The sequence below is a fragment of the Plantibacter sp. VKM Ac-2885 genome (assembly GCF_015351205.1).
Classification (GTDB): domain Bacteria; phylum Actinomycetota; class Actinomycetes; order Actinomycetales; family Microbacteriaceae; genus Plantibacter; species Plantibacter auratus.
The window spans coordinates 569,437-681,342 of record NZ_JADKSK010000001.1 but is presented as its reverse complement, the minus strand read 5'-3'; the positions used below and the strand labels follow the sequence as shown (position 1 = coordinate 681,342).

107 protein-coding genes (1 of these 107 only partly in view) are annotated in these 111,906 nt (G+C 69.2%); 55 read left to right on the top strand and 52 right to left on the bottom strand.

The annotated features are described in order from the left end of the window. Positions 1-101, top strand: the final stretch of a protein-coding gene (locus ITJ66_RS03250) for an NADP-dependent oxidoreductase (RefSeq protein WP_194643407.1). 832 nt of this gene lie to the left of the window's left edge; only the last 101 of its 933 coding nucleotides appear in the window; the start codon falls outside the window, past its left edge; its stop codon occupies positions 99-101. Positions 102-191: 90 nt separating this feature from the next. Here ITJ66_RS03250 and ITJ66_RS03245 read toward each other — a convergent pair whose 3' ends face one another. The 5 genes from ITJ66_RS03245 to ITJ66_RS03225 all read right to left on the bottom strand — a co-directional run bounded on the left by ITJ66_RS03245 (position 192) and on the right by ITJ66_RS03225 (position 8,702). Continuing rightward, complete coding sequence (locus tag ITJ66_RS03245) at positions 192-3,803, bottom strand: family 43 glycosylhydrolase (RefSeq protein ID WP_194643405.1); 3,612 nt, start codon at positions 3,801-3,803, stop codon at positions 192-194. Positions 3,804-3,877: 74 nt separating this feature from the next. Next, entirely contained in the window at positions 3,878-4,921 is a 1,044-nt protein-coding gene (locus ITJ66_RS03240; protein WP_079704715.1) for an ABC transporter permease, read from the bottom strand. Continuing rightward, on the bottom strand, positions 4,918-6,063 hold the full coding sequence (locus ITJ66_RS03235) for an ABC transporter permease (protein ID WP_370582558.1): 1,146 nt from the start codon (positions 6,061-6,063) through the stop codon (positions 4,918-4,920). The genes ITJ66_RS03240 and ITJ66_RS03235 overlap by 4 nt, the downstream gene beginning before the upstream one ends. Then, complete coding sequence (locus tag ITJ66_RS03230) at positions 6,060-7,586, bottom strand: sugar ABC transporter ATP-binding protein (RefSeq protein ID WP_086472836.1); 1,527 nt, start codon at positions 7,584-7,586, stop codon at positions 6,060-6,062. Before ITJ66_RS03230 ends, ITJ66_RS03235 begins: the two co-directional genes overlap by 4 nt. Positions 7,587-7,703: 117 nt before the next feature. Further along, the gene (locus tag ITJ66_RS03225; RefSeq protein ID WP_086472835.1) at positions 7,704-8,702 is read right to left on the bottom strand and encodes an ABC transporter substrate-binding protein; all 999 of its coding nucleotides are present in this window, start codon (positions 8,700-8,702) and stop codon (positions 7,704-7,706) included. Positions 8,703-8,970: 268 nt separating this feature from the next. Between ITJ66_RS03225 and ITJ66_RS03220 the strand changes: the two genes are divergently transcribed. The 4 genes from ITJ66_RS03220 to ITJ66_RS03205 all read left to right on the top strand — a co-directional run bounded on the left by ITJ66_RS03220 (position 8,971) and on the right by ITJ66_RS03205 (position 13,621). Continuing rightward, positions 8,971-10,554 (top strand): sugar ABC transporter ATP-binding protein, encoded by a 1,584-nt coding sequence (locus ITJ66_RS03220; RefSeq protein WP_194643403.1) that lies wholly within the window; start codon positions 8,971-8,973, stop codon positions 10,552-10,554. Next, positions 10,547-11,584, top strand: a complete 1,038-nt coding sequence (locus tag ITJ66_RS03215) for a LacI family DNA-binding transcriptional regulator (RefSeq protein ID WP_194643401.1) — start codon at positions 10,547-10,549, stop codon at positions 11,582-11,584. Before ITJ66_RS03220 ends, ITJ66_RS03215 begins: the two co-directional genes overlap by 8 nt. 325 nt (positions 11,585-11,909) lie before the next feature. After that, positions 11,910-12,893 (top strand): TerC family protein, encoded by a 984-nt coding sequence (locus tag ITJ66_RS03210; protein ID WP_194643399.1) that lies wholly within the window; start codon positions 11,910-11,912, stop codon positions 12,891-12,893. A 38-nt stretch (positions 12,894-12,931) separates the two neighbouring features. Continuing rightward, positions 12,932-13,621 (top strand): SOS response-associated peptidase, encoded by a 690-nt coding sequence (locus ITJ66_RS03205; RefSeq protein WP_194643397.1) that lies wholly within the window; start codon positions 12,932-12,934, stop codon positions 13,619-13,621. Positions 13,622-13,624: 3 nt separating this feature from the next. Here ITJ66_RS03205 and ITJ66_RS03200 read toward each other — a convergent pair whose 3' ends face one another. Together ITJ66_RS03200 and ITJ66_RS03195 are read right to left on the bottom strand one after the other, a co-directional pair. Beyond that, on the bottom strand, positions 13,625-14,404 hold the full coding sequence (locus ITJ66_RS03200) for a CPBP family intramembrane glutamic endopeptidase (RefSeq protein WP_228501451.1): 780 nt from the start codon (positions 14,402-14,404) through the stop codon (positions 13,625-13,627). Between the two features lie 100 nt (positions 14,405-14,504). Further along, complete coding sequence (locus ITJ66_RS03195; protein WP_194643395.1) at positions 14,505-14,885, bottom strand: antitoxin HicB; 381 nt, start codon at positions 14,883-14,885, stop codon at positions 14,505-14,507. A gap of 190 nt (positions 14,886-15,075) precedes the next feature. Between ITJ66_RS03195 and ITJ66_RS03190 the strand changes: the two genes are divergently transcribed. The 4 genes from ITJ66_RS03190 (at position 15,076) to ITJ66_RS03175 (ending at position 17,606) form a co-directional block, all read left to right on the top strand. Then, positions 15,076-15,726 carry a TetR/AcrR family transcriptional regulator gene (locus ITJ66_RS03190; protein WP_137242599.1) on the top strand — a complete coding sequence of 217 codons (651 nt, stop codon included), beginning with the start codon at positions 15,076-15,078 and terminating at the stop codon, positions 15,724-15,726. Between the two features lie 64 nt (positions 15,727-15,790). After that, on the top strand, positions 15,791-16,591 hold the full coding sequence (locus tag ITJ66_RS03185; protein ID WP_194643393.1) for an MBL fold metallo-hydrolase: 801 nt from the start codon (positions 15,791-15,793) through the stop codon (positions 16,589-16,591). Positions 16,592-16,671: 80 nt separating this feature from the next. Next, positions 16,672-17,193, top strand: a complete 522-nt coding sequence (locus tag ITJ66_RS03180; protein WP_228501449.1) for a hypothetical protein — start codon at positions 16,672-16,674, stop codon at positions 17,191-17,193. 23 nt (positions 17,194-17,216) lie between these two features. After that, entirely contained in the window at positions 17,217-17,606 is a 390-nt protein-coding gene (locus ITJ66_RS03175) for an MmcQ/YjbR family DNA-binding protein (RefSeq protein ID WP_194643391.1), read from the top strand. A gap of 18 nt (positions 17,607-17,624) precedes the next feature. On the opposite strand, the gene soxR is transcribed toward ITJ66_RS03175, so the two are convergent. Further along, positions 17,625-18,068 (bottom strand): redox-sensitive transcriptional activator SoxR, encoded by a 444-nt coding sequence (gene soxR, locus ITJ66_RS03170; protein ID WP_255377972.1) that lies wholly within the window; start codon positions 18,066-18,068, stop codon positions 17,625-17,627. A 197-nt stretch (positions 18,069-18,265) separates the two neighbouring features. Between soxR and ITJ66_RS03165 the strand changes: the two genes are divergently transcribed. The 3 genes from ITJ66_RS03165 to ITJ66_RS03155 are packed head-to-tail and all read left to right on the top strand — an operon-like array spanning position 18,266 to position 21,281. Further along, positions 18,266-19,453 carry a 26S protease regulatory subunit gene (locus ITJ66_RS03165; protein ID WP_192019717.1) on the top strand — a complete coding sequence of 396 codons (1,188 nt, stop codon included), beginning with the start codon at positions 18,266-18,268 and terminating at the stop codon, positions 19,451-19,453. Then, the gene (locus ITJ66_RS03160; protein ID WP_194643389.1) at positions 19,450-20,748 is read left to right on the top strand and encodes a tetratricopeptide repeat protein; all 1,299 of its coding nucleotides are present in this window, start codon (positions 19,450-19,452) and stop codon (positions 20,746-20,748) included. The genes ITJ66_RS03165 and ITJ66_RS03160 overlap by 4 nt, the downstream gene beginning before the upstream one ends. Beyond that, positions 20,745-21,281: a hypothetical protein gene (locus ITJ66_RS03155; protein ID WP_194643387.1), complete on the top strand. Its 537-nt coding sequence runs from the start codon at positions 20,745-20,747 to the stop codon at positions 21,279-21,281. The genes ITJ66_RS03160 and ITJ66_RS03155 overlap by 4 nt, the downstream gene beginning before the upstream one ends. Here ITJ66_RS03155 and ITJ66_RS03150 read toward each other — a convergent pair. The 3 genes from ITJ66_RS03150 to ITJ66_RS03140 form a co-directional block, all read right to left on the bottom strand. Next, positions 21,269-21,868, bottom strand: a complete 600-nt coding sequence (locus ITJ66_RS03150) for a hypothetical protein (protein ID WP_194643385.1) — start codon at positions 21,866-21,868, stop codon at positions 21,269-21,271. The two genes, ITJ66_RS03155 and ITJ66_RS03150, sit on opposite strands and share 13 nt — an antisense overlap. 175 nt (positions 21,869-22,043) lie before the next feature. Continuing rightward, on the bottom strand, positions 22,044-22,946 hold the full coding sequence (locus tag ITJ66_RS03145) for an HNH endonuclease signature motif containing protein (protein WP_194643383.1): 903 nt from the start codon (positions 22,944-22,946) through the stop codon (positions 22,044-22,046). Next, positions 22,947-23,315, bottom strand: a complete 369-nt coding sequence (locus ITJ66_RS03140; RefSeq protein ID WP_194643381.1) for a hypothetical protein — start codon at positions 23,313-23,315, stop codon at positions 22,947-22,949. A 296-nt stretch (positions 23,316-23,611) separates the two neighbouring features. On the opposite strand from ITJ66_RS03140, the gene ITJ66_RS03135 reads away from it, so the two are divergent. Beyond that, entirely contained in the window at positions 23,612-23,908 is a 297-nt protein-coding gene (locus tag ITJ66_RS03135) for a hypothetical protein (protein WP_079704698.1), read from the top strand. Positions 23,909-23,936: 28 nt separating this feature from the next. On the opposite strand, the gene ITJ66_RS03130 is transcribed toward ITJ66_RS03135, so the two are convergent. From ITJ66_RS03130 to ITJ66_RS03120, 3 genes are all read right to left on the bottom strand, one after another. Beyond that, positions 23,937-24,128: a YbdD/YjiX family protein gene (locus ITJ66_RS03130; RefSeq protein ID WP_194643379.1), complete on the bottom strand. Its 192-nt coding sequence runs from the start codon at positions 24,126-24,128 to the stop codon at positions 23,937-23,939. Further along, complete coding sequence (locus ITJ66_RS03125; RefSeq protein ID WP_191940210.1) at positions 24,128-26,449, bottom strand: carbon starvation CstA family protein; 2,322 nt, start codon at positions 26,447-26,449, stop codon at positions 24,128-24,130. Before ITJ66_RS03125 ends, ITJ66_RS03130 begins: the two co-directional genes overlap by 1 nt. 78 nt (positions 26,450-26,527) lie before the next feature. Next, positions 26,528-27,535, bottom strand: coding sequence for a LacI family DNA-binding transcriptional regulator (locus ITJ66_RS03120; RefSeq protein ID WP_194643377.1), 1,008 nt, complete (start codon positions 27,533-27,535; stop codon positions 26,528-26,530). A gap of 110 nt (positions 27,536-27,645) precedes the next feature. On the opposite strand from ITJ66_RS03120, the gene ITJ66_RS03115 reads away from it, so the two are divergent. The 4 genes from ITJ66_RS03115 (at position 27,646) to ITJ66_RS03100 (ending at position 31,670) form a co-directional block, all read left to right on the top strand. Continuing rightward, the gene (locus tag ITJ66_RS03115; RefSeq protein WP_194643375.1) at positions 27,646-28,695 is read left to right on the top strand and encodes an alpha/beta hydrolase; all 1,050 of its coding nucleotides are present in this window, start codon (positions 27,646-27,648) and stop codon (positions 28,693-28,695) included. Further along, positions 28,692-29,708 (top strand): alpha/beta hydrolase, encoded by a 1,017-nt coding sequence (locus tag ITJ66_RS03110; protein ID WP_194643373.1) that lies wholly within the window; start codon positions 28,692-28,694, stop codon positions 29,706-29,708. Before ITJ66_RS03115 ends, ITJ66_RS03110 begins: the two co-directional genes overlap by 4 nt. Further along, positions 29,708-31,036: an MFS transporter gene (locus ITJ66_RS03105; RefSeq protein WP_192004262.1), complete on the top strand. Its 1,329-nt coding sequence runs from the start codon at positions 29,708-29,710 to the stop codon at positions 31,034-31,036. Before ITJ66_RS03110 ends, ITJ66_RS03105 begins: the two co-directional genes overlap by 1 nt. Before the next feature lie 127 nt (positions 31,037-31,163). Then, a complete protein-coding gene (locus ITJ66_RS03100; protein WP_194643371.1) occupies positions 31,164-31,670 on the top strand; it encodes a hypothetical protein in 507 nt (168 codons plus the stop codon). Positions 31,671-31,703: 33 nt separating this feature from the next. Here ITJ66_RS03100 and ITJ66_RS03095 read toward each other — a convergent pair whose 3' ends face one another. Both ITJ66_RS03095 and rffA read right to left on the bottom strand, forming a co-directional pair. Further along, a complete protein-coding gene (locus ITJ66_RS03095) occupies positions 31,704-32,930 on the bottom strand; it encodes a glycosyltransferase family 1 protein (RefSeq protein ID WP_228501447.1) in 1,227 nt (408 codons plus the stop codon). Then, positions 32,927-34,126: a dTDP-4-amino-4,6-dideoxygalactose transaminase gene (rffA, locus tag ITJ66_RS03090; protein WP_370582557.1), complete on the bottom strand. Its 1,200-nt coding sequence runs from the start codon at positions 34,124-34,126 to the stop codon at positions 32,927-32,929. The genes ITJ66_RS03095 and rffA overlap by 4 nt, the downstream gene beginning before the upstream one ends. Positions 34,127-34,368: 242 nt before the next feature. Between rffA and ITJ66_RS03085 the strand changes: the two genes are divergently transcribed. Together ITJ66_RS03085 and ITJ66_RS03080 are read left to right on the top strand one after the other, a co-directional pair. Next, positions 34,369-35,025, top strand: coding sequence for a response regulator transcription factor (locus tag ITJ66_RS03085; protein ID WP_194643365.1), 657 nt, complete (start codon positions 34,369-34,371; stop codon positions 35,023-35,025). After that, entirely contained in the window at positions 35,022-36,104 is a 1,083-nt protein-coding gene (locus ITJ66_RS03080) for a histidine kinase (protein WP_191940201.1), read from the top strand. The genes ITJ66_RS03085 and ITJ66_RS03080 overlap by 4 nt, the downstream gene beginning before the upstream one ends. Before the next feature lie 3 nt (positions 36,105-36,107). Here the strand turns inward: ITJ66_RS03080 and ITJ66_RS03075 are convergent, their stop codons facing one another. The 9 genes from ITJ66_RS03075 to ITJ66_RS03035 form a co-directional block, all read right to left on the bottom strand. Beyond that, the gene (locus ITJ66_RS03075; protein WP_194643363.1) at positions 36,108-36,434 is read right to left on the bottom strand and encodes an NIPSNAP family protein; all 327 of its coding nucleotides are present in this window, start codon (positions 36,432-36,434) and stop codon (positions 36,108-36,110) included. A gap of 17 nt (positions 36,435-36,451) precedes the next feature. After that, positions 36,452-37,657, bottom strand: a complete 1,206-nt coding sequence (gene manA, locus ITJ66_RS03070) for a mannose-6-phosphate isomerase, class I (RefSeq protein WP_194643360.1) — start codon at positions 37,655-37,657, stop codon at positions 36,452-36,454. Then, positions 37,657-40,407: a CIA30 family protein gene (locus ITJ66_RS03065; protein WP_194643358.1), complete on the bottom strand. Its 2,751-nt coding sequence runs from the start codon at positions 40,405-40,407 to the stop codon at positions 37,657-37,659. Before ITJ66_RS03065 ends, manA begins: the two co-directional genes overlap by 1 nt. Next, on the bottom strand, positions 40,404-41,402 hold the full coding sequence (locus ITJ66_RS03060) for an ROK family protein (RefSeq protein WP_194643355.1): 999 nt from the start codon (positions 41,400-41,402) through the stop codon (positions 40,404-40,406). Before ITJ66_RS03060 ends, ITJ66_RS03065 begins: the two co-directional genes overlap by 4 nt. 11 nt (positions 41,403-41,413) lie before the next feature. After that, positions 41,414-43,900, bottom strand: coding sequence for a glycoside hydrolase family 2 protein (locus ITJ66_RS03055; protein ID WP_370582554.1), 2,487 nt, complete (start codon positions 43,898-43,900; stop codon positions 41,414-41,416). Further along, the gene (locus tag ITJ66_RS03050) at positions 43,897-44,817 is read right to left on the bottom strand and encodes a carbohydrate ABC transporter permease (protein WP_236555343.1); all 921 of its coding nucleotides are present in this window, start codon (positions 44,815-44,817) and stop codon (positions 43,897-43,899) included. Before ITJ66_RS03050 ends, ITJ66_RS03055 begins: the two co-directional genes overlap by 4 nt. Beyond that, positions 44,814-45,773, bottom strand: coding sequence for a carbohydrate ABC transporter permease (locus tag ITJ66_RS03045; protein WP_194643353.1), 960 nt, complete (start codon positions 45,771-45,773; stop codon positions 44,814-44,816). The genes ITJ66_RS03050 and ITJ66_RS03045 overlap by 4 nt, the downstream gene beginning before the upstream one ends. Before the next feature lie 82 nt (positions 45,774-45,855). After that, entirely contained in the window at positions 45,856-47,154 is a 1,299-nt protein-coding gene (locus ITJ66_RS03040) for an ABC transporter substrate-binding protein (RefSeq protein ID WP_056013290.1), read from the bottom strand. Between the two features lie 153 nt (positions 47,155-47,307). Beyond that, a complete protein-coding gene (locus tag ITJ66_RS03035) occupies positions 47,308-48,177 on the bottom strand; it encodes a LacI family DNA-binding transcriptional regulator (protein ID WP_192019734.1) in 870 nt (289 codons plus the stop codon). A 29-nt stretch (positions 48,178-48,206) separates the two neighbouring features. Here ITJ66_RS03035 and ITJ66_RS03030 point away from each other — a divergent pair, with 29 nt between their 5' ends. Both ITJ66_RS03030 and ITJ66_RS03025 read left to right on the top strand, forming a co-directional pair. Then, a complete protein-coding gene (locus ITJ66_RS03030; RefSeq protein ID WP_199862358.1) occupies positions 48,207-49,475 on the top strand; it encodes an ROK family transcriptional regulator in 1,269 nt (422 codons plus the stop codon). A gap of 111 nt (positions 49,476-49,586) precedes the next feature. After that, positions 49,587-50,246 carry a HEAT repeat domain-containing protein gene (locus ITJ66_RS03025; protein ID WP_228501445.1) on the top strand — a complete coding sequence of 220 codons (660 nt, stop codon included), beginning with the start codon at positions 49,587-49,589 and terminating at the stop codon, positions 50,244-50,246. A 75-nt stretch (positions 50,247-50,321) separates the two neighbouring features. On the opposite strand, the gene hisD is transcribed toward ITJ66_RS03025, so the two are convergent. From hisD to ITJ66_RS03010, 3 genes are all read right to left on the bottom strand, one after another. Then, entirely contained in the window at positions 50,322-51,638 is a 1,317-nt protein-coding gene (gene hisD / locus ITJ66_RS03020; RefSeq protein ID WP_194643351.1) for a histidinol dehydrogenase, read from the bottom strand. 94 nt (positions 51,639-51,732) lie between these two features. Further along, a complete protein-coding gene (locus tag ITJ66_RS03015; protein WP_079704685.1) occupies positions 51,733-52,665 on the bottom strand; it encodes a LysR family transcriptional regulator in 933 nt (310 codons plus the stop codon). A 4-nt stretch (positions 52,666-52,669) separates the two neighbouring features. Further along, the gene (locus tag ITJ66_RS03010; protein ID WP_194643349.1) at positions 52,670-53,548 is read right to left on the bottom strand and encodes a nitrilase-related carbon-nitrogen hydrolase; all 879 of its coding nucleotides are present in this window, start codon (positions 53,546-53,548) and stop codon (positions 52,670-52,672) included. Positions 53,549-53,734: 186 nt separating this feature from the next. On the opposite strand from ITJ66_RS03010, the gene ITJ66_RS03005 reads away from it, so the two are divergent. From ITJ66_RS03005 to ITJ66_RS02995, 3 genes are all read left to right on the top strand, one after another. After that, positions 53,735-55,228 (top strand): cytosine permease, encoded by a 1,494-nt coding sequence (locus ITJ66_RS03005; RefSeq protein WP_194643347.1) that lies wholly within the window; start codon positions 53,735-53,737, stop codon positions 55,226-55,228. A 67-nt stretch (positions 55,229-55,295) separates the two neighbouring features. Further along, a complete protein-coding gene (locus ITJ66_RS03000) occupies positions 55,296-58,160 on the top strand; it encodes a hypothetical protein (RefSeq protein WP_194643345.1) in 2,865 nt (954 codons plus the stop codon). 51 nt (positions 58,161-58,211) lie between these two features. Then, on the top strand, positions 58,212-59,108 hold the full coding sequence (locus ITJ66_RS02995; RefSeq protein ID WP_194643343.1) for a PhzF family phenazine biosynthesis protein: 897 nt from the start codon (positions 58,212-58,214) through the stop codon (positions 59,106-59,108). A gap of 62 nt (positions 59,109-59,170) precedes the next feature. On the opposite strand, the gene ITJ66_RS02990 is transcribed toward ITJ66_RS02995, so the two are convergent. Next, the gene (locus ITJ66_RS02990; RefSeq protein ID WP_194643341.1) at positions 59,171-60,178 is read right to left on the bottom strand and encodes a glycosyl hydrolase; all 1,008 of its coding nucleotides are present in this window, start codon (positions 60,176-60,178) and stop codon (positions 59,171-59,173) included. Positions 60,179-60,369: 191 nt separating this feature from the next. Here ITJ66_RS02990 and ITJ66_RS02985 point away from each other — a divergent pair, with 191 nt between their 5' ends. After that, positions 60,370-60,810 carry an META domain-containing protein gene (locus tag ITJ66_RS02985; protein ID WP_194643339.1) on the top strand — a complete coding sequence of 147 codons (441 nt, stop codon included), beginning with the start codon at positions 60,370-60,372 and terminating at the stop codon, positions 60,808-60,810. A gap of 46 nt (positions 60,811-60,856) precedes the next feature. Here ITJ66_RS02985 and ITJ66_RS02980 read toward each other — a convergent pair whose 3' ends face one another. From ITJ66_RS02980 to ITJ66_RS02965, 4 genes are all read right to left on the bottom strand, one after another. Next, positions 60,857-61,618, bottom strand: coding sequence for an ABC transporter ATP-binding protein (locus ITJ66_RS02980; protein ID WP_194643336.1), 762 nt, complete (start codon positions 61,616-61,618; stop codon positions 60,857-60,859). Next, entirely contained in the window at positions 61,615-62,670 is a 1,056-nt protein-coding gene (locus ITJ66_RS02975) for an iron ABC transporter permease (protein ID WP_194644755.1), read from the bottom strand. The genes ITJ66_RS02980 and ITJ66_RS02975 overlap by 4 nt, the downstream gene beginning before the upstream one ends. Before the next feature lie 50 nt (positions 62,671-62,720). Continuing rightward, positions 62,721-63,764 (bottom strand): ABC transporter substrate-binding protein, encoded by a 1,044-nt coding sequence (locus tag ITJ66_RS02970; protein WP_370582553.1) that lies wholly within the window; start codon positions 63,762-63,764, stop codon positions 62,721-62,723. 180 nt (positions 63,765-63,944) lie between these two features. Beyond that, positions 63,945-64,310, bottom strand: coding sequence for a VOC family protein (locus ITJ66_RS02965; RefSeq protein WP_159877072.1), 366 nt, complete (start codon positions 64,308-64,310; stop codon positions 63,945-63,947). Positions 64,311-64,402: 92 nt separating this feature from the next. On the opposite strand from ITJ66_RS02965, the gene ITJ66_RS02960 reads away from it, so the two are divergent. Next, positions 64,403-65,362, top strand: a complete 960-nt coding sequence (locus ITJ66_RS02960) for a YafY family protein (RefSeq protein ID WP_194643334.1) — start codon at positions 64,403-64,405, stop codon at positions 65,360-65,362. Positions 65,363-65,396: 34 nt separating this feature from the next. Here the strand turns inward: ITJ66_RS02960 and ITJ66_RS02955 are convergent, their stop codons facing one another. Then, positions 65,397-65,876 (bottom strand): HIT family protein, encoded by a 480-nt coding sequence (locus ITJ66_RS02955; RefSeq protein ID WP_194643332.1) that lies wholly within the window; start codon positions 65,874-65,876, stop codon positions 65,397-65,399. A 58-nt stretch (positions 65,877-65,934) separates the two neighbouring features. Between ITJ66_RS02955 and ITJ66_RS02950 the strand changes: the two genes are divergently transcribed. The 7 genes from ITJ66_RS02950 to ITJ66_RS02920 all read left to right on the top strand — a co-directional run bounded on the left by ITJ66_RS02950 (position 65,935) and on the right by ITJ66_RS02920 (position 75,922). Further along, positions 65,935-66,537: a bifunctional 2-polyprenyl-6-hydroxyphenol methylase/3-demethylubiquinol 3-O-methyltransferase UbiG gene (locus ITJ66_RS02950; RefSeq protein ID WP_194643330.1), complete on the top strand. Its 603-nt coding sequence runs from the start codon at positions 65,935-65,937 to the stop codon at positions 66,535-66,537. Continuing rightward, positions 66,516-67,400: a potassium channel family protein gene (locus tag ITJ66_RS02945; protein WP_370582552.1), complete on the top strand. Its 885-nt coding sequence runs from the start codon at positions 66,516-66,518 to the stop codon at positions 67,398-67,400. Before ITJ66_RS02950 ends, ITJ66_RS02945 begins: the two co-directional genes overlap by 22 nt. A 322-nt stretch (positions 67,401-67,722) precedes the next feature. Next, complete coding sequence (locus ITJ66_RS02940; protein ID WP_194644752.1) at positions 67,723-68,310, top strand: recombinase family protein; 588 nt, start codon at positions 67,723-67,725, stop codon at positions 68,308-68,310. 293 nt (positions 68,311-68,603) lie between these two features. Then, positions 68,604-69,152 (top strand): hypothetical protein, encoded by a 549-nt coding sequence (locus tag ITJ66_RS02935; RefSeq protein WP_194643328.1) that lies wholly within the window; start codon positions 68,604-68,606, stop codon positions 69,150-69,152. Continuing rightward, complete coding sequence (locus ITJ66_RS02930; protein ID WP_194643326.1) at positions 69,149-71,641, top strand: tetratricopeptide repeat protein; 2,493 nt, start codon at positions 69,149-69,151, stop codon at positions 71,639-71,641. The genes ITJ66_RS02935 and ITJ66_RS02930 overlap by 4 nt, the downstream gene beginning before the upstream one ends. A 114-nt stretch (positions 71,642-71,755) precedes the next feature. Then, positions 71,756-72,385, top strand: coding sequence for a TetR/AcrR family transcriptional regulator (locus tag ITJ66_RS02925; RefSeq protein ID WP_194643324.1), 630 nt, complete (start codon positions 71,756-71,758; stop codon positions 72,383-72,385). Positions 72,386-72,820: 435 nt separating this feature from the next. Then, the gene (locus ITJ66_RS02920) at positions 72,821-75,922 is read left to right on the top strand and encodes an RHS repeat-associated core domain-containing protein (protein ID WP_194643322.1); all 3,102 of its coding nucleotides are present in this window, start codon (positions 72,821-72,823) and stop codon (positions 75,920-75,922) included. A gap of 483 nt (positions 75,923-76,405) precedes the next feature. Here the strand turns inward: ITJ66_RS02920 and ITJ66_RS02915 are convergent, their stop codons facing one another. From ITJ66_RS02915 to ITJ66_RS02895, 5 genes are all read right to left on the bottom strand, one after another. Next, on the bottom strand, positions 76,406-77,065 hold the full coding sequence (locus ITJ66_RS02915) for a response regulator transcription factor (protein WP_194643320.1): 660 nt from the start codon (positions 77,063-77,065) through the stop codon (positions 76,406-76,408). After that, positions 77,062-78,333: a sensor histidine kinase gene (locus ITJ66_RS02910; RefSeq protein WP_194643317.1), complete on the bottom strand. Its 1,272-nt coding sequence runs from the start codon at positions 78,331-78,333 to the stop codon at positions 77,062-77,064. The genes ITJ66_RS02915 and ITJ66_RS02910 overlap by 4 nt, the downstream gene beginning before the upstream one ends. Positions 78,334-78,401: 68 nt before the next feature. After that, the gene (locus tag ITJ66_RS02905; RefSeq protein ID WP_194643315.1) at positions 78,402-79,622 is read right to left on the bottom strand and encodes a serine hydrolase; all 1,221 of its coding nucleotides are present in this window, start codon (positions 79,620-79,622) and stop codon (positions 78,402-78,404) included. Between the two features lie 14 nt (positions 79,623-79,636). Further along, positions 79,637-80,461, bottom strand: a complete 825-nt coding sequence (locus tag ITJ66_RS02900; RefSeq protein ID WP_194643313.1) for a hypothetical protein — start codon at positions 80,459-80,461, stop codon at positions 79,637-79,639. Then, positions 80,461-81,207 carry an ABC transporter ATP-binding protein gene (locus tag ITJ66_RS02895; protein ID WP_194643311.1) on the bottom strand — a complete coding sequence of 249 codons (747 nt, stop codon included), beginning with the start codon at positions 81,205-81,207 and terminating at the stop codon, positions 80,461-80,463. The genes ITJ66_RS02900 and ITJ66_RS02895 overlap by 1 nt, the downstream gene beginning before the upstream one ends. 99 nt (positions 81,208-81,306) lie before the next feature. Here ITJ66_RS02895 and ITJ66_RS02890 point away from each other — a divergent pair, with 99 nt between their 5' ends. Beyond that, entirely contained in the window at positions 81,307-81,861 is a 555-nt protein-coding gene (locus ITJ66_RS02890) for a hypothetical protein (protein ID WP_194643309.1), read from the top strand. 89 nt (positions 81,862-81,950) lie between these two features. Further along, positions 81,951-82,664: an HAD family hydrolase gene (locus ITJ66_RS02885; RefSeq protein ID WP_194643307.1), complete on the top strand. Its 714-nt coding sequence runs from the start codon at positions 81,951-81,953 to the stop codon at positions 82,662-82,664. Positions 82,665-82,695: 31 nt separating this feature from the next. On the opposite strand, the gene ITJ66_RS02880 is transcribed toward ITJ66_RS02885, so the two are convergent. The 3 genes from ITJ66_RS02880 to ITJ66_RS02870 all read right to left on the bottom strand — a co-directional run bounded on the left by ITJ66_RS02880 (position 82,696) and on the right by ITJ66_RS02870 (position 85,801). Next, the gene (locus tag ITJ66_RS02880; RefSeq protein ID WP_370582551.1) at positions 82,696-83,139 is read right to left on the bottom strand and encodes a BLUF domain-containing protein; all 444 of its coding nucleotides are present in this window, start codon (positions 83,137-83,139) and stop codon (positions 82,696-82,698) included. 369 nt (positions 83,140-83,508) lie between these two features. Next, positions 83,509-84,780, bottom strand: a complete 1,272-nt coding sequence (locus ITJ66_RS02875; protein WP_194643305.1) for an HNH endonuclease signature motif containing protein — start codon at positions 84,778-84,780, stop codon at positions 83,509-83,511. Positions 84,781-85,204: 424 nt separating this feature from the next. Further along, entirely contained in the window at positions 85,205-85,801 is a 597-nt protein-coding gene (locus tag ITJ66_RS02870) for a hypothetical protein (RefSeq protein WP_194643303.1), read from the bottom strand. Positions 85,802-85,859: 58 nt separating this feature from the next. Between ITJ66_RS02870 and ITJ66_RS02865 the strand changes: the two genes are divergently transcribed. Next, positions 85,860-87,158 carry an FAD-dependent oxidoreductase gene (locus ITJ66_RS02865; RefSeq protein WP_194643301.1) on the top strand — a complete coding sequence of 433 codons (1,299 nt, stop codon included), beginning with the start codon at positions 85,860-85,862 and terminating at the stop codon, positions 87,156-87,158. A 182-nt stretch (positions 87,159-87,340) separates the two neighbouring features. Here ITJ66_RS02865 and ITJ66_RS02860 read toward each other — a convergent pair whose 3' ends face one another. Together ITJ66_RS02860 and ITJ66_RS02855 are read right to left on the bottom strand one after the other, a co-directional pair. Beyond that, on the bottom strand, positions 87,341-88,651 hold the full coding sequence (locus tag ITJ66_RS02860) for an ABC transporter permease (protein WP_194643299.1): 1,311 nt from the start codon (positions 88,649-88,651) through the stop codon (positions 87,341-87,343). Then, positions 88,648-89,355, bottom strand: a complete 708-nt coding sequence (locus tag ITJ66_RS02855) for an ABC transporter ATP-binding protein (RefSeq protein ID WP_194643297.1) — start codon at positions 89,353-89,355, stop codon at positions 88,648-88,650. Before ITJ66_RS02855 ends, ITJ66_RS02860 begins: the two co-directional genes overlap by 4 nt. 166 nt (positions 89,356-89,521) lie before the next feature. Here ITJ66_RS02855 and ITJ66_RS02850 point away from each other — a divergent pair, with 166 nt between their 5' ends. From ITJ66_RS02850 to ITJ66_RS02840, 3 genes are all read left to right on the top strand, one after another. Then, complete coding sequence (locus ITJ66_RS02850; RefSeq protein WP_194643295.1) at positions 89,522-90,757, top strand: sensor histidine kinase; 1,236 nt, start codon at positions 89,522-89,524, stop codon at positions 90,755-90,757. Beyond that, positions 90,754-91,431 carry a response regulator transcription factor gene (locus ITJ66_RS02845; RefSeq protein WP_138946014.1) on the top strand — a complete coding sequence of 226 codons (678 nt, stop codon included), beginning with the start codon at positions 90,754-90,756 and terminating at the stop codon, positions 91,429-91,431. Before ITJ66_RS02850 ends, ITJ66_RS02845 begins: the two co-directional genes overlap by 4 nt. A 64-nt stretch (positions 91,432-91,495) precedes the next feature. Further along, positions 91,496-92,938, top strand: coding sequence for a sugar porter family MFS transporter (locus tag ITJ66_RS02840; RefSeq protein WP_194643293.1), 1,443 nt, complete (start codon positions 91,496-91,498; stop codon positions 92,936-92,938). A gap of 7 nt (positions 92,939-92,945) precedes the next feature. Here ITJ66_RS02840 and ITJ66_RS02835 read toward each other — a convergent pair whose 3' ends face one another. Beyond that, positions 92,946-93,509: a manganese efflux pump MntP family protein gene (locus ITJ66_RS02835; protein WP_194643291.1), complete on the bottom strand. Its 564-nt coding sequence runs from the start codon at positions 93,507-93,509 to the stop codon at positions 92,946-92,948. A 212-nt stretch (positions 93,510-93,721) separates the two neighbouring features. Between ITJ66_RS02835 and ITJ66_RS02830 the strand changes: the two genes are divergently transcribed. Genes ITJ66_RS02830 through ITJ66_RS02815 form a run of 4 tightly spaced genes read left to right on the top strand, consistent with a single transcriptional unit; the run spans position 93,722 to position 96,525 of the window. Further along, the gene (locus ITJ66_RS02830) at positions 93,722-94,057 is read left to right on the top strand and encodes a helix-turn-helix transcriptional regulator (protein ID WP_085511700.1); all 336 of its coding nucleotides are present in this window, start codon (positions 93,722-93,724) and stop codon (positions 94,055-94,057) included. Next, on the top strand, positions 94,054-94,746 hold the full coding sequence (locus ITJ66_RS02825) for a cation diffusion facilitator family transporter (protein WP_194643289.1): 693 nt from the start codon (positions 94,054-94,056) through the stop codon (positions 94,744-94,746). The genes ITJ66_RS02830 and ITJ66_RS02825 overlap by 4 nt, the downstream gene beginning before the upstream one ends. Positions 94,747-94,786: 40 nt before the next feature. Beyond that, on the top strand, positions 94,787-95,542 hold the full coding sequence (locus ITJ66_RS02820; RefSeq protein WP_194643287.1) for an enhanced serine sensitivity protein SseB C-terminal domain-containing protein: 756 nt from the start codon (positions 94,787-94,789) through the stop codon (positions 95,540-95,542). A 20-nt stretch (positions 95,543-95,562) separates the two neighbouring features. Continuing rightward, positions 95,563-96,525 (top strand): hypothetical protein, encoded by a 963-nt coding sequence (locus ITJ66_RS02815; RefSeq protein WP_194643285.1) that lies wholly within the window; start codon positions 95,563-95,565, stop codon positions 96,523-96,525. 12 nt (positions 96,526-96,537) lie between these two features. On the opposite strand, the gene ITJ66_RS02810 is transcribed toward ITJ66_RS02815, so the two are convergent. Beyond that, positions 96,538-96,864 (bottom strand): hypothetical protein, encoded by a 327-nt coding sequence (locus ITJ66_RS02810; protein ID WP_194643283.1) that lies wholly within the window; start codon positions 96,862-96,864, stop codon positions 96,538-96,540. A 113-nt stretch (positions 96,865-96,977) separates the two neighbouring features. Then, on the bottom strand, positions 96,978-97,403 hold the full coding sequence (locus tag ITJ66_RS02805) for an Hsp20/alpha crystallin family protein (protein ID WP_192019908.1): 426 nt from the start codon (positions 97,401-97,403) through the stop codon (positions 96,978-96,980). A 160-nt stretch (positions 97,404-97,563) separates the two neighbouring features. Between ITJ66_RS02805 and ITJ66_RS02800 the strand changes: the two genes are divergently transcribed. The 3 genes from ITJ66_RS02800 (at position 97,564) to ITJ66_RS02790 (ending at position 100,764) form a co-directional block, all read left to right on the top strand. After that, complete coding sequence (locus tag ITJ66_RS02800; protein WP_079704638.1) at positions 97,564-97,848, top strand: MerR family transcriptional regulator; 285 nt, start codon at positions 97,564-97,566, stop codon at positions 97,846-97,848. A gap of 43 nt (positions 97,849-97,891) precedes the next feature. After that, positions 97,892-99,364 (top strand): serine hydrolase, encoded by a 1,473-nt coding sequence (locus tag ITJ66_RS02795; RefSeq protein ID WP_194643281.1) that lies wholly within the window; start codon positions 97,892-97,894, stop codon positions 99,362-99,364. Positions 99,365-99,759: 395 nt separating this feature from the next. Continuing rightward, on the top strand, positions 99,760-100,764 hold the full coding sequence (locus ITJ66_RS02790) for a zinc-binding dehydrogenase (RefSeq protein ID WP_192019905.1): 1,005 nt from the start codon (positions 99,760-99,762) through the stop codon (positions 100,762-100,764). A gap of 27 nt (positions 100,765-100,791) precedes the next feature. Here the strand turns inward: ITJ66_RS02790 and ITJ66_RS02785 are convergent, their stop codons facing one another. Further along, positions 100,792-102,105, bottom strand: a complete 1,314-nt coding sequence (locus ITJ66_RS02785; protein ID WP_194643279.1) for a hypothetical protein — start codon at positions 102,103-102,105, stop codon at positions 100,792-100,794. A 78-nt stretch (positions 102,106-102,183) separates the two neighbouring features. After that, on the bottom strand, positions 102,184-102,426 hold the full coding sequence (locus ITJ66_RS02780; protein ID WP_194643277.1) for a hypothetical protein: 243 nt from the start codon (positions 102,424-102,426) through the stop codon (positions 102,184-102,186). Positions 102,427-102,550: 124 nt separating this feature from the next. Between ITJ66_RS02780 and ITJ66_RS02775 the strand changes: the two genes are divergently transcribed. Beyond that, a complete protein-coding gene (locus ITJ66_RS02775; protein ID WP_194643275.1) occupies positions 102,551-103,399 on the top strand; it encodes a DNA/RNA non-specific endonuclease in 849 nt (282 codons plus the stop codon). 28 nt (positions 103,400-103,427) lie between these two features. Here the strand turns inward: ITJ66_RS02775 and ITJ66_RS02770 are convergent, their stop codons facing one another. After that, positions 103,428-103,928, bottom strand: coding sequence for a MarR family winged helix-turn-helix transcriptional regulator (locus ITJ66_RS02770; protein ID WP_194643273.1), 501 nt, complete (start codon positions 103,926-103,928; stop codon positions 103,428-103,430). Between the two features lie 107 nt (positions 103,929-104,035). Then, positions 104,036-104,647, bottom strand: a complete 612-nt coding sequence (locus tag ITJ66_RS02765) for a TetR/AcrR family transcriptional regulator C-terminal domain-containing protein (protein ID WP_194643271.1) — start codon at positions 104,645-104,647, stop codon at positions 104,036-104,038. 95 nt (positions 104,648-104,742) lie between these two features. Between ITJ66_RS02765 and ITJ66_RS02760 the strand changes: the two genes are divergently transcribed. From ITJ66_RS02760 to ITJ66_RS02735, 6 genes are read left to right on the top strand one after another with little or no spacing between them, the layout of a single operon-like run. Beyond that, positions 104,743-105,348 carry a biotin transporter BioY gene (locus ITJ66_RS02760; protein WP_137242662.1) on the top strand — a complete coding sequence of 202 codons (606 nt, stop codon included), beginning with the start codon at positions 104,743-104,745 and terminating at the stop codon, positions 105,346-105,348. Continuing rightward, a complete protein-coding gene (locus ITJ66_RS02755) occupies positions 105,345-106,502 on the top strand; it encodes a class I adenylate-forming enzyme family protein (RefSeq protein WP_194643269.1) in 1,158 nt (385 codons plus the stop codon). Before ITJ66_RS02760 ends, ITJ66_RS02755 begins: the two co-directional genes overlap by 4 nt. After that, positions 106,495-107,643 carry a thiolase family protein gene (locus tag ITJ66_RS02750; RefSeq protein WP_194643267.1) on the top strand — a complete coding sequence of 383 codons (1,149 nt, stop codon included), beginning with the start codon at positions 106,495-106,497 and terminating at the stop codon, positions 107,641-107,643. The genes ITJ66_RS02755 and ITJ66_RS02750 overlap by 8 nt, the downstream gene beginning before the upstream one ends. Next, positions 107,640-108,350, top strand: a complete 711-nt coding sequence (locus ITJ66_RS02745) for an energy-coupling factor ABC transporter ATP-binding protein (RefSeq protein ID WP_194643265.1) — start codon at positions 107,640-107,642, stop codon at positions 108,348-108,350. The genes ITJ66_RS02750 and ITJ66_RS02745 overlap by 4 nt, the downstream gene beginning before the upstream one ends. 4 nt (positions 108,351-108,354) lie before the next feature. Further along, a complete protein-coding gene (locus ITJ66_RS02740; RefSeq protein ID WP_194643262.1) occupies positions 108,355-108,951 on the top strand; it encodes an energy-coupling factor transporter transmembrane protein EcfT in 597 nt (198 codons plus the stop codon). Next, positions 108,948-109,277: a CHY zinc finger protein gene (locus ITJ66_RS02735; protein WP_194643260.1), complete on the top strand. Its 330-nt coding sequence runs from the start codon at positions 108,948-108,950 to the stop codon at positions 109,275-109,277. The genes ITJ66_RS02740 and ITJ66_RS02735 overlap by 4 nt, the downstream gene beginning before the upstream one ends. On the opposite strand, the gene nhaA is transcribed toward ITJ66_RS02735, so the two are convergent. Then, entirely contained in the window at positions 109,231-110,547 is a 1,317-nt protein-coding gene (nhaA, locus tag ITJ66_RS02730; RefSeq protein ID WP_194643258.1) for a Na+/H+ antiporter NhaA, read from the bottom strand. The two genes, ITJ66_RS02735 and nhaA, sit on opposite strands and share 47 nt — an antisense overlap. A 159-nt stretch (positions 110,548-110,706) precedes the next feature. Between nhaA and ITJ66_RS02725 the strand changes: the two genes are divergently transcribed. After that, on the top strand, positions 110,707-111,435 hold the full coding sequence (locus ITJ66_RS02725; RefSeq protein WP_137242670.1) for a VIT family protein: 729 nt from the start codon (positions 110,707-110,709) through the stop codon (positions 111,433-111,435). 199 nt (positions 111,436-111,634) lie between these two features. After that, positions 111,635-111,808: a CsbD family protein gene (locus ITJ66_RS02720; protein ID WP_086472763.1), complete on the top strand. Its 174-nt coding sequence runs from the start codon at positions 111,635-111,637 to the stop codon at positions 111,806-111,808. Positions 111,809-111,906 lie beyond the last annotated feature (98 nt).

Here is a 111,906-nt window from a genome sequence, read left to right as displayed (position 1 = left end):
TCGAGGTGACGCGCCGGATCCCGCTCGCCGAACTGCCCGCGCTCCACGCCGAAGCCGCTGCCGGCCGGATCGCCGGCAAGGTGATCGTCCTGCCGGCATGATCCGCCCGGTTCGTTGCGACAGAACTGCAACGATCCCGCCCGAGGTGACGATGGTCACCTCGGACGGGATCGATGCTGTGTCGGCGCGGGCTACGACGCGATGCGTCGGCGACGGACGACCAGCCACGCGCCGGCTGCGAGGAGCAGCCCGGCCAGGCCGACGAATCCGACGACCGAGACACCGGTGGTCGACAGCGCCCCAGGACCGGAGCCCGCAGCGCCGGGAGCCGCGGCATCCGCGGCCAGGACGGTCAGCGCCGCCTCGGCCGTGATGCCGGAGTCCGCGCCCAGCGCCTGCAAGGTGTGTGCACCCGGCACCACCGAAGCGGGCACCGTGAGCGTCGCCACGAACGCACCCGAAGCGTCCGCGACGACGGTCCCGAGGTCGGTCGGGGTGGAGAACAGCGTGAACCGAACCTGCTCCCCCGCGGCGAAGCCGGACCCGGACACCGAGATCGACTCACCCACCCGCACCGACGGCTGGTCGATCGTCAGCTTGCCCTCGGCACCGGGCACCGCGATCCGCTGCGGGCCGACGCTCTCGAGGGTCGGGACGACCGGGTTCATGAGGCCCGTCTCCGGGTCGAACGTCAGCCGGTCGATCGTCGTCTCGCGGTGCTGGCCGTCACCACCCGGGATGGCGAACCGGTGGTAGACGATGTACCAGTCGTCGGTGCCCGGCACGTTGAGGATCGAGCTGTGACCGGTGGCGAGGATGCCGAGTTCGGGCTGCTTCTGCAGGATCACACCGCGGTACGTCCACGGGCCGTCCACACTCGTCGCCGTCGCGTACCCGACCCGGTAGTTCTCCGAACCGGTGTCGTCGATCGAGTACGTCAGGTGGTAGATCCCGTCCCGGTAGTTGACGAAGGCACCCTCGCGGAAGTCGGTCAGGCCGTCGATGCGCTCGAGCGTGTCGGCCTTGATCGACAGCATGTCGTCCGACAGCTCGGCGTACACCGGCGAGCCGTTGCCCCAGAACAGGTAGCTCTTCCCCGTCACCGGGTCGGTGAACGTGGCCGGGTCGATCGCCTGTCCCGAGGTCACCGCTTCGTCGTTGAGGATCATCGCGTTCGGCTGAGCCGTGAACGGACCGGCCGGGCTGTCCGCGACGGCGACACCGATGGTCTTCCGGTCGACCGAGGGGTTGTGGCCGCTGAAGTAGAAGAAGAACTTCCCGTCCTTCTCCCCGATCGTCGGCGCCCAGGCGTTGCCGGTCGCCCACGGCACGTTCCCGTTCGCGCCGTCGAGCGTGAGGATCGGCTCCGCCGAGCGCTCCCAGTCGACGAGGTCCTTCGACGACCAGACGAAGAACTCCTTGCCACCCCAACCGGCGAAGCCGTCGGTGGTCGCGTAGATGTAATAGGTGTCGCCCCAGACGAAGACGTTCGGGTCGGCGTAGAGACCGGGGATGACCGGGCTCTTCATCTCGACCGCCCGCATCGTCCACGTCACGGCCTCACTCGAGGTCGGCGTCAACGTCACGGTCACCGGGCCGCTGAGGTCGACGGTGGTCCCCGAGGCGGGGCTCGCCGTGACACCGGCCGCGGTCGTGAACGTCGGGCTCAAGGCGGTGCGGTCCGTTCCCGGTCGCACCGGGAAGACGACCTCGTGGTGGTCGTTGTCGACGATCGGGGCGGTCTTCAGCACGTCCTCCTCGAGGCCGATGTCGGTCAGCGCAGCGGTGTTCCCGGAGCCGGCGAGCACCTCGTCCGCCGAGAGCGCGCGGTTGTAGATCGCGAACTCTCGGAACGCACCCTTCAGGCGGTTGTCGGCGTCGTAGTTCGAACGGCCCAGGTAGTTGGCGCTCGTCCACCCGCCGCCGATGTCGCCCGGATCGGACGTCACGGTCCCGGTGCCGACGGCGATGCCGTCGAGGTAGATCGTGGCCGTGGTGCCCTGCAACGTGTACGTCAGTTTCGCCCAGCGACCGCGCGTCAGGTCCTTGCCCTGCGACACCGTCTGCTCCGTGCTCCAGTTGCCGGTCGCGAGGCTCGTCCGATACGCGTTGCCGGTGCTGAACAGGTAGCCGTCGCCGGCGCCACCGGTGGTGTTGCCGAGCCCGTAGATGAAGTACGGGTTGGCCTGCGTCGGGTCGATCCAGACCTCCGCCTCCACCGTGACGTCCTGCACGCCGGCGAGCAGGTTGTCGGGCAGCTTGACGTAGTCGTCGCCGCCGTCGAGCTGCAGCGCGCCGTCGGAGAAGGTCGCACCGCCCTCGACCGCTGCGTCGAGGCCGTTGCCGGACACGTCGGTGAGCGTCGAGCCGTCGGACTCGGCGAAGTCGTAACGGACGATCTCGCCGTCCTCGTTCGCGGGCACCGGCTCGGGTGCTCCGCCGAGGCTGTCCTCGAGCAGTTGCAGCTCTGCGGCCGTGACCGGGAGCACCGTGCCGTGACGCGGGCTCGCGGGCAGGTCGTAGTCCTTCGCGACCTGCCAGTCCGGGTTCGCGATGTCCTCGGTCTCGAGCGGGATGTAGCCGCGTCCGCCGTACTCGTCGACGAAGAGGTAGAACTTGTCACCGTTGACGTCGCCAGGGTTGGCGGCGAACGCCGTCGGCCCCTCGACCGCACTGGTGCCGGCATCGCGACCGATGCAGGTGTCGAGCACCGTCCAGGATTCGAGCGTGGCCCGCAGGTCCGTCGAGGACTCCTGGATGATGTCGGCGCACCCGGTGCCACCGGCGCCCTCGTCCTTGGTGAAGCGGTAGTAGGTGTCGCTCGACTTGATCACCGTCGAGTCGATCCGGGAGACGCCCTGATCCTGCCAGACCTGGGGCTCGCTGAACGTCGTGAAGTCGCGGGTGGTCGCGTACATCATGCGGTGGTAGCTGTTCCCGGTGTGGTCCGGGTCGTCAGCGCCGTAGAGCGACGACGCCCAGAAGACCACGTACGCGCCGATGGTGTCGTCGTAGTACGCCTCGGGTGCCCAGGTGTTGCCGGCGTTCTCCGGTGCGACCTCGATGTGCCGCTGGTCGGACCAGGTCACGAGGTCGTGTGACTCCCACACCTCGAGGTAGTGGCTGCCCTTCCGGACCGAGTCGCCCCAGGACGTGCCACTGCCGATCGAGAGGTCGGTGGCGATGAGGTAGAAGGTGTCGCCCTCGGGAGAGCGGATGAGGAACGGGTCGCGCAGCCCCTTCGTGCCCTCGTCCGAGGTGAGGACCGGGCGTCCGGCGTTGAGTTCGTTCCAGTCGAGCGCGTTGTTGCCCTCACTGGCGGCGAAGTAGATGTTCTCGCCGGCGAGCGAGTTGCCGGTGAAGTAGGCGAAGGCGTAGCCCTCGTAGTCGGGGGTCGCGATCGCGGCGCGGACGGTCGCCGTGAACTCGCGCGTCGCGGTCGCCTCGCCCTGGCTCAGCGTGGCGGTCAGGGTGACGGTGGCGTCCGTGGCGGGCCGCGTCACGACACCGTCGGTGGCGATCACGGCGGGGTCCGACGACGCCCAGGCGAGGTCGATCCCCTCGGGTGCTCCCGGCAGGGTCAGATTGCCGCGCACGTCGTCGACGTTCGCGATCGAGAGCGCCGCCGCTGCGGCGTCCAGATCCTCCTGCGCCGTGGGGGCGGCTCGGAAGCCGGAATGGGATGTCGCTGTCGAGGTGGCCCCCGACGGCACCGCGGCAGCGGCACCGGAGGCACCGATGAGCGGCAGGATCAGGGCCGCGATGGAGGTCGCGACGACCGTTTTGAGGCGCAGTTGTCTCATGGGGGTTGGTTCTCCTGGTTCGGCGTCGTTGTCGAGCGGGATGGAACGGGTGGTGCTGTGGGGGTGTGCGGGCGTCAGGTCTTGCGCTTGCGCGAGACCACGAGTCGCTGGAGGAGGACGAAGACGAGCAGGATGCCGCCGGTGATGATGGTGGTCGCCTCCGGCGGGATGCTGCCGTCGCGGGTGATGAGCACGTTCATGAGGCCGAGGACGAGCGCGCCGACGACTGAGCCGAGGACGAAGCCTGCGCCTCCGGTCAACAAGGTGCCGCCGATGATGACCGCTGCGATGGCGTCGAGCTCCCAGCCGACGCCCGTGATGTTCTGGGCGATGCCGAGCTTCGAGGTGTAGACGACGGCCGCGAGGCCAGCCAGCGTGCCGCTGATCACGTAGACCATGAGCTTCGTGCGGACGACGGGCAGCCCCATGAGCAGCGCCGACTGCTCCGAGCCGCCGATCGCGTAGACGGTCCGGCCGAGGCGGGTCTTGTGGAGCACCACGAACGCCGCGGCGACCACGAGCAGGGCGATCAGGACGTTCGGGGTGGTGATGAGGTCGTTGATCTTCGGGCCGTCGATCACCTTCCACTCGGTGGAGAGCGAACGGATCGGCGAGTCGTCGGCGAGACGCTCCGGGGTGGTGCTGAGCATCGACGCGAGACCGCGCCCGAGGAACATCATCGCGAGGGTGGCGATGAACGGTTGGACGTTGAAGTACTGCACGAGCACGCCCGAGAACACGCCGAACGCGGAGCCGATCAGGATCATGATCACCATGACCGCGATCGGGTTCCAGCCCGAGTTCGCGAGCATCACCCCGATCAGACTGCTGATAGCGATGATCGCACCGACGGAGAGGTCAACGCCGCCCGTGAGGATCACGAAGGTGAGCCCGACGGCGAGGATGATCAGGTAGGCGTTGTTGATGAGCAGGTTCGAGATCGTGCTGGCCTGGACGATCCGTCCGTAGGCGATCTCGCCGTAGACGACCATGCCGATGAAGATGACGACCGCCGCCAGGGTGGGCAGGGTCTCGAGGTTGGGCGTCAGCCGGGACAGCAGCGAGCGCCGCGGGAGCACCGGAGCGTCGGGCGCCGGTCGGTCGGTGAGGGTGCTCATGCTGACACCGTTTCCTTTCGCGTGAGGACCGACGCCGTGGGCGTCGTCCGGGACTTCCGCCGGGCGAACAGGGCTCTCACGCGCTGTGACTGGAGGAGGCAGATGATCACGATCACGACGGCCTTGAACGCCGGCGTCGCCGAGGAGGGGATCGAGAGGAACACGATCGTCTTGTCGAGCGTCGCGATGAGGAGCGCGCCGATCACGCTGCCGGTGAGGGAGAACTTGCCACCGGCGAGCGAGGTGCCGCCGATGACGACCGCGAGGATGGCGTCCATCTCCGCGTTCAACCCGGTCTTCGCCACCTCGACCGTCATGACGCTGGCGGTGCTGAAGATCCCGGCGACACCCGCGAGGACGGCGCTCACGATATAGACGGCGATGAGGATGCCGATCGGGCGGATACCCGCCATCCGGGCGGCGCGCGGGTTGATGCCGATGGACTCGATCATCAGGCCGAGCGCGGTGCGCCGGACGAGGAACGCGACGATCGCGACGATGACACCGGCGATGATGAAGACGACGGGGAAACCGAACACGGTGCCGTTGGCGAGCCAGCGGAAGGGCTCGTTCGTGGCCGAGGTGTTCTGCCCCGAGGTGATGACCTTCGCGAGGCCGCGACCGGCGAGCATCGTGATCAGCGTGGTGATGAACGGCTGCAGGCCGACGATCGAGACGAGCACTCCGTTGACGGTGCCGAGGAAGGCGCTCACGGCGAGCGCGAGCAGCGCTGCGACGATGGCCGAACCGGCGTCGCCGCCGCTCTGGTTGCTCATGAACTCCATCGACACGGCGCCGGAGACGGCCATGACGGAACCGACCGAGAGGTCGATGCCGCGGGTGGCGATCACGAGCGTCATCCCGATCGCGATCATCATGATCGGGGCGCTCGCACGCAGGATGTCGATGGGGTTGCCCGACAGGTTGCCGGTCGTGCCGTTGACGGAGACCCCGAGGTAGCCGGGGTCCTTGACGAGGTTGATGACGAGCAGGAGCAGCAACGTCACGATCGCCCAGATGTAAGGCTGGTGGACGATGGTGCTGACGACGCCGCGGGCCGAGCCCTGGCCTCCGCGTGCGGAGCCGTGCCCGCCGCGTGCGGAGGAACCGGAACGGGCCGGCCCCTGATCAGTGGCGCTCACGTGGCGCTCCCTTCGGTGGCGATCAGGTCGACGATGGTGTCTGCGGTGACCTCGGGTCCGTTGACGATCTCGCCGATCTTACGGTGATCCTTCAGCACGACGATCCGCTCGCTCAACCGCACGACCTCCTCGAGCTCGGAGGAGATGAACACGACGGACATCCCGTCCTCGGCGAGCGCGGCGATCGCCTCCTGGATCTCGGCCTTGGCGCCGACGTCGATGCCACGGGTCGGCTCGTCGAGCACGATGAGCTGCGGCTTCGTCGCCAACCATCGGCCGAGGAGCACCTTCTGCTGGTTGCCGCCGGAGAGGTTCTTGATGGGTCGTTCCGGGTCGGAGGGCCGGACGTTGAGTTCGAGCAGGTACTTGTCGCAGAGTTCGTTCTGCTCACGGCGGGAGAGCGGGCGCGCCCAGCCCCTGCGGGCCTGGACGGCGAGGATGAGGTTCTCGCGCACGGTCAGGTCGCCGATGATGCCTTCGTCGCGTCGGTTCTCCGTGGAGAAGGCGATCTGCTTCGACAAGCCGGCCATGGGCGTGTGGACCTCTGCGGTCGTGCCGTCGATCGTGACCGTGCCGGAGTCGGGACGGTCGGCACCGTAGATGAGCCGACCGAGCTCGGTGCGGCCCGACCCGAGGAGCCCCGCGAGACCGACGACCTCGCCCGCGTGGACCTCGATGTCGACGGGGTCGATCGAGCCCTTCCGCCCGAGGTCCTTGGCGCGGTAGAACGCCGGGGTGTCGGCGGTGGCGGTCCGGCCGCGGTTGGAACCCAGGGCGGCGAGTGCGCCGTAGTCCTTGCCGATCATCTTGGAGATGAGCTCGGTGCGATTGAGGTCCGCGGTGCGGTACTCCCCGACGAACTCGCCGTTGCGGAGCACCGTGAGGCGGTCGCTGATCGCGTAGACCTGGTCGAGGAAGTGGGAGACGAAGAGGATCGCGACGCCCTGGTCGCGTAGTCGGCGCATGACCTGGAAGAGGCCCTCCACCTCGTTGGCGTCGAGGCTGGAGGTCGGCTCGTCAAGGATGAGCACCTTCGACTTGGTGACCATGGCCCGGCTGATCGCGACGAGCTGTTGCAGCGCGAGCGAGATGCTCGAGAGCGGCTGCTTGGGGTCGATGTGCCCGAGGCCGAGCCCGACGAGCGCTTCGTGTGCGGCTTCGTGGGTGCGGCGCCAGTTGATGCCGAAGGGGCCGCGGACCTCGTGGCCGAGCATCACGTTCTCGCCGACGGTGAGGTTGTCGCAGAGGTTCACCTCTTGATAGACGGTCGAGATGCCGGCGCTCTGCGCGTCCGCCGTTCCGGAGAAGGAACGGGGACCTCCGGCGACCAGGATCGTGCCGGAGTCGATCTTGTACACCCCGGTGAGCGCCTTGATGAGCGTCGACTTGCCGGCGCCGTTCTCGCCCATGAGCGTGTGGACCTCGCCGGGGAAGAGACGGAAGTCCACGTCTTGCAGGGCTTTGACGCCCGGGAACTCGATGGAGATGTGCTGCATCTCGACGATCGGCTCGGTGATTGCCATGTCTGCCTGGTCGTTCTGCCGGTCGATCCGGCGTCGTCGCCGGGGAGTCTGGTCCCCGGGAAGCGGGTGGGCGGTCGCCCGGCAGCGAGGGGGTGGCTGCCGGGCGACCGGGTCGGATCAGTAGGCGCGTTCGGGCAGTGCTGCCGTCGCGGCGTCCGGGGAGTCGAACGTGACACTCGGCACCACGATGTCCGATTCGACCTTGTCGCCGGCGAGTGCCTTCTTGACGATGTCGATCGCCGTCTCACCGAACAGCGGGTTGTACTCGGCGACGAAGCTCAGTCGTCCGGCGGCGAGTGCTTCGAGCGCCGCCTTGGTGCCGTCGATCGTGATGATCTTGACGTCGGTTCCGGGCTTCAGGCCGGCCTCCTCGACGGCGAGTGCAGCGCCGAGGCCCATCTCGTCGTTCTGTGCGAAGACGAGCTGGACGTCGTTGTTGTTCGCCTTGAGGATGGTCTCGAAGACGCTCTTCGCCTCTTCGGTGGACCAGTTGGCCGACTGCGACTCGAGCTTCGTGAAGTTCGGGTCGATGGTGTCGTCCCAGCCCTTGTTGCGGTCGTTGACGACGGAAAGGCCGGGAGGGCCCTCGAGGACGACGTACTTGGCGCCGTCGGGGAACTGACCGTTCGCCCACTCGGCGGCCGAGGCGCTGATGCCGACGTTGTCGGGGGCGATGCGGCTCGTGTAGAGCTCGGTGTCGTTCGGCTCGATGCCGCGGTCGAGCAGGACCACGGGGATCTCGGCCTCCTTCGCGCGCTCCAGGACGCTCTCCCAGCCGGTCGCCTCGGTGGCGGACAGCAGGATGGCGTCGACGCCCTCGTCGATGAACGAGGTGAAGGCGGTGATCTGCGAGTTCTGGTCGCCGTTCGTCGCCGGTGCGTACTTGAGGTCGAAGCCGTTCTCCTTCGAGAACGAGTCCTGGATGTTCTTCTCGTTCGCGGTGCGCCATCCGCCCTCGGGGCCGACGGCCACGAAGCCGATGGTGGTGAGTTCGCCGTCGGAACCGGCGTCGCCGTCGGAGCTTCCGGAACCGCTCGAGCAGGCGGTCGCGCTGAACGCGAGAGCGCCGACCAGGGCGAGGCCCGCGAGTGCGCGGACACGTGTTGTCTTGAACATTGTTCTCCTCTTTGAGACCCGCGGTCCCGACGATGGGTGCGGCGTGAATGTGACGTGCGTGGTGCTGCGGTGACGCAGGTGGCCGGTGATTGTTAGCGATCACATCTGCGTTGTGCTGAACATTAGCTACGGCTCGAAGTGGTTGTCAACAGGCAATGTTAGCCCTCACAATTCTCGCGGAGCGGCCTCCCGGCGGCGCCGTCGCGCGCGCTAGAGTCAGGTGATCAGCGGACACCCCGGCCGCGACCACCTCGATGGAGAGCTGCAGATGACCTCGCCCACGCCACTCGTGCAGCTGCGCGGTGTCTCGGTGAGCTTCCCCGGCGTCAAAGCGCTCGACGACGTCGACCTCCGGTTGTTCCCCGGCGAGGTCCACTCCCTCATGGGCGAGAACGGAGCGGGGAAGTCGACGCTGATCAAGTCGCTGACCGGGGTCCATCGAATCGACAGCGGAAGCATCCTCCTCGAGGGGCGCGAGGTCTCGTTCTCGAGCGTCGCCGACGCCCAGGCGCACGGGATCAGCACCGTCTACCAGGAGGTCAACCTCCTCCCCAACCTGACCGTCGCGGAGAACATCCTCCTGGGCCGCGAACCACGCCATGCCTGGGGAGGGATCTCGGGGAGGCGTATGCGCGAGCGCGCCCGCGAACTGCTCGCCGTCGTCGGACTCGACATCGACCCGGCCTCGCAGCTCTCCGCCCACCCGCCGGCGATCCAGCAGCTCGTCGCGATCGTCCGGGCGATCGCCGTGCGCACCAAGGTGCTCGTCCTCGACGAACCGACCTCGAGCCTCGACAACGACGAGGTCACCGAACTCTTCCGGGTCATCTCGATCCTCAAGGCCGAGGGCGTCGCGATCCTCTTCATCTCGCACTTCCTCGACCAGGTCTACGAGATCTCCGACCGACTCACGGTGCTGCGCGAAGGCCGACTCGTCGGCGAGTACCTCCCGCACGAACTGCTCCGGATCGACCTCGTCCACAAGATGATCGGCAAGGAGCTCGCGACCTTCGACGAGATCCGACGCGGGCTCGACACCTCCGACGAGGGCGACGCCCTGGACGGTGAGGACCCGTTCGTCGCGGCGATCGGGCTCGGGCGCCAGGGCGCGATCGAACCGATCGACCTGAAGGTCTACGAGGGCGAGATCGTCGGCATCGCCGGCCTGCTCGGCTCAGGACGGACGGAGCTCGCCAGACTCCTGACCGGTGTCGACCGGGCCGACACCGGCTCGGTGGAGGTGGCCGGAAGAGCCACCCGCCTCGGATCCCCGCGCCGCGCCCTCAAACAACGGATCGTCTACGCGTCAGAGAACCGTCGCACCGAGGGGATCATCGGCGACCTCAGCCTGCGCGACAACATCGCCCTGGCCCTTCAGGCGGACCTCGGGTGGTTCAGACGGATCCCGCTGCGTCGGCAGAACGAACTGGCCGAGAGCTACATCCAGGCGATGGGCATCAAACCGGCGAATCCCGATGCGCTCATGAAGGAGCTCTCAGGCGGGAACCAGCAGAAGGTACTCTTGGCGAGGTGGCTCGCGCTCGCTCCTCGGTTGCTCGTGCTCGATGAACCGACCCGAGGCATCGACATCGGCGCCAAGGCCGAGATCCAGAAGCTCGTGACCCGGCTCGCCGAGAACGGTCTGTCGGTCGTGTTCATCTCAGCCGAACTCGAGGAGGTCCTGCGCATCAGCCACCGGATCGCCGTGCTGCGCGACCGACGGAAGGTCGCCGACCTCCCGAACTACGACCTCACCGTCTCGAAGCTGCTGGCCGCGATGTCTGAGGGGCCGGACGAGGCCCCGCCGGAACCGATCACGACCGCCGACGACGAGAGGGGACCGCGTGGCTGAGCCGTCCCGTCATGCGACGATCTTCGACGTCGCGCGGCTCGCGGGGGTCTCGCACCAGACCGTGTCACGGGTGCTCAACGACCTCCCGAACGTGCGGCCGGCGACGAAGGCACGGGTCGACGAAGCGATCAAGCAGCTGCGCTACGTCCCCTCCCCCGCTGCCCGGACGCTCGTCACGAAGCGATCCCGGACCATCGGCCTCATCGCCACCGGCGGCACCGAGTTCGGGCCCTCGTCCTCGGTCCTGCACTTCAACGCGGCGGCCCGTGACGCACGCTGGTCGGTCTTCACCGCGAACATGGTGGACAGCGACCCGGGTTCCGCGCGTGCAGCGGTCGAGGGGTTCCTGCGCCAGAACGTCGAGGGCATCGCCGTCATCAGCGCGCGCGAGGGGGTCACCGACATTGTGGCGGGGATGGAACTCAGCGTGCCGCTCGTGGCCCTGCACGCCACGCCACGTGCGGGCATGGTCACCGTCGGCGTCGACCAGTACGCCGGCGCGCGTGCCGCAACCGCCCACCTCATCGGGCTCGGCCACCGGCGCATCGGACACCTCGGCGGACCACCGGACGCGATCGACGCCCGCGAGCGCGAGCGTGGCTGGCGGGACGAACTCGCTTCAGCGGGTCTCGTCGCGCAGGTCGTCGGGACCGGCGACTGGACGCCGACGTCCGGATACTCCCTCGGGCGACAGCTGGACGACGAGGTCACCGCGGTGTTCGCCGCCAACGACCAGATGGCGCTCGGCCTCATGCACGCCCTCACGGAGCGCGGCCTCCGGGTGCCGCTCGACTTCAGCGTCGTGGGGTTCGACGACATCCCCGAGGCGGAGCATCTCTCTCCGCCGCTCACCACCGTGCGGCAGGACTTCGAACAGGTCGGCCGGACCCTGCTCGCGACCCTGCTCGACCACGTCAACGGAGAACCCCCGGGAGCGGTGCCGCCCTCGGTACCGGAGCTGATCATGCGCGACTCCACGGCGACTGCGAACGCCGAGCGTTTGGCGAGGCGCAGCGTCGACGTCCCCTGAGCAACTCCGGTCCCTGCCCCTCACGCGGCCCCAAAGCCTCACCCGGTCCCTGACCCTCACCCGGTCCCCGACCCCCGCCCGGCCCCTGAGCCTCACTCGGCCCCTGAGCCTCACCCGGCCCCTGAGCCTGTCGAAGGGCGAATTCCCAGGTACCCCGTCCACCCCCTGACCTACACTTGTCGGAGCAGGGGGAGTACTCCTTCGCGACATGCTCGTCAGTACGGATCCGCCATCGGGTCCCGGGGTGTCGGCTCTCATCGAGAGTGGAGAAGACCGTGTTCCGACCATCGCGTCGGAGTCCCGTCCTCGAGCCCTTGGAGCCACCATGGCCGTCACCCCGCTGATCTGGATCATCACCATCGGTGTCACGATCCTCTTCTTCGTCTACGAGTTCTTCGCGCACGTGCGGAAGCCCCACGAACCGACCATCGCGGAGTCGGCACGCTGGTCGATCTTCTACGTCAGCCTCGCCCTGCTGTTCGGCGTCGGCATCGGCCTCGTCTCCGGCTGGACGTACGGCGGCGAGTACTTCGCCGGGTACCTGACCGAGAAGGCGCTCTCGATCGACAACCTGTTCGTCTTCCTCATCGTGATGGCCGGGTTCGCCGTCCCGAAGGCGTACCAGCAGAAGGTGCTGATGATCGGCATCATCATCGCGCTCATCATGCGCGGTGCGTTCATCGCCGTCGGCGCCGCACTCATCGAGAACTACTCCTGGATCTTCTACCTGATGGGCGCGCTGCTGCTGTTCCTCGCGTACCGCCAGGCGTTCGGCAGCCACGAGAGCGACCCGGCCAACGGCAAGGTCGTGGGATTCGCCCGACGCATCCTCCCGATCACCGACACCTATCACGGTGACCGACTCTCGGTGAAGATCGACGGCAAGCGCTTCTTCACGCCGATGCTGCTGACGATCGTCGCGATCGGGTTCGTCGACCTCGTGTTCGCGGTCGACTCGATCCCCGCGATCTACGGCCTCACCGAGCAGGCGTACATCGTGTTCACCGCGAACGCATTCGCCCTGATGGGCCTCCGCCAGCTGTTCTTCCTCATCGGCGGCCTGCTGGAACGCCTCGTCTACCTCGCCCAGGGGCTCGCCGTCATCCTCGCCTTCATCGGCGTGAAGCTCGTGTTCCACGCCCTCCACGTGAACGAGCTGCCGTTCATCAACGGCGGTCAGCACATCGACTGGATCCCCGACATCCCGATCTGGTTCTCGCTGCTCTTCATCGCCGCGACCATCACCGTGGCGACGGTCGCCTCGCTCGCGAAGACCCGACGCGACGCGCGGGCCGGCATCGAGCGGTAGGGGTCGACCGACCGCACGTGCGCTCCTATGCTGAGCGCATGTGCGGTCGCTTCGTCGTCACCGATTCCACGTCCACCCTCCTCGCGGACCTCGTGGCCGAGTTCGAGGCGCCTGCGCCCGACTACAACGTCGCCCCCACCACCGAGGTGACCGTGGTCCGAACCCGGCACGAGGAACGGGCCGCGACCAGCGCCCGCTGGGGCTTCGTCCCCGGCTGGGCCAAGGACTTCGCCAAGCAACGGCCACAACCCATCAACGCGCGCATGGAGACGGTCGCCACCGCCTCCATGTTCCGCAAGGCCTTCGCCTCGGCACGGTGCATCGTCCCGGCGACCGGCTACTACGAGTGGGTGGTCACCGAGACCGGCAAGCAGCCCCACTTCATTCACGATTCCGAGGCCGAGCTCGCGATGGCGGGCATCATCAGTGCCTGGCCCGACCCGGGCAAGGCGGAGGACGACCCGGACAAGTGGCGTCTGTCGATGGCGATCATCACGCGGGACGCGCACGTCTCACCGGGCGAGGTCCACGACCGCATGCCCGCCTGTCTGACCCCCGACGGCTACGACGACTGGCTCGGCGACCACCTCGACACCGACCAGCTCCTGCAGCTGCTCGACCGGGAGTCCTTCGCGGTCGCCCACGATCTCACGCACTACGAGGTCACGCGGGACGTGAACAACGTCCGCAACACGGGCCCGCACCTCATCGAGCCGCTCCCGGTCTGAGTGTCAGCTCAGGGCGGGTGTCGCGTCCGTTCGGGATCCGGCCTGCCGCTCGTCTGTCCCCGTGATCACCCAGTACACGACCGCGACGGCGAGGATGCCGATGACCGGCGTCAGGTAGGCCGCCCAGGGCGTGCCGAGCGGGGCGAAGCCCACCGAGAACGCGGCGACGTCCCAGATGCCGTGCAACGCCATCGCCCAGATGAGGGAGCCGGTCACCCGCCGCACGATGTAGAAGCAGGTGCCCGACATCGCGGCGAGGACCACCTGTCCGAGGGTGTTGAGGAATGGAGCGCCGAGTGCTGCATTGACCAGATGCATGGCCCCGAAGAGCAGGGAGGTCAGCAGCCACACCCACACTTCGGAAAGACGTGAGCGGAATGCCGTCAGCAGCAGACCGCGCGACATCAGCTCCTCACAGAACCCGACCGCCAGGCCCAGCGCGAGCAGGGAGAGGAGGAACGACGGGTCGAACTTCGACCAGTCGGTGTTGACCAGGTTCGCGACGGCGACGACCAGCATGAGCGCGGGAACGAAGATCGGCCACGTGTGGTGTGAGCGTCTCCGCTCGAACAGGGCTGGCCGCCACCATCCCAACAGCCAGGTGGTGATGGCCAGCAGCACCCCTCCGACCGCCAGGTCGAGGACCGCCCCTCGCCACGTGAACTCTGCGGACGTCCCGATCTGGGTGTACGCCACCCCGCTGAGCTTCGACACGACGAAGATGACGGCGACGTAGCCGACGTAGATCGCCAGGCCGATCCAGACACGAGGGGTGACGCGCATACGCTGTTGCCTTCCAGTCGGCGGGGGAATCGACGCTCCAATGTATCGGGCGCAAGTGCTCAAACCTGTGATCGTCTCAGCGCTTCCGATAGCGGGCCGATCAGCGTGCGACGAGCTGAGACACGCGGCCTCGCGAGACGCCGAGGATCGCGGCGGAGTCCGTAACGGAGAATCCCGCTTCGCGGAGATGACGAGCCGCTGCACGTGCGCGGGCTGCCGCCGCGGCGGACGCTGCCGTCGCTTCCTCGGTAGCGGAACGCGCGGCGACGACCTCGTCATAGAGGGCACCGATTTCAGGAATCACCGTCACCACCCACCCGCTGTGATCAACGTCGGGGTCGTCGGTGTCGAGATAGTCGCGGATCTGCTGCTCGGCCTTGTCGAGCGTTGCGACCTGGCTGACCGGCTCACCATCGAGGTGGAGTTCCCAACCGTGTTCCCACTTGTGCGCGGTCGCTGTGATGCTTATCGGCTTGACCATCGCGGTAGTTTAGGGGGGCTATATCGTCAATGTCTAGTCCCCCTAGACAACACGTGTCAGAGAGGTTGGATCAGGGCCGTGGCCCAGGTCTCAGCTTCCTCACAGACGTTCGTCTAAGCTAGACGAGCGTCTGACTCAGACGATCGTCTAGCGGCCCGAGCCTCGGGCCCTCCACCTCGAAGGAGCGCCGGTGAGCGGTCTGCGACAGTACGCGATGAACCAGGTCCGCGACGAGATCATCGACGCCGCCGGACTCGAGTTCGGCCGGAACGGCTACGCCGGGACATCGTTCTCCGGCATCGCGTCCGTCATGGGTAAGCCGAAGTCGGTCATCGGGTACCACCTGTTCCCGTCGAAGCGGAGCCTCGCGCACGCGGTGATCGCGGAGCAGGACGAACGATGGCAGGCGGCGGACGCACGGATCGGGGTGCCCTACGGCGCGCTCCGCTGGGTGACGATGATCCTGGCGTCCGCGCAGGAGGCGCAGCGGTCCCCCATCGCGATGGGCGCCATCCGGCTCCTGCACGAACTGCCGCGGATGGACGACCCGGTCTACACGGTGTTCGACTGGCGGGCCTACACCCGCACGAACCTCCGCATGGAGGCCGCAGCGCACGATCTCGACCTCCCCGACCTCGACGGCGTTGCAGACGTTCTGCTCGACGCCTGCTTCGGACTCGTCACCACGACGGTGGGCGACGACGATGCGGCCGAGCTCAGCGAGCGACTGATCACCCTGATCCGGCCGATCCTCGCGACCGTCGATCCCGCCGGCGCTGCAGCCACGACGGCCGCCGCGGCGGCCGCTCATGAGCTCGTCGCCGGACCGGCCGAGCACTGACCCCCCCCCCCCCCCCGAGCACCGACCCCTCCCCGAACCCGTCTCCGCAATCGGAAGGACGCCCATGTCCCAGAGCGACCCCGCGCACCTCGACGCCGTGCCGAACGGCACCACCCGCAGCACCACGGTCACGGAGCGGGTACACCTCGTGCAGGGTCCGTCCGTCAACTGGATCATCGTCGAGGGCGACCTCGGGCCGGTCCTCATCGACACCGGCTACCCCGGCGACGGCGCGGCCGTCACCGCGACCCTCGGCGCGCTCGGCTACGCGGTCGAGGACGTGCACGCGATCCTGCTCACCCACGGGCACAGCGACCACATCGGCAACGCGACCTTCATCGCCGGGTTGGCGGAGTGCGACATCCTCGCGTCCCGCGACGAGATCCCCAACGTCCGCCGGGAGGTGCTCGAGCAGGTCGGGCTCGCCGACGTCCAACCCCACCTCGAGCGTCCCGGGGTCGCCGCCTGGGTCAGTCACGCGGTCGAGGCCGGCGGACTCGAGGTCGTACCGCCGACGTCGGTCACCGCCATCGAGGACGTGCCGGAGCTCCGGGCGACCCTCGGGGTCGCGGTCCGCCCACTCCCCCTCCCCGGCCACACGCGCGGGCACCTCGGATTCCTCCTCGTCGAGCACGGCGTCCTCGTCGCGGGCGACGCACTCGTCACCGCCCACCCCACCAGTCCCCACGACGGCCCGCAGTTGCTCCCCGAGATGTTCCACGGCGACCTGCAGCGCGCCCGCCAGTCGTTGACCACGCTGGCCGGGCTCCCGGCCTCCGTCGTGTTGCCCGGGCACGGCCCGGCGTTCTTCGGCTCGCCCGCGCAGGCGGCGGCGGAAGCCCTCGCCTTCGGGAGTGCGTTCTGAGCATCCCACCGCCCGTCGGACCCCTGCGATAGCGTTGGTCGCGTCCCCGAACCCGGATCCCGAGCCACGAGGAAGTGCCCATGAAGAACCCGTTCCGCCGCGACGGCAGCCCGAACGACGACAGCTCGAACCCCGAGCGGACCGACGTCCCAGATCAGCCGAACCAGGGCCGCACCCTCGAACCGGCTCCCGAGGTACTGGCCGAGCTCGACGCACTGAACGAGGCCTGCCGTGCGGCGCCGGACGACATCGACGCGCAGATCCGACTCTGGCGGGCGGTTGCCGCACTCGACCGGTGGGTCTTCATCAACCGTGGTCCGGAGGACAACCCGCGGCCGTACGCGCTCGCAGCGCAACCGGGGAACCTGGTCGGCATCTACAGCAGCGGGACGCGAGCGCAGGAGGCCGCGTACGCGAACGGGCTGGTCCCGCCGGACGCCACGGTGTCGCTGCTCGCGGTCCCGATGCCTGCGGCGATCGACTGGGTCCGGTCCTTCGGCGAGCACGGGGTCGTCGGCGTGACCATCGACTACCCGCGCCTCGGCGCCTGGTGTCCGCTGCAGAACCTGGCGGGGCTCAGGCCCACGGACACCCAGGGCTGACGCCGACGCCGAGGAGGACCACGATGCACGGCTCGGAGTTGCAGGACCGGGCGGCACGGCGCGCCGACGAACTCCCCGGCGCGGAGCTGACGCACCCGTTCGGCGAGGAGTGGGACGTCTACAAGGTGCGCGGCAAGGTCTTCATGCTGCAGACGGGGGCGACGGGCGAACCCATCGTCACCCTGAAGGCGAGGCCCGAGGACAGCCACAGCCTGCGCGAGGCATTCCCCGACATCATCCCCGGGTATCACATGAACAAACGGCACTGGATCTCGCTCAAGCCGGGCGGCGAGCTCGAACCGGCGTTCGTCGACGACCTCGTCACGGAGTCGTACCTGCTCGTCGTCGAGGGGCTGCCGAAGCGGCTGCGCCCGGTCGATCCAGCGACGTTCGGACAGCGCCGCGACAGCTGAACACCGGGCCGGCAGCACTCAGACCGGGATGCGCCTGGCGCCGGTACCGGTGTCGCCGAGTTCGTCGTCGGGGTTGAGGAGCGTGCACGCCTTCATCGAGAGGCAGCCGCAGCCGATGCAGCCGGTGAGCTCGCGTTCGAGTTGCTCGATCCCGCGCCGACGCTGTTCGAGGACCTTCTGCCAGCGGCGGGAGGCCCGCTGCCAGTCCTCGTGACTCGGGGTGCTGGAGAGTGGCACGTCGGCGAACGCCTCCGCCACGTCTTCGAGCGGGATACCGAGGCGCTTCGCGACCGAGATGAGCGCGACGCGACGCAGCATGTGCCGGGGGTATCGCCGCTGGTTGCCGGCGGTCCGCTCGGACCCGATGAGGCCGAGCCGCTCGTAGTAGTGCAGCGCCGACACCGCGACGCCGGTGCGACGACTCATCTCGCCGACACTGAGCAACTCGTCCGGACTGTGCACGGTGTCTCACCCTCGTTCCTCGCATCGACCTCAAGCCGCCTTCAGGTCCGACGCTCGTTTCGACGGTACACGAGCGGGTCAGGGCGGATGGGGAGCGCTCCCCATCCGCACGCTCGACCAATGCCGGCGGACACCTGTCGCCGATCAGTGTGCCGCTGGCAGGATGGTCGGAATCGCACATCGACCGGGGGGACGACATGACGCAGGACGAGGACTTCCTCGAGGTGATCGCGGCGGAGGTCGCGCAGGATCCGCAGAACGCCGCGCTCCGCGAGGACTTCGTGACCCTGCTGTTGCAGCACGACGTCGACCGCGCGGCGCAGGAGGTGACGACCTTCGAGCGACTCGGCGGCGACCCGGCGCGGGTCCGGCTGTTGCGCGCCCGCGTGATGGCGGCGCGACTCCGGGGGTCGGCGGCCGACACCACGACCGAGCCCGACCGCTCGGCGGTCCCCGCCCCGTCGGCAGCCGAAACCGCCACCATGCCGATCGACCAGCCCAGCCTTTGGGACGCGGAACGACCGGCCGTCACGCTCGCGGACGTGGCGGGACTCGCCGATGTGAAGCAACACCTCGACTCGACGTTCCTCGCGCCACTCCGGAACCCGGAGCTCGCCGCAGCGTTCGGGCAGAAGCCCGGCGGTTCACTGCTCATGTACGGCCCTCCCGGCTGCGGCAAGACGTTCATCGCCAAGGCGATCGCCGGTGACCTCGGGGCGTCCTTCATCCACGTCACCCTCGCTGACCTGCTGAGCAAGTGGCTGGGCGACAGCGAGAAGGCGATCCAGAGTGTCTTCCACGATGCTCGCGCCGCCGCTCCGTGCGTCATATTCTTCGACGAGTTCGACGCACTCGGTGGCCGCCGCACGTCCGGGGGCGGATCGCAGTCGATGCGCACGATCGTGACGCAGCTCCTCGAGGAGCTCGACGGGGTGGCGGACGAGAACGACGGCGTCTACTTCCTCGCCGCGACCAACCGCCCATGGGACATCGATCCGGCGCTGCGGCGCCCCGGCCGCATCGACAAGACGGTCCTCGTCCTGCCGCCGGACGCAGTCGCGCGCGCTGCGATCCTGCAGGGCGACCTCGAAGGCAAGCCGGCCGACGGTGTCGACGTCATCGCCGTGGCCGCAGCGACCGAGGGCTTCTCCGGGGCCGACATCGCGCAGGTGTCGCGGGTCGCATTGCAGCAGTCGCTCACGGCGTCGATGCAGGCGGGGGCGATCGTGCCGGTCACGACGCGGGCCTTGCTCGATGCCGCCGCCGGGCTCATCCCCTCGACGGCATCATGGTTCGACCAGGTCGCACCGGTGCTCGAATACGGCGTCGACGACGGCACCTTCGCCCAGCTCCGGGCGTACCGCGTGCAGCACGGGCTCCGATGAGTGACCCTGTCGGTGCCGAGCGCGAGGCCATCGAACACGACCGCGACCTCGCCTGGGAGCTCTACGACTTCCAGCCCGAACACCCACGCATCCCCGAGTTGGCGATGAGCGTCCTCGCCCGGGCGCCGCAGTTCACCGGGATGATCATCCTGCTCTCCATGCACCGGCAGGCCTGCGGCGACGTCGATGAGGCCAGACGCCTCCTCCGGGAGTTGCTCGGCCGACGCGACCGACAGTTCCTCGGTGCACTGCGTCGCCTGCGCGATCTCGAAGGGTCCGAGGGCGACTTCGCGGAGGCGATGCGGCTCGGCGAACTCGTCCTCCGCGAGGACCCGGAGGCGGACTGGTTCGACCATATGGACCACGCGGCCGCCGTCGCGATGGCCGCCGATCCCCAGCGCGGGTGGGCGCTGATCGACGACGCGGTCGAGCTGGCCGGACGGACCGCCCCGGAGGCGTACGCCGGCGCGCTCGGACTCCGAGCCCTGCACTTCCTGTCGACGGGCACTCCACCTGGCCGGTTCCTCGTCGCCGCGCAGCAGGCGATCGAGGCGGATCCGAGCGAGACGACACTCTCGACGGCACTGGCCTTCGCCTACCTCTACGACTACCGTCCGCAGGATGCACTGGAACTCCTGGCCCGGGTCCTGCGTGAGGATCCGACGGACGAGGTCGCCCAGGGCGGGATGATCGTCGCGCGAGCGTTCCTCGATCCCATCGAGCGTGGTGTCGGGACGATGGACGACCTGCGCCGGGCCGGCATGGGCGAGATCGCCTGGCGGATCCTCCGCGACAAGGTGTTCGAAGCCGGGCTCCGCGAGGCGTTGGCCGCTCTGGACCCGCTGCTCCCGGAGGAGCTGGCGGCCTCGCTGCGCCCGCCGCTCGACTCCGATGCCGCGGGCGCGAGCGGCGGTGACGACAAGGTGCTCGCCTGGCACGACGGGCAACTCCCCGGCACCGGCGGGCGCTGGGGCGACGGCAGCCCGTTCCGTCTCATGAGCGGCGCCGAGATCGGCGAGATGGACGAGGCGATCGAACGGGACCCGGAAGCGTGGCCGCAGTGGGATGCCGAGCGCGACTACTACACGCAGCTCTTCACCGACGATGCAGGCGCCTACCTCATCGAGGGTTCCGGCGGACGGCTCGTCCGTCGTGCCGCCGGACGTGACGACGAAGAGGTGGCCGCGAGCCTCACCGACTGGTTGTGGGACCGCGTCGTCGCCTTCGGAGGCGATGACCCACGCCCGGGACGATCAACGATCGCGACGGACGCGCAGACGGCGGACCAGTCGTGAAGCGGGAGGAGTTGCGGACCCTGGGTGAGAGCTACCGACGCATCGGTGTCGTCGGCACGGTGACCGGTGTCATGTGGCTCGTGACCGGAGCAGGCTGGCTCTGGATGTCGCCGTTCACCTTCTCGCGTGCGGAGACGCGCGGTACCGGCGACTCGGGTGACCGGGGCACGTTCATCTTCCCGGCTGAGACGGGGCTCCCCGTCGTGGCGGTCTGCTACAGCCTGGCGTTCCTCAACGTCCTCATGCAGTGGTCGATCGGGCGACGCGACCACGGTGCAGCGCGCACCCGCGCCATGCAGGTCTCGGGCGGGACCGCGTTCTTCGCGACGGTGGCGCTCGTCTGCATGATGATCCGCGCCGGCGAGGTCGAGGACCTGCTGTTCTGGTTCCCACCGATCCTCGCCCTGGTGGCCGGTCTCGTTGCGGCGCTCGCGCTCTTCGCCGCGCGCACCGCGGACACCGAACGTGCTGCGGTGCTCAACGGGTCGACACCCTCGGACGAACCTGGCGGGCCCTCCGTTCACCGAACCTGAGCCAGGTCGGCCGCAGGCCAGGACCAGACGACGTCGACGGCCGCCTGTTCCTTCACCGCGGTCCGACGACGGGACGCTTCGCGCTTCGTCGTGGGCGTCGGAGGCCAGTTCCAGATCCAGTCCTTGGGCACCAGGTGGAAGGCCAGCGTCGCCTGCCCGCGCTCCTCGTCGACCGCGAGGACGAGTGCCGCGCCACGATCGCGGACACGCCACACCACCACCCCGCGCGGTGTCGTCGCGTGCGCTCCGACTTCGGCGAGACGCCGCCCGTACGGGTCCTCCTCCGGGTCGAGCACGGTCTCCCGGTGGATGTGGTCCCCGCCGAAGAGGTGGATGCAGTCCTGCTGCAGTGCCGCACAGACTTCGCGCAGCCGATCGAGCCCTGATCGGTCCGTCGCGCTGCAGGCGGTCACGGCCAGGGGGAAGATCACGAGCGCACCACGGTCGATGGCAGGGACGCCGAGCAGCGGCCACAGCGACGGGTGGGTCGCGGCTTCACGGGGCGTGAGGCCGACGATCGCGTCGAGGATCCGCAGACCGTCCGAGATGTGTTCGAACTCCGGGGATGCATCGGTCGGTCCGGTCATCCGCCCAGGCTACCGAGCCGTCGGCGGTGACGGGTGTGCACGCCTGCATCGAGCGGCAGACGCAGGGCGGTCCGACCCCGAGCGCCCCAGTGGCTACGCGGGCACACCTCTCCCGGGCACTGAGCTTGTCGAAGTGCCCACGAGGAACCCTTCGATCCGAGTACGCCGAGGCAGGTCAGAACGGCGCGGGGTCTGGTTCGGTCCGGTGGTGCTTCCCGTCGGGTGTCATCCAGTCGAGCACGCCACCGGGCCCGTGGTCGAGGTTCCACCCGGGCAGGTGCTTCATGCGGTGATGATGTCGGCAGAGACACGCGAGATTGCCGACATCTGTCATCCCGCCGTCGTCCCACGCGACCGAGTGATCGAGGTCGCAGGCTCTGGCGCGCCTGCCGCAGCCTGGTGCGCGACAGGTGCCGTCTCGCAAACGCACCGCCCGCTGGAGATCAGCCGGGACCCGGTACTGGTTCCGCCCGACGGAGAGGATCGCGCCGGTCTCGGGTTGGACGAGGATCCGGGTGAAGCTGGGTGCGTTCACCGCGATACGGGCTGCGGTCTCCGGGTCGATCGGACCGTACCCGTCGAGGGTCGCCGGGGCGTCGCTGACACCGGCCATGTTCAGCGCCGGGACCGTGATTTGCACGGTGGGTTTGATGTGCTCCTGCACCTCGATCGGGTGCGGGAGCACCGGGCTCGACATGACGTCCTCCGGGGTGACACCGGTGAGGGTCAGCGCTGCGAGGGCGTCCGCTTGAAGTTGTGCGCAGGTGCGGGTGTCGCCTGCCTGGCGTGACTCCGCTGCCGCTGCTTCGACGCGCTCGATGATGCCCTGCGCGATCGGCGCTGTGGTGAAGAGGTGCACCCAGGCCATGCCGTCGGCGGCGGGCTCGAACTCGACGCGGCGGTCGGCCTCAGAACGCTTGGCGCGTGCGGCGATCGATTCCGGGTGGAGCCGTTCGCGCAGGGCGCGGGCGCGGTGCCGGAGGTACGAGGCGGTCGCGCTCTCGGCGACCGGCAGCACCTGTTCGAGGAACACCGCCCGACCCGCGGCCGGGACATCGCAGAGTTGGTCGGTGATCACCTATGCATGCCGCGCCGAGATACGGCCGGCCTCCAGGGACTCGAACACGGCGGGTGCGTCGTTGACGAGGCGTTCGGCGTCGTTCGTCGCACGCTGGATCGTCCGTTCCGGTGTCCGCGTCGCCATCGCGAGGGCAGCGCAGGTCGACCGGCGAGAGAGTGCCTGGCGCTCGGCCGGCGGGAAGATCGCCGGGACCGCGGCGTCCGCGAAGGCGTCCGCAGAGGCGGCGGAGCGGGCCAGGAGGCGCGCTTTCCGGGCGTCCAGGACGGCCTGGTGGCGGTGGAGCTCAGCCCACTGGTCCGAGAACTCCGCGAGCTGCGCGGCGTAGTCGTCGCTCGCGCGGATCGCAGCGGAGATGGTCTCGGTCATGGGACAAGTTCACCATGGACCACTGACATTCCAGATGCTGAGTCGAAGCAGTTGTGGAAGCTGCTCGTGGGCCCTTCGACAGGCTCAGGGACCGGGACGGGATCACCGGAGCTGGAGGTTCCTCGTGGGCCCTTCGACAAGCTCAGGGACCGGGAGAAGATCACCGGAGCAGGAGGTCCCTCGTGTGCCCTTCGACAGGCTCAGGGACCGGGAAACGATCACCGGATTCGGGATGTCCCTCGGCAGGGACCGGAACGGGTTCGTCCCGGAACGTCGACGTTCCGTAGGCTTGAAGGGTGAAGCTCATCGCCACCGTCCGCGACCGCGCGACCATCACCACCGAAGCCTCCGCACCCGACGTCGCCGCCCTGCGTGCCGCCGTCCTCGCCTCCACCCCGCCCGGTCACGCCCTCGCCGGGCTGCACGGCGGCGGCCGGGTGAACGGCGACCTCGTCGGCACCGCGGTCTTCCGACCGACGGCAACCCGCACCATCGAGGCAGAGGGCCGCGACTACCCGAGCGCTCGCAAGGCTCTCGAGGCGCTCGTGCCGGAGGAGCAGGTCGTCCTCTCCGTCCACGCGGTGGACCAGTAGGACGCGACGGCACGAGCGCCCCGCGCGTTCAGCAGCAGCGCGAGCCGGGCGTCCGGTCCTGCTCCGCGAAGCGCTCCCGCCAGAACGTGCGCTCGTCGGGGACCGCTGCGTCGGGATGGACGCGACGCTGGTGATCCACGAACGTGGCGTAGGCGGTGTCACCCATGAGCGAGGTGACGAACCACCGCACTGACGCCCAACCCCGCCACAAGCCGGCCATCAATGCCCCGACCGCGCGGGTCGCTTGTCGGCGTCCACGGTCGACCACTCGCGCTCGAGTGCCTTCTCCGCCTTCGTGGCGATGAGCCCCGAAGGCGCGTACCGTCGCGACGGCAGCGCCGGATCCTCCGAACTCGGTCCGCCACCCGAACGGAACGACCGCACGGTGTGGAGGATCGCGAAGAAGATGACGATGATCGCGAGCGTCACGAACAGGATCGAGAGCACCCCCTGCACAGTGGTGTTCCGCACGACCGCCTCCATCGCCGCCCGCGTCGGTGCATTGCCGAAGCTGTCCTCGCCCGCCGCGAGCGCCTCACGGAACGCCGCGTTCTGCGCCCAGTAGCCGACGGCCGGCACCGGCGAGAAGATCTTGAACATCGACGCGGTGATCGTCACCACGGCGGTGAAGGCCAGCGGGACGGCGACGATCCACAGCCAGCGGAAGTTCCCGCGTTTCGCCACGATCGCCATGCACACGGCGAGCGCGATGGCGGCGAGCAGCTGGTTCGCGATGCCGAACAACGGGAAGAGGGTGTTGATGCCGCCGAGCGGGTCGGTGACGCCCATGATGAGGATCGCTCCCCACGCCGCCACCATCACCGCGGTGCAGATCCATGCTCCGACCCGCCAGTCCGGGTCGCGGAACTTGGGGATGATGTTGCCGAAGGTGTCCTGCAGCATGAAGCGCGCCACGCGCGTCCCGGCGTCGACCGCGGTGAGGATGAACAGCGCCTCGAACATGATCGCGAAGTGGTACCAGAACGACATGAGCGACGTGCCGCCGATGAGTTGCTGCATGATGTGCGCGAGGCCGAGGGCGAGCGTCGGCGCGCCGCCGGTGCGGGAGACGATCGACTCCTCCCCCACGTTCGCCGCGGTCTGCGTCAGCACGTCGGGCGTGAGGTTCACCCCGGCGAGGCCGAGCGAGTTCACGAAGGCGACCGCGCCCTCGACCGTGCCACCGGTCGCCGCCGCGGACGAGTTCATCGCGAAGTAGATGCCGCGGTCGATCGACAGTGCCGCGACGAGGGCCATGATCGCGACGAACGACTCCATGAGCATGCCGCCGTATCCGATGAAGCGGGTCTGGCGCTCCTTCTCGATCAGCTTCGGCGTGGTGCCCGAGGCGATGAGCGCGTGGAAGCCGGAGAGGGCGCCGCACGCGATCGTGACGAAGAGGAACGGGAAGAGCGAGCCGCTCACGACCGGGCCGGCGTCGCCACCGGCGAACTCGCTGAACGCCGGGACCGTGATCTCCGGGCGGACGAGGACGATCGCTCCCGCGAGCATGACGATCGTGCCGATCTTCATGAACGTGGAGAGGTAGTCGCGTGGTGCCAGGAGCAGCCACACCGGCAGAATCGCGGCGACGAAGCCGTAGACGATGATCCCGACGGCGATGACCGTGCGGTCGAGCGTGAACGCCGCGGCGCCCCATTCGGTCTCGGCGACCCAGCCGCCGGCGACGATCGCGAACATGAGGAGGACGAAGCCGATGATCGAGATCTCGGTGATCTTGCCCGGCCGGATGAACCGCAGGTACACGCCCATGAAGAGTGCGATCGGGATCGTCATGGAGACGCTGAAGACACCCCACGGGCTCTCGCCGAGCGCGTTGACGACCACGAGGGCGAGGATCGCGACGATGATGACCATGATCGCGAGCGTCGCGATGATCGCCGCCGTCCCGCCGATCACGCCGAGCTCGTCGCGCGCCATCTGGCCGAGGGAACGTCCGCCACGGCGCATCGAGAAGAAGAGGACGAGGTAGTCCTGCACAGCACCCGCCAGGATCACGCCGATGATGATCCAGATGGTGCCGGGCAGGTAGCCCATCTGTGCCGCGAGCACCGGGCCGACGAGTGGACCGGCACCGGCGATCGCCGCGAAGTGGTGGCCGTACAGCACCCGGCGGTCGGTGGGGACGAAGTCCTTGCCGTTGGCGAGGTACTCGGCCGGGGTCGCCCGCCGGTCGTCGGGGCGCAGCAGCTTGCGTTCGATGAGCTTCGAGTAGAAGCGGTAGGCGATGAGGTAGGTGCAGACCGCCGCGAAGACGAACCAGATCGCATTGACCGTCTCACCCCGGACGAGGGCGAGCATCGTCCAGGCGAGACCGCCGAGGAGGGCGATGGCGACCCACAGGATCACCTTCGCCGGGGTCCATCTCGGAGCGAGGTCGGCCTCGTCGACCGCCGTGGGCGGCAGCTCCGGATCCTGGACCAGGACGGGTTCGACCTCCCCGCCGCCCGCGGGCTGCAGCGCTCCGTCCCGCTTCGATCCTGCGCGTGCTCGGTCCTGTCGTCCGGCGTCGTTGCCCATGACGATTCCTCCCTCAACGGTGGTGTTCGTGCGTCGAGGGTAACAGCGTCGCTGCGGCGGGCGCTCGCGGCGTCGGGGTCAGACGCGGAAGGTGGTGCCGCGGACGACCAGGTCGGGTGCGAGCTGGACCGATGAGACGCGGGCGTGCTCACCCGACAGCCGACCGAGTAGAAGATCGAGCGCCGCGTACCCGGACTCCTCGAACGGCTGGCGGACCGTCGTGAGGTCGAGTGCCGACGCCAGCGGTCCGTCGTCGTAGCCGACGAGCGAGCGGCCCTCGGGCAGGTGCGCGCCGGTGACGCGGAACGCCCGATGCGCGGCGGCGGCCAGCTCATCGTGGTTGGCGACCACGGCGGTCGCTTCCGGATCGGCCCGGAACGCCCGCTCGAGCGCGGCACCGACGGCTTCGACGAGGTCCGTCGCGGCGACGTCGGCCACGGCCTCGGAGACGGAGAGCAGGTGGCCGAGCCCGCGCGCCCGCAGCATGCCGGCCGACACGTACTCTTCCGAGCGTTGCGGTTCGTGGAGGAACACCACGCGTTCGTGACCGAGCTCCGCGAGATGTCGGGCGATGAGTTCACCACCCCGTTCGTCGTCGATCAGGACGGAGGGCAGTCCGAGCCGCCGCTGCGCGCCGTCCGGGACGTCGACGAGGACGACGGGTGGGCCGGGGAGCGCCTTCGACTCCAACGCGGCCGGTGACAGCGGCACGCCCATCACGATGATGCCGTCGATCCCGGCACGCATGGGCAGCGCGTCGAGGACGGGACTATCGCTCCCCGCCGCCGAGGGGAGGTCGTGCACGACGATCTCGACGGAGTCCATCGCGGCGCGCTCCATGATCCCCGACAGTCGCCGGTAGTAGGAGGCGTAACTCGAGAACGGCGCCGCGACGGCGATCCGCTGAGCACCGCTCGCGGCGGCACCACCGCGGTAGCCGAGCTCCGTCGCTGCGGCGATGACCGATCGTCGCGTCGCCTCGTTCACCCGCTGCGGGTGGTTGATGGCCAGGGAGACGGTGGAGATGCTCACGCCGGCACGCTTGGCCACCGCGTAGATCGTCGCCTTCTGCGGTCGCTCGTCCATGGGACACCTCCTCCGACGATCCTAGCTCGTGAAAAGTTCTTTGATCGAAGTTCTTCGATAGCGGATACTCGAACCGGACACGGCATCGATGCCGGGATCGGAGGAACACCATGGCTCGGAGCAAGCCCACCGTCGACGCGTTCGTCACGGCGGTCTCGGGGCGTCTGGCAGCACTGCAGCAGACGCCCGAGCCGAAGGATCCCGTCGGCCGGCGTGCACACGCGGCCGCCTTCAACCGGGTGTCCTCCGAGGCGCTCGGGACCGAGACCCTCGTGGCGGCGACCGAGGACCACACCGTCCACGTGCCCGGCCACCCGAACGCACGGCTCCGCGTCTACTGGCCCGACCAGCAGCGACTCCCCGCCCTCGCCGACGGTGCGTCCGGTGGCCGGCCCGTCCTCGTGTACTTCTTCGGCGGTGGCTTCACGATCGCCGGGATCGACTGGATCGGTTGGGACGCCGGGTTCCGTCGCCGCGCCAGGGAGGCCGGCGTCATCATCGTCGCCGGCGAGTACTCGTTGGCGCCGGAGGTCCGGTACCCCGCGCAACCGGAGCAGTGCTGGTCCGTGTTCGAGTGGGCGGCCGAGCACGCACGTTCACTCGGCGGCGACCCCGACCGACTCGCGATCGGCGGTGCATCATCGGGCGGGAACCTCGCCGCCGCCGTGACCCTCATGAACCGCGACCGCGCCAAGCGACCGATCCGGCTGCAGCTGCTCGAGGCGCCGTCGCTCGACCTGACCCGCGGACACCTCGACGCCCGCGGGATCACGCAGGTCCCGGGTGCCATCCTGCGTCGCCTCGCGCGCCAGCTCGTGCTCCAGTACCTGGGGCCGGACCGGGCGACGCAGCGCGAACCGTATGCGTCGCCACTCCTCGCCACCGACCACCGGGGTCTGCCGCCGGCCGTCATCTACACGGCGGAGATGGACCCGCTCCGCGGAGACGGCGAGGCCTACGCCCGCGTGCTGAGCGAGGCCGGCGTGCCGGTGAGCTGCGTCCGGTACATCGGGCAGACGCACACCTCCGGCGGGCTGACCGGTCACGTCCCGGCCGCAGACCACCTGCATCGCGACGTCATCACGACCCTGCGGACGCTGCACGAGGACCCGGTGAGCTACGGCGCGCCGCTCCGCGAGCCGGCGGAGGCCTCGCGGTGACGTCCGTGGAGGAGCTGCGGCTGGACCCGGGCATCCTCGCCTGGGCTGCGCGGATCGAGCAGCACGCGGAGCAGCTGCCAGCACTCCGCTCCTCGGACCTCGCCCTCCGTCGGCAGGCGGCGCGGCGGCTCTCCGACCTCCTGGCGGAGGAGTTCACCGAACCCGCGCCGTCGTCGGTCGAGATCACCACGAGCTGGATCGACGGACCGGCCGGGCCGCTCGAGTTCCGCCGATACCGCCCGGACGGACTCCCCTCTCCGGCGCCGACCCAGCTCGCGCTGCACGGCGGCGGCTTCACGTCCGGTACCGTCCACGAGCTCCTGAACGACCGACTGCTCGCCGCCCGCGCCCTCGCCGCCGGGATCCAGGTCGTCGCGCTCGGGTACCGGCTCGCGCCCGAGCACCCCTATCCGGCCGCCGTCGACGACACCATCCACGCCCTGCGGGTCCTGACGACCGAAGCGGGCCCGAGCCGTTTCGACGTCGACCCCGGCCGCCTGGGCATCGCCGGCAACTCGGCGGGCGGCGGGATCGCGGCGAGCGCCGTCCTCCACCTGCGTGACTCGGGTGACCTCCCCCTCGTGCATCAGGCGCTCGAGGTCCCCGCGGTGTCGCTGACCCCGTCGGGCGACTCCGCCACCCGGTACGCGCGCGGGTTCGGACTGGACGACGCGGAGGCACTCGTGCCCCTCTACCTCGGCGGTCCGCGTGCGGCGGACGCCTATGCGTCCCCGCTCGAGGCCGACGACCTCTCGGACCTGCCACCCACGCTGATCCAGGTCGCCGAGCACGACCCGCTCCGCGACGCGGGCCTGGCGTACGGACGCCGACTCGTGGAGGCGGGGGTCTCGACGATGACGTGGATCGGGCGCGGCCACGTCCATGCGTCGGGTGGTCTCACGGCCGTCATGGCGGGGGCGAGGGAGTGGCAGGCGGTCCAGGCCACCGCGCTCCGTGAGGCCTACGGGACGAACCTGCTCGCGCCCGAACCGACCCAGCCGAGGAGACGATGATGTCAGCTCACACCCCACCCACCGGTCCGTCCACGGGGCCCGCCGAGCCGGAGCCGCGCATCGGTGACGCCGTCCCCGTCGCGGCGGTCGATCCGGACGCCGTCCCCGGGTCACCGCAGGCGCGCGGCTTCCTGCCGCTGTTCGTCCTGGCCTGGTTCGGGGTCACGCTGGCGCTCGGCACCATCAGCGGGGCGTCGATCCCGAAGGCCCTCGCCTTCCTCGACGATGCGACCAAAGGGACGAACCTCTCGATCGTCGCGGCGGTGGGTGGTGTCGTCATCATGATCATCACGCCGCTGTTCGGCCGGCTGTCCGACCGGTCGCGTTCGCGCTTCGGCATGCGGCGGCCGTGGATGCTCGGCGGCGCGGTCGTGGCGCTCGGTGGGGTCGCGATCCTGGCGACGGGTGACAGCCTCGCGGTGACGATCCTGGGGTGGAGCATCGTGCAGCTCGGCTTCGGTGCGACGAACATGGCGGTGCACGCGCTGCTCGCCGATCAGATCCCGGCGCGGATCCGGGCGCGTGTCGCAGCCGCCGCCAGCGTCTCGGGCGGGCTCGCCCTGATCGTCGGTGCGCAGATCGTCGCCGCCCTCCCCAATGATGCTCGGTGGACCTGGTTCGTCGTCCCGGGCCTGATCGGTGGCGTCCTGAGCACCGCGCTCGTGTTCGGGCTCCGGGACATCGTGCGGACGGTCCCTGCTCCGCCGCTGCGCCTCGCCGACGTCCTGTCCACCTACTGGCTGAACCCCGTGCGCTATCGCGACTTCTTCTGGGCGTGGGCCTGCCGCCTGCTCGTGACGATGTCGATCGTCTCGGTGTCGATCTACCTGTTGTTCTTCATCATCGACCAGTTGGGCATCCCGAAGGAGCAGGCCTCGGGCGTCCAGGCGAACGCGCTCATCATCTTCACGGTCGGGAACATCGTCATGACGGTCCTGTTCGGCTGGATCTCCGACCGGACCGGGCGACGGAAGCCGATCGTGCTCGTCTCCAGCCTCCTGAGCGCCGTCGGGCTCGGGGTCGCGATCATCTCCCCCGACGTCACCGTGTTCCTCGTCGGCATCTTCATCGTCGGAGCGGCGCAGGGGGCCTACGTGTCCGTCGACATCGCCCTCATGACGGAGGTCTTGCCGTCGTTCGATGAGGCCGGCAAGGACCTCGGCATCGTCTCCCTCTCCTATCAGCTCCCACAGCTGCTCGTACCGATCGTCGCCGTCCCCCTGCTCGCGCTCGGTGGCGGGGAGAACTATCACGCGCTGTATGTCGCGGCGATCGTGTTCGCCGTCCTGGGCGGACTCGCCGTGCTGCCGATCAGGTCCGTGCGATGAGACCGGCACCTGCACGGTCAACGGATTGCAGGGGTTGGTTCCGGGGTGGTTTCCAGGTGAAGTCCACCCGGGGCGCAGGACCCGGAGTGACACTGGACCATACCCGACCTCTGACCACCGGATCCCCATGACCCTGCCGTTCCCAGCTTCGCCCGACGACACCCTGCAGCGGCGACCGCTCCGCGAGGCGCTCGCCGACGCCGTGCTGCAGGACTTCATCGACGACCTCCCGGTCCCCCTGCGACCGACCGACCTCGCGACCCGGCTCCTCTACCCGCGCTGGCAGGTGTACTCCGACATCCACGAGGGCAGACTCGTCGCCGAACGGGTCCGGAACAACAAACGGTTGTTGAAGATCGACGTCGAGCGGAACCGGGCGTGGATCGCTCGCGGGCTCGCCACCCGTCGAGCACGCGCCGGGTCCGCCGTGGGCGAGGCGGGGCCCGAGTCGCCCGTCTCGGTCGTCATCGTGGATCCCGAGGCCCTCGCGCAGCTCAACACCCTCACGGCGACCGGCTTGAGCGTGCGGGAGGCGGTCGAGCTTGCACTCACCGTCCTCGGCTCGCGGGAAGCGGCGACCACCGCCACGGTGCCCGACATCGACTCACGGGGCCGACAGGTGCGGGCGGGCTGACCGGTGCAGGCGGGCTGACGCGGCGGAGACTCGTCAGATCGACGTGCGCATCGCGCGCTCGAACTGCGCCACGAACTGCGTGCCCGGGTCGGACCAGTCCGCGGCGGTGATCGACGCCGAGATGCGTTTGGCGTGCTCGACCGCGTCGGGCCGCTCGATGATGTCGACGAGGCGACGCGCGATGGCCGCGGGCGACAGCGGGACGTACTCGATGTGCCGGCTGTCGAGGACCCCGGTCGTGTTCGGGCTGTCGTTGACGACGGGCACGACCCCGGAGGACATGATCTCGAGCGGCAGCAACGACATGTCGGTCAGCGAGAGGACGAGACCCGCGGCACACCGGTTGTAGACCGCGTTGAGCTCCGAGATGTCCATCGCCGACCGGTTGACGAACGGGAAGCCGGTCTCGTATCCCGACATGTCCCAGCCGACGAGGTTGATCGTGATGTCGGGGCGCAGGCGGTGGAACTCGGTCAGGGCGAGTTCGCCGATCTCCCAGCCGCGTCGAGGTGTCGGCGGGCGGGCGTAGAACAGGATCTCGGTGCGGGGCGCGTCGTTCACGTGCGAGTAGTGCTGCTTGTCGACCGAGTAGTCGAAGTGGTCGCAGCTCATCCCGTACTCGTCCGCGACCTTCTGCGCGAGCCACGGCCCTGCGGAGAAGCCGTGGAACCCGAACCGGTAGGTGTTCTCCGCGAGGACGTACTCGCTGCTGGCCGGATAGAACCACGGTTCGAAGTCCTGCACGAAGGAGAACCGCTTGGCCGGACCCTCGTAGCGGAACGCGGGGTAGGCCGTCTGCCAGTCGGAGGAGACGACGACGTCCACGCCCGGCGCGATGCCGGTCGAGGGGTCGTACCGGACGATGTCGGCCTGCAGCTCCGGGTACGCGCTACTCGCGGCCATCATCGCCCGGATCCCGGGGATGTCGACCGCCGGCTGCGCCGAGGCCTGGTACAGGTAGATCGTGAGCCGGTGCCCGGCGCGCTCGAGGAACTCCATGAACCGGAAGGCGTTCTGATGCCCGCCCGAGGTCCGGCTCGGCGGTGAGATCAACCACGCCACGTCGTACGGGCGCTCCGGGAACTCGGCGGCGTTGAAGTTCCGCGGCACCGTCCAGTCCGCGGCGATGGCGTCGCTCGGGTACAGGTCCGTCGGCTTGCGCCGCATCGGGTTGAACCGTCCGTCGGCGAAGTGCACGGCGCGCCAGAGCGTCGACCTGACGCCCTCGCCGCGGATGGCACGGAGCCCCTGCCCGATCATGCCCATATGGAGTCCCGTCCCGTCGATGCCGTCACCGCAGGTGCGGCGGGTGCTGCTGGTGTCACTGGTCCGAACGCTCGGACCGCCGTGATGACCCGGTCCACCTCGTCGTCCGTCATGGCGGGCCACAACGGGAGCCGGACGAGACGCTCGGCGAACCGGACCGCGTGCTGCGGCTCGGTGACCACTCTGCCGTAGCGCCGACCCGCAGCGCTCGAGTGCAGCGGCACGTAGTGGAAGGCGGCACCGACACCGTGCGCCTGGAGGTGACGCAAGAGCTCCTGCTGCACCTGCGCATCCGGAAGCAGGAGGAAGAACAGGTGCGCGGCGTGCACGCCACCGGGTGGGTCCATGAGTGTCGCGCCGCGATCGTGCGCCCACTCGGCGAGTTCGGCCGCGTAGCGGTCCCAGATGCGATGCCGATGCCCCTGGATCACGTCGAAATCGCGGAGCTGGGCGTCGAGGACGGCGGCGTTGAGCTCGCTCGGCAGGTAGCTCGACCCGAGGTCCGCCCAGCTGTACTTGTCGACCTGCCCGCGGAGGAACTGTGCGCGATCGGTCCCTTTTTCGCGCATGATCTCCGCGTGCAGCAGGACGGTCTCGTCGGAGATGAGCAGGGCACCGCCCTCGCCGCAGTGCACGTTCTTCGTGTCGTGGAAGCTCTGGGCCGCCATCGCTCCGACCGTGCCGAGGCGGACATCGTCGCCCGCGACCCCGAGGCCGTGCGCGTTGTCCTCGAGCAGGTGCAGCCCGTGCTCGGCCGTGAGCTGCTGGAACGCCGGCACGTCCACCGGGACACCGCCGTAGTGCATGATCGAGATCGCCCGCGTGCGGGGTCCGATGGCGTCGGCGACGTGCTGCGGGTCCAGGTTGCCCGTCGCCGGGTCACTGTCGACGAAGACGGGCGTCGCTCCGGCGAGGACCACCGCGTTCGCCGCCGACGGGAAGGTGAAGGTCGGCAGGATGACCTCGTCGCCGGGACCGACGCCGATCAGTCGGGTCATCATCTCGAGCGCGTGGGTCCCCGAGGTGGTCAGCAGCACGTGCGGCGCGCCCGTGACGTGCCGGAGACGCTCGGAGGCCGACGCGGTGAAGACACCGTCGCCGTGGACGTGGTCTCCGGCGAGGACGCGTTCGAGCTGCTCGAGCTCGCCGGCCGCGCGATAGGGCTTCGACAGCGGGATCCGTTGCTCCACACGCACTCGTATCATGACTGTTCTCGCATCGTGCTTCCCCCGGACGTTCGATCGACACCCTCGATGTCGATGCTCCGAGTGGCGCTCACGTCACCGGGGCGCTTCAGTATCCGCCCGAGTCGGCACGATCCGCATCCTGCTGCGGGCTATTCCACCCCCGCCACCTGGCGGGTTCCGTCTCCCGGCCGTCGCCGGCCGCTTCCCGGGACTCGTAGGGTGAGAGTCGAGCTGAGGAGGACACCGTGATCGGAGTGGCCATCGTCGACGACGAGGCGTTGGTACGGTCCGGATTCGAACTCATCCTGGGTGCCGTCGAGGACATCGAGGTCGTCGCCTCGGTCGACGGGGTCGACGCCGTGGAGGCGATCCGCTCGAGCCGTCCCGACGTCGTGCTCCTGGACGTCCGCATGCCAGGGCGCAACGGGCTCGACATCCTCGACGAACTGCAGACCTGGGACGACCCGCCCGTCGTCGCGATCCTGACCACCTTCGACTCCGACGACTACATCGCACGCGCCCTCCGCAGTGGCGCCGCAGGGTTCCTCGTGAAGGACACGGACCCGGAGCAGCTCCCCATGCTGCTCCGATCCCTCTCCGCGGGCGGCATCGTGCTGTCCCCGCAGGTGTCCCGGACGCTCGTCGGCGGATTCGCCCGCGCAGCCGACCGCGAGGCGGCACGGCGTCTGTCCGGGCTGACGGGCCGCGAACAGGATGTGCTCGCCGCGCTCAGGACCGGCGCGTCCAACACCGAGATCGGCGAGGCACTGCACCTCAGCCGCGCGACCGTGAAGGACCACGTGAGTGCCATCCTCGGCAAACTCGAGGTGACGACCCGACTCGAAGCCGCCATCATCGCCGAGCGTGCCGGGGTCCGTGGCGACGAGGCGGAGCCCCGGTGAAGCCGCGCTCCCGGCTCTGGTCGGTCCTCCTCGAACTCGCCCTCATCGCGGCGGCGGCCGTCGAGAGCCTGACGACGCTCGAGTGGGCGACACCCTGGGAGTCCGGCCTGGCGATCGCCGCTGCCGTCGGTCTGATCTTCCGGCGACGCTGGCCGTGGCTGTCACTCCTTCTCGCCGTGCCGGCCTTCACCCTCAACCTCGCCACCCTGGCCGGGTTGGCGTCGCTCTTCTCCGTCGCGGTGCGGGAACGGCGACGCTGGCGGCTCGTCACGACCGGCGCCGTGGTCTTCGTCCTCGCCGCGGTGCCGTGGTGGGGGTGGACGTCGCCCAACTACACGATCCTGTCCATCGTGTACGCCGCGCTCTACGCGGCGGCACCGATCGCCTTCGGCCTGCTCGTGCGCACCCGCCGCGAGCTGTTCGACCGCATCCGCGACCTCGAACAGATCCGACGCAGCGAGCGGGCGCGCATCGCCTCCGACGTCCTGGTCGAGGAGCGCACGCGCATCGCCCGGGAGATGCACGACGTCGTCTCCCACCAGGTCAGTCTGATCGCCGTCCAGGCCGGTGCGATCCAGGTGCAGACCGAGGAACCCGGGACGAAGCGGATGGCGGTGACGATCCGGTCACTCGCGTCGCGCACGCTCGACGAGCTGCGCGACATGGTGACGCTGCTGCGTGCGGAGACCGGACATGCGCCGCTGGCCCCGCAACCGACGGTCGACGACCTCGACCGGTTGATCGCGGACAGCGGCATCGCCGTCACCTCCGCCATCGAGCTACCGGACGGACTCCCCGCACCCGTGCAGCGTGCGATCTACCGGACGGTGCAGGAGGGGCTGACGAACGCGCGCAAGCATGCACCAGGGGCCGCGGTCGACGTCCGCGCCGAAGCCTCCGCCGACGAGGTCACCGTGATCATCCGGAACGCCCGCCCCGCGCGGTCGTCCGACAGCTCGTGGTCGTCCGCGGGCCACGGCCTCGTCGGCCTGAGCGAACGCGCCGAACTCCTGAACGGGTCCCTCCTCACCGAGGACGCCCCGACCCGGTTCACCCTGACGTTCCGCGCACCCTACTGAGGCTCAGGGTCGGGGTTCCGCCTCGTCGCCGAAGAGCGGTGTCTGGAAACGACGCTCGAAGCGCACGATGCAGCCGGTGCCCCGCACGAGCTCGTAGGCCTCGATGCACTCCGGATCCGTCGTCGCGGCGATGCGGTACTGCTCGTAGGCGGCGAGCGACGGGAAGCTGAACAGCGCGAACGCCTCGTCGTTGTCGCCCTCCGCTGGGAGGAAGTAGCCGTGGTGGTCGCCACCGAGCCGGTTCACGAGGCGGATCCAGCGCCGCCCGTACTCGGTGAAGGTGTCGAGCTGCTCGGGGTCGATCTGGTAGCGGAGGTGGATGGTGATCATGGGTCCAGTCTGGCCGGTCACCCGGTGGCGACGAACACCTTCCCGTCCGTGGACACGGTCACCGGTTCCGGACCCGGCGAGACGAACACCGCGGCACCGCGCTCCAGCACCACCGTGTCCGGGCCCTGTTCCACGCGCGCGGTACCGGCGGTCACGATGATGACGGCCGCGCCGCCGCGAGCGAGGTCGCTCGCCGTCCCCCGGTCGACCTGGACGAGTTGGAAGTCGTCGACCGGCACCGGGTAGACGACCCCGCCACCGACACGCGCCACCGGCTCCACGAACGGGACCGGCATCGGAGCGATCTCGAGGACGGCGAGCAGTTCCGGCACGTCGACGTGTTTCGGCGTCAGTCCGCCACGCAGCACGTTGTCGCTCGACGCCATGACCTCGACCCCGAATCCGGAGAGGTAGGCGTGGATGTTCCCTGCGGGCAGGAACAACGCCTCGCCTTCCCGCAGCGTCACGAGGTTGAGGAGCGCCGCGACGACGATGCCGGAGTCCCCCGGGTACTCCTCGGCGAGCTGCAGGATGAGTTCCCGCTCGGCCGTCCAGCGCGATCGACCATCGGCGTCCGGGGCCGCTCCACCGTCGGTGCCGACACCGGCGGCTGCGACGAGGGCGGCGACCACGCCAGGTGTGCGTCGTTCGAGCACGGCTTGCACCGTCGGTTCCAGCCCGGCGTCGAGCAGCTGCTCCGCCAGCTCGTCCAGCGCCCGCCGGTCCGGGCCGACGATGCGTCCGGCGAGATGCCCCAGCAGCGCGTGCGACTCCTCGACCGCACGGAAGCCGCAGAGGGCACGGAACCCGTCCCGCAGGGCGACGATGATCTCCGGCTTGTGCCACGCGTCCTTGTAGTTCCGATGCGGTGCGTCGAGCGGTACGCCGCGTCGGTTTTCATCCGCGAACCCCGCTCTGGCCCGGTCGGGCGTGGGGTGGACCTGGAGGGAGAGCGGCCTCGCGGCGGCCAACAGCTTCACCAGGAACGGCATCCTGGAACGCCCGCCGAGAGCCGCGTCGGGGTCCGACACGATCCACTCGTTGAGACTCTCCGGAAGACCGCCATCCCGATCGACGAACTCGGTCAGGCTGCCGGGGTGTGCACCGAGCCAGAGCTCAGCCTGGGGCGAACCGTCGGCGGGCACCCCCAGCAGCTCCGGGATGGCCGTCGTCGACCCCCAGGCGTACCGCTTGGGGTCGCTGGTGATGCGGTGCAGCGCCATCAGAGGGCACGCCGTCGACCGCGGACCAGCAGCAGGCCACCCATCGCGAGCAGCGTGAGCGCGCCGACGATCCAGGGTGTGGCCTCCCAGCCGGTGCGGGCGAGGACGTCCGTCGGCGCCCCCGGGTCGGTGCCGCCCGACCCTCCAGGCTGTCCCGTGCCCGGCTGTGCCGTGCCTGGCTGACCCGTGCCCGGTTCCGGCTCCACCGCCGCGACTGTCGTTACCACGTCGTCGACCAGCAGGGTGCCTGCCCCCTCACCACCGAGGTAGAACCCGATCTGGGTGACGGAGGTCGGGTCGAACGCCGCCTCGCCGGCCCAGGCCGGTGGGGCGAAAGCGGAGAACGGGATCTCGATCAGCTGCCAGCCCTCGCCCTCGATGGGCGCGACCGTCTCCCAGTACGTCCCACGTGTGACGAACTGGACGGTGACGTCGTCGCCCGGTGTCCCCTGCACCCAGAGCTGGAGCCCGGTGTAGCCCCACCAGTCCTGCGGCGTCTGGAAGGCGCGGACGACGCCGGCATAGCCGGGACCGGCGAGGTCGTACGCGGCCGACATCGCGTTCGTGCCGGTGTCGGGGTTCGGCGTGAGCGTCGGTGTCACGGCGCCGCCCCCGGTGTTCCGCACGTAGGCGGCCTGCAAGGCGGCGTCATCGGCGTACGACTCGAAATCCTCGACGACGAGCGGTTCGCTCGGCAGCGCCTTCATGAGGAAGTCCGCCGCTCCCGTACTCGAGGCGGTCGGCCCGGCTCCGTTGACCGCGGTGACCGACCACCAGTACCGCTGTCCCGGTGTGAGGGAGACCGTCGGGGTGACCGAGGGGGTTCCGACGCCGTCGACGACCACGACCGGGTTTCCGAGGTCGGCCTGCGCGGCGAGCGTGAAGCGGTAGTAGGCCGCGCCGGCCGCCGACTCCCAGGTGAAGGTCGGCGTCGCGGTCACATCGACGGTGCCGGGCGCCGGTGAGACGGATGCGAACGCCGCCGGCGGCCCGCTCGGAGCGTCCACCGCCGACCAGATGGTGGCCCGCGACACGGTCGCGCCGGCGGCGAGGGTCACCCGGAGGTACGGCCCCGTCAGATCGCGTGCGTTCACCGTGGCGCCGGGTCCGACCTCGGACGCGGCGGTCACCCAGGCTGAACCGTCAGCGCTGGACTCGACCACGACCGATCCGGAGACGATGAACGACGCCGCCGAGAGTCGGTCCTGCTTCCAGGTGACGCTGGCTCCATCGGAGGCGGCGACCACGCTCGTCCCGTCCGCGCGCGGGGCGATCGTCGCACCGTCGTGCGCCTCGGTGAGCAGCCAGGACTCGAGCGGGTCGACGAGCACGCGGGTGTCGGTCTCGGTCATGACCGGGTCCGACGACGCTGCGTCGGCCCCGGCCCCGTCGATCGCGACGACGCGGTAGACCGCTCCCGTCGGCGAGGCGAAGTCCGTCGCGGACCCGGCGTCGGCCCGGAGCGCGCCGGTGTCGACCGCGGTCCACGAGGTCCCGTCGAGCGAGCGTTCGAGCCGATACGAGACCGCACCGCCGGCCCCGCGCCACCGGACGGTGTTGATGCCGTCCGCGCGGTCGACCGCCGTGATGAGCGGTGTCCCGACGGCGGGAGCAGCCGGCACGGCACCGATCGCGGCGGCATAGGCGGTGATCGCGGAGACCCGGGCGCGCTCGGCGTCGGTCGCACCGGGTGCATGGATCGTGAACCCGTCGTCGTGCGGGACGAGCCCACCACGGTCGTCGTTGCCGAACAGCGACCAGAACAGCATGCCGGTCACGTTCGGGTCGGCGACGAGCGGTTCGAGCAGCGCCGGGCTCGCAGCCGTGGAGGCGTACTCGCCGGCCAGGTAGACCTTGCCCGCGGCGGTGACGGTGGCCGCGTCCGCGGACACGCGTGCGGCGGTGGGCGGGTAGTAGTGCACGTCGACGATGTCGAGCCCCGGCGCCGAGAGCGTGTCCGGGTCGATGTCGAATCGACGACCGGCCGCGACGAGCTGCTGCGGGGCGCGTTCCTTGATGAACGCGACCTGCCGGTCGATCCACGGGGCGGTCATCCCCTCCAACTCGTTCCCGAGCTCCCACGCCATGATCGTCGGGTCCTCGGTGTACCGGACGCCGGTGAGCGCGTTCGTCCGCTGGAGGATCGCGTCGACGTAGGCCTGGTAGGCGGCGATCGGCCGCTCGTCGGCGTAGAAGTCGTCCGACGTCAGCCCGTACGGGGTCGTGAAGTCGCGATGCCCGCCGTGGTAGTACTCCCACTCGTCGGTGAGCGGGAGCACCAGCCGGATGCCGAGCTTGCCGGCGTACGCGATGGCGAAGTCGATCGTCGCGAACGCCTCCTCGTTCAGCTGCCCGAGGGCCGGCATGATGGCCAGGGGGTTCGCGCCGTCTTGGCCCGTCGAGGTCATCATGTGCGTCCGGACGACGGTCGAACCCATCCGGGCCGCCGCGTCGAGGGTGTCGGCGATGCGGAAGGCCGTTGGGTAGTCGACCCCGCCCACGTTCTCGTCCAGACCGAGCCAGTAGATGTTCGGGCCGCTGAAGCGGAAGGTCTCGCCGTCGAGCACGAGGCGGGAGCCGTCTCGCTCGACGAACGAGGTGTTGAGCGAGGTCCAGTCGGCCGGGGCGGCGGCTGCCGGCGACGCGAGCGCCGGCAGCAGTGCGGCGGTGACGGCCGCCGCGAGCATGCCGGCGGCGAGACGGCCGCTCGAGTCGCGGTGCGGTGGGCGGGGGTCGGGGGTGCGATTCATCGTGCCAGGCTCCTTCGTCTGGGATGGTGCATCGGGTCGAGCGGTGGGAGGCCGAGTGCCTCCGGTCGGTGGATGAGTGCTGCGGCGCCGAGGATCGGACCTGCGCCGTCGAGCGCGGAACCGGTGACGACCACGTCGGCCGCGTAGTCGAGGACGATGGCGTCTTGCACCGCGGCACGGACGAGGTCGAGGTAGTCGGTGCTGACGGCGGTGAACCCACCGCCGACGGCGACCGCTTCGAGGTCCAGGAGGGTCGCGGCGCTCGCGATCGCCTGGCCGACCGCGGTGGCCGAACGGACGACGGCGGACCGTGCGACGGGATCCCCTGCCGCGGCATCGACGGCGAGCGCCTCGCCGGTGCGGCCGTCCCAGCCGTGGGCCCGCGCCCAGGCGACGCTCCGTGGTCCGGACGCGATGCGCTCGAGCGTCGCGTCGTCGGCGGACTCTCCAGGTACGCGCGAGGCGATCTGCACCTGACCGATGTGGCCGGCGTTGCCGCTCCGGCCGGCGATCAACCGCCCGTGCAGGATGATCCCGCCGCCGACACCGGTCGAGACGATCATCGCCATCGAGTTCTCGGTGCCGCGGGTCGCTCCGAGCCAGTGCTCCGCGAGCGCGATGCAGGTCCCGTCGAGACGGACCACCACCGGGGCGTCCGGTAACAGCCGCGCGACGTGTGTCCGGAGGTCGAAGCCGTGCAGTCGCGGGAGGTTCTTCGGGCTCACGGTGCCGCGGCCGAGGTCGACGGGACCCGCCGAACCGATGCCGACGCCGACGAGCGCGGAACCGTCCGGCAGGTGCGCGATCGAGGCGAGGACCACTCGGTCGACGGCGTCCTCCAGTGCACGGCGCCCGGCATCGGGCCCCGTCGGCGCCCGATGCGCGCTGCCGTCGACCACGACGCCCCCGGCCGTGACGAGCGCGGCCTCCACCTTGGTGCCACCGAGGTCGACCGCGAGCGCGACCGACCTCGACGGGTCCCGCTCCGCGGTCATGTCCGCCAGGGTCACCGTGCCCAGTCCTCGACCAGCTGGTTCGCGGTGCGCACGACCCGGGTCGACCGGAGCTCGTCCTCGTCGAGTTCCACCTCGGTCCGCACGTGGAACGTCACGCGCTCTCCCGGCAGCAGGGTCACGAGCTGGTCGTCGACGACGGCCGCCGGGTCCAGCTTGTCGACGAGCAGCGTGAGGTCGCGGAGGAACGACTCTGCCGTGATGGTCACGGCGTAGCCGTCCTCCTCGCGGACGACCTCGGCGCTGAAGCGCGGGGCGGGGATCGTCGAATCACGTGCCTCGGTGAAGGACCAGAAGCCGCGTTCCGCCCCGAGCGTGGCGACGAGCACCTCGTCGGGCGCCGAGCCCGCGACCGCGACCGCTTCGGGGATGTCGACGAGCGTCGAGGAGCGTCGGTCCAGGTCGACCGGGACGCGCACTGCGGCGAGTTCGGTCCCGTCGAACCGCACCCGTCGGATGACGAGGTCGTCCGCCCAGGCGTCCGGGCCGTCGTTGAGTACGGCGACCACCAGGGACTCCCCACGCGGCTGGACGGTCACGAGCCGGTCGGCGTAGACGTGCCGCAGGGCGTAGAGCAGCGGCTTCGCGCGCTCGTCGCCGTCGACGGCCGCCCAGGAGGTGACGGGCCAGCAGTCGTTCAGCTGCCAGACGATCGATCCCATGCAGCGTGGGCTCCACGACCGGAAGTGCTCGATCGCGACGGTCACCGCGTTCGCCTGGTTGAGCGACATCGCCCAGTGCCAGTCCTCGGTGTCGTCCGGCAGCGGCAGGTGCGCGACGAGTCCGTCGGTCAGCTTGTCGTTCCCGTCCGTCGCCTTCTGGTGGTGGATCATGCCGGGCGACTCGGGCGTGAGCGGGGAGTCCGAGATCGCCCGGTCGATCGTCGACCACGTCGCCGGGCCCTGCCAACCGAACTCGGCCACGAAGCGCGGCGAGACGTCGCGGTAGGCGGGGTAGTCGACGCGGTTCCACAGCTCCCAGAGGTGCACGGATCCGTGGTCCGGATCGTTGGCCGGGATGTCCGGCGTGCCCGACCAGGGGCTGCCCGCGGTGTAGTTGCCGGCCGGGTCGAGCTCGGCGACGAGCCGCGGCAGCAGATCGAGGTAGTAGCCCATGCCCCAGGTACGGCCCTGGACGCGCTTCTCCCAGCCCCACTCCTCGAAGCCCCAGATGTTCTCGTTGTTGCCGTTCCACAGTACGAGGCTCGCGTGCGGCATGATGCGCGTGATGTTGTCGCGCGCCTCCGCCTCGACCTCGCTCCACAGCGGCTCCTCCTCGGCGTAGGCCGCGCAGGCGAAGAGGAAGTCCTGCCAGACCATGATCCCGCGCTCGTCGCAGAGCTCGAAGAAGTCGTCGGACTCGTAGTAGCCGCCGCCCCAGATACGGAGCAGGTTGAGGTTCGCGAACTCGGCCTGGTCCATCCGGCGCGCGAGCCGGGCGCGGTCCACGCGGGTCACGAAGGCGTCATCGGGGATCCAGTTGGCGCCTCGCACCCAGACGGCCTCGCCGTTCACGATGAAGCGGAACGAGGTGCCCTCCGCGTCGGGTTCGAGTTCGACGGCGACGGTCCGGAACCCGATCCGCTTCGACCACTCGCCGAGGCGTGCCTCGTCCTGCCTGAGCACGACGTCGAGGTCGTACAGCGGCTGCTCGCCGTAGCCGCGCGGCCACCACAGTTCGGCATCCGCGACGGTGAGCTCGACCACGGCGGTGTCGGCACCGGCCGCGAGGACGACATCAGTGCTCGCATCGGCGACCGTCGCTGTGAGCGCGAGGGGCGCGTCACCGTCGCCGGCGCGTTCCACGTCGACGTGCACGGCCACCCGGCCCTCGCCGCCGTCGACCGTCACGACCGGACGCACCGAGGCGAGGCGGGCCGTCGACCACGACTGCAGGCTCACGGGCTTCCAGAGCCCTGACGAAGCGGCGTCCAGTCCCCAGTCCCAGCCGAAGTTGCACGCGGCCTTGCGGATGGCGTTGAACGGGTGGGAGTAGGTGTGCGGGCGGTAGCCGATCTCGAGGCTGGCCAGGTCGGCAGCCGCGACAGGCGAGGCGAAGTGCACGACCAGCTCGTTCTCGCCCTCGCGCAGGACGGCACCGACGTCGATGCGGTAGGTGCGGTGCTGGTTCCGCGTGGTCGCGACGACCGTGGCGTTCACGGTCACCGTCGCCACGGTGTCGAGTCCCTCGAACACGAGGTCGTGCCGCTCGTGGCCGTCCGGCTCCCACGTGAAGGTGGTGCGGTACTCCCAGTCCGTCGATCCGATCCACGTCACGAGGTGCTCGTTGCGGTCGAGGAAGGGGTCGGGGATGAGCCCGGCGTCGAGGAGGTCCGTGTGCACGAGGCCGGGCACCGTAGCGGGCACGCTCGTCCCGACGAATGCCTCGGGGATCGCGCCACCGACCGCACGCAGACTCCACCCCTCGTGCAGGAGGCGGGTGGTCAGGGGACGGACGGTGGCGGTGTCGATGATGCTCACTTGGTTGCTCCAGAGGTCAGGCCGTTGTAGATGTATCGCTGTAGGAAGAGGAAGGCGACGAGCGTCGGGATGATCACGAGGATCGTCCCGGCCGCGATGATCTGCCACTGGGCGCCGAACGGTCCCATGAACCGGAACAGCGAGGTGGAGATCACCCCCAGGTCCTGCGACGGCATGTACAGGAAGGGGATGTAGAACTCGTTGTAGATGGCGATGCCCTTGATGATGACCACCGTCGCAACGGCGGGCTTCAGCAGCGGGAGGATGATGCGCCAGTAGATCGTGAAGCGGTTCGCGCCGTCCAGCATCGCCGCCTCGTCGAGGGAGACGGGGATCGACTGCATGAACTGCAGGAAGATGTAGATCGCGACGATGTCGGTCCCCATGAAGAGGAGGATCGCGGCGCCACGGGTGTTGAACAGCTCGAGCGCGGACACCACCTGGAACGTGGCCACCTGGGTCGTGACCGACGGCACGAGCGTCGCGAGCAGGAACAGGCCCATGACGAGCTTCCGGCCGCGGAACCGGAACCGGTCGAGTGCGTAGGCCGACATGGTGCCGATCAGGATCGTCCCGGCGACGGACACGAGCAGGATGATCGCGGTGTTCAGGAAGCCCGTGACCATGCCGCCCTGATCGAACGCGACGACGAAGTTGTCGAAATTGAACCAGTTCGACGGCGGGGTGAGCGGGCCGGTCGTCCGCTGCTCGCGGTCGGTCTTGAACGCGAGCATGAAGATCGTGGCGAGGGGGACGACGGCGAAGAGGCTCGCGATGATGAGCGAGGCGTACTTGATCGTCGTCGCGGTGAGGGCGGCGGCGCCCTGCGGACGCTTCGGCCCGCGCCGCGTCCGTCGCAGTGCGCGTCGGGGCTCGGGTGTGGCAGCGGAGACCGGTCGGTCGGCGGTGGCGGTCACGATTCGCCTCCCTTCTCGTCGGGGAAGACCCGGCGTTGGACGAAGGTGATGATCAGGACGATCAGCAGCAGGACGACGGCCATCGCGGACGCCAAGCCCACCTTCGAGAACTTGAACGCCGTGTTCACGGTCTGGATCACGAAGGTCTCGGAGCCGTTGGCACCGCCGGTCATGACGTACGGCATCTCGAAGGCGGACAGTGCTCCGGCGATGGCCAAGATGAACGAGAGGCCGAGGATGCGCCGGATGCTCGGCAGGATGATGAAGCGGAACTTGTGCCACGAGTTGGCACCGTCGAGGTCCGCGGCCTCGTACTGCTCGGATGGGACCGACTGGATCGCACCCAGGAACAGGACGAAGTTGAGGCCCATGTACCGCCAGACGGACGTGGCGGCGAGGGACGCGTTCACGAAGGACGGATCACCCAGCCACTGCGGGGTGTCCTGCACGCCGACCGCCGCGAGCAGGGCGTCGAGGGTGCCGCCGGGGCGGAGGAAATAGAGGAAGACGAGCCCGATCGCGACCCCGTTGATGAGGTAGGGGAAGAAGATGACGCCCTTGAAGAGGTTCTTGAAGCGGGTGCGGAAGCTCAGCAGCGTGGCGAGGTACAGCGCCAGGACGAGCTGGGCGACGGCCCCGACGAGGTAGTACAGGCTCACGAAGAAGACCTGGAAGATCTCCGGCTTCGTGAAGATTTGCACGAAGTTGTCGATGCCGACGAACTCCTGCTCAGGTTCGAGTCCGTCCCACGAGGTGAGGCTGTACCAGAACATGTTCGCGACCGGCACGTACGTGAGCACGATCAGGAAGGCGAGCGGCACGACGAGGAACAGCCAGGGGGTGACGCGGGAGCCGGTGGACTTCGGGGGCCTGCCCGGCCGCAGCGTGCGCGCCCGGCGTGGATGGTTCGTCACCACCGCTCGGGTGGCGGGTGACGCTCCCTGGACTGTGACCATGCTGGTTGCCTTCTTCGCTGCGCGGGGTGGAGGACACCCGGGCCCGCCGTGGGGACGGGCCCGGGTGTCGATCGGATGGGTGCTACTCGGCGACGTCGGCGCGGGCGGCTGCCCAGCGCTCGTTGAGGTCGGCGAAGGCGCTCTCCTTGTCGCCGTCGGCTGCGCCGCGGGCGACGTCGATGAGCTTCTGGCGGTAGGTGTTGCCGAAGAGGTCGATCTCAGCGGCATTCGCGATGTCGTTGATCACGGCCTCCTTGCCCACCGGGTCCGGAGCGAGCTCCAGGTAGGTGACGCCGAGGTCGGAGAAGTCGGCCAGCGTGTCGGGTGCCGGGTCGCTGATGACGGGGCTGATGGCACCCTGGCTGGCGGCGAACCCGGACTCGTTCGTGAACCAGTCGATCCAGGCCTTCGCGGTCGCCTTGTTCTTCGAGTACTTGCTGACCGCCAGGAACTTGTCGGAGGCGGTGACGGAGGTGAACCCCTCGTCGGTCTTCCACGGCATCGGCCAGAAGCCGATCACGTCGCGGGACTCGCCGGCCTTCTCGGCGGCGTCCTGCATCTGCGAGACGGCCCATGAGCCGAGCACCATCGAGCTGATCTCACCGGAGGCGAGGAGGTTCTTCGACTCCTCCCAGTTGGTGGTGGTGGGGTCCGGCTCGCTCAGGCCGGCGGCGACGGTGTCGAAGAGGAGACCGTCGATGTTGTACTGGTCGTTGCCCTCGGTCCAGGGACTGTCGGTGGCGATCATCTCCGTGCGGACCTTCGGGCCCTGCACCGCGCCGAGGTTGCCTTCGAGCGTCGCGAGCGGCCAGCCGTCCTTGTAGTTCGTGTAGTACGGGATCGAGCCGTTCGCCTTGATCTTCTCGAGTGCGGCGAGGTACTCCTCCTCGGTGGCGGGCGGCTCGGTGATCCCGGCCTTCGTCCACACGTCGCGGTTGAAGACGTAGCCCATGGCGGAGCCGAAGGTCGACACGCCATAGGCCGTGCCGTCGAAGGAGGCCTCGTTCGCGAAGCGGTAGGTCTTGGACTGCTCCTCGGTGCTGCCGAGCGGCTCGAAGAAGTTCGCGTACTGGTCCTTCGTGACGTTCGACGAGGGGATGAGGAGCACGTCGCCGTAGTCCTTCGAGTTGAGGCGGATCTTGGCATCGCCCTCGTAGTCGGTCAGAGCCTCGAACTTGACGGTGGTGCCGGGGTACTGCTTCTCGAACTCGGCCGCGTAGTCCTTGAAGGTGGTGTCGACGAGGTCGGTGCGGTTCGTGAGGACGGTGATCTCGCCGCTCGGGTCGCCGTCGTCGTTGGCGGCTCCGCCGGAGCAGCCGCTGAGGACGAGTGCCGCGGCCGCAGCCGTTGCGGCGAGGCCGATGATCGGTCTCCGGGACATGGGAACTCCTTCGTTCGGGGGGCGAAGGGCCGGGTCGCCTCGTCGCTCGCTGTCCAGCATCGTCTGCCGCCCAGCACTCGTCAAGAGTAAACATTATTAATTTATATAACAAATCGATCACAGGAAATCCGCCCGCCGGTCACCGTCGAAGCCTCAGGCGACGGGGACGGGACCCGAGGTGGAGCGCTCGATGACCACGGCGTGCGGCGCTTCCCGGGTGGCGCCTGGACGACCCGCCAACAGCTCGAGCAGCTCCTCGCCCGCCATCTCGCCGATGCGTTGCACGTCGTGGCTCAGCGCCGACATCGGCGGGTCCGACAGCTGGCACTGCGCCGAATCGTCCCAGGCCACGATCGAGAGGTCGTCGGGGACGCGCAACCCCGCCTCCTGCACCGCCTGCAGCCCGCCGAGCGCCATCACGTCGCTGTCGAAGACGACCGCCGTCGGCCTGGGGTCGCGCGCGAGCAACGCCTGCATGGCCTGGAGGCCGGACGCCCGGGAGTAGTCGCCGCCGATCGACACCGTCTCCACGTCGGGCCGGTCGGAGGCGAGGGTGAACGCCTCCATCCGGGACAGCGTGTGGGTGAGTTCGCGCGGACCCGTGACGTGTGCGAGCCGTCGGTGCCCGAGCGAGACGAGGTGGTCGACGGCCTCGTGCATCGTGACCGCGTCGTTGGTCCAGACCGCCGGGAGACCCTGCGCGGTCGTCGGTGCGCCGATCACGATCGCCGGGATCCCGGACCGCTCGACGAAGGCCACCCGCTCGTCGTCGTCGATGAGGTCCACCAGGATGACGGCGCTCACCGTGCCGTCCTGCTGCCAGCGTCCGAGCTGCAGCAGCTCCTCCTCCCGCGTCGGCAGGACTCGGAGCAACACGGACAGACCGTGCGGGCGGACGACACGATCGATGCCGGCGATGAGCTCGTGGTAGAACGGCTCCGCGCCGTAGATCTCCGAGGCCCGGAACAGCGTGAGGCCGATCGGCCGGGGCTGCGCGATAGTCTGTTCGGCGTCGAGACCCATCGGGACGCGGCCTTTCGTGAGGAGTGGTCGTGTGGCCCTCACACTACGCGCTCGAACATCGTCGGGAGGGACAGTTGGCCAGACGAGAGTCCGTGCAGTCGGGCCCCGGGAGCCAGGCGCTCATCGTCGACCTCATCCGCTCCGCGGGCACGATCAGCCGCACCGAGCTCACGGAGGCGACCGGCCTCACCCAGCCTTCGATCTCCAACATCGTGCGTCGGCTCATCGAGGACGGACTCGTCCGCGAGACCGGACGGGCGGCACCCCGAGGCGGCAAGCCACGGACCCTCCTCGAGATCAACGCGAGCGCCAAGTACGGCGTCGGGATCCAGCTCGGGTTCGAGTCGATCACGCTCGTCGCAACCGACGTCCGTGGTGGTGTGGTCGGCCGGCAGCTCGTCGACGGGGCGGGTTCGGCCACCCCGGAGCAGGTGACCGACCGACTCGTCACGCTCTATCGTGACTTCGTCGCCGGCGTCGGCCTCGCAGCCCCGTCGATCGCGGGCGTCGCCGTCGTCGCTCCCGGCCCGATCGCCCAACTCGGCGGCGTGCTGCTCGGACCGCCGACGCTCGTCCGGTGGGACGACTTCCCACTGCAGCAGGCGTTGCAGGACAGCCTCGACGTGCCGGTGGTCGTCGACAACGACGCCGCCGCAGCGGCCGTCGGCGAGTTCTGGAGCCGCCAGGTGTCGCGCACGGAGTCCTTCGCCTGCGTCTACATGGGCACCGGGATCGGGGCGGGCATGGTGTTGGGTGGCGCGCTCTACCGCGGGGCGAGCTCGAACGCCGGGGAACTCGGCCACATCAGCATCGAGGTCGACGGTGTCCCCTGCCACTGCGGCAACCGCGGGTGCTTGGAGCGCTACGCCGCACCGGCAGCCGTGATGGCGGCGGCAGCGGCTGCACGGGACCGACTCGGCGACCTGGGCCTCGGTTTCGCACCGGACACACTCAGTCGCGACTTCGACCAGCTCGCCCGAGCCGCCGTCAGCGGCCATGACGTGGCGCTCGACCTCATCCGGTTCTCCGCCGACCGCGTCGCTGCCGCCACGGTGACGCTCGCGAACCTGCTCGACCTCGATCGACTCGTCCTCGCCGGCCCCGGGATGGCGGTCGCCGGTTCGCTCTATGCGCGTGCGATCCGCGAACGCCTCGACCAACGGTTCTTCGCCCGACGGGCCCACCCGATCATGGTCGAGCTCTCCGCCAACCCGCGCGATGCGGCCGCGATCGGCGCCGCATCACTCGTCCTGCAGGGCACCATCGCACCAGGACACGGGCCGGCACTCACCCGCTGACAGCGCGTCGATACATCGCCGGCGGAACGACTCCCGCCCGCTTCGGGGAACCCTGCCGGCGCCGTGCGCTTACGCTGGATGGGAACCGACACAGCCCTGGGAGGTCGCGCGATGAGCCGGGAACACGACGCCGCTGCGGCGAACGGTCTGGCGATCGCCCTCCGCGCGCCCGTGCCCTCGGACCGGCTCCAGGCCGCACTCGCGGCGGGCACCAGCCCGAAGACCACCTACATCGAGGTCCTCGTCGACCGCTGCGCCGTCGAGCCCGACTTCTTCGTGCGCGACATGCTCACCTGGGCGCTCGTGCGGCACGACCCCGAGGTGACCGTCCCTCGCCTGATGGAGGAACTCGGGTCGGTCTTCCCACAGGCACGCAGCCAGGCGCTGCACACCCTCTCCAAGACCGGAGACCCACGCACCTGGTCGGCCATCACCCTGGCGCTGCTGGAGGACGAGGAGGATCAGGTCGCCCGAGCCGCCTGGCGCACCGCCGCAGGGGTCGTCCCGGAGCGGGAGGCGTCGGCGCTCGCCGAGCTGCTGGCGAAGCAGTTCGGCCGCGGCGACCGCGAGGTGCAGCTCAGCCTCACCCGCGCGTTCGCCACGATCGGCGAGCCCTCGATCGAACCTGTCGAACAGGCGGCCGCATCCGAGGCGTTCGAGCGAGAGGCCCGTGCGCACGCTCGCGCGACCGCCAGGATCCTCCACGACCCCGAGTCGGACTTCGACGAGGCGATGCAGGAGGCACAGCACGCGCTCCGCCAGGGTGACTGAGCCATCATCCCGGTCATTGAGCCTGTCGAAATGCCCTTCGACAAGCTCAGGGACCGGAGGGGGGCCGGGCCTGCCTCAGCTGAACCGGGCCGTGCGGAGCGTCGCGGTCGCGCTGTGCGCCGCCATCCCCTCCGAATCGGAGATGACCTGCACCGCGTCGGCCAGCTCGGGCGTCGCCGCCTCGGCGATCCGCTGGTAGGTGAGCGGCTTCAGGAACCGCGACACCGAGAGCCCGGCACTGTGCTTGGCGCCGCCGGCGGTCGGCAGCACATGGTTCGTGCCGGCCATGCCCTTGTCCGAGTACGCCACGGTGCTCCACGCGCCGAGGAAGATCGACCCGTAGTTGAGCAACCGCTCGTGGTACCAGGCGTCGTCGGCCGTGATGACCTCGAGGTGCTCCGGAGCGAGGTCGTCCATGAGCGCCGCGGCGGTCGCGCGGTCGTCGGCCACGGTCACGGAGCCGTAGTCGCGCCAGGCCGGCCCGCAGATCGACTCGGTCGAGAGCGTCGGGAGCTGGCGTTCGACCTCGGCGATGACCGCGCGGCCGAGCTCCTCCGACGTCGTCACGAGCGCGGCCGGCGAGTTCGGTCCGTGCTCGGCCTGGCCGAGCAGGTCCGCGGCCACCAGGATCGGGTCCGCGGTCTCGTCCGCGAGGACGGCCACCTCGGACGGACCGGCGAGGAGATCGATCGCGACCGTGCCGAACAGCTGCCGCTTGGCCTCGGCGACGAAGGCGTTGCCCGCACCGACGAGCATGTCGATCGGCAGTTCGCCGAGCAGACCGTAGGCCATGGCGGCGAGCGCCTGGACACCTCCGAGGACGAAGACGCGGTCGACACCGGAGACGTGCGCGGCGTAGACGACTGCGTCGTTCGCGCCGCCGTTCGGCTGCGGCGGCGTGCAGGCGATGACCGTCGGCACACCGGCCTGCTTGGCGACGCCGACCGTCATGAACGCGCTGGCGGTGAGCGGGAACCGGCCGGCCGGGAGGTAGGCGCCCACGCGGGAGACGGGCACGTACTTCACCCCCGTGATGAGCCCGGGCACGAGCTCGGTCTCGAAGTCCTGCAGGTGGGAGCGCTGCTCCTGGGCGAAGGCCCGGGTGCGCTCGCCACCGAGGTCGATGGCTGCGCGGAGGTCCGCGGGGAGGCGGTCGCCGCTGGTCGCGATCTGCTCGGGCGTCAGCTCGACGTCGCCGCCCTCGTATCGGTCGAGCCGTCGCGCGGCGTCGAGCACGGCGTCCATGCCGCGCCGCTCGATGTCGAGGAGCATCGCGGAGACGGTCTCGATGACGGCCGGGTCGCGCTGCGCCGGAGGAGCGTCGACGAGCGGGGTCTTGAGGTGACGGAAGGAGCCGTCGAGGGACTGGAGCACGGGAGGGCTGAATCGCATGGTGCGAGCGTACGAACGCGGCGCGGGGGCGACAACGGGGGACGTGCCTGCGCGAGCCATCGGGTCACCCGATACGCCGGTCCGCGGGCGACGCTCAGCGTCTCGGGGTGGTAGCGATCACCTGGTCGGGCTCCGCCGCCGCGAGCAGGGTGTGCTCGGCGAGTTCGGCGATCCGCGCGGTGGCCGGCGACAGGTAAGCGCCCTCGCGCTGGACGAGCGCGATCGTGTCGTAGAGCGGCTCGGCGAAGGGGGTGAGCGTCAACTGCTCCGGGAATCCGCCGGTGCGGGCGACCGTGCCGGAGACGATCGTGTCCGCGGCCCCTGTCGCGGCGAGGCTCAGGGCGGTCTCCACGTGCTCGACCTCGACGGCCGGTTCGATCGACCGCCCTTGCAGGCGAGCGCGCTCCAGCAGTTGGAGCCGCGTGGGGTCCCTCCACCCGGCGTAGGCGTCGTAGAGCACGAGCTTGGCGTCGGCGAACTCGTCGATCCCGACCGGGCCCGCCGCGGGATCCCTGGTGGTGGAGGCGTAGAAGACCTCGTCGCGGAAGAGGGGCCGGATGGCGAGGCCCGCGACGGGCACCGGGAGGACGACGAGCCCGGCCTCGATCTCGCCGCTCGCCACGGAGTCCGCGACGAGTGCCGAGTTCAACCCCACGAGTCGCACGCGCACGTTGGGGTAGCGCTGGTGGAAGCGCTGCACCAGGTCGGACAGCTCGTAGTAGGCGGCGTTGCGCAGGACGCCGAAGGTGCACACGCCGCCGTCGAGGGAGGTGATCGCCGAGAGCGCGTCGAGTCCACCGTCGATCGCGGCGACCGCGCGTCTGGCGTGTTCGCGCAGCTCCTCGGCGGCCGCCGTCGGGACGAGCCGACGCGCACCGCGGGCGAACAACTGCAGGCCGATCTCGCGCTCGAGGCGGCTGACGAGCTCCGACACGGAGGCCTGGCTGCTGTCGAGCTCGGCGGCTGCGGCGGTGAAGGAACCGCTCTCGTAGGCGGCGAGGAAGGCGCGGAGTTGCGCGAGGGTCATGCGGTCAGCCTAGCGAGGAGCGTTCTCCCGTCACCGCACCGTACAGCTCGGGCCGCCGGTCCGCGAGGACGTCGTTGCGTGGACCGATCCGGGTCGCGCCCCGGTCGATGCGGACGGTCGCGTCCACCCGCCCGCGCTCGTCCTTCCCACCGACGGGCCAGCCGTCGGCCGGGATGATCGTGGTGCCCTCGGTCCAGGGGTTGCCGGCCTCGGTGCCGGTGCGGTCGCAGCACACGATCGGGATCGCGGACGCGCGCGCCGCCGCCATCGCCTGGACGACCTCGGGCGCCCGCTCGCCCTCCGGCCGCTCGACCAGGGGCCAGTTCGTCGGGACGACGAGCAGGTCCGCTCCCCGGAGCGCCAGACCCCGCGGCACCTCGGGGAACTCGAGGTCGTAGCAGACGAGGACGCCGAGCCGGCCGAGCGGCGTCTCGACCACCGGCTGGGTCTCGCGACCCGCCACGAAGACGGACTGCTCCTCGTCCCACAGATGCACCTTCCGGTAGACCCCGAGCACACCCGAGGCGCCGAGGACGAGGGCGCTGTTGCGGATCTCCTCGCCGTCCAGCTCGCAGAACCCGACGACCGCCACGGCGTCCTCGGGGAGCAGCGACGCCCAGTCACTGAACACCGACGCGTCGCTCGGGAGCGCGACGGCGCGGGCCGCCTCCGGGCTGCCCAGGTAGTAGCCGCTCGTCGCGAGCTCGGGCAGCACGAGGAGCTGCACCCCGTCGGCGACGGCGTCCCGGATGGCCGCCTCGATCATGCGCAGGTTGCCGTCGAGGTCGCCGAGGACGGGGGCGAGTTCCTGGGCACGGACCCGGATGCTCCGCGCGTCGGGGTCGCTGTGGTCGGTTGCCCCCGTGGGGTCGGTGCTGGTCATCCAGCGATCATACGAAGCCCTCGCGGACGGGACCATCGTGTTCCCCGATGGCTGGGATCGGGGCATGGCCGATTGTGCCCGTCCGTGGCCTGCGGATACCGTCGTCGGCACGAGCGAGTCCCCGACCCGAGGCAGACCCCCGCTGCCCGTCGCCCTCCTCGACCGCCCGAGCCCTGGAGGCCAGCCATGGCGACACCCGCCGCCCCCACGTCCACGCCCGGTTCCGCCGCCGGAGCGGGTGACGCCCAGCCGTCCCTCGTCGAATCCCGCTCCATCGACTGGATCCCGCTCGATGAGCGCCACGGTCGCCCGCGCTCGCTGTTCTCGCTCTGGTTCATGTCGAACGCGCAGGTGACGACCCTGGCGACCGGCATGCTCGGCGCCGCGCTCGGAGCGAACCTCGCGACGTCCCTCCTCGCGATCGTCCTCGGCGTGGCCGTCGGCACCGTGTTCACGGCCTTCCACTCCGCACAGGGGCCGCAGCTGGGACTCCCGCAGATGATCCAGTCGCGCGCGCAGTTCGGCTACCGCGGCGTCGTCCTCATCTGCGCGATCGTCGTCTTCAGCCTCGTCGGCTTCAACATGTTCAACCAGATGCTCGGCGCGGACGTCCTCACCATGACGACCGGTGTCGACGCCGGTGCGGGTTGGTACGTGCTCATCAGCGGCGTCGCCGTCCTCCTCGCGATCTTCGGGTACTCCTGGATCCACCGGACGCAGTCGTGGCTCACCGCGCTGTTCCTCATCACCTTCGGGCTGTTCACGGTCGTCGTCCCCTTCGTCGTGCCGCTCCCGGCCGATGCGCTGTCACTGGCGAACTTCAGCTGGGTGGCGTTCCTCGTGCAGTTCGGTGGCGCCGCGGCCTACGCGCTCGGTTGGGCGCCGTACGTGTCCGACTACTCGCGCTACCTCCCGCCGCAGACGAACCCCGGGCGGGCACTCTTCTACACCTACGGCGGTGTGTTCGTCGGCGCCGTCTGGCTCATGGGGCTCGGTGCCTTCGTCGCCAGTGCGTTCCAGGGCGCCGACCCGCTCGAAGGGGTCCGTGACGCCGCGGACGCCATCCTGCCCGGCTCCGGCACCTGGCTGCTCGTCGCCGCACTGCCCGGGCTGATCAGCGTCATCACGGTCAACATCTACGCGGCCTCGATCGAGACGATCACGATCATCGACTCCATCCGACCGGTCCGGCCGACACGCACCCTGCGGGTCGTCACCTGCCTCGCGATCGCCACGGCCGCCGTCATCGGCTCGTTGCTCAGCACCGGCGAGTTCCTCGCGAACTTCAGCAGCTTCCTCGTCGTCCTGCTCTACGTCCTCGTGCCATGGACCTCGATCAACCTCGTCGACTACTACCTCGTGCGGAAGGGCCACTACGTGGTCCGCGACATCTTCACCCCGAACGGCGTCTATGGCGCCTGGGGCTGGCGCGGCCTCCTCGCCTACGCGATCGGGATCGTCGCGATGATCCCGTTCGTGGTCACGGTGTGGTTCACCGGTCCGATCGCGCAGGCGCTCGGCGGTGCCGACCTCGCCCTGTTCATCGGTCTCGCCGCGTCCGCGATCGCGTACGTGCTCCTCTCCCGGTCGCTCGACCTGGACCGCGAGCGGGCCGCGGCCGAGCGCGACGTCACCGAGACGGGCCACCAGGCGGTCGCCTTCACGTCTCGACGTCGCTGAGTTCTCGGCGACGCTGACCACCGGCTGACGCTCAGCAGCGCGACGCCACACGATTACACTCGACGACGTGATCGGATCGGACGGGGCAAGCGGAACAGACGCCGTCGAACCGGACACCCGCATCCCGGATCCCGCGCCTCGGCACACGCCACTGTGGACCGTCCTCTCCGCCTGGCTTCTGCGCGTCGAGCGTTGGTTGCAGTCCCGTGGCGGCTCCCGCCTCCGCGGCGGGCTGTGGCAGCTCTGGGGGCTCGTCGCCGTCGGCGGGATCCTCCTCCTCGTCGGCCCGGTCATCAACCCGCCCCTCACCCTCGACGACCTCACCGACGAGGCATCCGACGTCACCGACACCTGGATCGCCCGCTCCTTCAGCGCCGACTACCGCGTGACGACGGATGACGACGGCCGGCTCGTCACCGACGTCGAGGAGCGCATCGACGCGTTCTTCCCCAAGGACCTCGACGACCGGACCATCGAGCGGGTGCTCGCGACCGAGTATCAGGGCCACGCCCTCGACCCGTCGGCGATCACGGTGACGTTGGACGGCGTGAAGCAGGACGTGACCCGGGAGCGGGCAGCGGTCTTCCTCCGGCTCGTCGTCGACCCCGGCGAGCAGCTCACGGGCGACCACGAACTCGTCATCCGGTACCGACTCTCCGATCTCGCCTACGTCAACACCGACCCGGCCACCGGGCAGCCCGTCGACCTCCTCCGCTGGGACGTCTTCGGGCCCGACCTGCAGCAGGCCGTGGCGAAGCTCGACGTGCGGGTGACCATCCCGCAGGACCTCGACGACCGCCTCGTCCGGCAGCCGTACGGCTCCCTCGCCTGGACCCTCATCGGTGCCGGGCAGTGGCTCAGCCCGGAGGCCGACTCGCCTCCCGGCGAGGTCGCCTACGCGTTCACGAGCGACGACGCGGCCCCACCGCACGCGCAGGCGCGGTTCACCATGCCGTTCGAAGCGGGCTCAATCACGATGCCCCCGCAGTCCTGGATCTTCTGGGTCCAGACCTTCGGGCCCGTCCTGCCGATGCTCGTCCTCGCGGCGACGCTCCTGCTGTCGTTCGCGGCCCGTGCGGTCGCGTGGGGTGATGCCCGCGGACGTCCGTGGTACCTCGCGCAGTCGGAACCGCCGGACGGCATCTCGCCCCGCACCGCGGCGCATCTCCTCCGGTCACCCGCCACGATGGAGCTCGCCGAACGTCTCAAGGACGCCGCGATCAGCGGCACGAAGCAGCAGGCCAAGCGACAGGCGCGCCTGATCGCGGCGGCGGGTGCCGCCAAGCGGGCGGGCCGTCTGGGCGACCGACCCCGCGCGCTGCGCCGATACCTCACCGGGCCGGAACGCGCCGGACAGATCCGAGCGGGTCTCCGCCGCGTCCCGAAGGGCTTCGTCCGCGACTGGTTCATCGCCGCACCGATCGCGCTGACGCTTCTCCAGTGGGGCATCGTCCGGCAGCTCTCCCATCAGACCGTGCTCGCGGTGGTGTGGTGGCCGCTCGCCTTCGTCGCCCTCTCGACCGTCTTCGCCGTCATCGTGCTCGCAATCGCCCTGACCGCCCGGCCGCTGACCCGCAAGGGTGCGCTCGTGAAGCAGCACCTGCTCGGCATCCGGGTGTTCGCCGAGCGGACGCAGCTGCTCGACCGCGCCACCCTGCGCGATCGCCTCCTGCCCTATGCCGTGCTCGGCGCTCCACCTCGGGCGACCGGCCGGCGGGTGGCGGCCCTGATCGCGCCGGAGATCACGATGCCGGCGGCCGCGGCCGATCGTGCCTCGCGCGCCGACGGGTCGACAGCGGGCTTCCTGACCGGTCCGCGCATCGCCGTCCGGGTGCTCGCCGTGCTGCTCGTCGTCGGCGCGATCGTCGCTGTGAACGTCCTCCCGGCACCGTCGCTGGAGTCCGAGACACCCCGTTCCTACACGGGCGACATCCCCGGATCGACCCTCACGACGATCGCGACAGCCGACCTCGATGCGGAGCTCACGCGGACCGACGGCGACGGTGCACGACTGCGCGTGACCGAACGGCTCGGTGTGGACTTCTCCGACGAGGGCTCGGTGCCCGCACAGGTGGTGCGCGAATGGCCGGCCGTGATCGACGGCCAGGACCTGGGCCTCACGGTCGACCGGGTGACGGTCGATGGCGATGACGCGCCCTTCACGACGGAACGCGAGGACGGTCGGCTGCTGGTCCGCACGACCTTCGCCGACGTGCGCACCGGCCTGCACGACGTCGTGATCCAGACGACCGCCACGAGGCCGGCCGTCTCCGCGTCCGTCGATGGACGGGAGGTCGACCGGGTCAGCTGGGTCGGGTTCCTCGACGGCTGGACGAGCGGCGTCGCCTGGGACGAGGACGTCGCGCAGGGACCGTTCCGGCTCAGCTTCACCGCCGACGACGGACTCGTCGACGACGCCGTCGATGCCGGGTGGACCCCCACCGAGGCAGGGGCTTGGCGACCGGCGGCGTCCGAGGGCGGTTCCGGTCGCGAGACGGCGACCATCGAGCTCGCGCCTGACGACGGCGGGTGGCCGCTCGACGTCCGTGGCGACGACCTCGGCGTGGTCCTCGACCTCCCCGCCGGGACGGTCGCAGGGACCGACACCGGTGCCGCCGGCTGGGCTCGGGCGGCTGCCCGGGCACCGGGGCTCTTCACGGTGGTCTTCGCCGGCATCGCGGTCCTCGGTTCCGTGATCGGTGCTGTCGGGGCGGCCCGGCGCCGAGCTCCGAAGCCGGGTCTGCTCCGCGACGCGGTGCGGTGGCTGACCCCGTCGGCCCTCGCCGCCGCGGTGATCCTGGGCATCTGGACTCTGAACGGCGTCGCGGGCGACGACCCGTTCGGCGACCTCGTGCTCGGCGGGCTGATCGCCGGCGTCGTGGCGGTCATCGCCTGGTACGGCGTCGTCATGTGGGCCAGGCCGCGCGCCTGACGATCGCAGCCCGGGCGAGGACCGTCACGCTCCGGCGGGTAGCATCGTCGGATGTCGCACGCCGAACCGCCCGAGATCCTCCGCCTCACGGCCTTCGCCGCCGAACCCGGAGGGGGCAATCCCGCGGGTGTCGTCCTCGACGCCTCGGCGCTCACCGATGCCGAGATGCAGGCGGTCGCCACCAAGGTCGCGTATCCGGAGACGGCGTTCGTCGTCGACCCGGGTGTCGACGGCGACGACCGCCACGTGCGCATGCGCTACTTCTCCCCCGGTGCTGAGGTCCCGTTCTGCGGTCACGCGACCATCGCCACCGCCGTCGCCCTGGCTGAGCGCCGTGGCGTCGGACGCTTCACGCTGGAGACGAACGTCGGACCCCTCGTCGTCGAGACCGCATCCGACGCCGACACGAACGGCGACGCCAGCTCGATCACCGCGTCGTTCACGAGCGTCGAACCCACCGTGCGCGATCTCGACGCCGGGGTCGCCGATCGTCTGCTGTCACTGCTCGGGCTCGAACGCTCCGACCTCGACGAGCGGTGGCCGCTCCGCGAGTCGTTCGCCGGCAACCGGCACCCGGTCGTCGCGGTCCGCGAGCAACAGGTCTTCGACGCCTTCACCTTCGACCCGACCGCCCTGCGCACGCTGATGGATGAGCAGGGTTGGGCCGGGACGGTGACGGTCGTACACGATCGCGGGATCGACGCGGACGGCCAGCTGCTCGTCGAGGCCCGCAACCTCTTCCCGGTCGGAGCCATCACCGAGGATCCGGCGACCGGTTCCGCAGCCGCCTCCTTCGGTGGCTACCTGCGGGCGCTCGGCCTCCTCACCCCACCGGCTCGGATCCTCATCCGCCAGGGCCACCACGTCGGCGCGCCCAGTCTGCTGACGGTCGACGTCCCGGTCACCGGCGGCATCACCGTGACGGGGACCGCCCGCCCGATCGGCTGATGCGGGCGGATCGTCGGACCCGCCCGCACCCCACTCAGGACAGCTTCTCGCGCCGCCGCCGACTAGGGCAGCACAACCTCGCCCTGATTGAGCACCCGTGGGTGGAAGTACGTGTTCTGGATCTCGGTGTTCGAGTTGTTGCCGCGCAACTGCTCGGACCAGATCATGAAGTACGACCAGCGCGTCTGGGACTGCAGCAGGTTCGCGTCGGGCACCTCGCCCAGCTCCGCGATGGCGATCGGCTTCGTCCCGGCGATCGACTGCAGCTGCTGGTAGTCGGCGGTGCTCGGGTAGTTCTTGTACCAGACGTCGAGTGAGACGACATCGACGTAGGAGTTCCCGGGGTAGTAGCCCGACCACCCTCCCTGCGGGTTGTCCTGGACATTCCAGACCCAGATGAGGTTGTCGAGGCCTTGGGCGTCGAAGTAGTCGCGCATCTGCTGGAAGATCTTCGCGCCACCGTTCGCGCCGGAGCGGCCACCCCACCAGTTCCAGGTCTCGTTCATCTCGTGGAAGGGACGGAAGAGGACGGGGATCCCGGCGTCCTTGAGCTGCCGCAGGTAGGGCACCACCTCGGCCATCCGCTGCCGCCAGGTCGTGTTGAGCGCGGTGCCGCCGGTCACGATCTGGGTGAACTGGGTGTTCGATATCTGGGTCTTCACCCCGCCGTCGAACTCGCAGGTGGAGGGTCCGGTGGGTGAGCAGGCGTGCCAGGTGAGGGCGACGAGCGAACCGTTCGCCCACTCCGTCTTCGCCTGGTCGACCACGCGCTGGCGGTTCGCGGCGTCCTGGCCGCGGAACATGAGGTCACCGCCCCAGAGCCCGGGATACTGCCCGGTGATGTCCTTCACCTGCTGGGTGTACTGACCCGGCAGGCTCGCCGGTTCCTTGTTGTGTTGGCCCGAAACGATGCTCGTGCCCGCGATCGTCTTGAGGTATTGGATCACCGTGGCCTTGTTCTTCGTGGGGAACGCCTCGGCGTCCACCGGTTGCGCGACGGCCGAGCCGACGAGGCCGAGGACGAGTGCGGCGCCCAATGCGATGCGCGTCCTACGGGTGTGCGATGTCATGTTCATCTCCCTTTCGCCCTGCGTCGTCGGAGGGCGGCGACCCCAGGATCCCGGCCTGGGACACCGGCCGTCAAGGACTTTCATAAATTAATGCTTAAACGCGGCCTCGCGGGATGCGACCACCGCCGACCCGGAGCCGACGCGCTAGCATCGAGCCAGTCGCGGCCGGGCGGCCACCGGAGGGGATGGACATGTTCACAGGCACCACGTCGAAGCGTGGGCGTACCGCGGGCCTCGGCGCCATCGGTGCAGCAGTGCTCGCACTCGCCCTCGCGGGATGCGCCTCCGGAACCGAGAGCGGCGCCGACCCCTCGACCACAGCGCCCGCCGAGTCGGGCGACGCGGTCGGCATCGTCGGCGTTTGGGGAGACCCCGACGCGCAGAACACCCCGTCACTGGTGTTCGCGGAGGACGGCACGGTGACGGGGACCGACGGCTGCAACCGGCTCATGGGCTCGTGGACGGCCGACGGCGACACGGTCGAGTTCGCGCCACTGGTGTCCACGCGGATGGCCTGTGAGGGGGTCGACACCTGGTTGTCGGGCGGAGCGTCCGGCACCTGGACCGACACGAGCCTCGTCGTCCTCGACGACAGCGGCACGGAGATCGGGACGCTCGAGCGCTCGGAGTGAGGGAGCCCGCGGTGCTCGGGCCATGTGGCGCCCAGAGCGGGTGGGATCATCGCGTGAACGTGACGACGGCGTGCCCTCGGCGGGGGTCCAGCGTCACCTCGGCCGCCACGCCGTAGACGTCCGCGATGAGCGCCGCGGTCAGCACCTCGCTCGGCGCCCCGGCAGCGACCACCCGACCGGCCCGCATCACGACGACCGTGTCGCAGTACATCGCGGCGAGATTGAGGTCGTGGATGGCGATCACGGTCGTGACCGGGAGTGCACAGACGAGGTCGAGCAGCTCCAGCTGGTGTCGGATGTCGAGGTGGTTGGTCGGTTCGTCGAGGAGGAGCTCGCGTGGCTCCTGGGCGAGGGCCCGCGCGATCTGTGCCCGCTGGCGTTCGCCTCCGGACAGGGTGTGCCAGAGGCGGCCGGCCTGGTCGAGCAGGCCGACGTGGGCGAGCGCGCGATCGACGGCGGTCTCGTCGGCTGCGGTGTCACCGCCGAGTCCCGAGCGGTGCGGGATCCGGCCGAGCCGCACGATGTCGCGCACCGTGATGTCGACGTCGGTGTCGGCGTGCTGCGTCACCGAGGCGACTGAACGCGCGATGCGCCGTCGACCGACCGACGCCAAGTCGACACCGTCGAGCGTCACGAGTCCGGCGGTCGGCTTCACGAGGCCGTGGAGCACCCGCAGGAGCGACGACTTGCCCGACCCGTTCGGTCCGAGAAGGCCGACGGTCTGGCCCGGTTCGGGGTGCAGGGTCACCCCGTCGACGACGAGCGCACCGCCGCGGTTCCAGGAGACGTTCTCTGCGCGGAGTGTCATACCCGCCTCCTCCTCCGGGCCAGCAGGGCGATGAAGACCGGCACCCCGACGAGCGCAGTCCCGACGCCGACCGGCAGCGGCGTCGGTGAGAACGCGACGCGCGAGCCGGCATCCACCCAGACCATGAAGATCGCACCGATGATCGCCGTGGCCGGGATGAGCCGACCGTGACGGGGTCCGACGAGTAGGCGGGCGGCGTGGGGCAGCACGAGTCCGACGAAGCCGATCGCCCCCGCGACGCTCACCAGGGTCGCCGTGATGAGCGCCGTCGCGATGAGCAGGATCGCCCGCGTCCTCGCGACGTGGATGCCGAGCGACGCCGCGACGTCCTCACCGAAGGCGAACGCGTCGAGCGCATGGGCGTACCGCAGGCACAGGAGCGACCCGGCGACGACGACGATCGCACAGAGTGCCACGTCGTCCCAGCGCACGCCCTCGAGCGAGCCGAGCAGCCAGAACATCACGCCGCGCGTCTCGTCCGAGTCGGCGAACGCGAAGATGATCAGCGAGGTCAGCGCGGAGAAGAGTTGCGTGCTGGCGACGCCGGCGAGCACGACCCGGTCGGTCCCGCCGCCCGACAGGCGTGAGAGCAGGAGCACGAGTCCGAAGGCGACGAGCGCGCCGATGAAGGCGCCGCCGGAGAGGCCGATCGACGCACCGCCGAGTCCGAGGATCCCGATCGCGACAGCACCGGTCGACGCACCGGAGGAGATGCCGAGGATGAACGGGTCGGCCAGCGGGTTGCGGAGGAGCGACTGCATGATGACGCCGCAGAGCCCGAGCCCGGCTCCGCAGGCTGCCGCGACGAAGGCCCGCGGCAGGCGTTCCTCCCACACGATCGCGTCCTTCGACAGCTTCACCGGGATGTCGGTGACACCGAGGTGGTTCGCGACGATGTCCCGGACGTTCACGAGCAGGATGTCCGCCGGTCCGAGCGTGATCGCCATGCCGACCGAGACGAGGAGGAGGACCACGCCGGCGAGGACGAGCAGGCCGGTGATCGTCGCGCGGCGTGCGCGCGAGGCCGGTCGCCGTGCCGTGTCGCTGTTCATCAGCGTGTCGCCGCTCGTCACCGGTTCGCCGCTCGTCACCGTCTCCGGGTTCAGAGCTCGTCCTCGTGCTCGACCCACCACGCCTTGATCTTCTCGAGGCCGTCGACGAAGCGGATGGACGGGTTCAGCTCGGCGCCGTGCAGGGCGATGTACCGCTGGTTGCGCACCGCGTCCATGGTCTTCGTGAGCGGGTCGGACTCCAGGAAGGCGACTTTGTCGTCGAGGCGGTCGCCGGGGAACCGGTCGCGCTGCAGGTCGCCGAGGACGAGGACCTGCGGGTCGCGGTCGACGAGGTCTTCCCAGGTGGTGGCCGGCCAGTCGTCCTCGAGTTCCCCGAAGACGTTGTCGAGCCCGGTGGTCGAGGCGAGCAGCGCGGCGGATCCGAGCCCACCGCCGACGTACGGGGTCTTCGTGTCGGCGAACCAGAACGCGACCGTCGTGCCGTCGAAGTCGACACCCTCGGTCGCCTTCGCGGCACGACCCTGCAGCTTGGCGACGAGCGCAGCAGCACGGTCGGAGACGTCGAAGACCTCTCCCATCTCGGTGATCTCCTGGTACAGCGCGTCGATGGTGAGCGGCGTCGTGCGCGTCCCACCGCCGTTGATGCTCGTGCCGTTGTCGCAGTCGGTGGGCGAGAGGTAGCTGGCGACACCGGTCTCGGCGAACCGCTCGCGTGGTGCGACGCCGCCCTCGTTGAAGTGGCGGCCGAAGGACGCGGTGACGAAGTCCGGGTCGGCACCGAGGACGACCTCGTAGGTGGGGGCGTTGTCGGCCAGGCGCGGGACGTCGGCGTTCGCGTCGGCGAGGGAGTCGAGGACGGGGTCCGTCCAGGAGGCGGTGCCGACCATGCGGTCTTCGAGACCGAGGGACAGCAGGATCTCGGTCGAGTTCTGGTCGAGGGAGACGACCCGCTGGGGCGCGGCGTCGATCGTGACCTCGGTGCCGCAGTTGTCGAGCGTGAGCGGGTAGTCGGTCGCGCCCTGCCCTGCGGCTGCGGTCGATTCGGGCTCGACCGCTTCGGACGCGCCGCAGGCGGACAGTCCGACGGCGAGTGCCGCGGCGAGGACGAGGCTGATGGCGGCGCGCTGGTGCACGTCGTCTCCTTCATTCGAGGGGTGGGACCCAGGAAGGATAGCCTTACCTGAGTATCGGAGGCGAATCGGCCCCGCGCTGCCCCCGGTCGCCCCTCAGCTCGGTTCGACAAGCCCATGGCATGCCTGGCAGCCCGCGCCGCTGTGGAGGTTGTCTCCCACAAGCCGCGCGGGCCACGAGCATCAGTCCACGGGTGAGACGCGAATGAGATTCCCGTCGGGGTCTGCAATCACGAACGTCCGACCGAAGACGTCATCGTGTGGCTCCTCCACGACGGTGACGCCCTTGGCCTTCCACTCCTCGAACACCTGGTCGACGGCGGCCTCCGAACCGGGAACCATGAGCCCGACCTCGAACGTGCGCGGGGTGCTGGGCACCGCGTGCTCGTTGCGTCCTGTCCAGAGGGCGAAGAGCACGCCGGGAGCAACCGGGAAAGCGACGTACCTCGGGCTGGTGAAATCGGGTTCGATCGTGAAGAGGTCGCTGTAGAACGCGGTGGCAGCCTCAGCGTCCTGGACCTGGATCAGAAAGAGGTTGGGTGCGGGCATGGGTGGCTCCTGTCGAGTGGTGCTTGCGGTGTTACACAAGCCAACCTCCCAATCACGCCACCTGTTGTCAGGTTTTCAGAGAAACTTGTCCAATGAAAGCCGCCCGGCTGCTGAGCCTGCTTCTCGTCCTCCAAACCCGCCAACGCGTGACGAGCGTGGAGCTGGCGGAGCGCTTGGAGGTGTCGGTGCGGACGATCCTGCGTGACGTGGAAGCCCTCTCGGCGGCTGGCGTACCCGTCTATGCCGAGCGAGGGAGACACGGTGGCATCGTCCTCCTCCCCGGCGCGCGCCTGAATGCGTCCCATCTCGAACCAGCCGAGATGGATTCGCTCTCGCTCGCCGGCCTCGACCGCGTGCAGCGCGCACAACTGGGGATCACCGCCGCTCACGACATGGCCATTCGGAAGATCGCGGCCCGCCGTGCTGCGAACGCAGCCGGGGACACGAACCTTGCCGAACTCGTCATCGTCGACAATTCAGGGTGGCTCGCCGTCGAAACCCGCGACACCGACGTCGCAGATCTGGCGTTGACGTTGCGCTCTCGCCCACGGCTGCGAATCCACTACCGCCGAAGCGGTGCCGAGCACGCGACCAGTCGGGACGTCGACCCGTATGGGCTCGTTTCGAAGTCCGGGCGGTGGTACCTCGTGGCCGATGACGATGGAACGGCAAAGCTCTTCAACCTCGAACGGCTTGAACACTATGAAGCCCTCCTCGAGCCCGCGGCGACACGGCCTGATCAAGACTTGCGGTCGGTCTGGGCCGAACTGAAGCATCGCTCCGAGGGCCCCGGGGAAGTCGAGGTGACGGTCAGGTTGCGAGGAACGCGCGTCGACCTCGCCCGACGCATCTTGGGCAGCCGTCTGAAAGCGATCGGATCAGGTGAAGACGGGTGGCAATTGTTCACGGTCAGCTACTCCGAAGTCGAATCCGTGCGCCAGCTCCTGCAGTTCGGCGATCACATCGAAGTGCTCGCCCCCGCAAGCGCCCGCCAACGCATCGTCGAACTCGCGACAGATCTCATCAACCGACACAACTCACCGCCCGCCTGACGGTTCGCGTAGCGGCCGTAAACGTCAACGAGGGCTATCTACCGAGTGGAGGTTCCGACGACTCCCACATTCGCTGGAGCGCGGCGATCGCGGCATCGAACGCATCAGGTGGAAGATACGTCGGGCCGTCTGCGATGTTCACATTCCTGAGGGGGTCGTCGGTCGCGTGCTGAGGGAGCAGGTGACAGTGCAGGTGGGGCATCCGGTGGCCCATGACGAGGTAGTCGATCTTCTTCGATCGGAAGACACCATCGATGACACGTGCCGCACGTTGCACATCTGCCCAAAACCTCGCGAGTTGTTCTGGCGGGAGTTCCGACATGTCGACGACATGTTCTCGAAGGATCACGAGGATGTATCCGGCGTGGTGTTGATTTCGAGCGAGCCGTACGTGACTCGTGCTGGTTGTCGCGATGAGGGCGCTGTGCTCGTTCGTCGGTAAGTGTGCGTCCGCGCACATGCCGCATTGCTCGGCCGCCGTCAGCGCTTGCCATTCGCCATCCGACCACCACATGGCTTCCACGGTAAACGACCGATTGCAGCCGTCGCTGGAGACCGGGCAGTCTTGACCGATGGAAGATGAGCCGGCGGTCCGCTGGAACCACAACATCCACTACCACCGGCACATCCTCGACGTCGTGCCGGACGGAGCACGCACCGCGCTCGACGTCGGTACCGGAGACGGACTCCTGGCGATGGAGCTGCGCGAGTTCGTGCCTCAGGTGACCGGGATTGACCCCGACGCTCAGGTACTCAAATCAGCTCGTCGCCAGCAGTCGGACGTCACCTGGCTCGAGGGCGACGTCATGACCTATCCGCTCACGCCCGCTTCGTTCGACGTGGTGGCTTCCGTCGCCACGATCCACCACCTGCCCGACCTCGAAGCGACGCTGACCCGACTCGCCGAACTCACCGCCCCGGGTGGCACCATCGCTGTCATCGGTCTGGCCCGCTCATCCCGACTGCTCGACCATGCCTACGACATTGGGGGATTCATTCAGCATCAACGTCTCGCTCGACGGTTCGGTGTCTGGGAACACTCCGCACCGACGGCGCCTCCACCGCATTCCTACACCGACGTACGAAGGAGCGCCGCCCGAGTCCTGCCGGGAGCAACATGGCGACGGCTGCCCCTGTGGAGGTATGCGCTCGTGTGGACGAAGCCAACTCGTTAGCGATAACCGCCTACCGCTCACTCTTCGTCTGTCCCGGTGAGAGCCTTCAGCGGGCGCGCTATCAAGAAGGCTCGGCGCCAGTACAGTCCGCCGGACACGTCAACGCGGACGGCTCCTCCAGATACGCTCGCCGCATGACCCAGGCACGTTGGCAGAAGCTCACTGAATGGCCCCTCGCGATCGCGGCGGTCGTCTTCCTCGCGGCGTACTCCTACGAGGTGATCGCCGAACCCGGTGGAAGCATCGCCGAGGTCATCATCGCGGCGACGTGGGTGGTCTTCGTGGCCGACTACATCGTCAATCTCGTGCTCGCGAGGCCGCGATGGCGATGGTTCTACACACACCTACTCGACCTCGCGATCGTCGTCCTCCCGCTGCTCCGGCCGTTGCGCCTACTCCGGCTCGTCACACTCCTGGCGATCCTGAACCGGACCGCCGGCGCCGCCTTCCGAGGACGGGTCATCATCTATGCCGCCGGCGCATCCACGCTCCTGGTGTACGTCGCGGGTCTTGCGGTCCTTGATGCTGAACGCGGCGGTGACGGCTCGATCCAGACACTTGGCCAAGCCCTCTGGTGGGCATTCGTCACCATCACCACAGTCGGCTACGGCGACTACTTCCCCGTGACGTACACCGGACAGCTCGTTGCCGTCGGAGTCATGATCGGCGGGATCGCCCTCATCGGTGTCGTCACTGCCACGCTTGCCTCATGGATCGTCGAGCGCGTCGAGCAAAGGGAGGCCGTATCCGAAGCGATCACCAGTGCGCACATCGAAGCACTCACGACCGAGATCGCGTCGCTTCGGCAGCTCATCGAAGGGAAAGTGGGCGAGACGCTTCCAGACGGCGCATCGTCGAGGTGATTGCGGACCTAGGACAGTCCTCCTGCGAGCGCGAAGTATCCCGGCGGCCCGCCCCTGGGGGGTCTGAGCCTCGATTCGAGGGCAATCCGTCGCCTCGGACGACTGATACCGGCGCCCAGCCTAACGGCGTTATTCATCAGGCACATCTGAAAGCGTCTCAAAAGGCAACAGGTTTACGAGACACGCAAGGCAGCGATGATCTCGGCTAACTCAGGCCCAGAAAACCGCAGATCGCGCAGACGGTCGACTGTCTCGAAAAGTCGTCTCGCATGTGAGCGTGTCCCAAACAGGCTGGCAAGGGTTTCTGAGACATGCTGATGCCATAAGGCAGATCGGATACACCAGAGTCAGCACCGCAGGCCAGGACGCACAGCTGCAGCTCGACGCACTCCTCGCCGCCGGCGTCCAGAAACGCGATGTGTTCGCAGACGTGACCTCCGGCAGCAAGACCGCGATCGAGCGTCCCGGCATGACAAAACTGCTCGAGTACGCCGAGGCCGGCGACACCGTGATCGTGTGGCGCATCGACCGACTCGGCCGCTCACTCATCGACGTCCTCAACACCGTCGAGCTCCTACGCAGCCGGGGTATCCATGTGCGATCACTCTCAGATGGGATCGACCCTGCGACGTCGACGGGCCGGCTCATGCTGCACATGCTCGCCACCTTGGCCGAGTACGAGCGCGAGCTCATCGTCGAACGCGTGAACGCTGGCATCGCCGCGGCGCGCGAATCGGGCACCCGATTCGGGCGCCCACCCGCGAACCCCGACACCATCGCGGAGAAGCTTGACATCGTCACTGAGGCGCGTAGCCGCGGTCGCACGGCCGCGGAAGCAGCCGCGCTGGTCGGCTGGAGTCGTGCAACGCTCTACAGACATCAGACCTCCACCGCGACACGAACACCCTGAGCTTCCGAGGTAGGCGGGAGGGCCCCCGATAGCGGTTGGTAGGCAGTGTCTGTTGCTGGAGGTTCCCAACCAAGCCGTGGAGCACTCGAGAATTCAAGTCCCTAGTCGTCCTCAACTCGCCGCAAGCGCCCGCAGATGCCGACTTAGAGTCCGATCCATATTGGATCCAGTGCGTCGACCTGGATTCAAACCGCCCAGCGATTCCCTACGGGCGCCGCGAATTCTGCACCGCTCGGTAGGCTCAGCTGAGGTCCCGACAGCTAGGGGGCTCCGTGCGCGTGGAAGGGTGAGTGGTGAGCCGTACGAAACCCGTGAAGGAGTCCTCTCGTTTTCAGCCGGACGGAGTTGAGGAGGAGATCAGGTACGGCCGTGATCACGAACGGCTTCGCTTCTTCGTGAGCTCTCGGATGAACGGGACACTGGATAACGAACGTCGAATCGCCGCGGACACCATCGATCGTCTGGTCACACATCGCGCTTGGTGGTGGGAGCGGGATGCACTGTCGGGTGTGGCCCATTCAGAGAACGAGTGCGTCAAGTACGCGGCAACCAGCGACGGCCTAGTCCTATTGGTCGCGGGAGAACTGAGCGGCATCGTCCATGCCGAATACGCGGCGGCAAAACAGGCCGCCGTGGAGCGATACATCCTCATCCGAGATGGAGATGTAATTCCCTCCGAGGTGCAAGCGTTCATCGATCAAGAGCGGAAGACCACAGTGACGCGGAACTTTCAGAACGCCGCTGAACTCGAGTCTCACTTGTATCAGGCATTAATTCGGACGACGGTGCGCGCAGCACGCGAGGTTCAGATCCGGCGGCGACAGCAAGAGGTGAGTGAATGATGTCCTTTGATGACCGCGACGGGACTGACTTGGACGCTGCAGTCGCCTGGGGCGAAGGTCTCGCGAAACAAGTGGGATCTGCACTTGCCTCGGATGATGACGCCCCCATGCTCGCCCTCCTGGAAGAGGTCGAACCGCTAGTACGGAACGCGAACGACTACTTTGCGCGTCTGGTCACCCAGGCCGGTCTTCTGCGAGTCATTCATGGCGTCCGCCTCGCACAACTCTCCCACGTCGATCAGTCATTGGACTTAGACCGTTTCGACGTTGTCTTCGACGAGGCACTCGAAGTGGGCTCTCAGGCCGCACTCTCTGGCGCGGCCCTGGGTGCGGCAGGCTTGCTGTACGGGAGCCGACAAGAGTACCGCCGTGCCGTGGTCGCCCATGAGACTGCAGCCGCTCGGTGGGCTTCGGTAGGCAGGCCAGAGTCCGAAGCCACGGAACTACTCCGCGCCGGCGCGTCCGCTTTTCACGTTGAATCCATGGGCTCTGCGCTCGAACGATCAGCACTGGCGCGCGCAGCCTACGAGCGCATGGGCGACACGCACGGGGTCATCTGGGCAACGCTAAACATGGCTCAAGCTGCTGATCGCGGAGACGGGGATGCTGCACGAGAGCTCGTGCAAGAAGCGCGGGCACTGAGCATCGGACTCCGAGACGGTCACATCACCTGCAGCATCCTGATTCAAGAAGGCGTACTAGACGCTGAGAACGGCCAACACGAAGCGGCGAAGGAACACTTCAGCAAGGCCTACCGGAGCGCCCGTAGACGCGGCGCAGCCGACCAGGCACTGGTCGCTGCAAAAAATCTCGGCCTCTTGCACACCGAGATAGACCAGCCGCTGCGAGCTGCGACATGGTGGGACAAGACGGTGAGCCTGGCGATCGTGCTATCTGACTGGCATGAACATCAGGAAGCCGAGCGCGCCCGTGGTGTTGCCCTTGCTCGAGCGGGGCGGTACCAGGACGCAGTCGCATCCTTCGATCGCGCGATCGCCCTCAATGAGGACAACCAAAGTTCCCTCGACGCCGCCAGGTCTCGAGCAGACAAAGGCGCGGTGCTTCTTGAATACGCCCTACGCGGCGAGGTATCAGATAGCCGGTTTGACGAGTTGGTTGCTCAGGCTATCTCGCTACTCAACACGGCCAGAGGCGAACTGGAAGCGCTGGGCGACTTCGAGTGGGCAGCCACGACCTTGCGCAACTTGCGTACAGCTTGGACGTTACAAAAGACCGAGGCCGACGGCGCCGCAACCCTGCGTGGACAGGCGGGCCGTTACGGCGAGAGCGCCCCGGCGTACGCGGCCGAGCTACAACGAATTGCCGCCTGGCTCGCCCTCTCAGCAGGTTCCACGGATGACGAGATCTGGCAACTCTTGCGAGACGCAGTCGCTGTGACCACTGACGACACAGTTGAACAGGCTTGGGCGCTGGCGAAGGAAGCGGCAAACCTCGCCGACCGAGGTTTCGACGACGCAGCCGTACACCTCTACGACGCTGGACTCGAACGCCTTTCTCCGAAGGCGGATCCGTCTGCGTTCGGCAACATCCTCAACGACTCTGTAATCGTTCTCGAGCGCCTCGAACGCCTCGACGAGGTCCGTGAGCGACTGCTCGTTGTCGAAGCCATTGCTCGCGAGTCGAAGGACCGCGTCTTGCTCAGTCTGGCCCTCTCCAATCTCGGTGAAACCGCGGTGCGGCAGGAGAACAAAGCGCTCGCCCGCGACTACTTCACCGCCTCGGTCTCGCTCGCTGAAGAAATCGGTGATGACAATCGAGTCGCAGTCGGGCTGGCCTCTATCGCCAATACATATGTCACTGCGGACGAGGTCGAAGAAGCCGACGCGTACAGCCGTCGCGCTCTAGTTGCAGCGCAAACCGCTGGAAGTGACGAAGCATGGCTCCGCGCCACCAGCGCCACGGCTAGCGTCGCATACCTACGCGACGACTATGAAGCGGCGTTCACGGCCTGGGATCAATGCGTCTTGCGTGCTGGTGCGAGCGACGCTGGGGACTACCCGGCGTTCGCCCTCGATAGCCTTGCGCAGATCGGCGATTGGCCCCGCTTTCGCCGTCAATTAGACCGGTACTCGCGAGGAGCTCAACGCGCCCAGAGCCAAGCAGGCTTCGTGGAGGATCTCCACCTCCCGGCACTCACCTGGCTGAAGAACGGTCGCCCTGCAGCAGCCGGCACCGTACTGGCGTACAGTCTGCTCCTTGCATTCGAGGGTGCGAGCATCACCTACGGACCCCGCGGACGCGAACTTTCCACAGCCGAGCGCAACGAAGCGCTCACGCAAATCAGTGCCCCGCTCGGCGCAGCACGAGCCATATTCGTACTTCTCGAACTCCCGAAACGGGAGGCTCAAACAGTGCGACGTGCCTACGAACGAACTATCAACCGCGCGGCAGGCGACGATGCGGCAATACTGCTGGAAACTGCTGACCGCCACATCTTCACCGACCCCGACGACAGCAGTGAAACGTGAACCGACTCGCTTTGCCAGCCGCAGGGCGGAGACGCTGCCCGCTGTCTCTCCGGCCCCTCCGATAGTGTCAAGTGTGCCTTGCTCGAGACGAGCTGCGCAGAGAGGTGGCAGGTTGTGGCGAGTCGTGAGCCGAAGCAGGAACGTGCCGTCAGGCGGAAGCAGATATTGCTGCAGACAGCTGCGGAGCTGATTTCTGCGGATGGCTACGCGGAATCGTCATTGGTGAAGATTGCGGCCGAATCGGGCTCGGCACCGGGTTCGTTGGCGTTCTTCTTCGCGACAAAGCAGGGAGTCGCCGAGGACGTCATCGCCGGCGGTGTCGCGCTGATCGAGCAAGCGGTCCGTGAACGAACCGATGCGGTCTTCGACCCCGTGTCCCGCCTGGTCATCGGCACGATCACTGTCAGTGAATTGCTTGAGCGCGAGCCGATGGTCCGTGCCATGGTGCGGCTGTTGACCGAAGAGCCTCTCTTCGCGGAGCAGTGGGATGCTCACCACGGTCGGACGATGGGCTTGGTGCGAAGCCACGTCGCGCGGGCGGTTCAATCGGGCGAACTGCCGACTATTGATGAGGAAGCTACCGCCTCGCTCATCGTCACGATCATGACTGGTATAGCCTCCGCTGTACGAGGAGGCGACGCGCAGCCAGGGTCTGGCGCAAAATCGCTTGCAGCGTTCTGGAAGATGTGCCTCGGCGACGAGCGGTTCTTCGAACTCGAATCACACCTTTCGCAACTGAGCTGAGCGGTACTACGCCCCTCTGCGTTGGGATCGAGCACCGGCGCATGGGCAGGGTTATCCCTGAATTCTTGGAGTGCGCCTTCCCACGATTCGATTTTTATGCCACGTTGAAGGGCGGGCGCGGGGTCCGCAGCTTCGGGGGGAAGCATGAAAACTTTTTGGGGTATCACTCTGTCTGCCGCGCTCATGTTCGGCGGTTCGATCCTTCCGGGAACGCAGACGCTTCCGAACACTTCGGTCGATGCGCCTCCGGTTGATGCTCCAACGCCCAGCCCGTCTTTCGAGCCACCCGAGAAATCCCCGACGCCGGAGCCTTCGCCAGATCCGACAGAGTCACCCGAACCGTCTCCGGACCCGACCGAGCCTCCGGCAGAGCCCAAGCCGGATCCTTCACCGAGCGCACCAGAGACGCCAGTCGAGTGGTGGAATCAGCCGTGGGTGCCTGATTCCAGCACTCGTAATCTCACCAATCCTGCTGGCAGAGCCCCGGCTGGAACGGTCGCTGCAGCCCCGGGTTTGGGGTCCGAGTCCTACTTTGCATTCGAAGACTTCCCACTCTCAGATGACACCGCCGCGCGAATCAACATCGCCAACGGCAACCTCCTCATCACGTCAAACGACGGATCGACGGCTGCACCGGGGGTGGGCATCAGCCTCGACCGCTACTACAACGGCCTCACGACAAAAGCCGGGTCGTTTGGCGGAGGCTGGACGTCGGAGTTCTCACTGCTCGACGTCGGCCTGACAATCGCAGCAGGGGTAGCGACGTTCCACGACGCCGCCGGCACTGAGCGCACGTTCACGGAGACCACCGCAGGTTCGGGCACCTGGACAGCCAGCCCCGGCGTGAACCTCACCTTGCAAACGAGTCCGAACGCTGCCGCCACGGCCGGCAAAGACAGCTACTGGATCACCGACAACAAGTCGGGCAAGAAGTGGGTATTCACGCAGGCGGGCTGGCTCTACCAAGTGCTCGACCGCAACGGCATCGGCTACACCTACTCACTTGACGCCTCGGCCACTCCATCCGGAACGGCAACCGACGTCAATGGGCGCGCCACAACATTCGTTGGCAACGCGAGCCCAGCAACGGCAACTGACTCGGCCGGCCGTGTTGTGAAGTACACGAAGGACTCGCTGGGGCGGTTGGTGAAGGTTGAGAAGCCGGGCGGAACCACGTCGGTCATGACCTATGACACCGTGGGCCGCCTTGCGACGATCGCTGTGGCCGGCTCCTCAGTATCCAGCACCTCAGTCACCTTCACCTACGACTCATCCCACCGGATCGCGACGGTGAAACAGAAATCTTCGTCCACGCTCTGGGGTGCCAAGCCCGACCTCGTCACCACGTTTGCGTACCCTGCGGGGAAGACAACGATCAAGGATGCGAACAACAACACAACGACGTTCTCGAAGAACACCGACGGTTTGATCACGGCAGTACAGGACTCTTTGAGCCGAACCCGGACTCAGACCTGGACACCCGGGAAAAGCGTTGCATCGACCACAGATGCGCTCGGTGGATCGCCCGGCAACCAGACGTTGTACACGTATGACGTGCTGAACAACCCCACCCAGTCGACTCTTCCGACTGGAGCGGCCGCATCGGCTGTCTACGCTCAAGGCACGAATTGCCCTGACGGGTCAACTGGCACCGCCTACCAGGTGAAATGCAGCTTCGACGCCGCCGGAAACTCACGAGGATTCCAATACGACGCCGCCGGAAACCAGACGAAACTGTCGGACACCACCGCAGGGACGAACACCGCGATCCAGGAGTTCGTCTACGAGGTGCCCGGCCGGACGATTTGTGGCGGGTATGCCGGTCAGAAGTGTTCAGCGAAGGATGCCAATGGCAATGTGACGACATATCAGTACAACGCAACGGGAGACCTGGTAACCGTCACCCCGCCGGCGCCGCTCGGCGCGACAACGTACACCTACGACGCCCTGAGCCGGGTGAAGACCGTCACGAACGGCAACGCTCAGACCACCTCGTACACCTACGACGCTCGAGATCGAATCCTTACCACAACGTTCCAGTCGGGTTCTTCGGTGTCCGTCACGTACTGGCCGAACGGATTGAAAAAGTCCGAAACCTCGTCGAAGAACACGGAACATCTGACGAAACTCTTCGAGTACGACGAGCAGGGCAACCTCACTAAGCAGACCGGTCCCGAGAATGCGTCCGTCATCCTGAAGATGGAGTACGACGCAGTGGGCAACCTTCGGAAGTTCGAAGACAGCGCAGGCCAGGTCGGCTACAGCTACAACGCCGCGAACGAACTGGTGTCGATAGCGGAACCAGGAGGGACATGCGCGTCAGGCGCCCCAGCATCTGGGTCCGGGTGCATCAAGTTCAGCTACGACGCGAATGGTAACGAGATCAAGCGGACGTTCCCGGGGAATGCCACCGTGTCTACGACCCGTGACGCTTCTGGACGCCCAACGAGCATCGTCGCGAAAAACGGTGCGGGACTTGTGAGCCGCAGCATCGGATATACCTATTCGTTGGACGGTGCGGACACCGCGCAGATCCAGACGCGCGTGAGCACGAATGAGCAAGGGATCACCTCCGGGGCGATCACGAGCTATACCTATGACACCCGGAACCGATTGACCAAAGCCGAGGAGAAGGCGGCTGGGTCCATTACTGCGCAGTGGCGGTACGCCTTCGACGCCATGGGAAACCGCACCAGCCAGAGCCGGTTCGGGACGACCGGGCAGTCCGCGGGGACAATCTCGTACACCTACAACGCCGCCAATCAGCTGATCTCCGAAACAGGAAAGACCGATCGAAAGTACAAAGCCGGCGGAGAGGACTTGAGCCCATTTCCCGCCGGTTGGGACGATCGCGGAGGAGCTGACGTGCTCTTCGGTGGTGAAACGGTGCACTTCGGTCAGGGCAACACGGAGCTCATGCAGTTGATGCAGACGCAGTTCTTCACGAACAGCCCACTCGGCATCGCACAGCAGCAGACCCGCAATTTCAGTGGGACCGCCACCACCGTAATTGCCTACACGAGAACACCGGCCGGTGAACTCGCATCGAACCGCATCAATGGTGCGGGCCACTACTACATCCTGGACGGCCTCGGATCGGTCGTCGGAACGTTCTCCAGCAACGGAGGATTCGAAGGCGGCCTCTCCTACTCGCCCTACGGCGAAGACAGATCCGTCAACACGGCCACTCCAACCGGCGGCATGAAGTACATCGGCCAGCTCCAAGCACGAACCGCCATCTACAAGTTCGGCGCTCGATACTACGATGTGCGCGTAGGGCGGTTCCTCCAGATGGACCCGAGCGGTCAGGAAGCACACCCGTACGCATACGCTGGCTGCAATCCGATCGGCCAAAAAGACCCGACGGGGCTCGATGTTTCGGGCGATTGCTGGGCCCAAGCCGGCGAGGTACTCTTCAGCACGGCTGGAGCCGTAGTTGGCAGCACCACGCCAATCGGGGCACTCTTCACAGTGCCGACTTACTACTCATACATGCAGAGCATCCCGACAGATGAGTACGGATACGCGATATGTTGAACAATTCGAGGCGATGTGGTTGGTTAACGCGATGAGCCGAACGCAGAAATCATTTGCAGGAGTTCCCTGGTATTCCTGGGTGGCGATACTTATATTTTCGCTTGGCCTCATCATATTTAGTCGCCTCAGTCCCACAACCGGGTGGGAGTGGGCATACCTGATATTCGCCGTCATCGGCGCCACGGCCGCGACCCTTTCGCTACTAGCGCTAGCAGTTAGACGCTCGCGGGAGCGCAATGCAGGTAGAAACGGACAGTAGAAGGATAACGAACGATCTCCGTGCGACTCTCTGCCAGTTCGGAACGGACATGAACACCTTCAAGTCGCTTGCGCCCTTCTCATCTTGGTCGACCTTGACTTGTAGTTGCTCTCGCGCGGATGGAGGGTGACGAGGGCTTCTTGATGCCGCCCGGCAGGCGTGTGTCGCTCGCGTCCAAACCGCTGATAATATTTATTATGTCGTTCGCATGCGGCACCCACAGCTCAACGCGGGTCGACGAGCCCCGCGCGGATGCCCCAGAGCACGGCCTGCAGGCGGTCGCGCGCTCCCGTCTTCTGCAAAAGACCGGCGAGGTGGTACTTCACCGTGGTGGGTTCGAGGAAGAGCCGGTCGGCGATCTCCGCATTGGAGAGTCCCTGCGCCAGGAGGTCGAGCACCTCGAACTCACGATCGGTGAGCGGTGACTCGACCGGCGCGGTCGCGACCGGGGCCTCGCGCCGGCGCTCCGAGAACTCGCGCAGAATACGACGGGTGAGGCGCTGATCGAGCGTCCCCTCCCCCGCTGCGACGGACCGGATCGCAGCGAGCAGCGTCGCCTCGTCCGCACCCTTCAGCAGGAAACCTGCTGCACCGGCTTCGAGGGCGGCGAACACGTCCGCGTCGACGTCGAAGGTCGTGAGGATGAGGACGTCGGCGTCGAGATCCGGATCCGCCGTGATCGTGCGGGTCGCCGCGATCCCGTCCGTGCCCGGCATCCGGATGTCCATGCAGATCAGGTCCGGACGCAGCTCCTTCGCCAACCGCACCGCGTCGGCACCGTCGATCGCCTCGCCCACCACCTCGATGTCGGGCTCGGCACCGAGGATCACCGAGAGGCCGGCGCGGACGACCGCCTGGTCGTCGGCGATGAGGAGGCGGATCATGCGTCACTCCGATGCTGGTCGGGACCCTGCTGGTCGGGACGGTGTTCGTCGGGGATGGTCAGGCGGTTTCGCCACCCACCCTCGTCCGTCGGTGCTGAGGTCAATCGCGCTCCGATGAGCTCCGCACGCTCGCGCATGCCCCAGAGCCCATAACCGTCACGAGACGGCGACGCAGGCCGCTGCGACGACGCCGCGTTCGTCACGATGAGCTCGATCGCGTCCGCCTCGAACCGCACCGCCACACGGCAGACGGCTCCGGGCGCATGGCGGGCGGCGTTCGCGAGCGATTCCTGGACGGTCCGGTACGCGGCCGTCTCCGCGAGCGGCCCCAGCGCACGAGGCTCGCCGGTCACGGCGTAGGCGACGTGCTGCCCCCGCGACCGCGCCGCCTCGACGAGTTCCGGGATCGCCGAAATGGTCGGGGTGGTCGCCGGGCCGAGGGTCGATCCGTCTCCGCCTCCCTGGGCGTCCGCGTCGTCGCTGCGCAGCAGGCCGACCGTCCGCCGCAGGTCCACGAGCGTGGTGCGGGCATCGGACTGCACCGTCTGGAGCATCTCCCGAGCGCGTTCCGGGTCGCGCTCCACCAGAGCGCTGGCCGCCTGCGCACTGACGATGATCCCCGACAGGTGGTGCCCGGCGATGTCGTGCAGCTCCCGCGCGAGGGCGGTGCGCTCAGCGCGGAGGTCGTTCTGCACGCTGATGCGACGCTCGTTCTCGGCCATGCGTGCCTGGTCCTCGATCGCCGACAGCAGGCGCTCGCGACCCCTGGCGTACTCGGCGACACCGGCCGGGAGCACGTACTGCAACACGATGCGCGCAACGGCCGCGAACACGAGGATGAGCGGCTCCTCGGACGACCCGAAGATCATCGCGATGCCGCCGACCACCGTCGTCGCGACCGCACCGGCCACCAGCGCGCGGATGACCGTCCGCCGCTCCGCGCGACGAGCGAGCGCATAGGTGGCGAGGATCACGCCGAACGAGCCGATCCCGAGTTCGCCACCACTGGACCCGAGGACCAGGAGGTCGAGGAGGACCGCCACGCCGAACACCGCGACAGAGTGCCGACGCCGGAAGAGCAGGGCGATGGCCTGGAGCACGACCAGCCCCGCATGCGCCCACGGTGACACCTGACCCGGCACGGCGTGCAGTTCGTCGACCCACGGGACGACCCCGAGGTACCCCACCGCACCGGCGAGGACCAGGACCGGCGGGAGCACCGAGCGCAGACGGGCCGCGACAGGGGCGGGCCGCGCGGGAGAGGTCATGGGTCGAGTCAACCACGCCGAGCGCCGACCCCGATGGGGGCCGGCGCTCGGCGTCCGGTGGGAACCGATCATCGCTCGCAGAGGGTCGCGTCGAGGGCGTCGACGACGATCCGGTACTGCTTCATCAACCGCTCGTTGTCGTCGGGCGAGACGACCGCCCACGGCAGCGACGTGACGGCGATGGTGACGGCCGTGCCGTCGGGGCCGACCGCGTTGCGCGTCTGGGTTCCGGGGATGTCGCCGCCATGGCCCCAAGCCACACCGCCGCAGCTCAGCGGGTAGCTCTGCAGGCCCAGTCCATACCCCGCTCCCGGCCACAACTCGTCGCCGGCCGGAACCGTGGTCTGCATCTCGGCGAGGGTCTCCTTCTCCAGGAGTTCACCGTCGAGCAGGGACTTCATGAAGACGTTGAGCTCGTGCGGCGTCGAGACGAGCGCCCCGGCGGACCAGGCGAACGAGGTGTCGAGGGCCGTGATGTCCAGGAGGTCGCCGACGGTCTTCGCGTGGTACCCGTGCGGGTGCTCGCCGCGCAGCTCGAGTTCGCCTGGCGCCGGGAAGTACGTGTGCTCGAGGTCGAGCGGCTTGACGATGCGCTCGTCGATCTGCTGGGCGAGTGCCCGATCGGTGACGTGCTCGACCATGAGCCCCAGCACGAGGTAGTTCGTGTTGCTGTACGCCCACCGCTCCCCCGGTACGAACACGGCCGGCTTCGCGAGGGCGATGTCGAGCATGTCGCGGGGCGAGGTGTACCGCTCCTGTGCCGCGAACGCGTCGGCGGCGATCTGGTCGGCGTACTCGGGGAGCCCCGCCGTGTGCTGGAGCAGCTGACGGACCGTGATGCGGGTGCCGTCGATGCCGTCGCCGGTGATGAGCCCGGGGAGGTAGGTGTCGATCGGGGCGTCGAGCGCGACCTTCCCCTCCTGGACGAGCTGGAGGACGACGGTCGAGACGAACATCTTCGTGTTGCTCGCGATCCGCACCTCGCCGTCGACCGGGGCCGGCTCATCGGTCGCGAGGTCGCCGATGCCTGCCGCGACGTCGATCGCCTCACCGTCCGGCCCGATCACCGAGGCGAGCGCCGCGGGGTAACCGGCGTCGACGAGCGACTGCATCCGGTCCTGCAGCGGGCCGGATGCGGAGCCGGTGCCGGCGGTCTGCTCCGTGGCGCTGGAGCAGGCGCTGAGGGAGACGGTTCCGGCCAGCAGCGCGGCGGCGGCCGAGACGGCGATGATCGTGCGGTGACGGGTCTGGTGCTGCGTCTTGGTCTGGGTCTGGTTCTGGTCGTTCATGTGGGTGGTTCCTTTCAGATGTCGCGGCGCGAGAGCGCAGCGGATGCGGCCGCAGTGAGGGCGGCGGTGAGGGCCACGAGGGCGAGGATGACGACGGACGGTCCGAGCCCGTCTGTTCCGCCGTGGATCACGCCCTGGGCGAGGGCGACGGGCAGGAACTGGGTCCAGACCGGCACGATGCCGCCGGTGATCAGCTGGATCGAGGAGACGACGATCGGTTCGAGGATGAGGATCCCGATCATCGTCAGGACACCGGCGAGCTGGGTGCGGACGATGAGTCCGACCGCGAGACCGATGACCGACAGGGCGGTGACGGCGAGGACACCGAGCCCGAACCGTGCTGCGAGGTCCGGGAGACCGAGGACGAACGGCGTCCCGGTGGCTGCCAGGGTGATCACGAGCGTGACCAGGCTGACGAGGGCGAGTACGACACCGAGGGCGGCGCCGACGAGTGCGACGGCGCCCGCCTTGGCGACGACGATGCGGAACCGCTTCGGCGAGGCGAGGACAGCGCCGACGATGCCTCCGTAGCGGTCGTCACTCGTGCCGGCGAGCACACCGAGCAGGGTGATCGCCAGGAGTGCGACGCCGATGGAGCCGCTGCCCATCGACGCACCGAGGGGGTTGAGCGCGTCGAGTTGGACGGCACGGGAGGCGAGGTCCAGGACGGGGAAGTCGCTCCCGAGGGCGTCGAGGCCAGGGCCGATGTCGCCGTCGGCGAGGGCGGGCATGAGCGTGACGAAGGCGAGTTGCGTGACGATGAGTCCCACGACGGCGACCGCCGCGGTGACCTTCGTCGCGGTCGTGGTGACGAGACCGATGAGTTCAGCGCGGAACATCAGCGCACCTCCCTGTTCTCGATGAGCTGGGCGCTTCCGGTGACCTGGAGGTAGTACGCCTCGAGGTCGCCGCCCGATGCGGCGAGGATGTCGCCCATCGACGACTCGGCCACGACGCGCCCGTCGGTGATGACGACCACGTCGTCCGCGATGTCTTGGACGTCGGAGAGGAGGTGGGACGACAGCAGCACCGTTCCACCCGCGTCGGCGAACGCACGCAGCCGGAGTCGCAACCACTGCATGCCCGCAGGGTCCAGGCCGTTCGACGGCTCGTCGAGGATGAGCACGGCCGGCTCGCCGAGGAGCGCTGCCGCGATCGCGATGCGCTGACGCATCCCGAGCGAGTACCCACCGGCGGGGCGGTCGGCGTCGCGTGCCATCCCGACCTCGGTGAGGACCGCGTCGATGCGGGCTGCGTCGACCCCGATCCGCGCGGCGGCGATGCGGAGGTGCTGCCGCCCGGTGCGAGCCGGGTGGAGTCCGCCCGCGTCGAGGACGGCGCCGACGGTGAGCGCCGGCTGCTCGAGCTCGCGGTACGGGCGACCGAGGATGAGGCTGTCCCCCGCGTCAGGACGGGCGAGTCCCAGCAGCAGGCGGATGGTGGTGGTCTTCCCGGCGCCGTTGGGGCCGAGGAGTCCGACGACCCGGCCGGGGTCGACGGTGAAGGACACGTCATCGACGCGCGGGCGACCGTGGAAGGTCTTGCGGAGGCCGCGAGCCTCGATGGGATGAGTGGAGAGGTTCATGGCTCCAGCCTCGGCGCAAGGCGTTCCGGGCACCCCCGCCTGCCGCACAGTCCCGGGCTGGCCGAACGGACAGTGATCGACGACCTCTAGGCTGCTGGCATGGACACGACTGCTCGGATGCATGATCGACGTCACCGTCTCGCGCCGCGCGCGACCGTCGTGGCCGCGGTGGTCGTCGTGGTCGCCGGTCTGCTCGCCGGCTGCGCGTCGTCACCCTCGCCAGACCGGACGACGGTGGCATCCGCATCGGCATCGGATTCCGCCACCCGATCGGGCACCGGTGAGATCCGGCACGAGCTCGGCCCGCTCACCGACCGCTTCCCACAGCTCGCCACCGCGCTCTCGGCGACCTGGATGTCGGGGACCATGGGTGACGAGCGGGTTCCGGGCCCGAGCACCTACTGGATCGACGCGATCGTCGTCCTGGACGAGGCCGGCTACGCGGAACTGCGCGCGCTCGCACCAGGTGAGGCGGGCTCGGACGCGGAGGCGGAGCTTCCGGACCTCGACGCCGGACTCGACGACGCGCTGCCGCCGGGACCGCTCGTACGGTCGTCCGCTCTCGACGACGCCTTCTCGCAGGACGGCCGCTCGACGCAGGTGTTCCTCGACGATGCGACCAGCTCGGTGATCCTCACGAGTCGGTTCCAGTAGCGGCCGCCTTGCCGCGTCCGCGGGCTCGCACGTTCTGCGGCGAATGACCACCGCTTCACAATCGCGGGCTCGCGGGTTTGACTGGACGCATGTCCGAACCAGCTGACACCACCGTCCCCGAGAACTCCGACGACCGCATCGCGGTGCTCTTCGACATCGACGGGACGCTCGTCGACTCGAACTACCTGCACGTCGACGCGTGGGACCGCGCGTTCGCCGACGCCGGCAGGCCGGTCGACGCTTGGCGGATCCATCGCTCGATCGGGAAGGACGGCGGTGAGCTGCTCGAATCGCTCCTGGACGGGTCCGACGAGGTCGAGCAGTACGGCGAGCGGGCGAAGGAGTTGCACAGCGAGTACTACCTCCAGAACACCTCCCGGCTGCGGGTGATCGGCGGTGCGCGCGAGCTGCTCGGCGAGTTGGCGGGGCGCGGGATCGCGGTCGTGCTGGCGACGTCGGCTCCGGAGAACGAACTCGAGATCCTGCGGGACCTGCTCGACGTCGACGACGCGATCTTCGCCGCGACCTCGTCCGGCGACGTCGAGACCGCCAAGCCGGAGCCCGACATCGTCGAGGTCGCGCTCGATCGCGCAGGCGTGCCGGCCTCGCGCGCCGTCATGGTCGGCGATGCCGTCTGGGACATCGAGGCGGCTGCGCGGGCCGGTGTGGAGTGCATCGGGGTGCGCAGCGGTGGCTTCGGCGAGCAGGAGCTCCGTGATGCCGGTGCGGTCGCGGTCTACGGTGACGTCGCCGAGCTGCTCGCGAACCTCGACGACAGCCCGATCGGCAAGCTCGCAGACTGACTGCGGGTGTGAGCGCGGGCTTGAGCGCGGCTCAGCTCCGCGTGGCGCGGCTGCGGAACCAGCGGGCGAGTTCCTGCAACGCGCGCATGGTGGCGGTCGGGTCGTCGCGGTCGAGGTCGTCGAAGGTGTCGCGGTAGCCGTCGAGGTCTGCGGCGGAGCCGGTGTCGGCGCGTTCGAAGCCCATGGTCCAGGCGGCGAACTGGCGTTCGCGGATGGGCTCCTCGAACATCACGCGGATGCCGGTGTGGCGCGGGTCGGCCGCGAGGGTGTCCATGAGCTCACGGACGGCGGGCTCCGGTCCTTCGAGGACCTGGAGGAACCGGTTGTCGCGGTAGACGAGCATGCCGGTGAGCTGTGCGCGGGCGTTGTTCTCGCGGCAGACGGCGAGCAGGGCGGTGAGGTCGTCATCGCTGAACGGCTGTGTCGCCGTGCTCGCGTACACGAGTGACAGCATCTGGTCTTCGTCGGTGCCCACGTTTGGAGCCTACCCGGCGAGGTGCGGGGGCGGTCCCGGAAGCAGCTCCCCGCGCTGCGTGCCCTCACCCCGACTGCCCTTCGACAAGCTCAGGGACCGAAACGTTCTGGGCACACCTCTTCCGGTCACTGAGCCTGTTCTCCCCGGTCACTGAGCCTGTCGAAGTGCCCACCAGGACCCCTCAACGTTCCGGGCACACCTCTCCCCGGCCACTGAGGCAGCGCAACCCGAGTGCCCTTCGACAAGCTCAGGGACCGAATCGGTTCCGGGCACACCTCTCCCGGTCACTGAGCCTGTCGAAGTGCCCACGAGGAACCCTCCGACACTTCGACAGGCTCAGCGCGGCGCAGCTCAGGGGACCGCAACTGGTCAGAACGGTGCGGGATCCGGTTCAGTCCGATGGCGTTTGCCGTCAGGTGTCGTCCACTCGAGCACCCCGCCGGGACCGTGGTCCAGGTTCCACCCGGGGAGGTGCTTCATCCGGTGATGATGTCGACACAGGCAAGCGAGATTGCCGACATCCGTCGTGCCGCCGTCCTCCCACGCGACCGAATGGTCGAGATCGCAGGCCCTGGCTCGCCTGCCGCAGCCCGGTGCCCGACAGGTGCCGTCCCGAAGGCGGACCGCGCGCTGCAGGTCGGCCGGAACCCGGTACTGATTCCGCCCGACGGAAAGGACCGCGCCGGTCTCGGGTTGGACGAGGATCCGCGTGAAGCTGGGGGCGTTCACCGCGATACGCGCCGCGGTCTCCGGGTCGATGGGTCCGTAGCCGTCGAGCGTCGCCGGGGCATCGCTCACGCCGGCCATCGTGAGCGCCGGGACCGTGATCTGCACGGTGGGCTTGATGTGTTCCTGCACCTCGATCGGGTGCGGGAGGACCGCGCTGGACATGACGTCGTCGGGTGTGACGCCGGTGAGTGCGAGGGCTGCGAGGGCGTCGGCCTGGAGCTGTGCGCAGGTGCGGGTGTCGCCGGCCTTGCGCGATTCCGCAGCTACCGTCTCGACGCGCTCGATGATGCCTTGCGCGATCGGTGCCGTCGTGAACAGGTGCACCCACGCCATGCCGTCTGCGGCAGGTTCGAACTCGACCCGACGGTCAGCCTCCGAACGGGTTGCGCGTGCGGTGATCGATTCCGGGTGGAGGCGCTCGCGCAGAACGCGGGCACGCTTCCGGAGGTACGCATTGGTGGATTGTTCGGCGACCGGCAGGACCTCGGCGAGGAACACCGCTCGCCCTGCGGTCGGGACGTCGCAGAGCTGGTCCGTGATGGTCTGCGCATGCCGGGCGGAGATACGACCGGCCTCAAGTGAGGCAAGCACAGCCGGCGCTTCGTTCACGAGCAGTTCGGCATCGTTGGTCGCACGCTGAACCGTCCGCTCAGGCGTGCGCGTCGCCATCGCGAGCGCCGCACAGGTCGACCGGCGGGAGAGGGCCTGGCGTTCCGCCGGCGGGAAGATCGCCGGGACCGTGACGTCTGCGAAGGCGTCCGCGTAAGCGGCAGAGCGGGCGAGCAGGCGGGCCTCCTCGGCGTCCAGAGCAGCACGCCGACGCTGGATGTCCGCATAGTGGTCCGAGAACTCCGCGAGGCGTGCGGCGTGCTCGTCGCTCGCGCGCATCGCGGTGAGGGTGGTCTCGGTCATGGAACAAGTCCACCATGGACCACTGACATTCCAGATGCTGAGTGGTCTCGGATGTGGAAGTCTCCTCGCGTGCCCTTCGACAGGCTCAGGGACCGGATGGGGTTGCTCGGGGACCGGAGTGAGTGCGGGTGCACCTCTCCCGGTCACTGAGCTTGTCGAAGTGCCTACGAGTGCCCTTCGACAGGCTCAGGGACCGGATGGATGTCGGTGGTCTTGGACGCTTCCTCGGGTGCCCTTCGACAAGCTCAGGGACCGGCGAGGGTCACCCGGAGACCGGAGTGAGTGCGGGTGCACCTCTCCCGGTCACTGAGCTTGTCGAAGTGCCTGCGAGTACCCTTCGACAGGCTCAGGGACCGGCGAGGGTTGCTCAGGGATCGGCGAGGGTTGCTCGGGGACCGGAGGGACTCCGCGGCTCCCAGTCCACTCACCGGCCCATGAGCGCCTTCACGACCGCGATCGCGGCAGGCCCGTCGAGCGACGGATGACCCGCCCACTGCCCACCGGTGACGGATATCTCCGTCTCCGGCAGCACCACCGTCGTGACGATCACCGCGGCGACTCCGGTCTCGACCGTCGCACTGTAAGCGGTCCCTCCGGCAGCCTCGATGGTCGTATCCGGGATCGGCGTGAGCCCGGCGGCGGCGAGCTCATCGGCCGACAGCGCCTCGCTCGATTCGGGCGAGACGACGACCTCCACCGACCGGATGTCCGCCGCATCGATCGTCCCCTCCGGCGCCTCCCAGCCGCAGATGGTCCCGTACTCGTCCGCCCCGTTGTCCTCTCGTGCCACGAGTCCCTCGATGTACGGCGCGACGGCCGCCTCCACCGCCGCGCAGTCGACCTGCAGGGACGATCCGTCTCCCGAGCCCCCGCTCGACGACTCCGCCGGCACCGACGCAGCGGGCGATGCACTGCCGGCGGAGCCGCCAGCGGGCCCACTCCCACCGGTGCACGCCGTCAGCGCGAGCACGATCGTTCCGGAGACGAGAAGCGGCAGTCCTGCCCGCTGCAACAGACGCATGATGTCGACGATATGGGTTCCGGAGTAGTGTCCGGAAGAGACCGACGGGAGCAGCGCGATGAAACCGACGACCCGCACCGACAGCGATCACGTCGACCACACCAGCGACCGCGACTGCGTCATCGCGGGTGGCGGCCCGGCCGGCATGGTGCTCGGCTACCTCCTCGCCCGCACCGGCCTCCGCGTGACCGTGCTCGAGAAACACGCCGACTTCTTCCGCGACTTCCGCGGCGACACGATCCACCCGTCGACCATCACGTTGCTCGGCGAGCTCGGCCTGCGCGAGCGGTTCCTGCGGCTGCCGCTGAACCGGTTGCAGACGATGGACGCCGTGATCGACGGCCTGCGGATGACGATGGTCGACTTCCGCACCCTGCCAGCACCCGACCGTTTCCTCGTCCTCGCGCCACAGTGGGACTTCCTGAACTTCCTCGCCGAGGAGGCCGCCGCACTGCCGAACTTCGAGCTCCGCCTCCGCACCGAGGCGACCGGCCTGATCGTGGAGCAGGGCCGGGTCCGCGGCCTGCGCGCGACCACGACGACCGCCGACGACCCAGCGACCGAAACCGACCCAGCGACCAGCACTTCCACCGACATCGAGGTCCGAGCCACCCTCACGGTCGCGGCGGACGGACGCACCTCGGCACTCCGCGACGCGGCCGGACTCATCCCCGACGAGAGCGGCGTCCCGATCGACGTCCTGTGGTTCAGCCTGCCGAAACCCGCCGACCCACCGCCGCCGACCCTCGCCTACCTCTCGTCGCGCGGCATGGTCCTCACGATCGACCGGGGTGACCGGTACCAGTCCGGCATGGTCATCCGGAAGGGTGGCGCGGAGCTGCTCCGGGCCGAGGGTATGCCGTCGCTCCGGCAGCGGATCGTCGATGCCGCACCCGTCCTACGTCCGGTGGTCGACACCCTGACCGACTGGGACCAGGTCAAGCTCCTCTCGGTCCAGCTCAACCGCCTCGACCGCTGGTACCGCCCGGGCTTCATCGCCATCGGTGACGCCGCGCACGCGATGTCACCGATGTTCGGTGTCGGGGTCAACTACGCGATCCAGGATGCGGTCGCCCTGTCCAACGCGATCGCCGGCCACCTCGCCGCAGGGGACGCACCGTCCGAGGTCCTCGCGGCCGTCCAACGTCGACGCGAGCGGCCGGTCAGGATCATGCAGCGCATCCAGCGAGCGGGGCATCGGGTGATCTCCCGCACGACCACCGGCGCCCACATCGCGCCGCGGTGGGTGATCCGGCTGATGCGGCTCGCCAGCTCCCTCGTCCGACCGCTTGCAGCGAGGTTCATCGGGATCGGGCTCAGACCCGAGCACGTCACCACCCCACGGCGCGAAGCGTAGAAGAAGCGGGCACGGAGCCTCAACCTCCGACGACGGGACGGCCGCTTGTCGTAACGTGGACGCCGCAGACGCGACCTGAGCGTCTGCGCCGGCGCTGCTCCTCAACCTGGCGCCGGCGCGGCTGTGGGGCGCCGCTTCCGCCGCGCCCCACAGCCGCCACCCGCATTCCCGACCGATGCGCATCACTCGTAGCGGAGCGACTCCACCGGATCGGCCTTGGCGGCACGGGCGGCGGGCAGCGTTCCGGCGAGGAATGCGATCACCATGACGACCAGGACGATGATCCCGAGTGACACCGGGTCGAACGCGATGAGGTCGAGGCCCGGCAGGTCGGCGAGGAGCGATCCGGACAGCGCGGCACTGATGCCGGTACCGGCGAGCACCGCGATGCCGACGCCGATCGCACTGCCGAGGAAGCCGATGAACGCGGCCTCGAGGCTGAACAACCCGAAGACCTTCCCGCTCCCCATCCCCATGGCCTTCATCAACCCGATCTCGCGGGTGCGCTCCTGCACGGACATGAGGAGGGTGTTCACGATTCCGAAGCTGGCCGCGAGGAGGGCGATGATCGCGAAGGCGTTGAGGACGAGGACGATCCCGTCGATCACCGTCTTGATGGTGCCGAGCTGGTCCGCGACGGTCGTGCCGGTGTAGCCCGCGTCGGCCAGTCGGTCTTTCAACGCCGTGACCTGCTCGTCGGTGGCGTCCGCGCCGAACCGGATGGACGCCTGCGCGTACCGCTCGACCTGGTCGGACGGGACGCCGATGTTCTGGGTCTCGTAGAGGAGGTCGGTGAGCGCGGCGTTCGGCACGATCGAGGCACCGGTGGGCGAGGCGAGGCTCTCCTCGGCGACTCCGACGACGGTCGCGTCCACGGTGTGCTGCGTGCGCTGCGCATCCGTGATCGCGACCGTGACCGTCTGCCCGACCGCGTCGGCGTCGCTTCCGAAGCCGAGCGGCTCCACATAGGACGTGGGGAGCACGAGCTGGAGTGTGTCGGTGTCGTCGTCGGGCTGTGCACCGTCCAGCAGCGTGACGCTCTGCCCGGAGATGAGTCCACCGACACCGACGACGTACTTCGTGCCGCCGCCCGCCTCGATGTAGTCGGTCGAGATCGACTTCACGGCCTGCACGTCGAGGACCCCGTCGATCCCGCCGAGCTCGTCGAGATCGGTCGGTGTCAGTGCGACGACGGTCGATCCCGGCGCGCCGGCACCGGTGGAGGCGACCGCGTCCGGGTCGTACTCCTTCGGTCCGCTCGTCGCCGCACCCAACCCGCCGCCGGTGTCGGCCGTCTTGGTGACGGTCATCGTGTCGGACGCGCCGACGCTCGAGACCGTGTCGTCGATGTAGGCGTTGATGCCGGTGCCGAGCCCGTTGGTGAGGGTGAGGGTGAACGCTCCGACGAAGATCGCCAGGATGGTCAGGATGGTCCGGGTCTTGGACCGGAACGTGTTCGCGACGGCGGTCCCGATGAGGTCGACGGTTCTCATGCGGCCACCGCCTCGTCCTCGACGAGCAGTCCGTCGCGGATGAGGATCCGCCGATCGCAGCGTGCCGCCAGCTCCTCGTCGTGTGTGACGACGATGAGGGTGATGCCGCTCTCCCGGTTGAGGGAGAACAGGATGTCCTCCACGACGGCGCCGGTCGCCGTGTCGAGGTTGCCGGTCGGTTCGTCGGCGAAGATGATCCGCGGGTTGTTGACGAGCGCGCGGGCGATCACCGTCCGCTGCTTCTGCCCGCCGGAGAGGTTCACCGCGCGGTTCCGCGCCTTGTCCTCGAGCTGGAGCTGCGCGAGTGCGGCGAGCGCCCGGCGACGTCGGTCACCACGGCGGACGCCGGCGATCTTCATGGGGAGCAGGACGTTCTCGAGCACCGTCGCGTTGGCGGTGAGGAAGAACTGCTGGAACACGAACCCGAAGGTCTTGTTCCTGGTCGTGTTGAGGCGGCGACCGCGGAGGGTGCTCGTGTCGACGCCCTCGAGCTCGACGGTGCCGGAACTCGGTGCGTCGAGGAGCGCGAGCACGTGCATGAGCGTCGACTTGCCGGAGCCGCTCTTCCCGACGATCGCGACGCTCTCGCCGGCCTGGATGTCGAAGCTCACCCCCTTCAGCGCCTCGAACCGGTTCTGACCGCGACCGTAGGAACGCCGGACGTCCCGGACCGAGATGATCGGCGGCGCTGTGGTGCTCTGCATGGTGTCTCCTCGTCTGGGGCCGGGTGCTCCGGCACCACTCCAGACTCGCCGCGACGCCCGTCCGACGCGTCCCCCTCCGGCGGACACCCGTGTACCGCGTCCGTGGTACCGCGGAATGCCACGTGCGGAGGAGTCGCCGGGCGCCGGTTCCCGGCAGACTGGGCCCATGACCTCCGCGACGCAGGATCACCGGGTGCGCGATCCGCATCCGAGACCCCCGGCGTGGGTGGGCGATGTGGTCGCCGCGGTCCTCATCATCGCCTCGGCGTTCATCCCGTTCCCCAACGCGGAGTTCCGGCCGGGCAGCCCGCTCGTCGTCGCCCTGGTCGTCGCGCCCGCGCTCCTCCTCCCGCTCCGTCGGCGCTGGCCCATCCCGGTGCTCGCTGCCGTCATCGCCTGTTACGGTGCGGCGGCGATCACGGGGACCCTCGCTCCCGGTGTCGTGATCGCGGCCGCCATCGCGATGTTCGGGGTGGCCGTGCGCTCCGCGCGGCGGACGACCCTCATCACGGCCGTCGCGACGATGGTCGCGGTCGCCCTCCTCAGCCTGCTCGCGTCGATCGGCAGCTTCGATCCGCGGACGGTCCAGTTCGCGGTGATGATCGCGTTCGCCGCCGCAGCCGGTGACGGGACACGATCACGCCGCGCGTACATCCTGGCGATCACCGAGCGCGCGGAGCGGGCCGAACAGACCCGCGAGGCCGAGGCGAGGCGTCGGGTGACCGAGGAGCGGCTCCGGATCGCGCGCGACCTCCACGACACCGTCGCCCATCAGATCTCGGTGATCAGCCTGAACGCCGGGGTGGCGTCGAGCTCCCTGGAGTCGCGGCCGGAGAAGGCGAAGGAGGCGCTCGTCTCGATCCGCCGGGCGTCCCGGACGGTGCTCGGCGAGATCGGCGATCTGCTCGAGGTCCTGCGCAGCGACAGCGACGGCGCTGGCGCAGGCTCCCGGGGAACGCTGCCGCAGCCGGGACTCGACCGACTCGACGCATTGATCGCCGAGTTCACCGCCGCAGGCCTCGACATCACGACACGGATCGACCCCGACGCACCGGAGCTGTCGACCGCCACGGACACGGTCGCCTACCGCGTCGTCCAGGAGGGGCTGACGAACGCGCTGAAGCACGGTCCGGAGCGTCGGGCGCACGTGCTCGTGGAAGGCGGCGACGGGAGGATCGTCGTCAGCGTGAGCAATCCGACGGCACCAGGCGTCCCGCGTGAGCCGGCCGACGCGGCGCCGACCACCGGGCACGGACTCCTCGGCATCCGTGAGCGCGTCGCGGCCGTCCGCGGGGCCGTCGACGTCGGCCCGACCCCGGGCGGCTGGCGGCTGTCCGCGAGCCTCCCGACCGGCGAGCCGACACACGCACACCCGACGCACCCCGAGGAGTCCCCCGCATGACCACCGTGCTCGTCGTCGACGACCAGTCACTCATCCGCCAGGCCGTCGCCGACATCCTCTCGTCCGAGGCCGACCTCGAGGTCGTCGGTGAGGCCGTGGACGGCGCACAGGCGGTGGCACTCGCCCGCGAGTTGCGACCGGACGTCGTGCTCATGGACATCCGCATGCCCGTCCTCGATGGCATCGGCGCGACCACCGCGATCTGCGCGGACCCCGACCTCGCGGACACCCGGGTCCTCATCCTCACCACGTTCGAGGAGGACGAGAACCTCATCGCCACCCTGCGAGCCGGCGCGAGCGGCTTCATCGGCAAGGGGTCGGAGCCGGAGGAGATCGTCCGTGCCGTGCGCGCGGTGCACGCCGGCGACGCACTCCTGTCGCCCGCGGCGACCCGGAGTCTCATCACCAAGTACGTCGTCGCTGCGGACGAACCGACGAGTCCACGCCCGGTCCCCGCTGAGCTGGCGCTGCTCACCGAGCGGGAACTCGAGGTGCTGCTCCTCGTGGCCCGCGGACGCTCCAACCAGCAGATCGCCGACGACCTCGTCATCTCACCGCACACCTCGAAGACCCACGTGAACCGCATCATGACGAAGGTCGCCGCCCACGACCGCGCCCAGCTCGTCATCCTCGCGTACGAGAGCGGCCTGCTGCGGCCGGGCGCCGACGACTGAACCGGTACTGTCGTCCTGTCCACGACGCCGTTCGGCGCGCGGGCCCAGCAGACGAGGAAACACGATGGCCGGATCCCCCACAGCCCGACAGACGGCGAGCACGTTGCCGGCCCTCACGTCCGGGCCGCACCGCCGCCACCTCGGCCTGATCTCGATCGTCGCCTGTTTCGGCGGATTGCTCTTCGGCTACGACACCGGCGTGATCAACGGGGCGCTGCGTCCGATGACCGCGGAGCTCGGGCTCACCCCGTTCACCGAGGGTGTCGTCACGAGCTCGCTCGTCTTCGCGGCCGCCGTCGGAGCGCTGCTCGGCGGTCGGGTGTCGGACGCATGGGGCCGGCGGCGGAGCATCATCGTGCTGGCGGTGCTCTTCTTCGTCGGGACGCTCGTGGTCGTCTGCTCGCCGAACGTCGAGCTGCTCGTCGTCGGTCGCGTGCTCCTCGGACTGGCCGTCGGCGGTGCCTCGGCCGTCGTCCCGGTCTACCTGGCGGAGCTGGCCCCGTACGAGATCCGAGGGTCGATCACCGGCCGGAACGAGGTCGCGATCGTCCTCGGACAGTTGTCGGCGTTCGTGATCAACGCGGTCATCGGCACCGTGTTCAGCGAGCACACGAGCGTGTGGCGCATCATGTTCGCCGTCTGCGCCCTCCCGGCGGTCGCGTTGTTCGTCGGCATGCTGCGGATGCCCGAGTCGCCGCGCTGGCTGGTCGACCACGGTCGCCGGGAGGACGCGCTGGACGTCCTGCGGACCGTCCGCGCAGACGACCGCGCCGTCGCCGAACTCGCGGAGGTGGAGGCGTCCATCACCGCGCAGCGCGACGAACACCGGATCGGGCTCGGGGCCGTCCTCCGCAACCCGTGGCTCGTGCGCATCCTGCTCGTCGGGGTCGGCGTCGGGATCGCCCAGCAGCTCACGGGGATCAACTCGATCATGTACTACGGGCAGACCGTGCTCGTGGAGTCGGGCTTCGACGAGAGCGCCGCGCTCATCGCCAACATCGCGCCCGGCATCATCGCCGTCGTCGGCGGCTTCATCGCCCTCACCTACATGGACCGACTCGACCGACGGAGGACGTTCGTCATCGGCTTCTCGCTCACGACCGCGTGCCATCTCCTCATCGGCTTCTCGTCGATGGTGCTCGAGCCGGGCGACCCGATGCGTCCCTGGGTCATCCTCTTCCTCGTGGTGGTGTTCGTCGGCTCCATGCAGACGTTCCTCAACGTGGCGGTCTGGGTCTACCTCGCCGAGGTCTTCCCACTCCAGATGCGCGGCCTCGGCATGGGTGTCTCGATCTTCATGCTCTGGGTCGCCAACGGGTTCCTGGCGCTGTACTTCCCGTCCCTGGTCGACGGCCTCGGCATCACCGGGACCTTCTTCCTGTTCGCGGGTGTCGGCGCGCTCGCGCTCCTGTTCGTCGCCACCCAGGTGCCCGAGACGCGGGGGCGGAGCCTCGAGGCGCTCGGCGAGGACGTGTCGACCGGCGCGATCTTCACCCGGAAGCGGTGACCTCTGACTAACCCGCGAGGTGGTCGATCAGGATCTTGGTGCCGATGAGGATCAGGATGACTCCACCGGCGATCTCCGCCGGCTTGCCGAACCGCTGACCGACGCGACGGCCGATGAAGACGCCCAGGAAGGCGAGCACGAACGTCGTCAGTCCGATGAGGACGATGGCTTCGAGGATCGAACCGGGCAGGAACGCGAGTGTGATGCCGATGGCGAGCGCGTCGATGCTCGTGGCGAGCGCGAGGATGAGGAGTCGCCGGACGTCGATGCGGTCGGAGTCGACCTCGGTGTCCTCATGGCTCGAGAACGCCTCCCAGAGCATCTTGCCGCCGACGAGGGCGAGCAGGCCGAAAGCGACCCAGTGGTCGACCTCGGTGATGTACCGCGCGAACTGCGTGCCGAGGAACCAGCCGATGAGCGGCATGACCGCTTGGAACAGTCCGAAGGTCGCGGCGATCACGAGCGCGTGACGCACGTTGAACCGCCGCATGTGCAGGCCCTTGGTGAGGGCGACGGCGAAGGCGTCGGCGGAGACGCCGAGCGCGATGAGGAGCAGCGGCCAGAACGTCATGTCGCGAGGTCTTCCTGTGATGCGTCCTGGACGCGGAGATGCGTTCGGGCGCCGTGCCGCGAGGACCCGTCAACGTTGCCAGCGCGGTGCGGCGGCGGCAAGCCGAGACGCCCGATTGCCAGCGTTTCGCCTCGCCTAACGCGGCTGTTCGGGCGACCGCGAGGGTTGCTTGATACAGCGTTTCGTGTACTGTTTTTCGCGTGACCGACACCATGACACCGACCGCGACCCTGACGCACACCGCTGCACTCGCGAGGCTGGGGCACGCCCTGTCGGACGAGACCCGGGCCCGGATCCTCCTGACCCTGCGCGAGGCACCGGCCTTCCCCTCAGACCTCGCGGACGCTCTCGGTGTCTCCCGACAGGTCATGTCGAACCAGCTCGCCTGTCTCCGCGGCTGCGGCCTGGTCGAAGGCGTCAAGGAAGGACGCAACACCTGGTACCGCCTGGCGGACAGCCACCTGGCACCGGCGCTCGACGACCTCCTCCGGCTCGTCCTGGTCGTCGATCCCGCCTGCTGCTCGGGTGAGAGCTGCACCTGCGCATGAGCACCGTCGGCCTGCCGCGTCCCCGTCTCCGCGCCCAGCTGAGCCCCGCCAGACGCGCGACGCTGCAGCGCCGGATCCGCTGGATCGTCGCGGCGACCATCGCCTACAACGTCGTCGAGGCCGTCATCGCCCTGTCGGCCGGGACCGTCGCCTCATCAGCGGCCCTCGTCGGCTTCGGTCTCGACTCGATCGTCGAGGTCCTGTCCGCCGCCGCGGTCGCCTGGCAGTTCTCGAGCCCCGATCCCCATCGCCGGGAACGGGTCGCCCTCCGGGTGATCGCCCTGTCGTTCTTCGGCCTCGCCGCGTTCGTGAGCGTCGACGCCGCCCGCTCGCTGCTCGGGTTCGCCGAGGTCCAGCACTCGACCGTCGGCATCGTCCTCGCGGCGGTCAGCGTCGTGCTCATGCCGGCGTTCTCGCTGTTCGAACGCCGGACCGGCAAGGAACTCGGATCCGCCTCCGCCGTCGCGGACTCGAAGCAGACGCTCATCTGCTCCTACCTGTCGGCCGCGGTCCTCATCGGGCTCGTCCTCAACAGCACCCTCGGTTGGGCCTGGGCGGACGGCGTCGCCGCCCTCGTCATCGCCGGCTTCGCGGTACGCGAGGGTGTCGAAGCCTGGCGTGGAGACGCGTGCAAGCGGCCGGTCTCATCGCTCACCTCGGAGAACACGGACACCTGCGACTGCTGCTGAGCGCGCGCACCCTCCCACATGGCCGGGATACGCTGCTGGCATGCCTGCCGCCGACGACGCACCAGACGCTCCCGAGATCGAAGCCCTCCTCGCCGCAGCCGCGAACGACCGCTCGAACGCACCCGCGTTCTTGACGGCGCTCCTCGAGAGCACCGTGATCGTGGCGGGGACCGTGACCGATGACGGCATGGCGACCCTGGCGGACCTCCTCGACTCGGATGGCAGCTCGGTGCAGCCGTTCTACACCTCGAAGGCGCGCTTCCAGGAGACACTCCAGGTCGTCCCGTCGTTCGAACAGCACCTCCTCGCCCTCCCCTGCCGCGTCCTGTGGCAGATGACCCGAGGTGCGAGGCTGGTCCTGAACCCGCATTCCACGCACGGCAAGGAGTTCCTCCCGGGCGAGATCGCCCAGCTGCTCGACGGCGAGGCGGTACTCACGCCACGCGTGGTCGAGCGCGAGACCGAGGTCATGGTGGGACAGCCGGCTCGCATCCCACCGGGGATGACCGAGACCCTGACCGCGGTCCTCGCCGACTACAGCGAGGTCGACGAGGCGGTGCTGGGCTGGAAGGTCACCCCGCAGGAGGGCGGCACGTTCGACGAGTGCTACCTCCTCGTCATCGTCGGCGCACCGACCGCACGCGAGACGATCAGCGGTCCGCTCGCACGGGCCCTCGCGACGTACTCGGCGAGCGTGCCGATCGACGTCATGTACGTGGCGCCGGGCGCGAAGCATCTCCTGAGTGGTGTCCCGCCGTTCCATCGCCGCAAGCGAGGGCTGTTCCGGCGACGATGAGCAGTGGGCTGAGTCGAACGGTGCCCGCGATCGCACGTGGCGCACGCGTCCTCACGATCGCCGCGCTGCTGTGCGTCCTCACCGCGTGTAGCGCGCCACTGTCGGGGGTGCCCACCGAGACTCCGGCCGGATCCGCACCGAATTCATCGACGGCGCTCCCACCCCTGCCGACGTCCGCCTTCCCGGGGCTCGGCTGCGACGCACTCGTCCCCGACACGGAGGTCGCATCCTTCCTGGGCGCCGCAGCCACGCCGCAACCGCTCTCCATCGACGACGCCCCGGTCCTGCAGGACGGCGGGACCGTCTGCGCCTGGGCCGATGAGGCGGCCGGCACCTCACTGACCGTCCGACTCGTCGGAGACGGCGTCGACCACTGGGCCACCTTCAACCACTGGTACGAGCACACCGACTGGAGCGACAGCGTCGGCGAGATCAACGGGACGATGTGCTCGGACGGCGCCTGCTCCGTCCACGCCCTCGACGGCGAGCGGTTCATCGAGGTCGATGCGGCAGGGGTCGACGACCCGAGCGGGAGGCGCACGGAGGAATTGGCTCGGGCAGCGCTTGCGGCAGCCCCGGTACCGGCGCCCGCCGCGCCCCCGTCGTCGTCGGCAGCCACCTCGCGCTCCTGCGCCACGGCGCTGCCGGTGGACACCGCGGCGGCACACCTCGGCGCAGCCGCCACCGGCGCGAGCTACGTGAGCACCGCGACACCGAGCTACCACCTCGTGCAGGACTCGCTCCAGCGGGTCGGCGGGCTCGACTGCCGACTGCTGTCCGCCGACTCCCGCGAGCTCGTCCGGTTCACGGTGCTCCCCGGAGGCGCGTGGGTGCTTCGCGAGGACAGTCCGGTCGGCGCCGTGGATGCGGCCGGGAGCGAGTACTCGGCGCATGCTCGACGTGGCGACGACTGGGTGCGCCTGCAGGCCCCCGGGGCGAGCGAGGAGACGACTCGGGCCTTGTTGGCCGAGCTGCTCGGCTGAGCTCGACGTGCTTTAGAACACCGGCCGATCCGCGATGGACACGAGGACCGCGGCGATCACGGTCACGGCGGTCAGCGCGATGGCGACGACCCACTGCATCCGAGGCACCGCGCGTCGGATCACGAGGATCAGGTGGACGAGCAGCGCGAGCACCGCCACGGCGGCGATCACGGTGCCGACCACCGCCGGCTCGAACACCGCGACCTGTTCCGTCGCGATGCCGTCGGCACCCGGCGCCTGGTACCAGATCATCGTGGTCTGCGTCGCCGCGACCAACAGGCCGAGTGCGGCGATCACGAGCAGGGCTGACGCTACGAGGATCCGTTGAACGCGGGACATGCCCCCAGTATGCCGACCGCCGGTCGCACACGCGCGAACGCCCCACCCACGGATCGTGGGCGGGGCGTTCGGTTCGTTCGGTTCGTTCGATTCGGACGAGTGTGGATCGCAGCTCAGGCGTTGATCGACTGCGGGTGGTCGGTCGTGGAGTCGACGGCGATCTTCCGCGGCTTCGCACGCTCGCTCACCGGGATGATCACGGAGAGCACACCGCTGTCGTAGGACGCGGTGATGCCGTCGAGGTCGACTCCCTCGCCGAGGGTGAACTGCCGTAGGAAGTGGCCGCCACCGCGCTCGCGTGCGAGCCAGCGGACACCCTCGCGGCTGTCGGCCGTGCGCTGGGCACGGATGGTCAGCTGACCTCCGTCGACGTCGACGTCGATGGATCCGGGGTCGATGCCGGGGAGGTCGGCGACCATCATGTACCGGTCGCCGTCACGGAAGAGGTCCACCGGCATGGGCCGGGGTGCGCGCACGGAGTCCAGTACGGAGGCCGCGAAGCGGTCGAGCTGGCTGATGGGATCGAGGGTCATTGCCATGGGTGTTCTCCTTCCCTGTCGCCCGATGACGGATCGGGCTCATCGATTGTCAGTGCCCGGAAGTCTCAGATCCGGGGGTTCGGATCTGTACTTCGTGGTGTAGATTTTTTATACATCCGAAACCTGATCCAGTGCAACCCGTTCAAAGGAAATCTCAAGCATGGCCGATCGTGACGGCGCGACACCCGTGTACGGCATCGCCGTCGCAGCCCAGCTCGCCGGCGTCCCGGAGGCGTCCCTGCGGCTCTTCGAGAGCAAAGGCCTCCTCACCCCGTCCCGGACCGAAGGCGGCACCCGTCGCTACAGCGAGGACGACATCGAGCGACTCAAGCGCGTCACCGACCTCCGCGACGACGGCGTCAACCTCGCCGGCATCGCTCGCGTGCTCGATCTCGAGGACATCAACCAGGGGCTCCGCGACCAGCTCGACGCCGACCAGGACTGAGGGTCGGGTCGATCCGGCCGCCGGCAGGTGGCAGCATGGAGGGATGAGCCTGCAGCGAAGCACTCCGTCCGCCCAGCACGTCGACGCCGCCGGGATCGAGGCGTTCATCACCGCCCTCGAGCACACGCCGAACGTCGAACCGCACAGCCTGATGCTCCTGCGCGGCGGGAACGTCGTCGCCGAGGGCTGGTGGGCGCCGTACTCGGCCGAGCGGGTGCACCTGCTGTACTCGCTGAGCAAGAGCTTCACCTCGACCGCCGTCGGCCTCGCCGTCGAGGAGGGTCTGCTCGGACTCGACGACACGATCATCAGCCACTTCCCGGAGCTCGACGCCGAGATCACCGACCCCCGCAGCCGCGCCATGCGCGTGCGACACGTGCTCGCGATGGCGAGCGGCCACCGCGAGGAGACGATCATGCGGGCCGCTGCGATCGACCCGACGAACCTCGTCCGCGGCTTCCTGCTCCTCCCGCCCGACGAGGACCCGGGAACTGTCTTCGCGTACAACCAGCCCTGCACCTACACTGCCGCGGCGATCGTCCAGCGCGTCACTGGCGGGACGCTCACCGACTACCTGCGACCGCGGTTGCTCGAGCCACTGGGTATCGGCGAGTTCGACTGGCAGCAGGACGACGAGGGCTTCGAGCTCGGGTACAGCGGCCTGCACGCGACGACGGAAGCGATCGCCGCACTCGGTCAGCTCTATCTGCAGGGCGGCGAGTGGGCTGGTCGACAGTTGCTGCCGGCCGCCTGGGTCGCCGAGGCGACACGATCCCACATCGCGAACGGCGACGACCCTGAGTCGGACTGGGCGCAGGGGTACGGGTTCCAGTTCTGGATGGCCCGTCACGGGTTCCGCGGCGACGGCGCTTACGGTCAGTACTGCGTCGTCCTGCCGGAGCACGACGTCGTCCTGGCGATCACCGGGCAGAGCCTCGACATGCAGGCCGTGCTGAACGCAGCGTGGGAGCACCTGCTACCGGCCTTCGGGACCGGCGAGGCCTCCGACGCGGTGCATGGTGCGAGCGCAACCGCCGATCAGGCGTTGCTCGAACGCCTGGCAGGGCTCGCCCTGCCGCCGCTCGACGCGTCGGACGAGTCCGGCGCGGCAGCGTCGCTGCGCGAGCTCGCCGGACGGACGTTCGCGGCGGCCGCCGATACCGGCCTGGCGCAGCTGACGGCGCTCGAGGTGGCGGCGGGCGAGGGTGACGACATCGTGCTGGTCGTGCACGAGGGCGACGACCGGGTGGAGCTCGTCCCCGGTGTCGGCGCGTGGCGGACGCATGGACCGATCACGGCGAGTGCCGCCTGGGGCACCGGCGGCGAGGACGGAGCGCGGGTCCTCCGCGTCGACGCGATCTTCATCGAGACACCCCACCGCATGCACGTCGAGATCGACCCGGCGGCCGGCACCTTCGACGCCTGGTGGGAGACGACGCCGCTCCGCACCTCCCGTCTCACCGAGGTGCAGCGGCCGAGCGCGGTCGCCGCAGGCGGGGGCAAGTCGTCCTGGTGAGCTGACGCTCCGGGACCGGAGCGTGCTCAGGGACCGGAACATCTCCGGTGAACCTCTCCCGGCCACCGAGGCACCCCAACCGAGCTAGCCTTCGACAAGCTCAGGGACCGGAACATCCCCGGTGAACCTCTCCCGGCCACCGAGGCACCCCAACCGAACTGCCCTTCGACAAGCTCAGGGACCGGAACATCCCCGGTGAACCTCTCCCGGCCACCGAGGCGCCCCAACCGAACTGCCCTTCGACAAGCTCAGGGACCGGAACATCTCCGGTGAACCTCTCCCGGTCACTGAGCCTGTCGAAGTGCCGACGAGGACACCTCGTCCTTCCGCATGCAGATCGACGGCGGCATACCCCCACTACGCTCTGACCAGCGCCGTCACGACGAGGAGACCGCATGAGAGCCGTACGCATCACCGCACCGGACGAGGCCACCGTCCTCGATCGACCGGATCCACAGGCCGGACCGGGTGAGGTCCTCATCCACATCGAGCGCGCAGGACTCTGCGGCACCGATGTCGCGCTCTTCCGAGGGACCATGCCGTACCTCGCCGACGGCCGCACGACCCTGCCGCTCCAACCCGGCCACGAGTGGGCCGGTCGGGTGGTCTCGGTGGGCGAGGGTGTCACCTCGACTGCAGCGGGAGACCTCGTCACCGGTGATACCTTCATCGGTTGCGGCGTCTGCACGCTCTGCACCTCGGGCCGACACCACCTCTGTCCCGACCATCTCGAACTCGGCGTCCTCGGGCAACTGGACGGCGCCCTCGCGGAACTCCTCGTCGTCCCCGAACGCGCGGTCCATCGCCTCCCGGCCGGGGTCGACGCGGACCTCGGCGCGATGGTCGAGCCCGCCTCCTGCTCACTCCGTGGCGTCCGGCTCACGGCGGTGGGCCCCGGCGACCGCGTGCTCGTCTGGGGCGCCGGAACCCTCGGCATGTTCGCCGCGCTCTTCGCCGCCGACGCCGGAGCCGGCGTGGCCGTCGCCGCACGGCGCGACTCCGACCGGAACTTCGTGGCCGGGTTCGGCCTCGAGACCCGCGACCCGGCCGACCTCGGCGACGAGCGGTTCGACGTGATCATCGAGGCGACGGGTTCGGCCGAGGTCACCCGTCGCCTGCTCGACAACGCAACCGCCGGCGTCCGCATCGCACTCCTCGGCGTGCCCGGCGGCGACGTCGGCCTCCCGTCCGGCAGACTCATCGCCCTCGACGCCACCGTCCACGCGGTCCTCGGCGGCTCAGCCGACATCGACGAGGCTGCGCGGCGGTTCGCGACCATGGGCGACACGGTCCGCCGATTGATCGGCTCCGTGATCACCCTCGACGACGTGCCACGGGTGCTCGCCGAGGGACTCCCCCGCGCGGCCGGCGGCGGACCGAAGACACAGATCCGCTTCTGAATCGCGCGGGGCCGGGACCGGCTCAGATCAGCCGAGACCGTTCATGCGGGAGCGGGCGAGGCCGACGACACCCACGAACGCACCTCCCAGCAGCAGGGCGATCGCGAGCGCGAACGGGGCCGCGTCGGCGCCGGTCCGCACCAGCGTGTCTTCACTCGCTCGATGTGACGACCCTGCACTGATGGCGGTCGCAGTCGAGGTCGCGGGCTCCACCTGCTGCCCGCCCGGAAGCGCAGGACCCTCGGGTACCCGGGGGTTCTCGGGGATCTCGGGCGCGACCGGCTCCGATGGGGCGACGACGGTGACGACGAGGTCCGTCGCAGCACCGGCGAGTCCACCGGCACGGGCTCGGACCGTCACCGTGTGTGTTCCCTCGGCGAGCGACTCGGTGGGCCGGAAGACCCAGGTCTCCTCGATCGTCGCCTCAGCGGTCCCGATCGGAACACCGTCGACCTCGATCCCGACCTCCGTGCCGACGGGCGCGGTCCCGCTCAGCGTCGCATCGGGCGCGAGAACGCCGTCGGCCGGCGCAGTGATGGTCGCGGCGCCGGGCGTGAGCTCGAGCTCGAACGGCGTGGTGGACGCGATCCGACCGTTCTGGACGAAGCCCATGGTGCCTCCGCGGAGGGTGCCGTAGGGGGCATCGGCGTCCACCGCCAGGTCGACGGTCTGCACGCCGTCCCAGACGCTCCTCTCCGTGCCACAGTCGGCGGTCGAACCGTCGGGGCCGATGACGCAGTCCGGCGCACCGGTTCCCACGATGGTCGTCCGATCGGGTGCCGTGAACCGCATGACCCCTGACGTACCGCCGTTGACCGGCACCTCCATGGCGGTCGTCTGCCCCGCCGCTGCGTGGCCGATGTGCGGCGGGAGCACCTCGACGGCGAAGGGGGTCGAGGCGACGACGGTTCCGCCCACCTCGAACGCGACCGAACCACCGGTCGACGTCCCGGCCGGGGCATCCGGGTCGATGCGGATCGTGGCCATCAATTCAGACGTCCAGACCTTCGAGTCCGTACCGCAGCGGACTCGGGTGGCGTACCGGGTGTCGCAGCCGCCGGTCGTCACGATGCCGATCGTCGCGTGCTCCGGGGCGGTGATGACGAGCGTGCCCGTCTCGCCGGTACTGAAGGACATGACGAGGCCTTCGCCGGGGCGCCCGTCGCTGATGGGGTCGATGACGGACACCGCGGCAGCGGACTGCGGGGCGGCGAGGACGAACAGTGAGAGGGCGGTCGCCGCGGCGATCGCCCAGGCGCTCCTGCCCGAGCCACGTCGTGCCGGGTCTGCTGGCCCTTCGAGGATCGGTTTCGGGGTCCGGTCGTGATTGCGGTCACGCATGATGGTGCTCCGATCTGGCGGTTTCGGGCCGCCGCAGACCACGGGACGATGGCCACCGGGTCGAGGTCAGGTTGAGGGTCAGGCGATGGATGCTCGTGCGAGGCGCGCGAGAACGACGACGACCACGAACTGCACCGCGAAGAGGACCGCGGTCAGGATCGTCGCCGTCGCCACGGTGGCTCCGCCATCCATCCCCGAGACGCCAGGGAGGAATCCGATGCCGAACACGATCAGGGCGTCGACGAGGAAGGTCGCCGACACGAGCGCCGCGAGGATGCGGGCGTCGCTGGTGCGGTGCGGGTTCTGGTAGATCGTGGTCATGGTTGTAATATATCAAACTTCATACTGAAACAGAAGTATGAGGATAGTAGTTTTCCATGGCGATGACGAAAGCCTCATCGCTCCGCACTTTCTTTCGACCCGAAACCATGATCGACTCATGTTCATGACTGGCTTCGATTCAGGCTTCCTCGACCTCGCCGAACCACTCGCCATCCCCGCTCCAGCCGACCCGACGGCCAATGCGCGCCTCCGCCGTCTCGACTACACGCACTTCACCGTGCTCCTCGACCCCGACCGCCGCTTGGCAGCCGCGACCGCCGTCGACATCGACGGCGCCGCCCTCCTCGACCTCGGGCGCGGCGACGACTGGCACCTCGACGACCGCGTCCCGGTCGAGGAGCAGGCCGGCCCGGAGCTCTACGCCCGCAACGACCTCGACCGCGGCCACCTCGTACGCCGGAGGGACCCGGTCTGGGGGCCCGTCGAGATCGCCCGGCAGGCCAACGTCGACACCTTCTGCTACACGAACGCCGCCCCGCAGGCTGCGGACTTCAACCAGTCACTCGAGCTCTGGAACGGCCTGGAGGACCTCGTCCTCGAGTACGCCTCGGCCGGACGCCGGCGGCTGTCGGTCTTCACCGGGCCGGTGTTCGCCGACACGGACCCGCTGTACCGCGGCGTACAGATCCCGCGCCGGTTCTGGAAGGTGGCGGCGTGGTCGAACGGCGGAGCGCTCGCGGCGAGCGGCTACCTCCTCGACCAATCGGCGCAGCTCGACGACATCGACCTCGGCCGGTCCAGCGCGATCGAGGACACGCAAAACGCCACCGCCGTGCCCCCACTCGGCCCGTTCCGGACCTTCCAGCTGCCGATACTCGACCTCGCGAGCCTCACCGGTCTCGACTTCGGGGCCCTCGCCTCCGCCGACGTCCTCGAGCCGGCTCCCGCGACAGTGCGTCCCGACACCGACACCTGGATCGAGCTGAGCGACCCGTCCGACCTGCGGTTCTGAGTCGGGTCCGGAACCTCGACCCAGACCCCTACCGACGCTCGAGCGCCGCGCCGATGACCCGGAGGCTCTCGATGAGCACGGCCACCTGCTCATGGCTGAGGTCGGCGAGCATCGCGTTCTCGTCGTCCACCAGTCGACGCATCGCCTCGTCGACCCGCTGCTGACCGAGCGTCGTCAGGACGACGATCTTGCTCCGGCCGTCGGCCTCGTTCTTCTGCCGGGCGACGAGCGAGCGAGCGGCCAGGCGATCGAGCTGACTCGCGAGGTTGCCGCTCGTGATACCCAGTCGGGTGGCGAGCATGGACGGCGTCAGCCCGTCCGCTCCGTGCTGGCGGAGGATGGAGAGGAACTCGAACTCCCACGGCCGCAGGTTGCTCGCGGCGAACGACAGTCGTCGGACCTCCTGGAGGGGCGGCACGAGCCGACGGAGACGGGACACCACGTCGAGCGGTGCGAAGTCCACGTCGGGCAGTGCGTTCGCCCAGGCGTCGATGACGATGTCGACGTCGTCGTCATCACCCTTCGCCATCACCGGCCTCCCTCACGTCCTGCCTGCACCAACGCTACCGTGGGCCGCCACCGATCCGGACGGTGGGCGGTTCCATCGACGCTGTGCTATCGGCGGACGACGAGCCGTCAGCGGACCGAGAGCGCCGCCAGGCCGTCGACGAGGAGACCGACCCCGAAGGCGAACGCCTGTGCCTGATCCTCCTGGCCGAGCGGATCCGTCGCACCGTCGGCCAGCACGCCGACGCTGTCGTACTGCATCCGTTGCTGCTCGTGCGACACGTGCCCGAGGATGAAGTGGAGCAGCACCGTGCCCGCACGACGACTCGTCGCATCGTCGAAGCCGGCCACCGACACCGCGTCCGTCAACCGCGTGAGCGCACGTCCGGAACCGAGCCCGAGCGCGTAGGTGCTCGACACCACCTCGGCCCCGTCGCGATAGGCGAGGAGGGCGTCACGCAGCGCCTCCGCCTCCACGCGCGTCCGCTCGCGCCAGTCGGAGCCGGCCTCGGACACGGCGTCGCCCGGTGCCGGGTGGGCGTCGACGATCCGGTCGGCGAGCTCGGCGATCAGGGTCTGCTTGTTCTCGAAGTGCCAGTACAGCGCGCTCGGCTGGACGTCGAGCGACGCGGCGAGGCGGCGCATCGTGAGGTCGGCCAGGCCGTGATCGTCGAGGATGCGGAGGGCCACCAGAGCCACATCGTCGCGCCGATGGCGGCGCACTGTTTCGGAACCGGACATGAGCACCACTATAGTGAACGCTGTTCAGGTGAACACCGTTCAGGTGTGATCCATCCGCCCCCAGGCGAACCGACCATCCCGACGAAGGACCCAGCATGAGCAGACTCCGGATCGACGCGACCGACATCGCACGCATCGCCGTGTTCGCCGCCATCGTGGCCGCCCTCGGCCTGCCCGGCGCGTTCTCGGTGCTCGGTGCGGTGCCCATCACGGCGCAGACCCTCGGCGTCATGCTCGCCGGCGCGGTCCTCGGCCCGTGGCGCGGCATGCTCTCCATGCTGGTGCTGCTGGCCCTCGTCGCCATCGGCCTGCCCCTCCTGTCCGGCGGTCGCGGCGGGATCGGCGTCTTCGTCGGACCGAGTGCCGGGTACCTCCTCGGCTGGATCGTCGGCGTCTTCGTGATCGGGCTCATCGTGCACGCCGGCGGGCGTCGGCTGCGCTGGTGGCGCACCGCGCTCGGCGTCTTCATCGGCGGCATCGGCGTCATCTACGCGTTCGGCATCCCGGTGCAGTCGCTCGTCACGCGCCTGCCGCTCGGCGAGACCGCCCTGCAGAGCCTCGTCTTCGTGCCCGGCGACCTCGTGAAGGTCGTGCTCGCGACGGTCATCACGATGACGCTCGCCCGCGCCTACCCGCGCGCGTTCCGCAACGCGGCCGGCGCCGGCTCCACGCGTCCCGGCGAGCCCGCCCGGATCGGATGACCGTGCATCCAGGGCACCTCGTCCCGCTGCGCGGCGGGGCGCCGACCGACCTCGTCCGTCGGGCGCTCGAGGTGCGGGCGGCCGGCGGCGTGCCACTGATCGGCGACGACCGGTGGAGCGAGTCGTACTGGCGTTCCGTCCGCGACCGCACCACCGCGGCCGGTCCACAGCCGGCCCAGGGCTGGGCGACGCTGACCTCCGGCACCACGGGCGAGCCGCGCATCGTGCTCCGGACCGCCGAGTCGTGGGCGGACTCCTTCCCGGCCGTGCGCACGCTGCTGGACCTCGGGCCGGACGACGTCCTGGCGCTGTCGTCGCCGCCCGCGTCGTCGCTGTCGCTGTTCTCGGTCGCCCATGCGGCCGCCGTCGGTTGCTCGCTCGCCCTCCCGACCACCCACGCGCTCACCCACGACGACACCCGTGACGCGACCCGGTTCCACGGGACCCCGAACGGCCTCCGGGCGCTGCTCGACGGCGAGGTGCCACCCCGCCTGCGGGTGGCGTTGATCGGAGGCGCCGCACTCGACCCCGGACTCCGCGCCAGGGCGGAGGGCCTCGGCATCCGTGTCGTGTCCTACTACGGTGCCGCCGAGCTCTCCTTCGTGGCGGTCGACGATGGCGCCGATCCGAATCGACCGGGCCTCCGCGCCTTCCCCGGCGTCGAGCTCGAGGTCCGGGACGACGACGTCCTCTGGGTCCGATCGCCGTTCATCGCGACCGGGTACCTCGGGGGCTCGGGACCGCTCCGACGCGACGGCGACTGGTCCACCGTCGGCGACCGCGCACGGATCGACGACGGGATCGTCACGCTCCTCGGCCGATCCGACGACGCGATCCTCACGGCCGCGGCGACCGTCATCCCCGCCGACGTCGAGGAGGCCCTGCGCCGACTCCACGAGGTGGACGACGCCGTCGTGCTCGGTCTGCCGAACGCCGGGGTCGGATCGCTCGTGACGGCCGTGTTGGAACTGCACCCGGGCTCGCGTCCGACCCGCGCGATGCTCCGCGACGCCCTCGCTCCGCTGTTGCCGCCGACCCATCGGCCCCGACGCTGGTTCGTCGTCGACGAGCTGCCCCGGACCGTCACCGGCAAGGCCGCCCGCGCGGAGCTCGCCGACCGTCTCGCGGCAGGGACGGTGGCGTCCCTTGACTGAGTCGCACGCCCTCCCGCGCATCGTCGCGGCCCGCCGGACACCGATCGCGACGCGCGGGCGCGCCCTCGCCGCGCTCACGGTCGAGCAACTGGCGGTCCCCGTCGTCCGCGCCGTGCACGATGACGCGACGCACGTGCTGGGTCTGCCGCCGGTGGTCGCGGACGTCGTCCTCGGCAACTGCATGGGGCCTGGCGGCAACCCTGCCCGTGTCGCGGCACTCGGGGCCGGACTCGGCTTCACCGTGCCCGGGCTCACCGTCGATCGGCAGTGCGGCAGCGGCCTCGCGGCGATCATCGAGGCGTCCACGGCGATCAGCGCCGGCGACCATCGGCCACGGATCGCCGGCGGGGTCGAGAGCGCTTCGACCGCGCCGACCCGTTCCGTCGACGGCGTCGCCTACGCACGCGCACCGTTCGCGCCGGCGGGGTGGCACGACCCCGACATGACCCGCGCCGCGGAGGACCTCGCCGAGCACGACGGGATCTCCCGCGAACGCCAGGACGCCTACGCGGCGCGGAGTACGCACCGTGCGGCGAGCGCCGTGGCCGCCGGGCGGTTCACCGACGAGCTCGTGCCGCTGGTCGGGGCGGCGGAGCAGGACGAGGCGCCGCGCAGCGGGATCGAGCGTCTGCTCCCCCGGTTCACGCCGCTCTTCACCGACGGCTCCCTCACCGCAGGCAACACCTGCCGGGTGAGCGACGGTGCCGCCGCCGTGCTCGTCGTGCTCGGCGGGCCCGCCCACGGGAGCACGACGCCCGGTCTCGCCGTCCGGGCGCACGCCGTCGTCGGCTGCGACCCGGCACTCCCGGGGATCGGGGCCGCGCCGGCGATCCTCGACGCCCTCGACCGGGCCGGCGTGGACCTCGCGCAGGTCGCCGCGTTCGAGATCGTGGAGGCGTTCGCGGCCCAGACGCTCGCCGTGCTCGACCGGCTCGGTGTCGCCGAGGACGACGAGCGTCTCTGCGCCGACGGTGGCGCCCTCGCGCTCGGTCACCCGTGGGGCGCAAGCGGTGCGGTGGCCGTGGTCCGCCTGTTCTCGCGGCTCGTCCGCGGCGGGGCTCCGGCGGGCACGATCGGGGTGGCGGCGGCCTCGGTCGGTGGCGGTCTCGGCGTCGCCGCGGTGTTCGAGGTCGTGCGATGATCGGGGACATCAACCAGTCATCCGCCATCCGTCTCGACGGCGTCACCGCACGTCTCGGCGACACCGTCGCTCTCGACGACGTGACGCTCCACCTCGACGACGCGCGCATCGCGGTCATCGGGGCGAACGGCTCAGGCAAGTCCACCTTCGCCCGGCTCGTCGGGGGCCTCACGCGAGCGACCGCCGGCAGTGTCCAGGTCCACGGCGTCGACGCCGCGAAGGACACGGCGACGCTTCGACGACTCGTCAGCATCGTGTTCAGCAACCCGGACGCACAGATCGTCATGCCGACGGTGGCGGAGGACGTCGCGTTCTCCCTCCGCGGCACGAAGGCATCGAAGGCCGACATCGCCGCGCAGGTCGCCGACGCGCTCGACGAGTTCGGTCTGACGGCGCTCGCCGACCGGTCCGCCTACGAACTCTCCGGTGGCCAGAAGCAGCTGTTGGCGCTCTGCGGGGCCGTGATCCGTCGGCCGGCGCTGCTCATCGCCGACGAACCCACCGCTTACCTCGACGCCCGCAACAGCGCCGCCGTCGCCGACCACCTCCTGCACCCCGAGGCGGGCCATCAGCTCCTCCTCGTGACCCACGACCTGGAGCTCGCCGCCCGCTGCGACACCGCGCTGCTCTTCGACGGTGGGCGGGTCGTCGCCCAGGGCGCACCCGACGACGTGATCGCGGCCTACCGCGCGAGTCTGCGGGCGTAACGACATGATCACCCTGTACCGTCCTGGCTCCGGCTGGCTCCACCGGGCACCGGCCGGCCCGAAGGCGCTCGGCATCCTCATCGTGGTGCTCGCGATCTCGCTCCTGCCGACGAGTTGGTGGACCGCGGGCATCGCCACCACCGTGACCGTCCTCGCCTACCTCGCCTCGGGCCTCGGCCTCGGCGAGCTCGGACGGCAGCTCCTGCTCATCCGCTGGATCATCACGATCACGGTGGCCGGCCAACTGCTGTTCCTCGACGTCGAGTCCGCGGTGTCGAACACGTCCCGGATCGTCGCCGCCATCCTGCTCGCGGCGCTCCTCGTGCTGAGCACGCGCGTCGCCGACCTGCTCGACGCCTTCGAGCGCGTCCTCCGGCCCCTGGGTCGCTTCGGTGTCGATCCCTCCCGCATCGCACTGATGCTCGCCGTCGCCATCAACACGGTGCCGGTCCTCGCCCGCCTGGCCACGAGCGTCCGGGAGGCGCAGCGGGCGCGTGGGGCCGGGTCGAACCTGGTGACCTTCGTCGTGCCGTTCCTCGTGGTGTCGCTGAAGCACGCCGACGAGCTCGGTGAGGCCCTCACCGCCCGGGGCGTCCGGTGAGCGGCGGCGACACCGTGCGCGTCCTCGGCAAGACGGTCGACGACGAGACGCGCTGCGTCCACTACGCGACCGCGCTCGACGTCATCGCGATCCGCTTCGCCTGCTGCGGCGAGTACTACCCGTGCCACCTGTGCCACGCGGAGTGCGCCGACCACCCGGCCGAGCAGTGGCCTCGCGAGCAGCGCGGCCGCGAGGCGATCCTGTGCGGCGTGTGCTCGACGGAACTGACGATCGACCGCTACCTGGAGGTCGACGCCTGCCCGAACTGCGACGCCCGGTTCAATCCGGGCTGCCGCCTGCACTCGGCGTACTACTTCCAGCCGTGACCGCACGCCGGTAGACGCGGTTGCGGGCGGCGAGGATCGCGGCACCGATGGCGGCGGCGATGAGCGAGCCGGCGAGCACACCGACCTTGACGTGGTCGTCGGACGCACTGCCGACGCCGAAGGACAACTCACCGACGAGCAGCGACACCGTGAACCCGATGCCCGCGACGAACGCCATCCCGACGAGGTCGACCCAACGGATCGACGGGTCGAGGCCGAGGCCGGGCAGGCGGGTGACGAGGAACGTCGTCACGAGGATGCCGATCGGCTTGCCGAGGACGAGCCCGGCGATGATGCCGAGCGCGATGGTGTCCTGGAAGGACTCGACGAGCCCGGAGATCCCGCCGATGACCACGCCCGCGGAGAAGAAGGCGAAGATCGGGACGGCGACCGCCGTGGAGACGACGCTCCAGCGATCGGCGAAGTGCGCAGCGAGGCCGTCGTAGACCGGGCGTCCCTCGGCGGTGGTCCCCACCTGGACGCGGGCACGCTTGGTGGAGAAGACGGGCACCATGAAGCCGAGCAGCACGCCGGCGACGGTCGCGTGGATCCCGGACGCGTGGATGAGCGCCCAGGTGCACAGACCGAGCGGGATGAGCACCCACCAGGCCCGGACGCCACGCTGGACGAGCACGGCGAAGATGGCGAGCGGCACCGCGGCGAGCGCCAGCGGCAGGAACTCGATGTGGTCGGTGTAGAAGATCGCGATGATGCTGATGGCGATGAGGTCGTCCACCACGGCGAGTGTGAGCAGGAAGGTGCGCAGTGCCGGCGGCAGGAACGTGCCGACCACCGCGATCACCGCGACGGCGAACGCGATGTCCGTGGCGGCGGGGATCGCCCAGCCCTGCAGTGCGTCGGGCCCTGCGCTCAGGTTCACGAGGACGTAGATGACGGCGGGCACGGCCACGCCGCCGACCGCAGCGGCGATGGGGAGCGCCGCGGTCTTGGGGTTCCGGAGCTTTCCGGCGACGAACTCCTCCTTGAGCTCCAGACCGACGACGAAGAAGAAGATCGCGAGGAGCCCGTCGGCCGCCCAGGCACCGACCGAGAGGTTCAGATGGAGCGCCTCCGGACCGAAGGTGAAGTCGCGGACGCTCAGGTAGAACTCGGAGGCACCGGTGTTGGCGAGCACGAGCGCGAGCGCGGTGGCGACGACGAGGAGGGCACCACCGACGGTGTCCTGTTGGAGCGTCTGGTGGATGCCTCGCCAGATCGAGTGCGGGGCCTGGTCGGCCGGCAGGTCGTGGGAGCGGTGAGCGTCGGGCATGCGCGTCCTTCGGGGAGGGTTCGGGCGGGGAACAGAGCGGCCCTGCTTGACCACCCGCCGACCAGACTTCCCGGCTCACCAGCCTCCATTCTAGGCGATCGGGTGGGGGATCGGCCGGGAACCGTGCGCAGGCGGCCTGCGCAGTGCTTGGATGCATCCATGAGCTCCTCACCACCGACCGGCGGCCACCCGGACGAACCGCACCGCGGTGACCTCGCGGGCCGCTTGAACTGGCTCCGTGCGGGTGTGCTCGGCGCGAACGACGGCATCGTCTCCGTCGCGTCCCTCGTCGTCGGAGTCGCCGGTGCCACGACCGACAGCGCCCCGCTCCTCGCAGCGGGTGTCGCGGGGCTCGTCGGTGGCGCGATCTCCATGGCCCTCGGCGAGTACGTGTCGGTGAGCAGCCAGCGGGACAGCCAGCGGGCCCTCATCGCGAAGGAGCGGCGGGAGCTCTCCGACGACCCCGAGGCGGAGCTCGCGGAACTCGCCGGGATCTACGAGGCGAAGGGGCTCCAGCCGACGACCGCGAGGCGGGTCGCCGAGGAGCTGACCGCGCACGACCCGCTCACGGCACACCTCGAGGCCGAACTCGGCATCACCGAGGACGCGGTCGTCAGCCCGTGGGCGGCCGCCGGCGCGTCGGCGCTCGCCTTCACGATCGGGGCGCTGCTCCCCCTGCTCGCGATCCTGCTGCCGCCACCCGAGGTGCGCGTCCCGATCACCTTCGTCGTCGTGCTCATCGCGCTGGCGCTCACCGGCTTCACGAGCGCGAGGATCGGCGGCAACCCCGCGCTCCGCCCGACCGTCAGGGTCGTGGTCGGTGGAGCGCTCGCCCTCGCCGTCACCTTCGCCATCGGCACCCTGCTCGGCACGAGCGGCGTGGTCTGATGGCCAGGGTCCTGGCTGTCGGGGACGAACCGACGACGGGTGTGCTGGTGCAGCGGTCCGGGGAGTTCTCTGGGAGTCTGCTGGAGCCCCGCCCGGACGTGGAGCTCCCGGGTGTAGAAGTGAAGGGCGTCCACCAGGTCGCCCTGTCGGATTCGATCAGTGCGGATCGACAGCCCGAAGAACATGTGAGGAGCACCATATGAGCGCAGCAGACAAGATCAAGAACGCCGCCGAAGACCTCGCGGGCAAGGCCAAAGAGGCCGTCGGCAAGGCGACCGACAACGACAAGCTCGTCGCGGAGGGCAAGGCCGACCAGGCCAAGTCCGACGTGAAGCAGGCCGGTGAGAACGTGAAGGACGCGTTCAAGAACTGACCTCCCGATCACACGAACGCCGGTGCCCCGCTCGGGTCACCGGCGTTCGTCTGTCTGCGGGGGGGGGGGGGGGCCGACTCGGCTCACCGCCCCCGGAG

Excerpts from the sequence above, each read along its gene's own strand:
- ITJ66_RS03035 (WP_192019734.1), bottom strand. The coding sequence starts at position 48,177 with ATGGGTCTCGACGCCGAACAGACTATCGCGCAGCCCCGGCCGATCGGC.
- ITJ66_RS02725 (WP_137242670.1), top strand. The coding sequence starts at position 110,707 with ATGAGCTCCTCACCACCGACCGGCGGCCACCCGGACGAACCGCACCGC.
- ITJ66_RS03140 (WP_194643381.1), bottom strand. The coding sequence starts at position 23,315 with ATGACCGAGACCATCTCCGCTGCGATCCGCGCGAGCGACGACTACGCC.
- ITJ66_RS03230 (WP_086472836.1), bottom strand. The coding sequence starts at position 7,586 with ATGGCAATCACCGAGCCGATCGTCGAGATGCAGCACATCTCCATCGAG.
- ITJ66_RS02990 (WP_194643341.1), bottom strand. The coding sequence starts at position 60,178 with ATGACATCGCACACCCGTAGGACGCGCATCGCATTGGGCGCCGCACTC.
- nhaA (WP_194643258.1), bottom strand. The coding sequence starts at position 110,547 with ATGCCCGACGCTCACCGCTCCCACGACCTGCCGGCCGACCAGGCCCCG.
- ITJ66_RS02770 (WP_194643273.1), bottom strand. The coding sequence starts at position 103,928 with ATGGCGAAGGGTGATGACGACGACGTCGACATCGTCATCGACGCCTGG.
- ITJ66_RS02740 (WP_194643262.1), top strand. The coding sequence starts at position 108,355 with ATGATCACCCTGTACCGTCCTGGCTCCGGCTGGCTCCACCGGGCACCG.
- ITJ66_RS03180 (WP_228501449.1), top strand. The coding sequence starts at position 16,672 with ATGAAGAACCCGTTCCGCCGCGACGGCAGCCCGAACGACGACAGCTCG.
- ITJ66_RS02745 (WP_194643265.1), top strand. The coding sequence starts at position 107,640 with ATGATCGGGGACATCAACCAGTCATCCGCCATCCGTCTCGACGGCGTC.
- ITJ66_RS02755 (WP_194643269.1), top strand. The coding sequence starts at position 105,345 with ATGACCGTGCATCCAGGGCACCTCGTCCCGCTGCGCGGCGGGGCGCCG.
- ITJ66_RS02840 (WP_194643293.1), top strand. The coding sequence starts at position 91,496 with ATGGCCGGATCCCCCACAGCCCGACAGACGGCGAGCACGTTGCCGGCC.
- ITJ66_RS03075 (WP_194643363.1), bottom strand. The coding sequence starts at position 36,434 with ATGATCACCATCCACCTCCGCTACCAGATCGACCCCGAGCAGCTCGAC.
- ITJ66_RS03240 (WP_079704715.1), bottom strand. The coding sequence starts at position 4,921 with ATGAGCACCCTCACCGACCGACCGGCGCCCGACGCTCCGGTGCTCCCG.
- ITJ66_RS02995 (WP_194643343.1), top strand. The coding sequence starts at position 58,212 with ATGTCGCACGCCGAACCGCCCGAGATCCTCCGCCTCACGGCCTTCGCC.
- ITJ66_RS02830 (WP_085511700.1), top strand. The coding sequence starts at position 93,722 with ATGACACCGACCGCGACCCTGACGCACACCGCTGCACTCGCGAGGCTG.
- ITJ66_RS03100 (WP_194643371.1), top strand. The coding sequence starts at position 31,164 with ATGACCCTGCCGTTCCCAGCTTCGCCCGACGACACCCTGCAGCGGCGA.
- ITJ66_RS02910 (WP_194643317.1), bottom strand. The coding sequence starts at position 78,333 with ATGACCTCTCCCGCGCGGCCCGCCCCTGTCGCGGCCCGTCTGCGCTCG.
- ITJ66_RS02760 (WP_137242662.1), top strand. The coding sequence starts at position 104,743 with ATGAGCAGACTCCGGATCGACGCGACCGACATCGCACGCATCGCCGTG.
- ITJ66_RS03065 (WP_194643358.1), bottom strand. The coding sequence starts at position 40,407 with ATGAATCGCACCCCCGACCCCCGCCCACCGCACCGCGACTCGAGCGGC.
- ITJ66_RS02965 (WP_159877072.1), bottom strand. The coding sequence starts at position 64,310 with ATGCCCGCACCCAACCTCTTTCTGATCCAGGTCCAGGACGCTGAGGCT.
- ITJ66_RS03115 (WP_194643375.1), top strand. The coding sequence starts at position 27,646 with ATGGCTCGGAGCAAGCCCACCGTCGACGCGTTCGTCACGGCGGTCTCG.
- ITJ66_RS02975 (WP_194644755.1), bottom strand. The coding sequence starts at position 62,670 with ATGAACAGCGACACGGCACGGCGACCGGCCTCGCGCGCACGCCGCGCG.
- manA (WP_194643360.1), bottom strand. The coding sequence starts at position 37,657 with ATGGCGCTGCACCGCATCACCAGCGACCCCAAGCGGTACGCCTGGGGG.
- ITJ66_RS02900 (WP_194643313.1), bottom strand. The coding sequence starts at position 80,461 with ATGTTCCGCGCTGAACTCATCGGTCTCGTCACCACGACCGCGACGAAG.
- ITJ66_RS02790 (WP_192019905.1), top strand. The coding sequence starts at position 99,760 with ATGAGAGCCGTACGCATCACCGCACCGGACGAGGCCACCGTCCTCGAT.
- ITJ66_RS02780 (WP_194643277.1), bottom strand. The coding sequence starts at position 102,426 with ATGACCACGATCTACCAGAACCCGCACCGCACCAGCGACGCCCGCATC.
- ITJ66_RS02870 (WP_194643303.1), bottom strand. The coding sequence starts at position 85,801 with ATGCGTCTGTTGCAGCGGGCAGGACTGCCGCTTCTCGTCTCCGGAACG.
- ITJ66_RS02785 (WP_194643279.1), bottom strand. The coding sequence starts at position 102,105 with ATGCGTGACCGCAATCACGACCGGACCCCGAAACCGATCCTCGAAGGG.
- ITJ66_RS03015 (WP_079704685.1), bottom strand. The coding sequence starts at position 52,665 with ATGACCCTCGCGCAACTCCGCGCCTTCCTCGCCGCCTACGAGAGCGGT.
- ITJ66_RS03200 (WP_228501451.1), bottom strand. The coding sequence starts at position 14,404 with ATGCGCGTCACCCCTCGTGTCTGGATCGGCCTGGCGATCTACGTCGGC.
- ITJ66_RS02850 (WP_194643295.1), top strand. The coding sequence starts at position 89,522 with ATGACCTCCGCGACGCAGGATCACCGGGTGCGCGATCCGCATCCGAGA.
- ITJ66_RS03060 (WP_194643355.1), bottom strand. The coding sequence starts at position 41,402 with ATGACCGCGGAGCGGGACCCGTCGAGGTCGGTCGCGCTCGCGGTCGAC.
- ITJ66_RS03195 (WP_194643395.1), bottom strand. The coding sequence starts at position 14,885 with ATGGTCAAGCCGATAAGCATCACAGCGACCGCGCACAAGTGGGAACAC.
- ITJ66_RS02825 (WP_194643289.1), top strand. The coding sequence starts at position 94,054 with ATGAGCACCGTCGGCCTGCCGCGTCCCCGTCTCCGCGCCCAGCTGAGC.
- ITJ66_RS03245 (WP_194643405.1), bottom strand. The coding sequence starts at position 3,803 with ATGAGACAACTGCGCCTCAAAACGGTCGTCGCGACCTCCATCGCGGCC.
- ITJ66_RS02905 (WP_194643315.1), bottom strand. The coding sequence starts at position 79,622 with ATGAACGACCAGAACCAGACCCAGACCAAGACGCAGCACCAGACCCGT.
- ITJ66_RS03220 (WP_194643403.1), top strand. The coding sequence starts at position 8,971 with ATGACCTCGCCCACGCCACTCGTGCAGCTGCGCGGTGTCTCGGTGAGC.
- ITJ66_RS02820 (WP_194643287.1), top strand. The coding sequence starts at position 94,787 with ATGCCTGCCGCCGACGACGCACCAGACGCTCCCGAGATCGAAGCCCTC.
- ITJ66_RS02800 (WP_079704638.1), top strand. The coding sequence starts at position 97,564 with ATGGCCGATCGTGACGGCGCGACACCCGTGTACGGCATCGCCGTCGCA.
- ITJ66_RS03010 (WP_194643349.1), bottom strand. The coding sequence starts at position 53,548 with ATGACCAGCACCGACCCCACGGGGGCAACCGACCACAGCGACCCCGAC.
- ITJ66_RS03150 (WP_194643385.1), bottom strand. The coding sequence starts at position 21,868 with ATGACCGGACCGACCGATGCATCCCCGGAGTTCGAACACATCTCGGAC.
- ITJ66_RS03130 (WP_194643379.1), bottom strand. The coding sequence starts at position 24,128 with ATGGCCGGCTTGTGGCGGGGTTGGGCGTCAGTGCGGTGGTTCGTCACC.
- ITJ66_RS02955 (WP_194643332.1), bottom strand. The coding sequence starts at position 65,876 with ATGTGGTGGTCGGATGGCGAATGGCAAGCGCTGACGGCGGCCGAGCAA.
- ITJ66_RS02960 (WP_194643334.1), top strand. The coding sequence starts at position 64,403 with ATGAAAGCCGCCCGGCTGCTGAGCCTGCTTCTCGTCCTCCAAACCCGC.
- ITJ66_RS02930 (WP_194643326.1), top strand. The coding sequence starts at position 69,149 with ATGATGTCCTTTGATGACCGCGACGGGACTGACTTGGACGCTGCAGTC.
- ITJ66_RS03045 (WP_194643353.1), bottom strand. The coding sequence starts at position 45,773 with ATGGTCACAGTCCAGGGAGCGTCACCCGCCACCCGAGCGGTGGTGACG.
- ITJ66_RS03105 (WP_192004262.1), top strand. The coding sequence starts at position 29,708 with ATGTCAGCTCACACCCCACCCACCGGTCCGTCCACGGGGCCCGCCGAG.
- ITJ66_RS03225 (WP_086472835.1), bottom strand. The coding sequence starts at position 8,702 with ATGTTCAAGACAACACGTGTCCGCGCACTCGCGGGCCTCGCCCTGGTC.
- ITJ66_RS03175 (WP_194643391.1), top strand. The coding sequence starts at position 17,217 with ATGCACGGCTCGGAGTTGCAGGACCGGGCGGCACGGCGCGCCGACGAA.
- ITJ66_RS03205 (WP_194643397.1), top strand. The coding sequence starts at position 12,932 with ATGTGCGGTCGCTTCGTCGTCACCGATTCCACGTCCACCCTCCTCGCG.
- ITJ66_RS02890 (WP_194643309.1), top strand. The coding sequence starts at position 81,307 with ATGGACACGACTGCTCGGATGCATGATCGACGTCACCGTCTCGCGCCG.
- ITJ66_RS03185 (WP_194643393.1), top strand. The coding sequence starts at position 15,791 with ATGTCCCAGAGCGACCCCGCGCACCTCGACGCCGTGCCGAACGGCACC.
- ITJ66_RS02875 (WP_194643305.1), bottom strand. The coding sequence starts at position 84,780 with ATGACCGAGACCACCCTCACCGCGATGCGCGCGAGCGACGAGCACGCC.
- ITJ66_RS02810 (WP_194643283.1), bottom strand. The coding sequence starts at position 96,864 with ATGTCCCGCGTTCAACGGATCCTCGTAGCGTCAGCCCTGCTCGTGATC.
- ITJ66_RS03165 (WP_192019717.1), top strand. The coding sequence starts at position 18,266 with ATGACGCAGGACGAGGACTTCCTCGAGGTGATCGCGGCGGAGGTCGCG.
- ITJ66_RS03025 (WP_228501445.1), top strand. The coding sequence starts at position 49,587 with ATGAGCCGGGAACACGACGCCGCTGCGGCGAACGGTCTGGCGATCGCC.
- ITJ66_RS03005 (WP_194643347.1), top strand. The coding sequence starts at position 53,735 with ATGGCGACACCCGCCGCCCCCACGTCCACGCCCGGTTCCGCCGCCGGA.
- ITJ66_RS02765 (WP_194643271.1), bottom strand. The coding sequence starts at position 104,647 with ATGTCCGGTTCCGAAACAGTGCGCCGCCATCGGCGCGACGATGTGGCT.
- ITJ66_RS02805 (WP_192019908.1), bottom strand. The coding sequence starts at position 97,403 with ATGGCAATGACCCTCGATCCCATCAGCCAGCTCGACCGCTTCGCGGCC.
- ITJ66_RS02835 (WP_194643291.1), bottom strand. The coding sequence starts at position 93,509 with ATGACGTTCTGGCCGCTGCTCCTCATCGCGCTCGGCGTCTCCGCCGAC.
- ITJ66_RS03120 (WP_194643377.1), bottom strand. The coding sequence starts at position 27,535 with ATGGACGAGCGACCGCAGAAGGCGACGATCTACGCGGTGGCCAAGCGT.
- ITJ66_RS02855 (WP_194643297.1), bottom strand. The coding sequence starts at position 89,355 with ATGCAGAGCACCACAGCGCCGCCGATCATCTCGGTCCGGGACGTCCGG.
- ITJ66_RS03095 (WP_228501447.1), bottom strand. The coding sequence starts at position 32,930 with ATGATCGGGCAGGGGCTCCGTGCCATCCGCGGCGAGGGCGTCAGGTCG.
- ITJ66_RS02845 (WP_138946014.1), top strand. The coding sequence starts at position 90,754 with ATGACCACCGTGCTCGTCGTCGACGACCAGTCACTCATCCGCCAGGCC.
- ITJ66_RS02985 (WP_194643339.1), top strand. The coding sequence starts at position 60,370 with ATGTTCACAGGCACCACGTCGAAGCGTGGGCGTACCGCGGGCCTCGGC.
- ITJ66_RS03210 (WP_194643399.1), top strand. The coding sequence starts at position 11,910 with ATGGCCGTCACCCCGCTGATCTGGATCATCACCATCGGTGTCACGATC.
- ITJ66_RS02720 (WP_086472763.1), top strand. The coding sequence starts at position 111,635 with ATGAGCGCAGCAGACAAGATCAAGAACGCCGCCGAAGACCTCGCGGGC.
- ITJ66_RS03160 (WP_194643389.1), top strand. The coding sequence starts at position 19,450 with ATGAGTGACCCTGTCGGTGCCGAGCGCGAGGCCATCGAACACGACCGC.
- ITJ66_RS03040 (WP_056013290.1), bottom strand. The coding sequence starts at position 47,154 with ATGTCCCGGAGACCGATCATCGGCCTCGCCGCAACGGCTGCGGCCGCG.
- ITJ66_RS02895 (WP_194643311.1), bottom strand. The coding sequence starts at position 81,207 with ATGAACCTCTCCACTCATCCCATCGAGGCTCGCGGCCTCCGCAAGACC.
- ITJ66_RS02860 (WP_194643299.1), bottom strand. The coding sequence starts at position 88,651 with ATGAGAACCGTCGACCTCATCGGGACCGCCGTCGCGAACACGTTCCGG.
- ITJ66_RS02865 (WP_194643301.1), top strand. The coding sequence starts at position 85,860 with ATGAAACCGACGACCCGCACCGACAGCGATCACGTCGACCACACCAGC.
- ITJ66_RS02950 (WP_194643330.1), top strand. The coding sequence starts at position 65,935 with ATGGAAGATGAGCCGGCGGTCCGCTGGAACCACAACATCCACTACCAC.
- ITJ66_RS02885 (WP_194643307.1), top strand. The coding sequence starts at position 81,951 with ATGTCCGAACCAGCTGACACCACCGTCCCCGAGAACTCCGACGACCGC.
- ITJ66_RS03125 (WP_191940210.1), bottom strand. The coding sequence starts at position 26,449 with ATGGGCAACGACGCCGGACGACAGGACCGAGCACGCGCAGGATCGAAG.
- hisD (WP_194643351.1), bottom strand. The coding sequence starts at position 51,638 with ATGCGATTCAGCCCTCCCGTGCTCCAGTCCCTCGACGGCTCCTTCCGT.
- ITJ66_RS02795 (WP_194643281.1), top strand. The coding sequence starts at position 97,892 with ATGAGCCTGCAGCGAAGCACTCCGTCCGCCCAGCACGTCGACGCCGCC.
- ITJ66_RS02980 (WP_194643336.1), bottom strand. The coding sequence starts at position 61,618 with ATGACACTCCGCGCAGAGAACGTCTCCTGGAACCGCGGCGGTGCGCTC.
- ITJ66_RS02915 (WP_194643320.1), bottom strand. The coding sequence starts at position 77,065 with ATGATCCGCCTCCTCATCGCCGACGACCAGGCGGTCGTCCGCGCCGGC.
- ITJ66_RS02775 (WP_194643275.1), top strand. The coding sequence starts at position 102,551 with ATGACTGGCTTCGATTCAGGCTTCCTCGACCTCGCCGAACCACTCGCC.